The 115,343-nt window shown below is 55.2% G+C and carries 90 protein-coding genes and 2 pseudogenes (2 of these 92 running past the window's edge); 40 read left to right on the top strand and 52 right to left on the bottom strand.

Translation table 11 applies throughout. The features are described from left to right. Positions 1-924, bottom strand: the start of a protein-coding gene (locus DPA2511_RS07305) for an FkbM family methyltransferase (protein ID WP_226376634.1). The gene continues 10,647 nt to the left of window position 1, outside the view; 924 of the gene's 11,571 nt are visible here — the first part of the coding sequence; it begins with the start codon at positions 922-924; its stop codon lies off the left edge, out of view. 917 nt (positions 925-1,841) lie between these two features. On the opposite strand from DPA2511_RS07305, the gene DPA2511_RS07300 reads away from it, so the two are divergent. The 5 genes from DPA2511_RS07300 (at position 1,842) to DPA2511_RS07280 (ending at position 6,254) form a co-directional block, all read left to right on the top strand. Then, positions 1,842-2,093: a phosphopantetheine-binding protein gene (locus DPA2511_RS07300; RefSeq protein ID WP_012765039.1), complete on the top strand. Its 252-nt coding sequence runs from the start codon at positions 1,842-1,844 to the stop codon at positions 2,091-2,093. A gap of 66 nt (positions 2,094-2,159) precedes the next feature. Continuing rightward, a complete protein-coding gene (locus DPA2511_RS07295) occupies positions 2,160-3,416 on the top strand; it encodes a beta-ketoacyl synthase N-terminal-like domain-containing protein (RefSeq protein ID WP_012765038.1) in 1,257 nt (418 codons plus the stop codon). A 42-nt stretch (positions 3,417-3,458) separates the two neighbouring features. Beyond that, positions 3,459-4,721, top strand: a complete 1,263-nt coding sequence (locus DPA2511_RS07290; RefSeq protein WP_012765037.1) for a hydroxymethylglutaryl-CoA synthase family protein — start codon at positions 3,459-3,461, stop codon at positions 4,719-4,721. Continuing rightward, positions 4,712-5,500, top strand: coding sequence for an enoyl-CoA hydratase/isomerase (locus DPA2511_RS07285; RefSeq protein WP_012765036.1), 789 nt, complete (start codon positions 4,712-4,714; stop codon positions 5,498-5,500). The genes DPA2511_RS07290 and DPA2511_RS07285 overlap by 10 nt, the downstream gene beginning before the upstream one ends. A 4-nt stretch (positions 5,501-5,504) precedes the next feature. Next, on the top strand, positions 5,505-6,254 hold the full coding sequence (locus tag DPA2511_RS07280; protein ID WP_012765035.1) for a polyketide synthase: 750 nt from the start codon (positions 5,505-5,507) through the stop codon (positions 6,252-6,254). A gap of 262 nt (positions 6,255-6,516) precedes the next feature. Here DPA2511_RS07280 and DPA2511_RS07275 read toward each other — a convergent pair whose 3' ends face one another. Both DPA2511_RS07275 and DPA2511_RS24220 read right to left on the bottom strand, forming a co-directional pair. After that, positions 6,517-7,125 (bottom strand): LysE family translocator, encoded by a 609-nt coding sequence (locus tag DPA2511_RS07275; protein ID WP_012765034.1) that lies wholly within the window; start codon positions 7,123-7,125, stop codon positions 6,517-6,519. A 996-nt stretch (positions 7,126-8,121) separates the two neighbouring features. Beyond that, the gene (locus tag DPA2511_RS24220; protein ID WP_012765033.1) at positions 8,122-8,433 is read right to left on the bottom strand and encodes a hypothetical protein; all 312 of its coding nucleotides are present in this window, start codon (positions 8,431-8,433) and stop codon (positions 8,122-8,124) included. A gap of 226 nt (positions 8,434-8,659) precedes the next feature. On the opposite strand from DPA2511_RS24220, the gene DPA2511_RS07265 reads away from it, so the two are divergent. Continuing rightward, positions 8,660-8,998 (top strand): hypothetical protein, encoded by a 339-nt coding sequence (locus tag DPA2511_RS07265; protein ID WP_153247082.1) that lies wholly within the window; start codon positions 8,660-8,662, stop codon positions 8,996-8,998. Between the two features lie 304 nt (positions 8,999-9,302). Beyond that, a complete protein-coding gene (locus tag DPA2511_RS07260) occupies positions 9,303-10,190 on the top strand; it encodes a LysR family transcriptional regulator (protein ID WP_012765032.1) in 888 nt (295 codons plus the stop codon). A gap of 62 nt (positions 10,191-10,252) precedes the next feature. On the opposite strand, the gene DPA2511_RS07255 is transcribed toward DPA2511_RS07260, so the two are convergent. Together DPA2511_RS07255 and DPA2511_RS21255 are read right to left on the bottom strand one after the other, a co-directional pair. Beyond that, positions 10,253-11,089 carry an MBL fold metallo-hydrolase gene (locus DPA2511_RS07255; RefSeq protein ID WP_012765031.1) on the bottom strand — a complete coding sequence of 279 codons (837 nt, stop codon included), beginning with the start codon at positions 11,087-11,089 and terminating at the stop codon, positions 10,253-10,255. A gap of 82 nt (positions 11,090-11,171) precedes the next feature. Continuing rightward, entirely contained in the window at positions 11,172-11,426 is a 255-nt protein-coding gene (locus tag DPA2511_RS21255; RefSeq protein ID WP_012765030.1) for a hypothetical protein, read from the bottom strand. Between the two features lie 619 nt (positions 11,427-12,045). On the opposite strand from DPA2511_RS21255, the gene DPA2511_RS07245 reads away from it, so the two are divergent. Beyond that, on the top strand, positions 12,046-12,795 hold the full coding sequence (locus DPA2511_RS07245) for an SDR family oxidoreductase (protein ID WP_012765028.1): 750 nt from the start codon (positions 12,046-12,048) through the stop codon (positions 12,793-12,795). Positions 12,796-12,884: 89 nt separating this feature from the next. On the opposite strand, the gene DPA2511_RS07240 is transcribed toward DPA2511_RS07245, so the two are convergent. The 6 genes from DPA2511_RS07240 to DPA2511_RS07215 form a co-directional block, all read right to left on the bottom strand. Further along, positions 12,885-14,009 (bottom strand): ribosomal protein uL16 3-hydroxylase, encoded by a 1,125-nt coding sequence (locus DPA2511_RS07240; RefSeq protein WP_012765027.1) that lies wholly within the window; start codon positions 14,007-14,009, stop codon positions 12,885-12,887. Positions 14,010-14,214: 205 nt separating this feature from the next. Beyond that, on the bottom strand, positions 14,215-15,609 hold the full coding sequence (locus DPA2511_RS07235; RefSeq protein ID WP_012765026.1) for a glycoside hydrolase family 1 protein: 1,395 nt from the start codon (positions 15,607-15,609) through the stop codon (positions 14,215-14,217). A gap of 258 nt (positions 15,610-15,867) precedes the next feature. Next, positions 15,868-16,698: a BglG family transcription antiterminator LicT gene (gene licT, locus DPA2511_RS07230; RefSeq protein ID WP_012765025.1), complete on the bottom strand. Its 831-nt coding sequence runs from the start codon at positions 16,696-16,698 to the stop codon at positions 15,868-15,870. Between the two features lie 34 nt (positions 16,699-16,732). After that, positions 16,733-18,610, bottom strand: a complete 1,878-nt coding sequence (locus DPA2511_RS07225) for a beta-glucoside-specific PTS transporter subunit IIABC (RefSeq protein WP_012765024.1) — start codon at positions 18,608-18,610, stop codon at positions 16,733-16,735. Between the two features lie 293 nt (positions 18,611-18,903). After that, entirely contained in the window at positions 18,904-19,467 is a 564-nt protein-coding gene (locus DPA2511_RS22715) for a desulfoferrodoxin family protein (RefSeq protein ID WP_012765023.1), read from the bottom strand. A gap of 2 nt (positions 19,468-19,469) precedes the next feature. Further along, a complete protein-coding gene (locus DPA2511_RS07215; RefSeq protein WP_012765022.1) occupies positions 19,470-20,615 on the bottom strand; it encodes an acyl-CoA dehydrogenase in 1,146 nt (381 codons plus the stop codon). Positions 20,616-21,252: 637 nt separating this feature from the next. On the opposite strand from DPA2511_RS07215, the gene DPA2511_RS07210 reads away from it, so the two are divergent. The 3 genes from DPA2511_RS07210 (at position 21,253) to DPA2511_RS07195 (ending at position 25,048) form a co-directional block, all read left to right on the top strand. Next, positions 21,253-22,419, top strand: a complete 1,167-nt coding sequence (locus tag DPA2511_RS07210) for an acyl-CoA dehydrogenase family protein (protein ID WP_012765021.1) — start codon at positions 21,253-21,255, stop codon at positions 22,417-22,419. 236 nt (positions 22,420-22,655) lie between these two features. After that, positions 22,656-23,960: an MFS transporter gene (locus tag DPA2511_RS07200; RefSeq protein WP_012765020.1), complete on the top strand. Its 1,305-nt coding sequence runs from the start codon at positions 22,656-22,658 to the stop codon at positions 23,958-23,960. A 98-nt stretch (positions 23,961-24,058) separates the two neighbouring features. Continuing rightward, positions 24,059-25,048, top strand: coding sequence for a helix-turn-helix domain-containing protein (locus DPA2511_RS07195; protein WP_012765019.1), 990 nt, complete (start codon positions 24,059-24,061; stop codon positions 25,046-25,048). An 80-nt stretch (positions 25,049-25,128) separates the two neighbouring features. Here the strand turns inward: DPA2511_RS07195 and fadK are convergent, their stop codons facing one another. The 6 genes from fadK to DPA2511_RS24075 all read right to left on the bottom strand — a co-directional run bounded on the left by fadK (position 25,129) and on the right by DPA2511_RS24075 (position 30,574). After that, positions 25,129-26,796 (bottom strand): medium-chain fatty-acid--CoA ligase, encoded by a 1,668-nt coding sequence (gene fadK, locus DPA2511_RS07190; RefSeq protein WP_012765018.1) that lies wholly within the window; start codon positions 26,794-26,796, stop codon positions 25,129-25,131. 258 nt (positions 26,797-27,054) lie between these two features. Further along, positions 27,055-27,348 carry a 4Fe-4S dicluster domain-containing protein gene (locus DPA2511_RS07185; protein ID WP_012765017.1) on the bottom strand — a complete coding sequence of 98 codons (294 nt, stop codon included), beginning with the start codon at positions 27,346-27,348 and terminating at the stop codon, positions 27,055-27,057. Then, positions 27,345-28,634 carry an FAD-dependent oxidoreductase gene (locus tag DPA2511_RS07180; protein WP_012765016.1) on the bottom strand — a complete coding sequence of 430 codons (1,290 nt, stop codon included), beginning with the start codon at positions 28,632-28,634 and terminating at the stop codon, positions 27,345-27,347. The genes DPA2511_RS07185 and DPA2511_RS07180 overlap by 4 nt, the downstream gene beginning before the upstream one ends. 51 nt (positions 28,635-28,685) lie before the next feature. Next, positions 28,686-29,639, bottom strand: coding sequence for an electron transfer flavoprotein subunit alpha (locus DPA2511_RS07175; protein WP_012765015.1), 954 nt, complete (start codon positions 29,637-29,639; stop codon positions 28,686-28,688). Positions 29,640-29,660: 21 nt separating this feature from the next. Next, complete coding sequence (locus DPA2511_RS07170; protein ID WP_012765014.1) at positions 29,661-30,425, bottom strand: electron transfer flavoprotein; 765 nt, start codon at positions 30,423-30,425, stop codon at positions 29,661-29,663. 14 nt (positions 30,426-30,439) lie between these two features. Further along, the gene (locus tag DPA2511_RS24075) at positions 30,440-30,574 is read right to left on the bottom strand and encodes a hypothetical protein (RefSeq protein WP_012765013.1); all 135 of its coding nucleotides are present in this window, start codon (positions 30,572-30,574) and stop codon (positions 30,440-30,442) included. Positions 30,575-31,198: 624 nt separating this feature from the next. Here DPA2511_RS24075 and DPA2511_RS07165 point away from each other — a divergent pair. The 3 genes from DPA2511_RS07165 (at position 31,199) to DPA2511_RS07155 (ending at position 36,379) form a co-directional block, all read left to right on the top strand. Further along, the gene (locus DPA2511_RS07165) at positions 31,199-32,110 is read left to right on the top strand and encodes an AraC family transcriptional regulator (protein ID WP_012765012.1); all 912 of its coding nucleotides are present in this window, start codon (positions 31,199-31,201) and stop codon (positions 32,108-32,110) included. 810 nt (positions 32,111-32,920) lie between these two features. Next, positions 32,921-34,264: an OprD family outer membrane porin gene (locus tag DPA2511_RS07160; protein WP_012765010.1), complete on the top strand. Its 1,344-nt coding sequence runs from the start codon at positions 32,921-32,923 to the stop codon at positions 34,262-34,264. Positions 34,265-34,846: 582 nt separating this feature from the next. After that, positions 34,847-36,379, top strand: a complete 1,533-nt coding sequence (locus DPA2511_RS07155) for a hypothetical protein (protein WP_318903386.1) — start codon at positions 34,847-34,849, stop codon at positions 36,377-36,379. A gap of 778 nt (positions 36,380-37,157) precedes the next feature. Here the strand turns inward: DPA2511_RS07155 and DPA2511_RS07150 are convergent. The 4 genes from DPA2511_RS07150 to aroD form a co-directional block, all read right to left on the bottom strand. Then, positions 37,158-38,171: an AraC family transcriptional regulator gene (locus tag DPA2511_RS07150; protein WP_012765008.1), complete on the bottom strand. Its 1,014-nt coding sequence runs from the start codon at positions 38,169-38,171 to the stop codon at positions 37,158-37,160. Between the two features lie 705 nt (positions 38,172-38,876). Then, positions 38,877-40,028 carry an acyl-CoA dehydrogenase gene (locus tag DPA2511_RS07145; protein WP_012765007.1) on the bottom strand — a complete coding sequence of 384 codons (1,152 nt, stop codon included), beginning with the start codon at positions 40,026-40,028 and terminating at the stop codon, positions 38,877-38,879. 14 nt (positions 40,029-40,042) lie between these two features. Next, positions 40,043-41,638 (bottom strand): acyl CoA:acetate/3-ketoacid CoA transferase, encoded by a 1,596-nt coding sequence (locus DPA2511_RS07140; RefSeq protein WP_012765006.1) that lies wholly within the window; start codon positions 41,636-41,638, stop codon positions 40,043-40,045. Between the two features lie 389 nt (positions 41,639-42,027). After that, complete coding sequence (gene aroD, locus DPA2511_RS07135; RefSeq protein WP_012765005.1) at positions 42,028-42,786, bottom strand: type I 3-dehydroquinate dehydratase; 759 nt, start codon at positions 42,784-42,786, stop codon at positions 42,028-42,030. Positions 42,787-42,825: 39 nt separating this feature from the next. Here aroD and DPA2511_RS24070 point away from each other — a divergent pair, with 39 nt between their 5' ends. After that, positions 42,826-42,960, top strand: a complete 135-nt coding sequence (locus DPA2511_RS24070; protein WP_023638219.1) for a hypothetical protein — start codon at positions 42,826-42,828, stop codon at positions 42,958-42,960. A 4-nt stretch (positions 42,961-42,964) separates the two neighbouring features. Here the strand turns inward: DPA2511_RS24070 and ydiB are convergent, their stop codons facing one another. Beyond that, on the bottom strand, positions 42,965-43,834 hold the full coding sequence (gene ydiB, locus DPA2511_RS07125; protein WP_012765004.1) for a quinate/shikimate dehydrogenase: 870 nt from the start codon (positions 43,832-43,834) through the stop codon (positions 42,965-42,967). Between the two features lie 68 nt (positions 43,835-43,902). Further along, positions 43,903-45,171, bottom strand: coding sequence for an MFS transporter (locus tag DPA2511_RS07120; RefSeq protein WP_012765003.1), 1,269 nt, complete (start codon positions 45,169-45,171; stop codon positions 43,903-43,905). A gap of 764 nt (positions 45,172-45,935) precedes the next feature. Between DPA2511_RS07120 and DPA2511_RS07115 the strand changes: the two genes are divergently transcribed. Beyond that, a complete protein-coding gene (locus tag DPA2511_RS07115; protein ID WP_012765002.1) occupies positions 45,936-46,838 on the top strand; it encodes a LysR family transcriptional regulator in 903 nt (300 codons plus the stop codon). Between the two features lie 202 nt (positions 46,839-47,040). Here the strand turns inward: DPA2511_RS07115 and DPA2511_RS07105 are convergent, their stop codons facing one another. From DPA2511_RS07105 to DPA2511_RS07095, 3 genes are all read right to left on the bottom strand, one after another. Beyond that, complete coding sequence (locus DPA2511_RS07105) at positions 47,041-48,282, bottom strand: MFS transporter (RefSeq protein ID WP_012765001.1); 1,242 nt, start codon at positions 48,280-48,282, stop codon at positions 47,041-47,043. Positions 48,283-49,128: 846 nt separating this feature from the next. After that, the gene (gene aroL, locus DPA2511_RS07100) at positions 49,129-49,695 is read right to left on the bottom strand and encodes a shikimate kinase AroL (RefSeq protein WP_012765000.1); all 567 of its coding nucleotides are present in this window, start codon (positions 49,693-49,695) and stop codon (positions 49,129-49,131) included. 12 nt (positions 49,696-49,707) lie between these two features. Continuing rightward, positions 49,708-50,064, bottom strand: coding sequence for an Aca2/YdiL-like domain-containing protein (locus DPA2511_RS07095; RefSeq protein WP_012764999.1), 357 nt, complete (start codon positions 50,062-50,064; stop codon positions 49,708-49,710). A gap of 453 nt (positions 50,065-50,517) precedes the next feature. Here DPA2511_RS07095 and DPA2511_RS07090 point away from each other — a divergent pair, with 453 nt between their 5' ends. Then, positions 50,518-51,540, top strand: coding sequence for a sugar kinase (locus DPA2511_RS07090; RefSeq protein WP_012764998.1), 1,023 nt, complete (start codon positions 50,518-50,520; stop codon positions 51,538-51,540). A 60-nt stretch (positions 51,541-51,600) separates the two neighbouring features. Here the strand turns inward: DPA2511_RS07090 and DPA2511_RS07085 are convergent, their stop codons facing one another. The 7 genes from DPA2511_RS07085 to DPA2511_RS07055 form a co-directional block, all read right to left on the bottom strand. Further along, positions 51,601-52,779, bottom strand: a complete 1,179-nt coding sequence (locus DPA2511_RS07085) for an acetyl-CoA C-acetyltransferase (RefSeq protein WP_012764997.1) — start codon at positions 52,777-52,779, stop codon at positions 51,601-51,603. Between the two features lie 254 nt (positions 52,780-53,033). Then, positions 53,034-54,008, bottom strand: coding sequence for a SphA family protein (locus DPA2511_RS07080; protein ID WP_012764996.1), 975 nt, complete (start codon positions 54,006-54,008; stop codon positions 53,034-53,036). A gap of 62 nt (positions 54,009-54,070) precedes the next feature. Beyond that, on the bottom strand, positions 54,071-55,390 hold the full coding sequence (locus DPA2511_RS07075) for an MFS transporter (protein WP_012764995.1): 1,320 nt from the start codon (positions 55,388-55,390) through the stop codon (positions 54,071-54,073). 179 nt (positions 55,391-55,569) lie between these two features. Then, complete coding sequence (locus tag DPA2511_RS07070; protein ID WP_012764994.1) at positions 55,570-56,214, bottom strand: succinyl-CoA--3-ketoacid-CoA transferase; 645 nt, start codon at positions 56,212-56,214, stop codon at positions 55,570-55,572. Next, positions 56,211-56,876: a CoA transferase subunit A gene (locus DPA2511_RS07065; protein ID WP_012764993.1), complete on the bottom strand. Its 666-nt coding sequence runs from the start codon at positions 56,874-56,876 to the stop codon at positions 56,211-56,213. Before DPA2511_RS07065 ends, DPA2511_RS07070 begins: the two co-directional genes overlap by 4 nt. 2 nt (positions 56,877-56,878) lie before the next feature. Further along, positions 56,879-58,048 carry a thiolase family protein gene (locus tag DPA2511_RS07060; RefSeq protein ID WP_012764992.1) on the bottom strand — a complete coding sequence of 390 codons (1,170 nt, stop codon included), beginning with the start codon at positions 58,046-58,048 and terminating at the stop codon, positions 56,879-56,881. Positions 58,049-58,125: 77 nt separating this feature from the next. After that, positions 58,126-58,974, bottom strand: a complete 849-nt coding sequence (locus DPA2511_RS07055) for a BKACE family enzyme (protein ID WP_012764991.1) — start codon at positions 58,972-58,974, stop codon at positions 58,126-58,128. Positions 58,975-59,838: 864 nt separating this feature from the next. Here DPA2511_RS07055 and DPA2511_RS21245 point away from each other — a divergent pair. Further along, positions 59,839-60,834, top strand: a complete 996-nt coding sequence (locus tag DPA2511_RS21245; RefSeq protein ID WP_012764989.1) for an enoyl-CoA hydratase/isomerase family protein — start codon at positions 59,839-59,841, stop codon at positions 60,832-60,834. 56 nt (positions 60,835-60,890) lie between these two features. Here DPA2511_RS21245 and DPA2511_RS07040 read toward each other — a convergent pair whose 3' ends face one another. Continuing rightward, on the bottom strand, positions 60,891-61,799 hold the full coding sequence (locus DPA2511_RS07040) for a LysR family transcriptional regulator (RefSeq protein ID WP_012764988.1): 909 nt from the start codon (positions 61,797-61,799) through the stop codon (positions 60,891-60,893). 589 nt (positions 61,800-62,388) lie between these two features. Here DPA2511_RS07040 and DPA2511_RS07030 point away from each other — a divergent pair. Further along, complete coding sequence (locus DPA2511_RS07030) at positions 62,389-63,090, top strand: 4Fe-4S dicluster domain-containing protein (RefSeq protein WP_012764987.1); 702 nt, start codon at positions 62,389-62,391, stop codon at positions 63,088-63,090. 26 nt (positions 63,091-63,116) lie between these two features. Beyond that, a complete protein-coding gene (nrfD, locus tag DPA2511_RS07025; RefSeq protein ID WP_012764986.1) occupies positions 63,117-64,070 on the top strand; it encodes an NrfD/PsrC family molybdoenzyme membrane anchor subunit in 954 nt (317 codons plus the stop codon). 45 nt (positions 64,071-64,115) lie between these two features. Here nrfD and DPA2511_RS07020 read toward each other — a convergent pair whose 3' ends face one another. The 4 genes from DPA2511_RS07020 to DPA2511_RS07005 all read right to left on the bottom strand — a co-directional run bounded on the left by DPA2511_RS07020 (position 64,116) and on the right by DPA2511_RS07005 (position 69,059). Continuing rightward, positions 64,116-65,501, bottom strand: coding sequence for a carbohydrate porin (locus DPA2511_RS07020; RefSeq protein WP_012764985.1), 1,386 nt, complete (start codon positions 65,499-65,501; stop codon positions 64,116-64,118). A gap of 234 nt (positions 65,502-65,735) precedes the next feature. Beyond that, positions 65,736-67,322, bottom strand: coding sequence for an FAD-dependent oxidoreductase (locus DPA2511_RS07015; RefSeq protein WP_196805851.1), 1,587 nt, complete (start codon positions 67,320-67,322; stop codon positions 65,736-65,738). Positions 67,323-67,333: 11 nt separating this feature from the next. Then, entirely contained in the window at positions 67,334-67,621 is a 288-nt protein-coding gene (locus DPA2511_RS23650) for an FMN-binding protein (RefSeq protein WP_026595143.1), read from the bottom strand. 52 nt (positions 67,622-67,673) lie between these two features. Next, entirely contained in the window at positions 67,674-69,059 is a 1,386-nt protein-coding gene (locus DPA2511_RS07005) for an MFS transporter (RefSeq protein ID WP_012764983.1), read from the bottom strand. Positions 69,060-69,447: 388 nt separating this feature from the next. On the opposite strand from DPA2511_RS07005, the gene DPA2511_RS24155 reads away from it, so the two are divergent. Together DPA2511_RS24155 and katG are read left to right on the top strand one after the other, a co-directional pair. Next, positions 69,448-70,905 carry a sigma-54 interaction domain-containing protein gene (locus DPA2511_RS24155; RefSeq protein WP_012764982.1) on the top strand — a complete coding sequence of 486 codons (1,458 nt, stop codon included), beginning with the start codon at positions 69,448-69,450 and terminating at the stop codon, positions 70,903-70,905. A 488-nt stretch (positions 70,906-71,393) separates the two neighbouring features. Beyond that, positions 71,394-73,580 (top strand): catalase/peroxidase HPI, encoded by a 2,187-nt coding sequence (katG, locus tag DPA2511_RS06990; protein ID WP_012764981.1) that lies wholly within the window; start codon positions 71,394-71,396, stop codon positions 73,578-73,580. Between the two features lie 116 nt (positions 73,581-73,696). Here katG and DPA2511_RS06985 read toward each other — a convergent pair whose 3' ends face one another. Beyond that, entirely contained in the window at positions 73,697-74,626 is a 930-nt protein-coding gene (locus DPA2511_RS06985; RefSeq protein ID WP_012764980.1) for a LysR family transcriptional regulator, read from the bottom strand. Positions 74,627-74,752: 126 nt separating this feature from the next. Here DPA2511_RS06985 and DPA2511_RS06980 point away from each other — a divergent pair, with 126 nt between their 5' ends. The 3 genes from DPA2511_RS06980 to DPA2511_RS06970 all read left to right on the top strand — a co-directional run bounded on the left by DPA2511_RS06980 (position 74,753) and on the right by DPA2511_RS06970 (position 80,344). Further along, the gene (locus DPA2511_RS06980) at positions 74,753-76,546 is read left to right on the top strand and encodes an adenine deaminase (protein WP_023638213.1); all 1,794 of its coding nucleotides are present in this window, start codon (positions 74,753-74,755) and stop codon (positions 76,544-76,546) included. Positions 76,547-76,579: 33 nt separating this feature from the next. Further along, positions 76,580-77,923 (top strand): NCS2 family permease, encoded by a 1,344-nt coding sequence (locus tag DPA2511_RS06975; RefSeq protein ID WP_012764978.1) that lies wholly within the window; start codon positions 76,580-76,582, stop codon positions 77,921-77,923. A 363-nt stretch (positions 77,924-78,286) separates the two neighbouring features. After that, positions 78,287-80,344, top strand: coding sequence for a sensor domain-containing protein (locus tag DPA2511_RS06970; RefSeq protein ID WP_012764977.1), 2,058 nt, complete (start codon positions 78,287-78,289; stop codon positions 80,342-80,344). A 104-nt stretch (positions 80,345-80,448) separates the two neighbouring features. On the opposite strand, the pseudogene DPA2511_RS22710 reads toward DPA2511_RS06970, so the two are convergent. Then, positions 80,449-81,437: pseudogene (locus tag DPA2511_RS22710) on the bottom strand (DUF2235 domain-containing protein). Positions 81,438-81,932: 495 nt separating this feature from the next. On the opposite strand from DPA2511_RS22710, the gene DPA2511_RS06960 reads away from it, so the two are divergent. Together DPA2511_RS06960 and DPA2511_RS06955 are read left to right on the top strand one after the other, a co-directional pair. Continuing rightward, positions 81,933-82,703, top strand: coding sequence for a CDP-diacylglycerol diphosphatase (locus tag DPA2511_RS06960; RefSeq protein WP_012764975.1), 771 nt, complete (start codon positions 81,933-81,935; stop codon positions 82,701-82,703). A 242-nt stretch (positions 82,704-82,945) separates the two neighbouring features. Continuing rightward, positions 82,946-83,869: a LysR family transcriptional regulator gene (locus DPA2511_RS06955; protein ID WP_012764974.1), complete on the top strand. Its 924-nt coding sequence runs from the start codon at positions 82,946-82,948 to the stop codon at positions 83,867-83,869. A 17-nt stretch (positions 83,870-83,886) separates the two neighbouring features. Here the strand turns inward: DPA2511_RS06955 and DPA2511_RS06950 are convergent, their stop codons facing one another. Next, on the bottom strand, positions 83,887-84,969 hold the full coding sequence (locus tag DPA2511_RS06950) for an ABC transporter substrate-binding protein (RefSeq protein ID WP_012764973.1): 1,083 nt from the start codon (positions 84,967-84,969) through the stop codon (positions 83,887-83,889). A 240-nt stretch (positions 84,970-85,209) separates the two neighbouring features. On the opposite strand from DPA2511_RS06950, the pseudogene DPA2511_RS21230 reads away from it, so the two are divergent. The 3 genes and pseudogenes from DPA2511_RS21230 to DPA2511_RS06930 all read left to right on the top strand — a co-directional run bounded on the left by DPA2511_RS21230 (position 85,210) and on the right by DPA2511_RS06930 (position 89,452). Continuing rightward, a pseudogene (locus DPA2511_RS21230) lies at positions 85,210-86,786 on the top strand (ABC transporter permease). Next, entirely contained in the window at positions 86,783-87,571 is a 789-nt protein-coding gene (locus DPA2511_RS06935) for an ABC transporter ATP-binding protein (protein WP_012764971.1), read from the top strand. Before DPA2511_RS21230 ends, DPA2511_RS06935 begins: the two are co-directional and overlap by 4 nt. 78 nt (positions 87,572-87,649) lie before the next feature. Then, entirely contained in the window at positions 87,650-89,452 is a 1,803-nt protein-coding gene (locus DPA2511_RS06930) for an aryl-sulfate sulfotransferase (protein ID WP_012764970.1), read from the top strand. Positions 89,453-89,683: 231 nt separating this feature from the next. Here DPA2511_RS06930 and DPA2511_RS06925 read toward each other — a convergent pair whose 3' ends face one another. From DPA2511_RS06925 to DPA2511_RS06900, 6 genes are all read right to left on the bottom strand, one after another. Beyond that, positions 89,684-90,028, bottom strand: coding sequence for a hypothetical protein (locus DPA2511_RS06925; RefSeq protein WP_012764969.1), 345 nt, complete (start codon positions 90,026-90,028; stop codon positions 89,684-89,686). Between the two features lie 571 nt (positions 90,029-90,599). After that, positions 90,600-91,463, bottom strand: a complete 864-nt coding sequence (locus DPA2511_RS06920) for an endonuclease/exonuclease/phosphatase family protein (protein ID WP_012764968.1) — start codon at positions 91,461-91,463, stop codon at positions 90,600-90,602. Positions 91,464-91,532: 69 nt separating this feature from the next. Then, positions 91,533-92,636: an ABC transporter ATP-binding protein gene (locus tag DPA2511_RS06915; protein WP_012764967.1), complete on the bottom strand. Its 1,104-nt coding sequence runs from the start codon at positions 92,634-92,636 to the stop codon at positions 91,533-91,535. A gap of 3 nt (positions 92,637-92,639) precedes the next feature. Further along, positions 92,640-93,683, bottom strand: a complete 1,044-nt coding sequence (locus tag DPA2511_RS06910; protein ID WP_012764966.1) for a carbohydrate ABC transporter permease — start codon at positions 93,681-93,683, stop codon at positions 92,640-92,642. Next, complete coding sequence (locus DPA2511_RS06905) at positions 93,680-94,597, bottom strand: carbohydrate ABC transporter permease (RefSeq protein WP_012764965.1); 918 nt, start codon at positions 94,595-94,597, stop codon at positions 93,680-93,682. Before DPA2511_RS06905 ends, DPA2511_RS06910 begins: the two co-directional genes overlap by 4 nt. A gap of 49 nt (positions 94,598-94,646) precedes the next feature. After that, complete coding sequence (locus DPA2511_RS06900; protein WP_012764964.1) at positions 94,647-96,017, bottom strand: ABC transporter substrate-binding protein; 1,371 nt, start codon at positions 96,015-96,017, stop codon at positions 94,647-94,649. 105 nt (positions 96,018-96,122) lie between these two features. Here DPA2511_RS06900 and DPA2511_RS06895 point away from each other — a divergent pair, with 105 nt between their 5' ends. Next, on the top strand, positions 96,123-97,226 hold the full coding sequence (locus tag DPA2511_RS06895) for an ROK family protein (protein ID WP_012764963.1): 1,104 nt from the start codon (positions 96,123-96,125) through the stop codon (positions 97,224-97,226). 114 nt (positions 97,227-97,340) lie between these two features. On the opposite strand, the gene DPA2511_RS06890 is transcribed toward DPA2511_RS06895, so the two are convergent. Genes DPA2511_RS06890 through DPA2511_RS06875 form a run of 4 tightly spaced genes read right to left on the bottom strand, consistent with a single transcriptional unit; the run spans position 97,341 to position 100,679 of the window. Next, on the bottom strand, positions 97,341-98,000 hold the full coding sequence (locus DPA2511_RS06890; RefSeq protein WP_194250222.1) for a methionine ABC transporter permease: 660 nt from the start codon (positions 97,998-98,000) through the stop codon (positions 97,341-97,343). Continuing rightward, entirely contained in the window at positions 97,997-98,788 is a 792-nt protein-coding gene (locus DPA2511_RS21225) for a methionine ABC transporter ATP-binding protein (RefSeq protein ID WP_012764961.1), read from the bottom strand. The genes DPA2511_RS06890 and DPA2511_RS21225 overlap by 4 nt, the downstream gene beginning before the upstream one ends. Beyond that, entirely contained in the window at positions 98,788-99,597 is an 810-nt protein-coding gene (locus DPA2511_RS06880) for a MetQ/NlpA family ABC transporter substrate-binding protein (protein WP_012764960.1), read from the bottom strand. The genes DPA2511_RS21225 and DPA2511_RS06880 overlap by 1 nt, the downstream gene beginning before the upstream one ends. 50 nt (positions 99,598-99,647) lie before the next feature. Continuing rightward, complete coding sequence (locus tag DPA2511_RS06875) at positions 99,648-100,679, bottom strand: isopenicillin N synthase family dioxygenase (protein WP_012764959.1); 1,032 nt, start codon at positions 100,677-100,679, stop codon at positions 99,648-99,650. 449 nt (positions 100,680-101,128) lie between these two features. On the opposite strand from DPA2511_RS06875, the gene DPA2511_RS06870 reads away from it, so the two are divergent. Both DPA2511_RS06870 and DPA2511_RS06865 read left to right on the top strand, forming a co-directional pair. Continuing rightward, positions 101,129-101,854: a DUF2076 domain-containing protein gene (locus tag DPA2511_RS06870; RefSeq protein WP_012764958.1), complete on the top strand. Its 726-nt coding sequence runs from the start codon at positions 101,129-101,131 to the stop codon at positions 101,852-101,854. 334 nt (positions 101,855-102,188) lie between these two features. Continuing rightward, complete coding sequence (locus tag DPA2511_RS06865; protein WP_226376631.1) at positions 102,189-103,478, top strand: GGDEF domain-containing protein; 1,290 nt, start codon at positions 102,189-102,191, stop codon at positions 103,476-103,478. 4 nt (positions 103,479-103,482) lie between these two features. On the opposite strand, the gene DPA2511_RS06860 is transcribed toward DPA2511_RS06865, so the two are convergent. Further along, on the bottom strand, positions 103,483-104,331 hold the full coding sequence (locus DPA2511_RS06860; protein WP_012764956.1) for a GNAT family N-acetyltransferase: 849 nt from the start codon (positions 104,329-104,331) through the stop codon (positions 103,483-103,485). Between the two features lie 193 nt (positions 104,332-104,524). Here DPA2511_RS06860 and DPA2511_RS06855 point away from each other — a divergent pair, with 193 nt between their 5' ends. From DPA2511_RS06855 to DPA2511_RS06825, 7 genes are all read left to right on the top strand, one after another. Beyond that, on the top strand, positions 104,525-105,343 hold the full coding sequence (locus DPA2511_RS06855) for a C1 family peptidase (RefSeq protein WP_012764955.1): 819 nt from the start codon (positions 104,525-104,527) through the stop codon (positions 105,341-105,343). Between the two features lie 320 nt (positions 105,344-105,663). Continuing rightward, complete coding sequence (gene fdnG, locus DPA2511_RS06850; protein WP_012764954.1) at positions 105,664-108,711, top strand: formate dehydrogenase-N subunit alpha; 3,048 nt, start codon at positions 105,664-105,666, stop codon at positions 108,709-108,711. Positions 108,712-108,723: 12 nt separating this feature from the next. Continuing rightward, positions 108,724-109,632, top strand: a complete 909-nt coding sequence (gene fdxH / locus DPA2511_RS06845) for a formate dehydrogenase subunit beta (RefSeq protein WP_012764953.1) — start codon at positions 108,724-108,726, stop codon at positions 109,630-109,632. Further along, positions 109,625-110,266, top strand: a complete 642-nt coding sequence (gene fdnI, locus DPA2511_RS06840; protein WP_012764952.1) for a formate dehydrogenase-N subunit gamma — start codon at positions 109,625-109,627, stop codon at positions 110,264-110,266. The genes fdxH and fdnI overlap by 8 nt, the downstream gene beginning before the upstream one ends. Before the next feature lie 494 nt (positions 110,267-110,760). After that, positions 110,761-111,786 (top strand): LacI family DNA-binding transcriptional regulator, encoded by a 1,026-nt coding sequence (locus tag DPA2511_RS06835; RefSeq protein ID WP_012764951.1) that lies wholly within the window; start codon positions 110,761-110,763, stop codon positions 111,784-111,786. Positions 111,787-111,922: 136 nt separating this feature from the next. Continuing rightward, positions 111,923-114,052, top strand: a complete 2,130-nt coding sequence (locus tag DPA2511_RS06830; protein WP_012764950.1) for an alpha-galactosidase — start codon at positions 111,923-111,925, stop codon at positions 114,050-114,052. Between the two features lie 52 nt (positions 114,053-114,104). Continuing rightward, positions 114,105-115,343, top strand: partial view of an MFS transporter gene (locus DPA2511_RS06825; protein ID WP_012764949.1) — the 5' portion only. It continues 42 nt past the right edge of the window; only the first 1,239 of its 1,281 coding nucleotides appear in the window; the start codon lies at positions 114,105-114,107; its stop codon lies off the right edge, out of view.

Raw genomic sequence — 115,343 nt, 5'->3', positions numbered from 1 at the left:
GATCTCTCCCGACTCGTTCGCTAAGAACACATCAAAGACTCCCATTTCGGACGTGTCTGAAACGGGCTGTCTGGGTACGACGAACACATCACACGTTGGCGTTAATGGTGTGTGAATCACGATATTTTCCAGCGAGAAAGGGACATAAACCTGATGTTGATGTTCACGCCGCCGGGTTTCGCTGGCACCCAATAACACAGTTTGAATGGCAGCATCGAGTATGTAGGGAGATGGGAGCTCCGTCAGACTCGCCTCATCAGCCTCGATCCGCCCCCAAAAAAGATCCTGGCTGTAGTGAAACGCGACCAGACACTGAAACTGTTCCCGGTAGTCGATGCCGCCAGCCAGAAACAGGCGGTAAATGTCATTACGGCTCAGTCGATGGGTGAAGGTATGAGATGAAATATCAGGAAGACGAAAAGCAGGTGTTTCCGCAGGGTTTGTCGTCGATTTTTTATTCCAATCAGATCCTGAGAAAACAACACCTGTCGCATGACGTTGTGTCGCTTTTCCCGCAACCCTGGATGTGACCCAATAAGTGGTGTCATCCCCATCAGTATCCAGATGAATATTCACCTGACAAACGCCTTCAGCAATGGCCAGTGGCGCAAACCATATCGCATCTTTTACCCGTAAAGGGTAGAGAGAAACCTCATGGGTGCTTGGCTTTTTATCCAGGAGTGAGGCCGCAACAAAATGAATATATCCCATCGCCGGCAGGATCGGTTCATTCAGTACTATGTGACCAGAAATAATAAGGCTACTATTATTTAATACGTACTCTGACATCACGACCTCCTTGTCACCAATTATGTTTAAATAATTTTGGTTAAATCTCGAAAACTCCGGCCCTGAAGGTTTTTTACCCAAATCACACGGTGTGATATAAACAATAAATGCTAAGTATGATACAGGTTCGTACATTATTAACGTGGAAACATATGCGTGTTGCCAGCCTGTTATAGATGTGTTTTTCTCTCAATGGGAAAAGTAATACCAAATATTTCAACGCTTGAATTTAATTATTTTTATTCAATAAAAACATCTGAATAACCATTCCAAATCGTTGTAACTTGCAAAGGGAGAACAGGCCGAATTGAGCGATGTGATTCATCGCACAAATAATATATCACCCGCCGAACTAATCCATGTCGTTCATTTCACCACGGTTCCAAACCGGGCGATACCCGAGACAGAGCACATGCCACAAAAGCAAAATAAATTCAATATAAACAATATGATATAAATACATCAATGCTGTACCGGAGTAACCAGCCCATGTTGTCAGAATGCTCCGCTGTGCGCGGTGACGACCGCTTGCCGTGACCGAATAAGGTTCAGCACATTATGACAAAAATCAGTCTATCCCTTATAGGGAGCATGAAAGGCATGGGCTTGCTGAGTATAAAAGTCAGTGTTTAGCTTTTATTGATAAAAACACTGATTGACACGTCTTTCTTCGCTGATATAGAGTTACTTGAAACGTTAATCATAAGTTAAATAGATAATGGCGAGATAAAGCCACAGATAAAGTCACTTTGATTTATCCCAAGCGGAACATCTATATCAAAAATAACTCAAGTTGTAGAAATACGACGACAGCGAATATTTTGCTCTGACTGAAATATGCTTACAAAAAGGTAAACGAGGAAAGCCGGCACACATACAACGAACAAATATGACGGGTATAACCATTAAAGCAAATAATAAAAACAACTGGTTATATGAACGGATTTCATTGATCAGCCGATAAAATAGTTCTGACAATTTTATTTGTAGATAACTTTCTCTACCTATAACTATTGTTAATCAGCCAGTCAAATACAAGGAAGGAGCATCATATGAGCCACAAGAGTAAAGACCATATTTTCAATATCATCGTGCATAACCTCCAGGAAACCCTCCCTTATCTGGATACCAGTACCATTACGCTGGAGCAGAGCATGAAAGACTTAGGAGCCAATTCCATTGACCGGGCTGATGTTCTGCTCTCGAGTATGGAAGCCCTTGATCTCATCTTCCCTCTCCATGAAGCCGGCGCGCTCAAAAGCATCGGAGAATTAGTGGATTTCCTGCACGCCAAAACACAGTAGCCATCCACAACACGATGTTGATCTTTTGGCGAAGAGGATCTTTCAGTGAGTCAAAGCAGGATGCGTATGAAGAACAATGTCGTTGTGACCGGCTTAGGCGTAGCCGCTGCAAATGGGATCGGAATACCCGCTTTTACTCAAGCACTAAAAGCAGGTATCAGTGGGATCAACAGGCATACCAACGAATTTCCAGAAATCAAGGCAAGCCTGGCTGATTACAACTACAAAGCAGCATTGGCGTCTTTATCTCTCACACAGGAAGAGCTAAGCGATGCTTTACGCCTGGGGGCCAGAGTACCGTTGAGTACCCAGGTGTCACTCGCAACTGCACGTGAAGCCTGGCGTGATGCCTTTGCAGACGAATGCCCTTACCCTCCGGAACAAAGAGGAATCATCATTGCCGGGCATAACATCGAGCAAAAATATCAATATCAAATCCGGCAATCCTTTATCGACCACCCCGAGTTCGTTCCTGCCAGTTATGCGTTGTACTTTATGGACACAAATCAGGTAGGCCTGCTCAGTGAGCTTTTAACCATCCGTGGAGAAGGCTGTACGGTTGGCGGTGCGTCAGCCAGTGGAAATTCCGGCATTATCCAGGCATACAGGCAAGTTGCATCAGGCATCACCCAATGCTGTCTGGTCGTCGGAGCCATGGCAGATTTATCCCCTCCAGAGATACAGGCATTCAAAAACAGCGGTGCCCTGCTAACCCAAAGCGACGCGAGTGACCCAACGCAGCTCTGCCGCCCTTTTGATCAGGATCGACAAGGATTTGTTTACGGTCAAGGGTGTGCCTGCCTGTTGCTGGAAAATGAACAAAGCGCCCGTGAACGCCACGCACCGATTTGGGGGCGAATTCTTGGTGGCAGTATCTGTCTGGATGCTAATCGCGGCAGTAATCCCAGCGGTGAAGGCGAGTCCCGGGTGATGCAACAGGCACTGCTGACCGCCAGTTGCCCCTATGATGCGGTTAACTATATCAATACGCATGGCACCAGTTCACTGATGGGGGATGAAACTGAAATCGCCGCCATCAAGCATGTTTTTGGTTCTTATCATCGACAGATTTGGCTCAATTCAACCAAAAGCCTCACGGGGCACTGCCTGTATGCCGCCGCTACCGTAGAAGCGGTAGCAACATTGATACAAATGAAAGAGCGCTTTCTTCATCCAAACTTGAACCTCGAAACCCCCATCAATAATGAATGCCGTTTTGTCGGGCAACATGCTCAACAGCAGGAAATCAAAGTCGCGTTGAATAATGCCTTCGGTTTCGGCGGCATCAATACCTGTGTCGTGTTGGAGCATGCCAGCTCATAGCGGCTCATCCATTTCACCTACATCTAACGAAAGAGGGACCTTATGATTTCCGTTGGCATTGAAGCGATAAACGCCTTTTGCGGTACAAGCTACATTAATGTCAGAGATCTGGCGCAACATCGCCAGCTAGACATGTCCCGTTTTGACAATCTGTTGATGAAGCAGAAAACAGTGAGTTTGCCTTGTGAAGATCCGGTCAGCTTTGCCGTCAATGCAGCAAAACCTATTCTGGATGCGTTAAGTGAGGCGGAAAAAAACAGCATTGAACTGTTGATCACCTGTACCGAATCGGGAATCGACTTCGGCAAGTCAATCAGTACCTATGTTCACCACTATCTGGGGCTAAAACGAAACTGTCGTCTGTTCGAACTGAAAACAGCTTGTTACTCTGGCGTTGCCGGTTTGCAAATGGCTGTCAATACCATCCTTTCCCAGACATCGCCCGGCAGCAAAGCTTTAGTTATTGCCACAGATATGACGCGCTTTATTCTGGAAGAAGAAAACGGCGACCACACCAGCCAGGACTGGTCTTTTGCCGAGCCGAGCGGTGGTTCCGGCGCTGTTGCCATGCTGGTCAGCGACACCCCCCACGTTTTTCAGATCGATGTCGGTGCAAACGGCTATTACGGTTATGAAGTGATGGATACATGCAGACCTGTCCCGGATAAAGAAACCGGTGATTCGGATTTGTCATTACTGGCTTATCTGGAATGCTGTGAAAAAGCCTATCTGGAGTACGAAAAACGCGTTGCCGGCATTGATTATGCCAACACATTTGGTTATCTGGCGTTCCATACCCCCTTTGGTGGAATGGTCAAAGGCGCTCACCGTAACATGATGCGTAAACTGGTTCGCGCCACTCCTCAGGATACAGAAGCCGATTTTAATCGTCGCGTGACCCCTGGGCTGATTTATTGCCAGCGCGTCGGGAATATTATGGGGGCAACATTAGCACTGTCTCTGCTCAGCACCCTGTCACATGCAGATATTCAATCCCCGCAGCGGATTGGGTGCTTTTCTTACGGTTCTGGATGTTGTTCTGAATTTTTCAGTGGCGTCGTTACCCCTGAAAGCGGCCAGCGTGTCAGACAGATGCAAATCGGGGCTCAGCTTGACAGACGCCGCGAACTGACGATGAGTGAATATGACGCGCTGCTTTACGGCAACCAGTGGGTTCGCTTTGGAATCAAAAATGTCACGCTGGATCTGGACAGCTTTCCCCAGATCCATTCAGGTTCCCAGGAGGCTCATCATCTCGTACTGAGCCGAATCAACGAATTTCATCGTGAATATGAATGGGTCTGACAATGTCATCTTATCAAACAATCCGGTTGAGACAGGAAGGATCCGTGTTGTACTTGCAGATATACCGACCTGAAGCCAATAACACCATCAATGAAAACTTTGCCATAGAGTGCCGGGAAGCTATCCGACGATACCGGGATAAAATCAGTATTTTAGTCGTTGAAGGATTACCGGAAGTCTTTTGCTTTGGCGCTGATTTGCAGGCAATAGAACAAGGCAACATTGCCGGAAACAGCAGTGGTGGTCGCCCCCAGGATCCAGAGATCCTTTATGACGTCTGGCAAGATATGATGAGCGGGCCTTATATCAGCATCGCCCATGTCAGAGGTAAAGCCAACGCTGGAGGGATAGGTTTCGTTGCTGCCAGTGATATCGTCATTGCAGACACGAAAGCCATGTTCAGCCTGTCTGAAATGTTGTTCGGTTTGCTTCCGGCCTGTGTACTTCCCTTTCTGGTACACAAGATAGGAAAACAAAAAGCTCACTATATGACGTTAATGACCAAACCCGTGTCAACAGAACAAGCTCACAACTGGGGCTTGGTTGACGATTACGGTGACGACAGTGAATTGATCCTCAAAAAGCATATACAACGGCTCAACTGTTTATCAAAACGAGCTATTTCCCGCTACAAATCATATATGAGTGAGCTGGATACTATCACCCGTGACCAGAAATCCGCAGCCCTGGCACTGAATGTGGAAATTTTTTCCGATCAGGAAAACCTCGGCAAAATATCCCGTTACATCCAAACGGGAAAATACCCTTGGGAGGCATAACGAAATGTCCACAGATGTCATTGAGTTTCAGGAAATAGAACCGGGAATCGCCCACATAAAAATGCAGGACAAGGTCTATAAAAATACATTCTCCCGCGCATTGATCCAACAGTTGATCCAGACGTTCAAACATATCGAAACGTCAGAACAATACAAAGCGGTCATTCTGACAGGTTACGACAGTTATTTTGCTACAGGAGGAACACAGGAAGACCTGTTTGCCTTACAGGCAGGAAAAGGAAAATTCACAGATACCAACATTTACAGTTTACCTCTGGAGTGCCCGATTCCGGTCATCTCCGCTATGCAGGGGCACGCTGTCGGAGGTGGATTGGTGATGGGGCTATTTGCCGACTTTGTAATTATGAGCCAGGAAAGTATTTATACCGCCAATTTTATGAAATATGGCTTCACTCCCGGCATGGGCGGAACACTTATTGTTCCCGAAAAGCTGGGACTGGCTCTGGGACAAGAGATGCTGATGCTGGGTAATAACTATCGGGGTGAAGAATTGAAGCAGCGAGGAATTCCTTTCCCGGTTTACCCAAGAGAACAGGTTGCAGAAGCGGCCTTGTCCAGGGCCAGAGATTTGGTTAAAAAACCACGGACGTCCCTCATCACGTTAAAAGATCATCTGACTCAGCATCTTCGCGCCAGATTACCAGAATACACCGCGCAGGAAGTTATCATGCATGAGAAGACCTTTTTTCAGCAGGAAGTCAAACAAAACATCGCCAGACTATTCAGCAATTAAGTCAATGCAGCACACCTTCCCCCAAAATAAGGAAATATTGACCACCGGGCTTTATTGAATAAATCGACCTTTTGGCCGCAATTAATATCAGTTCACTCGCTATTCCTGGCGATCTCCCACCGAACTGGACACATAAAAAATGCGGAATCAGCCACTGCTTTTATTTTTCCGCGCTTTGTGGTCAAACCGCTTATCGGGTTATTGGCCGACAATTTTCCGAAAAGCGGCAACCTCAAGCTGACGGCTGTAAACCCGCTCTTCACTAAAACATGATTGACACTGATTTATAAAACATTGAAGCAGCAAAGAGAGAGATGACGAGTGAAGCACCGCGATAAAACAACGTTGGTTTTAATCTGTATTGACTTGAAGCGTCACTGAGATTAATCAACGTGCCGGAGTAAACCCAGATAAAAGAAATTGGCAACAATGCCAACAACAAACAGAGCATCGCATAAATATAACTATCCTGATATATAAAAGCCGTTGGAGGGATGATGGAATCAGCGAACAAAAAGGCCTTGGGGTTAAGTAAGGTTGTGATAAAGACTGTACTGAACGTGATTTTGCCGCTGGTTTGATGAAGCGAAAATCGCCACACTTTTATCGCCAAATAAGCGACATAAAATGCCGAGCAAAATTTAATGACGACCAGCATCACATTTCCATGTTGAGCTAAATAGGAAAACAACAGCCCCCATGCAGAGACTGCCAATAGATATCCAAGCCATTCTGATAAAATCAACGTTATGCTTTTAACAAAACCTTGAGTATAACCAGAGCAAAAAAGCAATGTATTGGTCGGCCCTGGAATAATCAAAAATAACGCGATGTATAATACAATCTTTATATATTCATTTCCCTGAATCATTGGGTATTACCTCCATTAAAGCCAATAGCGTTTGTTTGGATGTTGTTCCGAGATCAGTATTTCAATACAATCTGTTCCCTAAACAAAACCACTGCCTTTCGATACCGTCATACTTCAAGTTGCAGGTGCATTGGCTTTATTACTCGGCCCATCCCTGAACCTCGCACCTGCGGGGCCGCGGTAAACTGCGTTCAACGCTGCGCCCGGCAGCATTGCCGTTCACTCGTATCACTTATCTGAGTAAAATCATATAGATTCAATCAGTTGCTTCATCACAAGGCACATAATGAACCTTGCTCTGAAAAACCAACGCATAGCGTTGCTCAACACACGAGCGTGTGTCCTTAATTCGAATTATTTAGAATACATCTTTATTTATGGCCAAACCGGAATCTGATAACTCAAATCCATGAGTCGATACATTGGATGCATTGCCAGCTCCCTGCACGTTCCCTGGTTCACGTAATCGCTCGGCTTACGATTAACACCAACACCCTATCTTTATAGGGAAAAAAATACACCAACACAAGGGGAATACAGCCCAAAGATAAAATTCCGTATCGGACGGGGAAATATCGCTAAAATAGAGCATTTATAAATAAATCCCGGCGTTATTATCACTAGCGCCACATTGTCATTATTTCGGTATGCAAGCATTGTTTAAATTGCCGCCAAAAACAATGCCAAAAGTTATTTCTATATGTTAAATAATTCGAATTACAGGACACACACTCGCGTGTTGAACAACACCACGGCGTTGTTGAATAAGTCGATCTTTTGCCAGCAAGCAGGATAAGATCACGTATCATCCGGACAGCATTGTATTCGTGTAATTACCAAGATACAGATGTTAAAAATCAAATCTGATCTGATTTCCACTCAAAACTGTCTGAATGTGTTGTGCGAATCGGGTAGTACCAACAGCGGATGTTATATTAATAATAGTTCGCTCAATTGACAGAAAAATCCCCTCAGCGATGAGCAAGAATATTATGTTTAAATATTTTTGAACATATCTGGCTCAACACCGAATGTTTTCACAAAATTTAACTGTGCTCGTTTCAGCAGGGGCAACTCCAATCGGAAAATCGATACTGGAAAAACGCTAAAGCGATGGCCGGTTTTAGTTGACCAATACCCTTTAATATGTGAGGCCAATTTGCCGCGCACCACAACCTTGCCATCACGCCATTTCACTTCCTGACGGATTTTAGCCACATCATCCCAGCCAGCCTCCTTAACCGCCGGCAGAATAAAGGTAGTGATGATATCCGTTTCAGTCAGGTACGTTTTGTTCACGCCAGCCATGCACCGACATTCCGCTTTTTGTCCTTCCGGATATCCCGTTTTCGCCGGTTATCCCGGCAGGCTTTTTCATTCGACGTGAATGGAATAACAGCGCTTATTCTTTTCATGTTCAGATAATAAGGGGCACCATCCGGTAAAGTAAGCGTGCGGAAGCTTCAGCAGTATTGTTGCTCTTTTCAACGATTTCTATTCAATGCGGATCGATACCTGCCAGCAGCAAGACGCTATGAATAAGCTGCTGGCATTAATCATGATACTCAATCCCGTATGTCATCGATGCAGGCGTAGCATACTTGATAGAGACGATAGCGCGGAGATTAGGCAGGCAAGCCAAGCATCAGCACTTCTTCGGGGCTGGCGACAACGGGAGAACGCGGTGCTTGCTGAACTGAGCGCCGGCCATCAGCCGCATACCGTCACGGTTGAATGCATTTTTCAAATTACACGTCATGGAAACAGTGATACTGATATGCAGAAAATAGAAACAGACAATTTATTGATTCATCTTAAATTACGCCTTCCCTCTCCTAAAAGCGTAATTATCATGGTAATAAAAGACCAATGAATAAAATCGAGGTGCTCATCGAAAATATTGATACCCTGCCACTATTCCTATTGGGATGATGGATAGAACGGGGGAAGAATACATGAGTGACAGAGACAAAAATAAGCAGAGTCTGGTGTTAGCGTTGGCAATTCAGAATGAATAATTGTTTGACAACAAATAATACTGATACGTCCATGAGAAGGCCACACATGATCTGCATTTGCCTCTCAGAATTAGAGGTTAAACATAGTGACAAATTTAATCATACAGAATATAAATAAATTGTTGTCACGGTGAACTAATTTTAAGCACGGGGCCCCAAATGAAGCTGAGTGAACTTCTTGCGTTTGTAACAGTCGTGGAGACAGGGAACATAACCCAAGCCGCCGAGCGTCTTAATCGAGCACAATCAAGTATTTCCCACCGCATCAAAAGCCTGGAGGATAACCTGGATGTCACCTTATTAGATCGAAAAACAGACGGGTGCTCACTGACTGCGCAAGGGAAAATACTGTATGACTACGCGCTGAAAATAGTAAACCTGGCAGATGATTGTAAAAAAAACATTTCCCATTCAAAAAATAGCCAACTCAATATACGAATTGGCATCATCGAATGTTTACCCCCTTATATTGTTAGTTCACTGATCGAGCTGGGCCATAATTTAGGTTGGAACATCGATATTTCGATTGGGAACACCATAAATTTGCTCAATGCCTTTGACCAAAATGAGTTTGATGCAGTAATCATTGGAGCGGGTTTTTCAAACACGCAACATACACGTTCCATATTGCTCTCCAGCGAGCTGGTTATTATTACCGGAAAGAACTACCCGACAATTAAAGATATCTCTAGTCTGGATGGTGAAGTTTTTTTACTCAGCAGTAAAAAATGCGCCACCACGACCCGCAACTATAATGTTCTCTTCAATGAAGGGCATATCACGCCTAAGCGGATTGTCGAATGTGGCTCTTATCCCGTGTTGTTTTCCAGCATTGCTGCCGGTAAGGGCGTATCGTTAGTATTACGTTGTTCGATCAGTGGCGAGGTACAAAATAAGATAAAAATTCATGAACTCTGTGGTCAGTTTAATGACTTCAACATAGAGCTTGTCTACCGTACCGATTCACCTTATCTGGATAGCACTAAACTCAAAGGAATAATGAGTTCAGTTTTTCAGGATCCCCGGCTGTGTAATAGCGGTTATTAGAGATATCAAACGAGTCAGGTAATCGATATTTTCAGAGTAGAGTGTTCTATCTATAGTGTTAACTATTCAACATTGACGATCCCGTATCCGGATTTACGCTTTTCAATATAACCAAAGCCTTGCTCGCCAAAGTGCATACCGCCGACCAAGATCCTGTCCGAGCTAATGACATCAAGGATGCGGGAACGTGTCTCTGCCGCCATGTGAGGATCATAGTCAAAGGCGATTGCAACCTCCGGTTTCAGTAATTGAATATGTGGGAAATGAACAATATCACCCCAAATCAATAGACTATCTCGACTCCCTTCAATCCGGTACCCTGTATGTCCCGGCGTGTGGCCTTTCAGCGGGGTAGCAAAAATACCAGGAAACACCTCGCCGTTATCGATCGGACGAAGACTTTTCTGATACTTTTTAAATATACTCCGCGCTAACAGGAAATTACCCTTTACCCGGTCATTCACTACCGCGAAACTTTCATCATCTTCCAGATAATTAAACTCATCGCTATTTATGATCAATTCAGCATGAGCAAATACAACCTCACCCTTTGCGCTTAATAATCCACCCATATGATCCGGATGTGCGTGTGTCAGAAGAACAGCATCAATATCCTCAGGTTGTATATCCAGCCTGGCGAGATTGGATATCAGCCTGCCCCCCCACCCCTTAACACCGCCTGCCCCGCTATCAATAAGAATATTTTTCCCCTTCCGGTGAACCAGAAAGGTATTAATATGAACTTCGTTGAGTTCATTCACTTTCGCCTTGCGTTGAATGGTTTCGCATTCGTCCTCATCAACATTGGAAAGCATTCCAAAACCGATTTGCAAATATCCATCGCTAATTGCTGTAACCTCTATATCGCCGAGATCTCTGGTTGGAAAATCGGTACTCATTATTTGTTCCTTAGTTCTTGGCATAAATATGATTTGCTTCAAAAGAGAAACAGCGAATTCGCGCCGTGACGCCTGTTTTCTCCTAAATGAATAAATCAACCTGGTGCATAAATTCATTCAATACGGACGTGGTTCGGAAAATGTCCTGCCTGAGCCTTGCTTCGAAATAGACTGGCGTGCCAAAACCTATCTCTGCGGTGAGGTAGCTGATGTGAATATTATTTTCTTTCGCGTTCAATATCTCTTTGGCGAGACGGGCTAAGACAGTTGAAAATTCCGCAAAAGAATCTGCATCTAACCGATGGCTTGCAGACGTATAGAGCGTAATGCTGGGCATCTTATATCGACTCTCTCAGATTGATATTTAAGCCGTTGGGTTATTTTATGCTGCTTTGGCGGTTTAGAAATCCCAAAGGTGCAAATCTGTCCCCAGCGAATGGAGAAGCACCAGAGGTGTCGCATTTTCACGCCCCTGCACATCGACGTGCTGTGTTAATTTACCCGGCCGAATAAACATTTATACTCCCTATTCTTATTTTTACTTCTAGCTCGTCGATTTCACATATCTTACGCCATGAACCGACAATCTTAATTGCTGATAAACCCAATAATTTCTGCCAAACCATTGATTGGAAATATCCATACTTGAAATATCTACAATTGCCTTATTCCGTGTAATGGAAAGAAGCATTCGTATTTTTGATATTCAATCTTGCTGGCGTTACTATTATTAAAACAATTCAAAGCCCCCCTCTATCAAATAATTTCGATATGGCTATCGAATTTATTGATACGGGGTAGATGCTTAATCAAGGTACTCACAATGATGTAACGGCTTTCGCTGCTATACCCTAAATAATTCGGGTTGCAGGAAGGGCGTATATCGTTGATTATTTTATTTATTCGTATTCACTGAACGCATAATAGAAAAAACATACACCAGGAGGAGCAGCAGCATGTCCCGAAAAATCACGTTAATTACCGGAGGGTCTCGCGGCATAGGGCGTGCCACGGCGCTTTGTCTGGCGGAGAAAGGGCATCATGTCTGTATTACTTACCGAACAAGAAAGGATAACGCAGTAGACGTTATCAATGAGATCAAGAAAAAAGGTGGGCACGCGACTGCTTTTCACGTCGATATATCATCGGAAGAACAAATTACCGATATGTTCCAGCAGATAGACCAGGATCTCGGCAGAGTCTCCGGGCTGGTTAATAATGCTGGCATCATTCAGCCTCAAGCGACATTTGATCAATTAAGCTATGAACGTTTGCATACCTTATTCGCAACCAATGTTATTGGCAGCTTTCTCTGTGCCAGAGAAGCCATTAAGCGCATGTCATTCCAATATGGTGGCCACGGTGGAGGCATTGTGAATGTGTCATCTGCCGCATCACGATTAGGATCTCCATTTGAATATGTTGACTATGCCGCCTCAAAAGGCGCGATGGATACCATGACGATTGGGTTGTCCCTGGAAGTGGCCGCTCAGGGTATTAGAGTCAATGCGGTTCGGCCTGGATTCATTTATACGGAAATGCACGCAGCGGGTGGAGAACCTGGCCGGGTAGACAGGGTAAAAGATAATTTACCGATGAAACGGGGTGGGCACCCTGACGAAGTCGCTCAGGCGATCGCCTGGCTATTATCGGATGCATCATCCTACGTCACTGGAAACTTTATCGATTTAGCCGGGGGCAAATGACGATCCAAGGTATTAGCGCCACGCATCGCCACCGGGAAGGATGCCTCCGGGCACGCCATGCGCGTCCCCGGAAGCTACGCTAAACAGCATTATTCTTCGTCAAAAAACCAGTAACCCTGATTAATCAACCCGGTCAGCTCCGCGATAAACGCCGGGTTGCGCAGCGCGTCGCCCAACTCGTGCTGGCCGAGCGTGGTGTAGCGGCACAAAGCATCCGCCGCATCCGGCTCGCACGTCTCCCAGCGTTCGCTATTCACAAAAAAGCTGTCGTCGATATGCAGCACCCGCAGCCCGCTCAGGCGGGTGAGCGCTTCGCCGGACATCAACACATCAGCCACTTCATCCGGGGCATAGGGGGGCTGAGCCGGCGCAATATCCAGCTCGTGACGCGGCGTCGTGGCGAAGCGGCCGAACCACTGCGTAAAGTCCTCCGGCTGATTAATCATCTCGATCATCATCCCGCGCAGGCGCTCAAGCTCATACGCCTCAACCCGCCCAGGATGCGCCCGACAGGTTAAATCAGGATCGCTGTAATGTTCGCCGCCAAGGTCATTTTCCAGCGCATAGTCGGCAAAACTGCTGATTAAATCCCTGCCGTTAGGCCCACGGAAGCCCACAGAATAGTTGAGCGCGGTTTGGTGAGTAATGCCGTCGTGCGGGAAACCCGGCGGAATATATAAAATATCGCCCGGTTGCAGATCCGCATCGATGATCGGCGTGAACGGGTCGACATGCAGCAGCGCCGGATGCGGACAGAACTGCCGCATCGGCAATTTATCGCCGACGCGCCAGCGACGGCTGCCCATGCCCTGAATGATAAACACATCGTACTGATCGATATGCGGCCCAACCCCCCCGCCCGGTACCGAGAACGAGATCATCAGGTCATCCAGACGCCAGTCCGGCAGTACGCGAAACGGACGCACCAGTTCCGCCGACGGCGCATGCCAGTGGTTGACCGCCTGCGCCAGCAAAGACCAATTGCTCTCGCCCAGGTCATCAAAGTGTTCAAACGGCCCGTTGCTGGCTTGCCACTGGCCATTGATATGGCTGACCAGACGGCTGTCGACTTCCACTTCCATCGCCAGCCCCGCCAGTTCATCCGGCGTAATCGGATCGACAAAGTTCGGAAAGGCATTTTTTAATACAACCGGTTGTTTCTGCCAGTATTTTTCCAGAAACTCAGGCCAGTTAAGATTCAGTTGATAAGCCATGCTACACACCCGTGAGAAAAAACAGGCCCGATTATAAAAGGATGAATAATCGGGCCGCTTTGTCATTGGTCAAGGCGCGGTGCTTAGCCGGTAACAATGCCAGTCTGGCAGGCAGCAACAAGGTGTGCGGTTAACCGCTCATCACCGCAAAACGGCACGACGCCCGGCACAGTGAACCGCTAACGAAGCGCATTGCCGACGCCCTTCACGCCAAACTGCCGCCGTTACTCTTAATCACTTGCTGATACCAAAAGAAACTCTGTTTGCGGCGGCGTTCCAGCGTTCCCTGCCCGTCGTCGTCACGATCGACGTAAATGAATCCGTAGCGCTTCGACATCTGCGCCGTCCCGGCGCTGACCAGATCGATCGGCCCCCAGCTGGTGTAGCCCAGCAGATCGACGCCGTCGGCAATCGCTTCCCGCACCTGAATCAGATGTTCCTTCAGATACTGGATGCGGTAATCGTCATGAATAGTGCCGTCGGCTTGCGGCACATCTTTCGCACCCAGGCCGTTTTCAACGATAAACAGCGGCTTCTGATAACGGTCGTGCAATTCATTGAGCAGGTAACGCAGCCCTTCCGGGTCAATCTGCCAACCCCATTCGGAACTGGCGAGATGCGGGTTAGGGATCATCTTCATGATATTGCCCCGCGAGGTGGGGTATTGCTCCGGTTCCGCCGCCGCACAGCCGCTCATGTAGTAACTGAAGGAAATGAAATCAACGGTTTCCCGCAGGTCGGCGCTATCCTGTTCCGTCATCTGCACATGGATATCGTTTTCCCGGAAATAGCGTTGGATCCAGTTCGGATAAGCTCCCCGAGCCTGTACATCGCCGAAAAACAGCCATTCGCGGTTAACGCTCTGGGCTTTCAACACATCCGCCGGCTTACAGGTGATGGGGTAGCGCACGCCGCCCAACAACATATTGCCGATTTTCGCATCGGGAATGATTTCGTGGCAGGCTTTCACCGCCCGTGCGCTGGCCACCAACTGATGATGAATAGCCTGATAAATCGCCTGTTTCGTCCGCTCGCCCCGCAGCCCGACACCGGTAAAGGGCGCGTGCAGCGCCATATTGATCTCATTGAAGGTCAGCCAGTATTTCACCTTATCGCGATAACGGGAAAACACAGTGCGCGCATAACGTTCGAAGCAGGCGATCGTCTCACGGCCGCCCCAACCGTCATACTTCTCCACCAACCCATACGGCATCTCGTAGTGCGACAGCGTGATCAACGGTTGGATACCGTGACGGATCATCTCATCGAATAGCCGATCATAAAAACCGAGCCCGGCTTCGTTTGGCTCAGTCTCATCCCCGTTGGGATAGATGCGCGTCCAGGCGATCGAGGTACGCAGCACCTTGAACCCCATTTCGGCGAAAAGCTGAATATCCTCGGGATAGCGGTGATAAAAATCGATAGCGACATCCTTGATATTGGCGGGCCGATTCGCACGCTCAACCGCGTGGCCATGTACGCCTTGCGGTTGCAGATCGGACGTGGAAACCCCCTTGCCCGCGTCGTCCCAGGCGCCCTCCACCTGATTGGCCGCCATAGAGCCGCCCCACAAAAACCCGTCCGGAAATGTTTTTTGCATCGAGATTCTCCTCATCATGACGCCGCCATCGATACAACAGGCACGTTGTCGATGACCGGCGGTTGACATCTTTCCTCGGCGGCACACCTCGCCGCCGCATAAACCGAACAGCTGTCGCTTCGCCATACGGCCGTCTCAAGCCCGCCCGCGCAGGAAACCTGACCCGCAACCGGTGCGACCTTCACATTCGATACCCTGCGGACGATAGCACCTGAAAACCTGGCCGCGCACCGGTGCGGTGCGGCGCGACCAATGGCCTCAACGCCCCCGCAAACGATTGATATGCATGGTCAGAAACATGATTTCATCCGTCGTCAGCGGGCACTGGTAGTGTTTTTCAACATAGTCATTCACCTTGATCGCGCTGGCATAGGCTTTGGGCATCAATTCCCTGATGCCCTGATAGATGCTGTCGTCTGCAAACGTGACCGTACTTCGGTTGAGCAAACGCAGCGCAAAAAACTTCAAATGCGTCACAAAGCGCTGATAATCCAGCGATGATTCGTCATAGGTGATACGCAGGTCATACTTGAGGATGGTCAGCACATCCTTGATGATGGCGGCACTTTGCATCGTGCTTTGCATATCACTGTTATTTCTGGCGTTGGCCAGGTGCAACGCGATGAATCCGGCTTCATCCTCCGGCAAAGGGATCGCCAGACGTTCTTCAATCAGCGCTAATGCCTCCCTGCCGACGGCAAATTCAGGTGCGTAAAAACGCTTGATATCCCACAGCAAAAAATTCCTGATTTCCACGCCATGCTTATGCCGCTGGATGGCGAAGTTAATGTGATCGCTGAGCGACAGGAACAACGTATCCTGCACGGTGATGGACAACCGCTGTTGCGCCAGCGTGATGATTTGCTGGGCGACAGCCAGATACTGCGGCGGGATCTCGGCCAACAGGCGGGACAATACCTCGGTCAGTCCGGCTGATTTTTTAACGAACTGGCTCTCTATCTGGCTGGCGTCAACGCGATCGCCCGGTTTTTTCCCAAAACCTATTCCCCGGCCGATCGCGACGATCTCCTCCTCGTTTTCATTGAGAAGCAGAACTGCGTTATTGCTGAGCACTTTTTCCACTTTCATCACAGTCATCTCGCCAGTACACGACGTCACCCCTTCAGGATAACGCGATAATGGTTTCGCCGACCTTCGGCTGCGGCGCCATGGGGTAGTCAACGGCGCGATAATCGTCGGCATTGATAACGATGACCGGCGTGGTGGTGTCATAACCGGCGGCCTTTATCGCCGCGAGATCAAACTCCAGCAACAACTGCCCTCGGCTGACCCATTCACCCTGCGCCACCTTCATCCGATAATGACGACCCTCCAACTGCACGGTGTCGATGCCGACGTGAACCAGCACTTCGGCGCCGGAACGGGAACGCAGCCCAATCGCATGTCCGCTGGCATAGACATTCACCACCTGGCCCTCCAGCGGCGAATACACGCAGCCTTCCTGCGGCCGGATAGCGACGCCCGGCCCAACGATACCGGAGGAAAACACCTTGTCATCCACCGCGCTCAACGGAATGACTTCCCCCTGAATCGGCAAGCCCAGATTCTCGGCCACCGCGGCGCGTTTGCGCGCCGGCGCCGGCTGCATCGTTATCGCGGGTTCGCCCGCCGTCTCCGCCGCCGGTTTGCTGTCTTCAAACCCCACCAGCAGCGTTAACACCAGGCTGACCCCAAACGCGATGGCGCACCCCAGCACGAAACCGATAAACCCATCGCCGTAGAAAATCGGCAGCGTCAGCAGGCTCGGCATGCCCATCGAAATCGCCGAACTCTTCGCATACCCGACCACCCCGCCGCCAATCGCCGCCGCAATCACGGCGCAAATAAACGGCTTTTTCAATTTCAGCGTGACGCCGTAGACCCCCGGCTCGGTGATGCCGAACAACGACGCCACGAAGGTACTTCCCGCCAGCGCCCGCAGCTTGGTATCCCGGGTGCGCAGCATCACCGCCAGCAACGCGCCGGACTGGGCAAACACCGACGGGCTGGACGATGCCTTAAGGAAACTGCGGCCCATCACCGACAGATCGTTGATAAACACGCTGACAAACCCCCAGTGCACGCCGAAAATCACCAAAATCTGCCAGGCCGCGGCAATCAGCGCGCTGGCCAGAATCGGGTTAAATTCATAAATGGTGACGAATACCGAGGCCACCAGCTTACTGACGCTGATGCCTACCGGCCCGATCGTCATCAGCGTCAGCGGCACCATAACCACCAGCAACATGCACGGTGTCAGAATATTGCGCACGCTTTCATGGATCCGTCGGTTGAGAAAGCGCTCGGCGTGGGACATCACCCACACGGCAAGAATGATCGGCAACACCGACGAGGTGTATTTCATCATCACCACCGGCATGCCGAGGAATGTCACCGCACGGCCGGCGTCGAACAACCCCTGGATGGTCGGGTAGACCAGCGCGCCGGCGATCGAGACCGCGACGAAAATATTGGTGTCAAACTTGCGTGCCGAGGTGATGGCCAGCAACATCGGCAAGAAATAGAACAGGCTGTCGGAAGCCGCATGCAGAATGACGAAGGTGCTGTCCTTGCCGTTGAGCCACCCCAGCGCCAGCACGATAGCCAATACCCCTTTCAGCACCCCGGCCGCCGCCATTGCGCCTAACAACGGCGTAAAAATCGAGGACACCAGGTCGATCAATTTGCCCAGCACGGAACCGTTGCCGGTTGACGTCCCCGCCGTGTTGCGGTCGCCGGGGCTATCATTCAACAGGCCGGAAATAGCGCCGAACGCCCGATACACCTCGGGAACGCGGTTGCCGATCACCACCTGGAACTGTCCGGCGCTGTTGACGGTGGTCACGACCCCGTCAAGCGCTTCGATCTCACACACATCCATTGGGCTGATGGCGGTACGCAACGTAAACCGCAGGCGCGTGGCGCAATGCACCAGCGTGGCGACGTTGTCCTCGCCGCCCACCAACCTCAGTAGGTCTCGGGCAAGAGATTGAGTATTCATGGTTATCCCCTTGTTCACCATTGACGCTCGGTTTTTTCGTCCTTGCATGAAAAAGCCAAAAAAAACCTGATTCCCGCCATGCTGATAACAACATGACGGGAATCAGGTTTCGCTCAGGTTGCCCTGATGACGTCCTTTAGCGGCTGTTATAGCGATTCACCGAGCCCGACTCAAGCGCCAGCGCTGCAATCTGTGATGAGTATCATCCTCACCAGTCGGCCTCCCCGATGGGGAAACGGCAGTCGCAGCCTTGCCGCTCATTGCCGCGCCATGTCGCGCGTCATCCCTCGGGTTTAAAACGTACAGCGCCACAGGCCGTGCTGACTGCAATAGCAAAACGCGCTGAAGCCGCGTTTGCAGTTAAACTTGCAGCGGCTGCCTTTACACACCGGACGATCGCAGTACACATAAGCGTCATCATCCGCCAGTGAAAACGTCGCCCCGGGCTTACCGCCCGGTTTAAGGAATTTCAGTTGTCCACCCTGGAAGGTGTAGAGATAAATCCACTCCAGATGATGTTCCACCGCCATCGGGTGCGGCGGCTCGCCCACCGTCACGCTGAGCACGTTGGCGTCGAAACCGCCGGAAACCGTCATGTGCGGCTGGTGCAAAGCGGCCAGCGGAGCATCCGCATCCTGTAGCGCCAGCGCCGTCATCGGCGCGCCGCAACAAGCGAAGGACGCGCACGATGATGGCGATGTCGATGGCACCGCGATCACCAGCCGATGGCAGTGATCGCAGCGGTAAAACGCCGGCGCAGGGGTGTTGAAGGCGGGTTTGGTACTGTTGCGGATCCGGGTACTGCGCCGGGCAGAGGCCGGTTCCTCGCTCCCCTTACGCTGAGACACCGCTGTCATTGCTACCCCTCATACTGCTTCAGGATCTGGCGGGCGGAGATATACACCATGATTTCATCGGTGCCGCCGCCGATACGGTTAACCCGCACATCGCGCCAGAAGCGGGAGATGCGGCTGTCATTGGTATAGCCGAGCCCACCCAGGATCTGCATCGCATCATCGACCACTTCGCAGGCGGACTGGGCGCAGTAAAGCTTGCACATCGGTGCCGATTGCCGCATCGGCAGCCCCTGGTCACACTCCCAGGCCACACGGTAGACAAAGTTTTTCATGTTCTGGATTTTGATCGCCATCTGGGTCAGCTTGAGTTGCGTCAGCTGGAACTGGCCGATGGTTTTATCGAACTGAACGCGCTGATTCGCATAGCGGGCGGCATCTTCAAACGCGCACTCCGCCACCCCCAGCGAATGGGCGGCGATCACCAGTCGTTCGATATCAAAGTTTTCCATCATATGGATGAAGCCCCAGCCCTCGCGGCCGACCCTGTCCTCTTCCGACACTTCCACATTATCGAGGAACACTTCGCAGTTGCTGATCATGTGCCAGCCGACTTTGTGCAAGTCATTGCGTTTGACGCCGGGGGAGTTCGGGTCGAGCCACCACAGGGTAAAGCAGCGTTTGGGATCTTCCGGTTCCGGATTGCGCGCCAGCACCAGCATATAGGGCAAATCTTTGGCGCCGGTGATAAAGGTTTTCTGCCCGTTGAGATAGACCTTGCCGTTTTTGCGGGTGTAGGTGGTGGCGATGCGGTTATTGTCTGAACCGGCCTGCGGTTCGGTGAACGCCAGCGAATAGGCCGGCACGCCGGTCAGCCCGGCCTCCGCCGTCATGGCCAGTTGCCGGGCATTGCCGAAACGCTGCATGTTATGGATGCACTGCCCTTCGGTCATGATATAGGCCGGTGCCCCCATGCGGGCGATCTCCGCCAGTACCAGCATCTGCGTCGTCATATCCGCCGGTACGCCGCCCAGCGCTTCGGGAATCCCCAATAACCCGATGCCGCTGTCGGCCAGCGCCGTAAAGAATTCGCGGGGGAACCGGTGTTGTTCGTCGCATGTTTTGAAATAGGATTCAGGAAAATCACGGCTGATCAGTTCCCGAATGCTGGCGAGCAGCAACTCCTGCTCTTCGCTTAACGCAAAATCCATGATGCCTCCCGTTATTGGTTGGCGCACAGGGCATGATTATTTCCCGGCACACGTCGAATCTGTCGATAAACAGCATTAAAAAATAAATGAATTAAATACGCTTATTTTCAGAACCAAGAATAAAACAGACAGCACGAATACAGGATAGACGTTTTTGATAATCAATAGGACAAAACGAACACGGCAATTATTTCAACTTACATGAGACACCCCAAAAACACGTTATAACAAATACACCACCCATGTTTATTTTATGCGAATTCTCCCGACGAATTAAAAGTTTGAGCCCGCTCCCAAAAAATAATCACCACACACAAAAACAAGGCCAACACTAAAACATAATATATTGATTTTAAAATAAAAATAAATAAATGTTCGATTTATCCAGCGTTATGAGCCAAATGTCAATGGTTTGAATTTCCGCGCCGTACTTATACTTCTTTCAACCAAATGGAGGTAATAAACCATGAAAAAATGATGCCACCTCATCATTTAACCTGTTATTCACATCCGTGAAATACGAATTAAAAGAAAGGGAAATCAATACCGTCGCCCCAACCTAGATTCGAAATATCACGGGTCAGTGGTTTATTGCTCCTGTACTTATCGTTAATTGATAATACGTAGAGGCAAGTATATGGCAATATTATCAGAACGCGCGTTGGCAGAGCTGAAGGAAAAAGTCCGCCGGGTCACTGAAAATGATCTGGAGGAATTACAGCTGGAAGTGGAAAGGACGAATGTATTTCCGGATGCCTATTACGATGTCTGCCGCAAGAATGATTTATTCCGGTTGGCGATCCCGGAAGAATTTGGCGGCATGGGGCTTAATTGCGAACAATTTTTTTCCGTCATGGAGGAGTTCTGCCGCGGCCCGGGTGGCATGCGTATGAACCTGCACCACGCCAACGGGTTGAACTGGCGTATCCTCTACGATCACGGCGCCCAGGATCTGCGGGCCAAATGGCTGCCGAAGCTGGCCAATAAGGACGCCTACATCAACTTCGCCCTGACCGAAGCCGGGTGCGGTTCCGGCGCGGATATCCGCACCACTGCGGTACGCAAGGGTGACAAATACATCCTGAACGGTTCCAAGACGCTGATTTCCCACACCGATATCTCCGATGCGTCCTATGTCATCGCCGTTACTGACGAGAACAAGCGCAAGAAAGGCGGTCTGACGGCGTTCTTTGTGGAAACCAACACGCCGGGCTACTACATCGACCCGATGCCGCACATGATGGGTTGCCGCGGCGCCGGTCACGCCTACCTGCGGTTTGAAAACTGCGAAGTCCCGGCTCACAACATCATGGGCAAAGAAGGCGACGGGCTGGATATCTTCATGAACGCGCTGGCTCACTCCCGCGCCATGATTGCCGTCACCTGTCTGGGTATGTCCCAGCGCTTCCTGGAACTGGCCATCGCCCGCGCCAAGGATCGCGTCACCTTCGGCAAACCGCTGACCGCGCGTCAGGCCATTCAGCAGACGCTGGCGGATATGGGCACCCAGGTGCACGCGCTGCGTGTCATGCTGCAAGACTGCGCCCGTAAGTTCGACCGCGGCGAAGACATCGAAATGGTCTCGGCCATGTGTAAATTGCACGGCATCGATACGGTACGCACCGTTTCTGACGGCTGTCTGGAAATCTTCGGCGGTATCGGCTACTTCGAAGACAACCCCTACGGCCCGGTAGAACGCATGTACCGCGACGCCCGCGCACTGTGGTTCGAAGAAGGGCCGCGCACCGTGCAGCGCCTCACCATCGCTCGCCCGCTGATTGAAAGCAAGGGCGTCATCAAATAACGCACCCATGGGCCCCGGCGAACCATACCGGGGCCGTTTTGTGGTGCCCAATGACGCGCGTAATGCCGTCCGCCTGAACGGGCTGGCGGGGCATCTCGGGTAAACGACGCCTGCGGGGATAACGCTTCCCCCTGCGGTCATCCGTACATCCGTCCTCCCCCTCTCGCTTCAGGTCACATGTCTTCATCTCAGTGGTCGCCATCGGCGGCCATTCCTGATTTCACGCGGGAGTCATCATGAGCACATCAATAGGAAACCGACGCTGGGGTATCGTCGTTCTGCTGATCATCGACTATTTCGTCATGTTTGTAGCCCGAAGCGGCATGTCCATGTGCGGCCCGGCGCTGATGCAAGAATACGGCTGGAGCGCCACCCAATTCGGCTGGGTCTCCACCGCCTTCTTTATCGGTTACGCCATCACCATGCTGCCGGCCGGCATGCTCGCCGACCGTTTCGGCGGCGGCATCGTACTGATGACCGGCACGCTGTGGTGGGCCATCTTCACCTTTCTGACACCGCTCGGCACCACGCTGGGCACCATGATGGCGCTGCGTATTCTGGTCGGCATCGGGCAAGGTCTGCTGGTGCCGGCCAACTTTTCGTTGCTGTCGAACTGGGTCACTCGCAACGAATCCGGCAAGGGTACCGGGTTATTGCAAATAGGTTGTCCGGCCGGCATCGCCGCCGCCATGGTGATCGCCGCCTGGATTATTCAAACCTGGGGATGGCAGCATGTGTTCTATCTGCTGGCGGCGCCGGGTCTCGTCTGGTGCCTGCTGTGGTGGCGCATGGGCAGCAATCGCCCACAGCAAGACCGCCACATCAGCCCGACGGAACGGGCCTACATCGACGCCGGGCAAAAACCTGACGCGCATGCCGCCGACGATGAGGCGCACCCCATCACCCGGCGCGATATTCTCTCCACACCGTCGGTTTGGTGCTGCTCGTTGTGCTACTTCTGCACTAACTATCTGTTTTTCCTGTTTATGACCTGGTTGCCCACCTACTTCGCCATGGGACGCGGCATCAACCTGAAACAGAGCGCCATTCTGTCGATGCTGCCGTATCTGGTCGCCATCCTCGCCTATCCGCTGGGCGGCGTGGTGACGGACGGCGCGGTTCGTCGGCTGGGGCAGAGCGCGGGCCGCAAGCTGACCCCGATGGTCGGGCTGCTGCTGGCCGGCATATTTCTGATCCTCGGCACCCGCGCCAACAGCCTGTGGAATGCCGCGGCGCTGATCTCGGCCTCCAACTTTTTCCTGTGTTTCACCATGGGTGCGCACTTCTCGATTCCGATGGTGTTTTCTCGTCGCAATACCGGGATGCTGGTCGGGCTCAACGGCGTATTCGGCACCACGGCGGGTATTCTCGCGCCGGTTTTTTCCGGCCTGATCATCGACCTGACCGGGCAATATGAATACGCCCTGTATCTGGGTGCGACGCTGGCCATCATCGGCGCGTTGTTTATGTGGATGGCGCGGATCCAACCGATCACCCGCAAAGATGCACAACACCGATCGCTGCATCACGCCGGGTCATGACGTCGCCGGTGCGACTGCGCGGATTTTCGCCATTCGCACCGGTGAAGAAAATCGAATAAGTGCATAATTATCAATGGTTCGACAATAAGGGAATCACCATGAATACCACCATTCCTGCCTATGCGCTCTATGGCGAACAGTCTGAACTAAGCTGGGAAAACTTCTTCAATGTGGAACATTTGTCTTTTCGCTCCCGGTCGCTGAACTGGAAGGTGTCGCCCCATGTGCACGAATCCCTGCTGCAAGTGTTGTTCATCCAGCAAGGGGACGTGGATGTGTTGTTGAATTACACCCGTTTCAAGGCACATGCCCCGTGTCTGATTCTGATCCCCGCCCAAACGGTACACGGTCTGGAATACACGCCGGATTCGGAAGGGCTGACCATCACCGCCTCCCAGAAACCGCTGGAATCGACAATCGCGCTGCTGGCGCCGAATGTCATGAAGCTGGTCGATACCCCGTGCATCATTTCACTGGCGCAAACACCGGATGATTGCGAGGTGGTGCAGGGCTACTATCAGGCCATGGTGCGCGAACTGCGCATCCCCAACATCAACCAGATCGCCATGGGCATGTCGCTGTTGACTTCGCTGTTTTTGCACCTTGCCCGCATCAGCGGCCAGGTGGTGGAGCCGCAGGAATACGAGATCTGTTCGCGCAAGACGGCGCAAATCAACAAGTTCCTGCAATTGGTCGATCAGCGTTTCCGCCAGCGCCTGTCGGTTAACGATTACGCCTGCAAAATGGGCATGTCGCCGGGCCACCTGTCGCGGTTGTGCCGGGAAGCGCTCGGCATGTCGAGCCTGGATGTGATCAATATGCGGGTTATTCAGGAAGCGCAACGCGATCTGGTGTATACCGCCAAAACCATCAAACAACTGGCGGCTTCGCTCGGCTTCAACGACGAGGCCTATTTCACCCGCTTCTTTCACAAGCACGCCGGCGTTAGCCCCACCCAGTTTCGCGAGCTGGCGGTCAAACAGATCGTGTTATCAGAAAACGTGCCCAACGCGACGCCGGGCCACAACGCCAAACGCCGCGTTGACGAAGACGAAGAGGAAGACACCCGGCAGTTAACCTTCGCTTGAAGGCATTCCCTGCAACCGCCTGGCTCAGACCCGCAGGCACACTAAAAAACCCCCGGCGCTAATAACGCCGGGGGTTTTTATTAGACATGCAGCGAGGTGTCGGAAACCGCCGTCGGCTCCTCCGCCAGACCGAGGCGCTGGGCGATATCCTGCCGCAGCAGGTACTTTTTGATTTTCCCCGACGCGGTGCGCGGCAGATGGTCAATCACCACCAGATGCTCGGGGTACTTGTATTTGGCGACACGCTTGCGGCAGAAAAACGCGATCACGTCCTCCAGCGTCAGTATGGCGCAGGACTCTTGCAACACCACATAAGCACAGGTGCGTTCCCCCAGGCGTTCATCCGGCATGGCGACGACGCCGGCATCGCGCACCCGCGGATGCTGCATCAGGATCTCTTCCACTTCACGGCTGCTGATGTTCTCGCCGCCGCGCACGATGATGTCCTTCTTGCGGCCGGTGATCTTGATGTACCCCGCCTCGTCCATCCGGCACAGATCGCCGCTGTAATACCAGCCGTCTTCATCCAGCGCGCGCGCCGTCAATTCCGGCTCGTCCAGGTAGCCCATAAACACCTGCGGGCCACGGGAGGCTTCCTCGCCTTCTTCGCCGCAGGGCACCGTCTGGTGCTGCTTGTCGACCACCCGGATTTCCACCCCGGCGACGGCGGTGCCGTCGGTGTTGACCACGCGCGACAGCGGATCGTCCAGCTTAACCACCGCATGCGGCGAGCTTTCCGTCGCGCCATACACGCTCAGCAGTTTGATGCCGGCTTGCAGGCAGTCGCGGGTGATTTTTTTCGGGATGGTGGTGCCGCCGCACAGGAAAAAACGCAGCGACGACAGGTCGTAGGGGTGTTGCTGTACGGTGCACAGCAAATCGTAAACGAACGGCGTCGCCCCCAGCACGCAGGTGCAGCGTTCCCGCTCCAGCAGCGTGAGGCAGTGCGTCGGGTTGAAGATATCCAGCAACACGCTGCGCCCCCCGATGAGAAACGGCAGGGTGACGCCATGCAGAAAACCGGTGGCGTGCGCCAGCGGCGCCGGCATCAGGATGGTGTCCATCCAGTTGAGATTCAGGGTGGAAGCGTATGCACGCTCGCTGGCGAGAATATTGTTGTGGGTCAGCATCACCCCCTTCGGCACCCCTTCGGTACCGGAGGTGAACAGTACCGCGGCCAACTCGTCGCCGTTGACGCTGACCGGGTGCGCCAGCGGCGGATAGTCCTGCAACAGTTGGCTGAGCGCCGGCGTCGAGACCGCGGGCGCCAATTTATCCACCGCCACCAGGTGCTCTAAATACGGCAGTTGCTCACGCAATGGCGTAATCAGCTCCAACGGGGTGGTGTTTTTGAAACGGGTCGGCGCGAACAATACCCGCGCCTGACTTTTGTTGAGAGTCCAGGTAAGTTCGGTTTCCCGGTAGGCCGGCAGCAGCGGAACCGACACCGCACCGACTTTCAGACAGGCCAGGTAAATCAGCGTGAATTCGCTCCAGCCGGGAAGCTGAAACGCCACCCGATCGCCCGGCTTAATACCGCACGCCAACAGATAGGACGCCAGGCTGCCGGCAGCACTGTCCAATTCAGCGTAGGTATAGGCGGTTCCCTGATTGTCGATTACCGCAGTCTTGTCGGGCGCGGCCTTCGCCGCCTGGTGCCAGTAGTCGCCAAGCGACGCATCTCCCCAATACCCCATCCGCCGGTACAAAGCCCGGCGTTCGGCGTTAAATTTGATTGTGACAGTCATTATGTTGTCTCTGTTATACACAGCAGAACGCTCGCGGGATGCATTGCTCCTCTGCCGGTTATCGGGGAAAACACAAGGGGAGAGGCCTCCCCTTGCGAGCGTCCCGCGCATACCGGTGGGTGGTAACACAGCGCACGATACCCTGTCGTTCCATCATCACTTGCCGACACATCGAACCGTCTCAACCGGCGGGAACATCGCTGTCGGCCGCTGTCCATTCCCACCGCCGGCGCCGATGGCCCCGGCAGGTCACATCAATCAACCAAAGCGAAACTCGATACCGAACGTGCCCTGGGGGTACTCCCATTTTTCCAGGATCGTATCGCCGCACAGGATCCGGCAGGTGCCGCACTCCAGGCAACCGGCGTAATCAAAGTGGATATTGCCTTCGCTATCCTGCTTGTAGAGCCCCGCCGGGCAAGCCTTCACCAGTTTGTTGAACTGATCTTGCGCCGGTTTATCCATCAGCACGATATGCGGATTCCCTTCATCCACATGGAACTTGTTGATGCCCAGTTTGACGTCAACATTGACGCTATTTTCGTTGCTCATAGCGCTGTCGCCCCCTTGATGCCATCTTTCAACAGGTTCATCAGCCCTACCTTTTTAGCGCGGCCCATGATTTTCGAACCCATGGACTTGCTGGGGCTGCCATCAATCACAAACACGTCGCTCATGATGCCGGCGACCATCTGCGGATACTGAGTAAACATGCGCGGGTTTTCCATCATTGCCGGCAGCTTGCGGTAACGCTGCATGTCTTGCAGCACAAAGCTCTGCTCCAGTTTTTTCCGGTACCCGGCCAGCCCGCTGGCGGAAAAGTCCTGCGTGCTCTTCGCTTCGATAGCGGTCTGTGCGGCGGCTTCTGCCGAGGCGATGGCCAAATCCATACCGCGGACGGTAAAGCCCATGTTGAGGCATAACCCCGCCGCGTCCCCAACTATCATCACGCCGTCGCTCGCCAATTGCGGCACCATCTCCAGCCCGCCTTCCGGCACGACGTGCGCGGAATACTCCTGCAATGTGCCGCCCTGAATCAGCGGACGGATAGTCGGGTGCTGTTTAAAGTCTTCCAACATCTGCGGCACGCTCTTGGTGGCATGCTCGATATCGCCCAGACCACAAACCAGCCCCAATGAAATCGTATCCCGGTTGGTGTAAAGGAATCCGCCGCCCATCAGGCCGTTTGACGGCGACCCGGCGAACAGCCAGGCCGCGCCTTCACCGGCAGCAAGATTAAACCTATCTTCGATCACGGAGGACGGCAGCGCGATCAGCTCTTTCACGCCGACGGCGTAATGATGCGGCGATGATTTCTGTACCATGCCGATAGAACGGCCCAGCAGCGAATTAACGCCTTCGGCCAGAATCACGATATTGGCTTCCAGTACGTCGTCGCCCGCCTGCACGCCGACCACCCGGTTGCCCTCGCGCACCAGCGCATCGACGCGAACGCCGGGAATAAACTGCGCGCCGGCGTCTTCCGCTTTTTCCATCAGCCACGGGTCGAACAGATTACGCAATACGGTGTAGGAGGCTTTCGACGCGATATCCGGCTGCTCGCTGTGGTAATCCATCGTGACGGCGCTGTCTTCGGTGAGAAAAGAGATCTTCTCCCGGGTCACTTTGCGCTCGACCGGCGCTTCTTGCGCGAAGCCCGGTATGATTTTTTCCAGGCTGTGCGCATACAGACGCCCGCCGGTCATATTCTTGCTGCCCGCCGTGTTGCCGCGCTCAACCACCAACACGTCCAACCCGGCTTTCGCCATCACATAACCGGCGACGCAACCGGCAACGCCGGCGCCGACCACGATGGCATCAAATTTTTCTTCCGACATTGCTTCGGCTCCCTCTATCCCGCCACCGGCAAGGTGGCGGGACATGCGTCATTAACGGGTTAACTGCTCAATCAGGGCGGGGATGACTTTGTAGATGTCCCCGACCAGACCGTAGTCGGCGTATTTGAAGACCGGCGCATTCTTATCCTTGTTGATGGCGACGATGGTTTTCGCGCTGTTGCCGCCCACCATGTGCTGGATCTGGCCGGAAATACCCAGCATCAGATAGAGATCGGATTTCAGCAGCACGCCGGAAACGCCGATGTAGCGTTCGCGTTCCATCCAGTGTTCGCCTTCGGCGATCGGGCGGGAACAGCCGACTTCCGCGCCGATCACATTCGCCAGGTTCTGCACCATGCTCAGATCGGTCTGAGCAGCCAGACCGCGGCCGACGCCGATCACACGTTTGGCTTTGCTCAAGTCGACGCTGCTCAGCGATTTGGCGCGACGTTCCTTGCACAGGATTTCCTGACGCGGCGCGACATAACTGGCCTGATACACCGGGCAGTCGTGCGCCGGGTTGGCGGCGACAGGTTCCAGCGCACCGGGTGCCAGCGTCACGATGGCGATCGCGGTATTGATTTTTTCACGACCGAAGGCCAGGCCGCCGTACATGCGGTGTTCAGCAAATACGCCGTCATCCGTCACACTCAGGGTGGTCACGTCGTTAACCAGCGCGGCATTCAACAGAATGCTCAGACGTGCGGCCAACGCTTTGCCGCGTTTGGTGGTGGACAACAGGATCAGCGACACGGTACGGGCGCCGTCCGCCGGTTTTTCTACGACGGAAGCCAGCGTCTCGGCATAGTTTTCAATCCGCTGATTTTCCGCATTCACACCCAGTACGTAGAGCGCATCCGCACCCAACGGTTTCACCGCCGGCACTACGTCGTCATGCTGAACCAGTGCGTCGACACGTTCGCCCCATTGACGTGCGCCGGCCATCAGGTCGGCATAGCGATCGGTGTTATCGCTGAACACCCATACATTGGCTAATTTACTCATGGTGATTTTTCTCCGTCCGGGTTAGTTCAGCACTTTCTTCAGATGTTCAGCCAGTTCGGCCACCGCTTCCGGTGAATCGCTTTCAATGATGATATGTTTGCGTTCAGCCTGAGGCGGCACATGGATGGCGGCCAGTTCGGTAAAGGGCGCGCTCGGCGTCCACTCGACATCGCCGGCTTTCCACTGCGTAACCGGTTTTTTCCCGGCGCCGAGAATGGCTTTCATGGTAGGAATGCGGGGCACGTTAATATCGGACGTCACGCACAGCACCGCCGGCAGCGTCAACTCCAGCACCTCGACTTCTTCTTCCAGCGTGCGTTCGACGATGACGCGATTACCGTCCAGTTGGATGCTGCTGACCGCATTGATGGTCGGTACCTGCAACAGTTCCCCGGCCAGCAGGCCCACCTGCTGGGCGTACAGATCGCCGGAGCCTTCGCCGAACAGCATCAGGTCGAACCCGATTTTGCCTGCGGCGGCAACGATCGCCTGCGCGGTGTCTTTGGGCAGTGCGTTTTCCAACTGTGCGTCTTGAACCAGATAAAGTTCATGCGGGCCGCGCGACAACACGTCCTTACGCACTTTGGAGTTGTCCAGGTACTTGCCGCCGACACAAAGCGCCGCAACCTGGCCGTCGTCACCCACCAGTTGGGTGGCGGCTTCAATGGCATTGAGGTCAAACTGGCTGATTTTGGCGTCCGCGCGATCGAAATTCAGCGTCCGATCTGCAGTAACCACAATGTCTTGCTCTTCGGGTACCAGCTTGAAGCAGGTTATAATTTTCATGGTATCTCCTATCGTCAATCACGAATATTGGGGTTGGCGGTGAAGGCGTCCGTACCTGAATGACGATAAGCCAATGGGCAAACGGAACAATTCAGATAGATGCCGGTCGCCGGCAATAAAGAAAATGGAGAGACGTTTGATTGACTCATGTTTTTCTCCGCATTAAAGACTCTCTATAACGCTGCGCCCCAATGTTGGATGGGGAATACAGCCAGGTATAGAAAACCATTTTTCTCAAAGGAATATACTAGGCTGATATATTGATGCCGCCGCCAATACAATACGACATGATAATATGTTTTAGTTACCAACTATCTTGCAGAAAAAAATGCCAACCTCGACAATGTGTTAATTAATTGTTTTCTGTTTATCTCTACGCTGTGGGAGATAAAGAAAAAAACGTGTTATGTCATAGCAATGATGAAATATAAAATCACGCCAGTAAGTTGTGATGATCATCATGTTTATTTCGATATACTCTTTTTTTTCTTTGATGGTTTCAATTCAAAATAAATATCTCGCCGCATTATGAATGTTATATGTTCGTTTTGTACTCCTCTCACCACCTATTCCATAGTTTTTATGCATGAATCTATAGATTTTATTAATGAAAAATAAAAACATCCATTATTTGCACCAGTGCACAATCTTGCATTCCATACAAACAATCTTGTTTTGGGGTCGGTTTTTTTCGTGTTATATATTGTTTCTCGTTACTCGATTGAACCATTCAGTAATTGACTTGCAGCTTACGGCTACATGGGGAAGTCATTATGTATCAGTGCAACTTTGATAATAGAACGGATTCCATCTTTGAAAACGGATTGACGCCAAAACTCTCCCGCTATGTTATTAGCGACGATCCCAACTGGGAATCCGGCCATCATGTTCATGAAGCTGAAACCGAGTTGATTTATGTCAAAAAAGGCGTGGTTAATCTCACGATTGATTCCTCCAGCTATATTGCCCGCGCCGGCGATATCATCGTGATAGAGCGCGGCAGCCTGCACACGGTCGCCTCCGATGCCGTCTCCCCCGCCACAACCTGCACCTGTGCCATTTACGGATTTAAAATCAATGGGATGGAAGAAGGCCGGCTCATGCCGCCGCATTCATGCCCCGTCGCTTCCATGGTGAAGAATAAAGACGTCATCAAAAGCATCTTTCAGGAAATCAGTTTACTGTTGCCACGCCAAAACCGTAACACCCCGTCGCTGGTCTATGATGCGTTTAGTTACGCACTGGCCGTGCTTTATTATGAAAATTTCAAAAATGCCGGCCGCTCCGAACTGGGCTATATGAAAAAAGATGTCCTGGTCAAAGATATTTTGGTTTATCTTAACAGTAATTATCGGGAAAAAATTACGCTGGAGCAATTAGCGAAAAAGTTCCGCGCTAGCGTCAGCTACATTTGCCACGAATTCACCAAAGAATACCATATCTCGCCCATTAACTATGTTATTAAACGTCGAATTACCGAAGCGAAGTTTTCATTGACCAACACCGAACTGTGCCTGAATGAAATATCATTTAAAGTCGGATACGACAATGTCGATCATTTCACAAAACTATTTATCCGGCATGTCGGTTGTTCGCCATCAGAATACCGGAAGCAGTTTAAAAATGACCTCGGCAGCCTGGAATATATGACGCAGTTTGACGATAGCTCAGAGATGCTAATTTAAACCGATCGCGCTTTATAGCGCTAATGGGCATTGATGGTGGCGTTCACTATAGCTCGTCACCCATATTCCTCCGGTGAAACCGAACAAGAGCAACAAGCGACGCCTCCCTAAAACCCTACCCTGCAGACACGTACTACGCTAACCGGTGATAGATGCGGGGATAGAGTCTTCATATACCCACATCAAGAGCCAATATCAGTAATACCATATCCTCTACGGTTTTTATTTTTCGTTCACCGGTTCCTTATCCACAGGGCTAAATCACCCTGTCATTTAAAGACGAATTGATGTCGTGACATGACAAGAGACTGTTATTTACTTTGCTTTTTTGGGTTGTTATTTTGATGAAAAATTGTTGCAGGTTTTCTCTTTTAAACCAGGAAATAATGATGACCAGGGATTCCATCGCCTCCAAACATCCAGGCTAGTTATATGTATCAGAAAAAGGTGAGGCCATCGCCACCATGACCATCCGACAGTCGCCCGGATGCCTATGAAGGATTTATATTTATTGAATATTTTAAAGAATCAAGGAGGTGTTAAAAACACCAGGGAAAAACCAACAACAGCCTAAAAAATCACACGTTATCTATTTTGTTGCTTTGCGCCATTTTAACTAGTTATACAGACTAAATCATTTGAGTTGCAGGAAAATAGTAAATAAGCAAGTCCCGATAAGTGATTCGGGTGAACAAACACCAATAACACACCTGCAATCTGAAGGATGGCGGATATATTGATCATCACCGTATAAAATACAACCGTCATGTAATTATTATAAATAAAATTAAAATCATTATAGGGAATAACATGTCAGGGTATAAAAGAACGTGGTTATTTCTTTTTGTTTTTTCTGACATACATGATTCCACAGCGTCAGATTTCATCCGTGATACAACAATAAATGGTGTACTCTATTATTCCGACATTAGTGAATATCAGCGAGAACCAGCAAACAGCAGCACATACCAGATGTCTATGTATCAGGCGACATCTGCAATCAACTTAACGCTTCAATCAGGATATTATCGGGATTTTTTTGGTATAGATGCAGGCTATTATCAGGCACAAAAAATATCAGACAGAAAAAATACCATTGATGAAGTTGGAATGAATAATGCGCAAACCGTATGGGACGAAACATGGGAAGGGAATCGTAGCGGTGGTAGTCTTTACAAAGCGCATGCAAAATTTAAATATCATAGTTATTGGCTAAATGCTGGCTATATTGCGCCCTCAGGAAAAACATTAGTATCATCCAACTGGAACATATCACCGGGTACGTATCGCGGAATTGAATCAGGCGCTAACTGGAATATATTCACGCATGATAAATTATCACTAGCTTATTTTATCAGTGATCAATACAAAGCCCCCTGGTACACTCGATTTTACTCGTTTCGTGCGATGGACAGAGTTACGCCAATCTCCCATATATTCTCGATCGGCGGAAGCTATCAGCACGATCACTGGTTAGCCGAAGCCGCATATGGCCAGTCTAAAAACTATTTAGAACAATATATGTGGAAGTTGACATATAGCCCATACACAGATAAAAACACATTTAAAATAAATTATCAGATATATATCGCCAACGATAAATCCACCGATAATATTTATGACGGCGCAGCCTGGCTTCAGGGATTAAGCCTTTCTTATCAGGCTCTTCCCTTTGATATTTTAATAGAGGCAACGCAAGTTAACGCGCCAGGAAATCAAGGATATTTCACTACCAGACTGACACCCACTTATGCCAGCTCAGCAGGCAGAATGGATTTTTGGTGGGACTCTATTTCTGATTTTAATGCCGATGGTGAAAAAGCACTTTTCGTTGAAATGAAATATTCACTCTCGACATTAAACTTACCCAATTGGTCTCTCGGAACCAGCTATGCAGTAGGTTGGGGAGCCAGACCAAGCACGAATTTAAATTATGATCAAGAACGACGAATCCACGAATCCGCAGTAGGATTTTATATTAAATATGAATTACCTGATAATCAATTATTTAAAGGAGGAAATATAAAATTGCGATATGTTAAATATGCGAACCACAGTGGAATAACATCCTACAGTAATGGTTTCAACAATACGCCACAGGATCAAAACAACGTTAAATTAACCATTACGCTGCCATTCTCACTCAAGAATTGACGCCCCAACGTCTCCTCTCGCTACCGGGAATGGCGATGCCGGGCGGTGTCCAGCCACTATTTGTTACAATACCGGCACGTTAACTCGGGTGCATCATCCCTCATTGCATCGTTAGGAATACCGTGAGCGTATTATTTAACGTGCAGGAATATGTTTATCTCTGGATATTTTTTAAGAGATTATCATCACACCAAATGATTGTTATCTCTTGGGCGAGATAAAGCATCTAAAAAATAATCACAAGACACACTCCGATCTATTTTCATGACTCACTCTATTACCCAGAACAACTCTCACGGGTAACACACTATTATTTCCTCAATAAACTCCGCTCAATACCATCGCCTGTCATTTATAGCCAATGAGTTGTCGTAATTCGCGTACATTCCCCCAACGCCATTATGTTTATATATAAGCGTCAGCACTTCCACACAGTGTGTTTTATTTAAAACAGCCTGTCCAATGGTCGTGCCATACATATATTCCATGATGAAAAATCAATTAACAAGCGATGCACAGCATCATTAAATCATATATACCAAGGATACTTATTATGACACTTAGCCTAGAGCAATATAATGCATCTTATTTTATAGATCTAAAAAAAAGTATACTGAAAGGACCATCATCCCACAGGATATATGCTCTGTAAAAACTGACATACTTATTTCAATAACAGCATATAATGAAAATGCATCAATGATATGCAATACATTATTAGCTGCCATTAATAATGCCAACCATTTAAAATCAACTCAATATATAAACTATAACATTAAGATATGTATTATATTCGACGGTATTGCTAACATAGCCCCTGATACTTTACGTTTGTTGGCATTGCTGGGATATAATTTAGACGTCATTCGTGAAGATGATGCCTATCCGATGCTAATGCTGGATGAGAAAGCACTGTCGCTTTCTGATATTCATCATGCGTATAAGACTGATATTGATAAAGTCCCCTTTCCTGATGCAGAGCACAAGGTAAGTTGCATTCTGGCATTAAAATCTAAAAACAGAGGCAAACTTGACTCTCACGCCTGGATGTTTTTATCCCTATGTAATCGCATAAATCCAACCTATATTCTGCAGGTTGATGCTGGAACTATTCCTGATTCATCATGCCTGATGAATTTGTTACATGATATGGAATATCAGGAAAATTACGCAGCGGTTGCTGCTTACTTATTACCTAAACCAGAACCCTTTAGTGCGCTCCACAAATCCTGGCAATATAGTAATTTTGTATGGGACAAAATAAGCTTCTGGCCGGTAGGGTATTTTTTAGGTTATCTTGAGGTCATTCCTGGCGCATGCAGCCTTATTCGATGGGAGGCAATTAGCAAGAATGATTGTGACCCTACCTCTCCATTATTTGGTTATTTTCGCGGATTGTCGCCCGATGGTTTATTGCAGAAGAATTTATACTTAGCAGAAGATCGCGTGCTTGGTTTTGAAATTATAAAAAACAATGCACAAGAATATAAATTAGGATTTAATCCCAATGCAGGTGTGGAAATTGATAGTTGCAAGACATTATCCGAATTGATTTTACAACGCAGGCGATGGATAAACAGCACAATATCTGCTCGATTTCATGCCATATCCCAACTGCCACAGATTCTCAGGGATAAAAATAAAGGAGGAGGAAACAAGCTGAAGATATCCATAGCATTATATTTATCATTAATTAATACAATAAGAATCTTTTTCATGCCAGCCATGTTTAGTGTGTTGAACTTCACCGTCTTTCAACATTTATTCCCTTCTACCTATATTGAAGGTGTAGCCGGCATGAGTTTGGCCCATATAGCCTATTGGGGGCTGTTTTCCATTTGGGGACTACAGCTTATATTTAGTAGCTATACTCCGCTGACTAATAGATATGGAAAAATAATCCATTATCTATTTCTATCTCTTATATTCCTCATCGTTACGCCTTGCCTGGGTGTCGTTTTTTTTAATATGTCATCATTCTGGATTTACACCATTGCTGCATTTTTACTGATTTTTTCTTTAGCCACTATGATACCAACCCCTTCATCAACTGCACATTTTTTCCATTGGACGTTCCTGCACCTTATTCTTGATCCAGCAATTTCGTTTTTTTAACCACTTATGCACTGGTAAACTATAACGATACCAGTTGGGGAACCAAAGGATTAAGTAATAATGATAGCAAAACCAATTCGATATTAAAGCTAGCCTTTCTCTTGTTATGGTTTATAACAAATGTAGTGATTTCATATATTTCCATTGGTATGGATTATTCACAGAGATACTCGTTCTTCACGCTAATAAGTTTATATAGCATTGGTCGTTTATCGCTATGCTCTATTCTGCTTTTATTTATCTACTCACGGAAGAAAGATCGAAATTACAGTTTAAATAAAAAATTAGTCAATCAGAGCAACTGATATTTATTGCTCAAACAAATAGTCTAACCCTTCCTTTCATTGTGATGTTGTTGCATAAATCATCGGTAATATGTAACAACATCCTTTTTATACCCGTCATGCTTCAGGTTGCCGGTACGTTAGCGTTATAACCTGGCCATACTTGGGCCTCGCCCTCGGGGGTTGCAGCAAACGGCATTCAAATCAGCGCCTGACAGATTTGTCATTCACCCGAATCAGTTATCGCCGTAAGCGCGTCGGGGCTCACTCGCTTCCCGCCTCTCTGCAACGCGAATGATTTAGGGTATAGATGTCAATATGGATGGCTGTTATTGCGGTATACCGAACATCGGTATTCATTCATCTTTCGTTGATATAAAACTAATGAACGCTAATTTTACCTGGCTGTATGGTATAGCCGTCGCGACATAGAGTGGCAATCATGATTAGGGTGGGGAAATCAATGAATACGATTCTTATCAACCGTTCCAACCTCACCATTTTTTATTTTCAGCACGATAAAAGCTCGGCGGCATACCAAACCATCGAATGCAGGCACGACTAAAACTACTGATATCTCGATATCCGACCATATCGGCGATATGAGATAATGGACATTGACTATAGATCAAGTAATATCTGGACAATTCAATTTTCACATCGGATAAAATATCCTTGAAATAGACACCTTCATCTTCCAGGCGGCGTTGTAACGTCCTCTGCGTCATATACAATGACGTCGAAACGGACATGACATTGCAATATCCCTTTTTAATCTGCTCCTCAATAACCTTCCGTACTTTAAGAGTAAACACCCCTTCGGATTTTAATTTTAATTGAGCATGGTTCTCATGCATCCGGTGTAACACTTCATCTTTGGTGATCAGCGGTTTTAGTAAATCATCCGCATAAAAATACATGCGGCTACTCCCCATGCCAAATTGAACCGGGCAGCCAAATAACGCTTCATACTCTTCGATATTGGCGGGTTTTTCATAGCAAAAATCAACCGATGAAAAACGCACGAAGTCACCTACCGTCAGCCATTTACAATATGCGTACAATGTTGAGATGCCTGCATCATGAAAATACCTAAGACAATTTTCATTGTTATATAATTTATGATCATCATTAAACTCAAAACAGTATGTATTGAGATCAACTCTGGTCATCTGTGGATGTGAGCCACTGTATACTAACGTAGAAAACTGACATGCACTTTCCAAGGCATGGAGTAAATTATCACTACTCATCATCATATAGCTCAACACATTAAAGAAGCTCGGATGAAAAAATTCATAAAATTTCAAACCAAAATATTCATCACCAGAGATATTAACAGCAGAACAAAATAACTTATTAGCCTCATCCATAGATATGTAATCATTATTTTTATCAATAATGAGATTGCTTACATTCGCTTCAGCGATCAAAACATTAACATCTATCTTTAGGTATTTAATTATATTGAATAATATCCTGATATAATTCATGCTAATCCGATGCATACAATATCCTTATTCGATGAGTTCGATTTGTTATACCTACTGTGTTGTAAATGCAGGTAATCCTTCCTCTGCGGATATCCTATTGAGAACTCTTAAGTTATCATCCTGAAAATCGAATTATTTGAAATGTGTATCGTATTAAATAATCACCGCTCCTTAACCAGAAGCTAACAAGTAAAAAAAGATAAGTAAACAACCCCCGGTTAACAATCAATGTCACGCATTAACCTTTCGGTGACAAATACCTCTACTATCTGTATATAACAAACACCCGATTGATTAAAGGAGAATACGCCATTCAGTGGCAATATTGCCGTCTGTTATCAGTACCTATCAATTTTTCAAGCAAATAGGAAAAGCACATCATTCAGCTCGCCAGTCGCTTCATGCCGCTTATTATCATAAACAGTTTAGGCGCCGGATAGTGGGAGATAACAGGTAGACAACATAGCGAGCAAACCAGCCGACGCATATCGCCCCCGCCAACAAACGGAAACAATCAATAACCCGACGTAGAGACATTGTGAATACAACCCATTCAAACCACCGATAGGTCATACACTGCTCATCACAAACCGCTGCTAAAACACCGTCGGCATGGCGTCATCTGATGATGGGAATGCTAGAAGGACGTCCGAGGTTGCCCCCGGCGTTGAGTGTCAACACTCTGTCCACACCTGAAGGTGTGAACAGAGGCAGGGGACGTTACTTGTCCTGATAATCTTTCAGGATCTGACGACCGGCGATATAAATCATGATTTCGTCGGTACCGCCGCCGATACGTTCGCAGCGCACATCACGCCAGAAGCGGGAAACGCGCGCATCGTCGGTATAGCCCAGGCCGCCCATGATCTGGATCGCATCGTCGATGACTTCCAGCGAAGTACGGGCGCAGTACAATTTGCACAGTGCGGCGCTGGTACGCAGCGACTGGTGCATATCCGCCTGCCAGGCCACTTTCATCACCATATTGCGCATGTTTTCGATTTTGATCGCCATCAGCGCCAGTTTTTCCTGGATCATCTGGTTATGGCCGATCGGCTTGCCGAACGCGATACGCTGGTTGGCATAACGGGCGGCATCCTCAAAAGCACACTCGGCAAAGCCGGCGCTGCGCGCGGCGTTGATCAGGCGTTCCATTTCGAAGTTGTACATCACGTTCAGGAAGCCCATGCCTTCTTCGCCGACCATATCGCTTTCATCCACCTCAACGTTGTCCAGGTAGACTTCGCAGGTGCTCAGCATATGCCAGCCGATTTTATGCAGCGGGTTGATCTTGATGCCCGGCTTGTTCGACTCCACCCACCACAGGGTAAAGGCTTTCTTCGGATCTTTCGGTTCCGGATCACGCGCCAGCACCAGCATGTAGGGGTACTCTTTCGCTCCGGTAATGAAGGTTTTCTGGCCGTTCAGGTACACTTTACCGTTCTTGCGCGTATAAGACGTGCTGGCACTGCTGTTGTCTGAGCCCGCGCCCGGTTCCGTCAGCGCCAGCGCATAAGCCGGGTCGCCGGTGGCCAGCGTGCTTTCCGCCGTTTTGCGTAGCTGCTCGGCCGAGCCGAACCGACGCATACTGTGAATACATTGCCCGTTGGTGATCAGGAATGCCGGCGCACCGCACTTCGCCACTTCCATCAGCGCCAGCATCTGGGTGACATAGTCGGCCGGAATGCCGTTATATTCTTCCGGCACGCCCAACAGGGAAATACCGTTGTCAGACAGCGCTTTCATGAACTCTTTGGGATAAGTCCCGGTCTGATCGCATGTTCTGAAATATTCTTCCGGGAAATTATTGGTAATTAATTCCCGAATACTGGCAAGCAACAGTTCTTGCTCTTCGGTTAAGGCAAAGTTCATCTTCTTTACTCCTGTTATTGATCTGCTTCAGGCAAAACAAATCCCATGACTTTGTCGTGAAACATTCTTTCATCCATCAACTTCAGATCGCCGGAAATAATTGGCGTGAAGTCCATTTGGGCCAAAACGTCTTTTTCCAGATCGACACCGGGCGCAATTTCGACCAAATGCAAACCATCTTCTTTCAAGGTAAATACCGCACGCTCCGTGATATAACGAACGTCGAGGCCACGCTCCAGCGCGGTTTTCCCGCTGAAGGTAATTTCCGGTATTTCTTTAATGAATTTTTTAACTTTCCCTTCCTGGGTAATACTCAGTTTTCCATCACCCACCGCAGTTTTCAGGCTGCCGGCAGTCAGGGTGCCGCAGAAAATAATTTTCTTCGACGTGGCGCTGATATCGATAAACCCGCCGGTTCCCATGATCTTGCCATTGAATTTATGTACGCCGACGTTACCGTGCTGGTCGATTTCCGCGAAGCTCAGATAACACACGTCCAGACCACCGCCATGGTAGAAGTCAAACTGAGAGGTCATATCCAGAATGGCGCGCGTGTTCACATTGGCGCCGAACGCTACGCCCTGGGTGGTGATGCCGCCGATCGGGCCGGTTTCCACCGTCAGAACGAAGTCATCCGCGCATCCTTCTTCGCGCGCCACCAGACCGATACCATCGGCAATCCCTACCCCCACGTTACCGACCGCACCTTTACGCATTTCAAACAGGGCGCGACGGGCAACCAGTTTGCGCTGGTTGAGAGGGATATCCATTTTGGTGCTGTCATCCAGCGTGAAGTCGCCGGAAATGAAGCGGTTGACCGGTGCGCCGCCATAGAGCTGGGTCTGCGCGGAATCGACAACCACGATGTCCACCAGATAGCCGGGAATGCGCACCGATTTGGGGTGCAATGTGGCTTTCTTCACCATTTTCTGGACTTGCATCATCACGATGCCGCCATGGTTGTGAACCGCCTGCGCGATCACCAACGCATCCAGATACATCACTTCGTCTTCGAACGAGGCATAACCTTCGCTGTCGCAGGTGGTGGCGCGGATAAAGGCGATGTTCGGCGCGACAGCTTTGTAATACAGGTACTCCTGATTGTCGATTTCGACCAGTTTGATCAGCTCTTCTTTGGTGACTTCATTGAGCTTCCCGCCCTGTTGGCGTGGGTCGACGAAGGTGCCGATGCCGATGTTGCTCAGGATGCCGGGCTGATGCGCCGCGGCGGCGCGCAGGGTCTGGGTCAGCACCCCTTGCGGATAGTTGTAGGCGACAATCTTGTTTTGCTCCGCCAGATCAGAGATACGCGGCGATTGCCCCCAGTGGCCGCACAGCGCCCATTTCACCAACCCCTCTTTCGCCAGCGGGCTGATGCCGCGCTCAGCGCGATCCCCCAGACCGGTCGGGCTGATCAATGACAAATTACGCGGCGACTGCGTGTTTTGATATCTTTCGGACAACGCGGTAATTAATGTCGTGGCTTCAAGGATGCCGCCGCCGGCGCCTAATACGCACAGCGTGGCTTCATCCGGAATATATTTAACAGCCTCTTCGGCAGATAATACCGGGACCCTGCCATTGACTCTTTTCGGTTTTTCCAGCTTCATAGCTACTCCTGATTCAGGCCGAATTGAATTATTTTCCGATTCAAAAATGCAACACACCGAAGCGGCATTAAATAACGCACTCCATGTATGACTTGTACGTAATAAATACGCGGTAATTTTTGAATAAAAATATCCCCACCCATAGACTCATCAATAATAATTCGTCTCTTTCCCGTTTATTGATAATGAGCAGGTGTTCGTGCTTATTGCATTAAAATATTCATTAATTCTTAGAGCCTATCCCATTAGGACTATTTCACTTGCCATATTGGCCCTGGGCCGTGCTCGAAATCCTCACGTACTCCCGGTACGCTCCGGTTTAACTGTTCGATATTTCTTTTATTCAGGCGCCTTGCGGCGCCCGAATATTCACCTTCATTCACACCGATTTAGGCTTCATGCAAAATCGTCAGCACCGCTCGCAAATCCTTAATAGCGATCTGGCCCGGTGCGGATGCTTTTTTCAGTGCGCCGAATGTGGCCGCAGACCCGAACACTTCACCCGCCAACCGTGAAATCACCCCGGTTTTGGACATCGACATGGTAATGATTGGGCGATCCGCATGCAGCTCGGACATCTCCTGCGTGGCCGACAACAGCGTCAGCACATCGCTCTTGTTCTGCGGCATCAGGGCAATTTTGGGAATATCCGCGCCCAGTTCCTGCATCCTGCACAGACGCTTGATGATCTCGTCCTTCGGCGGCGTCTTGTGGAAATCATGGTTGGACATCACCACTTTGACCCCTTTGGCATGGGCATGGGCGATGGTTTCACTCACCAGTTGGTCGCCGGTAAACAGCTCCAGATCGATCATGTCCACCAGACCGCTGTCGATCAGCCGCTGATTCAGCGCGATATACGCCTGCGGGGCGATCTCTTTCTCGCCGCCTTCTTTCGCGGTGCGGAACGTAAAGAGAATCGGCTTGTCGTTGATGATGGTACGCAGCTTGTGGGCCGCATCCAGCACACTGTCGATGTTATCCAGATTATTAAAATGATCGATGCGCCATTCCAGGATGTCGAAGTCGAAATCCCGGTAGTAATGCGCTTCCGATTCCACGGAAGACACCTCTTTCCCCATCAATGACACGATAATTTTGGGGGCGCCTTCCCCAATCACCAGATTCTTCACAGTTACGGTTTTCATGCTGTTCTCTTCGGTTGATGCCCCGCTCAGGGAGTCACAATGTTTACGTCAGCCAGTCTGGCGCAACGCCGCGGCATACGCCGTCCTGACCGGGCCAAGGTCGCCGCGTCAATACGCCGGGGCGGGCTGAACGCACAGCATGTCGTTCAGGCGCCCACGGCCAACCGGCGATAACGGGTTATTTCCCCGTGAACCCCATGGCCTCTTTAATATATTCCAGCGGGAAGTCTTTACCGGTCCAGAGTTTGAACTGTTCAGCTCCCTGCCACAGCAACATACCGTAACCATCGACAGTCTTACAGCCAACGTCCTGCGCCATCTGCAGCAATTTCGTGATATGCGGGTTATACACGCATTCCGTCACCAGCAATTCCGGGCGCAGCATGGTTTTGTCTGTGACCGGGCTTTCATTTTCCAGCGGCTTCATCCCCAGTTTGGTTCCGTTGGTCAGGATGTCGGCGGTGGCGATGGCATCGGCAAACGCTTGTTGGTCGCCCAGGTCGTGAACGGTCACAGTACAGTCGGTGTTTTCATTCACCCGTTTGGCGAAATCGAGCGCTTTTTCGTAGAACTCATCCTTGCGGTTGAACAACTTAATGGCCTTGATGCCTTCGATCGCCGCCTGAGCGCCGATTGCGGTGGAAGCGCCGCCGGCGCCCACCAGCACCATGGTTTTGCCTTTAATATCAAAGCCGCTTTCCTTGATGGCGCGGATATGGCCGGTACCGTCGGTGTTATACCCCTTGAGATAACCGTTGTCGTTCACAATGGTATTAATGGCGCCCACCAGTCTGGCCGCCGGGGTCAACTCGTCGACATATTCGCAGGCCAGTTGCTTATTGGGCATAGAAACACCCGTACCACGCATCTTCAGCGCCTTAAGACCTTCGATAGCCATCGGGAAGGATTCGTTATCCACTTCAAACGCCATATAGGTATAAGGCAGACCTTCTTTATCGAGCGCTTTATTCTGCATTTCAGGCGAAAGACTGTGTCTGATGGGGTAAGCCATCAAGCCGATCAGTTCATATTTTGCAGTGACATCCATTATAAACTCCTTACGCTATAAATATGATTCTTGCTACCCGCGCCATTATTAATGACGCGGGGTTCTGCTTATGAATGCGACGGGCGGTTATTGGCATTCTTCACTGAAAACATGCCTTCACCCAGACGAACGTCATTCGCAGGAATATTGAATACTGTGTAGTAGCGAACGAAAACGATAAATGCGGTGAGCAGCGAGACGGCAGCAAAACCGATATCCAGCAGAATGATGTATTTCAATTCAATCTTGGACAAATAGCCGGTAATAATCGGAATCACGAAATTCGCCAGGCCGCCCATCAACATATACAGGCTGGTCACTTTGGCTTTGCTTTTCGGGAAAAACTCGGACATCACGGAGACGCCCAGTTGCAACAACCCGCCAGCCGCAGAGAAACCAATAACAAATGCGCCGACATTACACACCGTCGCCGACGGATACAGATAAATCACCGTGCTGGCCACTACCGCCAATGCAGAGTTGAACACATTGGCCCAGACGGGGCGCACCATGCTTTTCAGCAACAGAGCGAAGACGAATACGCAGACCAACGACCCCATGCTGTAATAAGAGATGGTTTTCAATGCATCGGTTTCCGCCATCCCCGCATAGGCGGCGGCATATTTCGGCATCCAGACCACGATCACGTAAAAGGTGGAGAAGATAGCCACGCCGAACACGATGGACGCCACCCCTTCCAGCCAGGCCAGCGGTTTCTGATTCATCTGCGGCAAATCTTTGATGGCGTTGGCATCCACCAACTGGCTCGGGAATTTGCTCCGGACGACCAACAGCGACACCAGCAGGAACGCAATCCCCGGCAGAATGATGCCGTAGCCGTACCAGATATTGCTGGAGATCAAGTACCCGACCAATATCGGATAGAACATCTGTCCGAAAGAGATCATCGCCTTAAGCAGGATAACCGCCGAGCCGGACGTTTTAGGATAGGCTTCCATCAAGGCCGGATACGCCCCGGTGTCCAACGCGGCGTTGGCGACGCCGACGCAGACCGCGAGAATAAAGGCCACGATCAGGTTCGGGCTGGAAGGAATGCCGAAGAAGAACAAGACGTACAGCGCCACGCCGATGAGAATCGACACGCGGCGGCCGAACTTATCGGAAATCACGCCGAAGAACAAAATACTGACTAGCCGCCCCAGGCCAATCCCTGAAATGAGATAGGCAATTCCGGCATTGTCAGTACCGAATTTTGCCGCCAGACTCGTCATATTCTGCGCCAGGGTGATGACGCTGATACCATGAAGGAAATAACTTAGATATATGCCAATGACAGCTAATAAAAATGGCGAATTGAAGGCCTTATTCTGGCTCATACTTCTCTCCGTTTATAGTGATTTTTCATTGCACAGTTTTCATGCACAAATTATTCTGCCGTCTTACTTCTCTTTTTTTCTTTTATTTTCCTGAGTGTTTCGCTTCGTAAAATATTGCTAAATTATTATCTGTATTTAATGTACATGACCCTGGCAATGATAAATACATCCAATAAAGTTTTTGTTGCAAACTTTATTGCAGCCCATAACGTTAGACGTTAATACTTGGTGTTGATGATTTGTGTTCTATTTTACAAAATCACCACATCGTCATACTGAAAGACGCTATCGCTGGCACAACGTGCGCTGAATAAGAATAATGCGACACACATCAAATTTATTTTTCTACCGCATCCATAAATCATCATTTTTTATGCCAACACCCGCAGTAAAAAAACATCACATACCGTTATTGTGAGCGAATCTGCATTAATAGATGGAAATAAAAAATAGGGGGAAGTACCGCCTCTCCCACCGCGTTCAGATACCGTTTGAGAGATGCAACAGCGCTGTTTTCAATTAACAATCCATTTACCTTATTTTCCTGCATTCGCGGCGCCAAAAGACATGCTATGTTGCACGGCGCCATAATAATATTGCATTGAGGTACTGCGTAGCGTTCTCTCCGCCGGGTTACTGTCACTATTGAAACAACCAACTGACACGTAATGTGATGTAATCTGCGGCACACCACAACGCATTGCCGTATGTTGATATTATTAGGCGACATAGCTTCGCACCGCACTGACTTCACGAGAGCCCGAATGAATTTAAAACAACTGCATTATTTCAAACGACTGGCGGAGAAACAGCACTATACCGAAGCGGCATCCAGCCTGTACATTACGCAACCGTCGCTGAGCCATGCCATTTCCGAGCTGGAAAAAGAGCTGGGCGTCAGCTTGTTTGAACGACACGGGCGCAACGTCCGTATTACCCAGAGTGGGAAAATCTTTTTACCCTATGTCGAAGGCGCGTTGCTTGAATTGGAAAATGGCCGCACAGCGTTGAAGAAAATGTGTGCGCCGCACGATGAAGTCATTAATCTGGCATTTATTTACACCATGGGGGAAACCGTGGTGCCGCAATTAATCGATCGTTTTATTCACATTCCCGAAAATAAAAATAAACGCTTCTCGTTTTTTCAGGGCACGACGTTGTCGATTGTGCAGGATCTCAAGGAAGATAAATTCGATATGGCGCTTTGTTCCCATATTCCGGACGAGCCGGATATCGAATTCATCCCCTTGATCAGCCAGGAATTGGTGCTGGTGACATCCCGCGACCACCCGCTGGCGCAACGCCACGACAGCGAAATCGATCTGGAGGAGGCCATTGCCTACCCGTTCATCTTTTTCTCCCAGAAAAGCGGGCTGCGGCAGTTCATCGACAAAATCTTCATGCAGAAAAAACTGATCCCCGAAATCGCCTGTTATGTGGAGGAAGATACCGCGATGGTGGGGTTGGTGAGCATCAACTACGGCATCGCAATCATGCCGCGCATCAGTACCCTTTCGCACTCCAACGTACAGGTTATGCGCCTGCGCAACCCCGGCCAGACGCGCTACGTCTATCTGGCGACGCACAAAGACCGCACGCTATCGCCGGCAGCCGTGTCGTTTAAACAGTTTGTCCTTAATGCTTGCCAGTCGATGGAATTGAAATAAACCGGCTGAAATCACACAGCGTCCCCCAACGCTGACATCAGGTTGGGGGCGATCGCGGAGGAGATTATCGGAAAAGTAGCGGTTTCAGCGTCATGCGGCCGGTAATGCTGTTCCGGAATGGCGATGACCAGCCGCAGCGACACGCCGCGTGATGGGAACGCCCGACGCAGTCAACACCACCTTGTCGGCGCGCCCCCGAACATCAGGCGCCGATCTGTTTCATACTGACAGAACAGCGGCGAGCCTCCATATCGCGATAGCCGATAAACAGCGCCGTCAGAAAGCCGGCCGCCGCCAGGCCGACATCAAACCACATGATGCTGGAGATACTGATTTGCGACAGCCGGGCGGTCGCCAAGGGTATGGTGAACGTCGCCACGCTGCCGGCGCTGTAGTAAATCGCGGTCGCTTTGCCCTTGGCATTCGCAAAGCGCATTGCCATGATAGTCAGCCCCAGTTGCAACACCCCGCCGGCGGCGGAAAACCCAATCACGAACGAGAAGCCAATCACCACCGGCACACTGGGATACAGGCACACGACCAGCAGCGCGATCAGTGAAATAAAGGTACACAGCATCAACACCATACTTGAATTGGCCGCATTCTTCGCCAGCCCCGCCGTAATGAACACCCCCAACAGCGAACCGATAGTGTAGATGCTCAGCAGCTTAATTGAGGTCTCATACGGCATCCCCGCCACAAACTGCCCGTACTGGGCCAGCCATTGGCTCACCAGATAGAAAGTCGCCATGGCGATATAGCCGAAAAAGGTAAAACTGGCGAGATCCAGCATGGCGCAGGTATTACTGCCTTTCGTCATCGCGCTATCCGCAGCCGGTTGCACTTCGCTATCCGCGTTAGCCTGAATCTGAACCGGCGGCCGCGTATGGGGAGGGAACGGATATTTGAACAGGCACACGGCGTTCAGCACCATAATCCCGGCGGCCAGCACGAACGACCAGCCGAACCACAGATTGGCCCACACCAGTACGCTAATCACCAGAGGCAACAAAAACTGCCCGCAGGAAATGAATGCCTTAATCAACACATTGGCTGTCCCCGGGCTCTTGGGAAACGCTTCCATCAACGACGGATACGTCCCTGCATCGAGCAAGCTGTTCGCCATCCCGGCCAGCAAACCAAAGCAGTATGCCGCGACGATACTGGTGGTACTGATGATCCCCAAAAAGAACATCAGATAAGCGACGATCCCCAGGTAAACGAAAGGTTTGCGGCCATAGCGGTCAGACAGCACCCCGACTATCAACAACAGGCTGAGCCGCCCGATCCCCAGCGAAGAAATGACCACGGACACGCCAGCGGCATCGGTTTGCCACTGACGTTCCAAAAATTGCATATTCAGGCTCATCAGGATGACGCCCATGCCGTGTACCAGATAATTGAGGTACAAACCAAATGCCGTTGGTATATAGCGATTATTCATACGGAACCTTCGGTTCAGAGAAAGCGTATTTAAGAACCCATCCCATGCGGGCTATTCGACTTGCCGTGCTAGCCCTGGCAATACGCGACCTTCTGACGGACGCCATGTACACGCCGGTTTACTCGCTGCGCTCGCCATTGGGCCAGGCAAATGGCGTTGCCCGTTCGCTCTGCGTTGCATATTGTCTGCGCGCTGTCCGTGTTCACACTGGCTGCGCCAATAACACCTGCTGGGATAGGCGCTAAATGATTAATTCATTGCTTTTTTCATGCTATCAATTCAATTACAAAATAAATAATTATTTTTTTAATTACAATTCATAGATTATTTTTATAGGGTTTTTATGAGCCACTGCACATAAAAAAACAAACCATCACTTTCATTCACACAAATAAAAACATCAGTGCAACATCCGCAGGGTTATTTAACAACCCTTCAAAATTAAAACACTAAAAGTGCGATAGATAAAAATGAAAACAACGAGGATAAGGCATCGGATATACATGACAACAGCACAATTTATACCTTTATTCTGTGGAATAAATTTCATCTCGACAGCGTGTTAAAAAAATAAAATGCAAGATTGTATGTTCCCATTGGAAGAACGGAATCCACTCTTCTTTCACACTTAAAATCTATTTATTTATTTCCATTCACCTCAATATTTTCCTCATCATTCAGACTCACGGGTTGCCGTCGTCATTCGGGGGAACGGTAAATTCGTCGGGCCCGGTTTGAACGCAGCGGGCTGCGGCCCAAAAAGAGGGGAGCCAGGCCGCATAATAACGCCTGCACAGCGGCAACCTGGCAGATGACGGGGAAAGCGTCCCCGCCCTCTTTGTAAGCTCAGCGTTCACCAAACGGTGAAATACGTGACATATTGCTGGCGGATTCACGCAACAACATCCGGTATATGGCGTGAATCTCCTCGGTGACGTGCTCTTTTTCCTCATTGGCGTTAATCACAAAATGCGCCGTCTCATGATAGAAGGGATCGCGGATCTTGATGATATTGGCAATCTCATCGGTAATGGATAACCCGGTCAACGATGGCCGTTGGTTCACGGCCGGGTTGGACTTCAACCGCCGGATCACCGTCTCTACCGATGTTGACAAATAGAAAACAATACCATTATTTTTCATATGGTTGCGATTAGCTTCCGATACCACCATCCCACCGCCGGTCGCGACGACATAGCCGGCGACGGCCACCTCTTTTAGGATCTGACTCTCGATCATACGGAAGGCTTCCCATCCCTGCTGATCGACAATCTGAGCAATCGTCAGGCGGGTTTTCGCCTGAACCATTTCATCAGTATCGACAAATTTCAATTGCAAATGATTTGCCAGCATCTTTCCCACGGTCGTTTTTCCCGACGCCCGCGGCCCCACCAGTATGATCGTATTTATCATCGACCCTTTTCCTTAACACAACCGTTCGAGATCGCGTGAGTAAAGCTCGTTGGCAACGGACTGATACACTTTCCACTCCAGGAAATCACCGTCGGTATAAACGGCAAGAAAAGCATCAAAATCGGTAAAGGATCGCATGGTGTTATTGCCGATTCGGCTATTTATTTTTTCAATAATCGCGCTGATCCTCTTCTTTCTTTCTTTATTCATTGATTCGAATTGTTCAATAATGGATACAGGTATTTCCTTTTCGCCGCGCTCCCACATTAACCATTGTTCACTATTCCCATCACCGGCAATATAGTGCGCAGCTTCATCTACACTCAATAGAAAAAGCTGGCGCATTGCCTGTAGCTCCAGATGATTCATGGTGTATTACTCCGAAATTATCAGGATGAAAGGTTGATAAATATCATCTCCATTCTTTATGAGGTATGATCATTATCACATTACCCCCAATAAAAAAGCGCGATGAATAAATATCTCCGTAGCGACGTCAATAACCTGTGGTTTATCAATGTAACCGACATGTTCCAGTAATATTATTCCTTCGTTAAAAACAACGTCAATATCCCTCTGGCATTTCATCTTGTAAAAAATCGCGAATGCGCAGACGTCGGCTTAATTCAACAACGGGGTATGAAAAAAATCAGCGTACCGACAACATGAAATAGGCATATATAAAAAATTATTAATGAAATACCCCCAGGTTTGTTATTTAATCATGCACTCACCGCCGATACCCGAACGCTCAAGGCGCAGGATGCAACCCTGTACGCTGCGCCGGTAAGATGGCGGGTATATTCTGAATGGACCAACAAAATGAAAGTGCTGACTTTTGGGGAAATGATGTTGCGGCTCAAGCCGCTCGGCAACAATCGCATTATCCAGTCCGATGTGTTTGAAGCCGCCTACGGCGGCGCCGAGGCCAATGTTGCGGTCTCGCTCTCGCTGCTTGGCAACGATGCCGCCTACCTGACCAAACTACCGGCCAATCTGCTGGGGGAAACCGCGCTGTCTACCCTGCGCAAATACGGCGTCGACACGGCAAACGTGCTGCGCGGCGGCAACCGTCTGGGGATTTACTTCTTCGAGAAAGGCGCCAGCGTCCGCTCCACCAACGTCGTCTATGACCGTGCCGGCAGCGCCTTCGCCGAGGCCCGGCAAACAGAGTTCGACTGGCCGACGATTTTCAGCGACGTCGACTATTTCTACTTTTCCGGCATCACGCCCGCCATCTCCGCCGAACTGGAGCAGGCTGTGACCGCAGCCTGCCAATATTGCCAGCAGCACGACATCCCGGTGGTGTGCGACATGAACTACCGCGGCAAGATGTGGTCGCCGGAACGGGCGCAGGCGGTGATGTCCACACTGATGAACTACGTCACGCTCTGCATCGCCAACGACGAAGACTTTGAAGCCACGCTGGGCATCAAGGCGTTCGACGGCGACATGTCCCGCGGCATCGACCAGATCGACGCTTTCAAGGAAGGGATGCTGGAAGTCACCCGCCGCTATCCGGGCTGTAAAATGGTGGCCAGCGTACTGCGCAACATCCGCTCCGTGGAAGACAGCCAGTGGATGGGCCTGTTGCTCAGCGACGGTCAGTTCCATGAAACCAACCGCTACAACGTGCACGTTATGGAAGGTGTGGCGGCGGGCGACGCCTTCGGCGCCGGCCTGATGCACAGCCTGCTGCACCAGTTCGACCATCAGGAAGCCATCAACTTCGCCATTGCCGCCAGCGTGCTGAAGCTGACCATCAGCGGCGACCTGAACCTGGTACAGGAGTCGGATATCCGTGCGGTGATGAAGAAAGGCGGCGGCGCCAGTCTGAGCCGCTAACCCGCACGCCCACGTCCGGCCGATACCACATCGGCCGGGCATCTCCCACCGCGACGCCGATCACATCCGTTCGACCACCAGCGCCACCCCCTGGCCGCCGCCGACGCACAGCGTCGCCAGGCCAAGCGTTTTGTCCCGCGCCGCCAGCGCATGCAGCAGCGTCACCAGAATGCGCGCACCCGATGCGCCGATGGGATGGCCCAGCGCAATCGCCCCGCCGTTCACATTGGTTTTCTCCATATCCAGCCGCAGTTCCCGGGCGACGGCGATGTACTGCGCGGCAAACGCCTCGTTGGCTTCAATCAGATCGAGATCCGCCACCGTCAGCCCGGCGGCGTGCAGTGCGCGCCGGGTTGCCGGAACCGGCCCGATCCCCATCATGGCGGGATCGACGCCGCAGGTGGAGTAGCCCCGAATCCGCGCCAGCGGCTGAACGCCCAGGCTGCGCGCCCGCGTTTCGCTCATCACCAGCAGGGCCGCCGCGCCGTCATTAATGCCGGACGCATTGCCCGCCGTTACCGACCCCACCGCATCAAACGCCGGTTTCAGCTTCGCCAGCCCTTCCAGCGTCGCATCCGGGCGCAGGTGTTCGTCGGCGTCAAACTGCCGATCGCCGTTCTTACTCCGCAACATCACCGGCAGAATCTCGCGTTGAAACGCGCCCTGCGCCTGCGCTTCGGCGGCGCGGCGTTGCGACAACAGCGCGATCTCGTCCTGATCCTGTCGGCTGACGCCGCAGCGCCGGGCGACATTTTCCGCGGTCATCCCCATGTGATAACGGTTGATGGCGCAAAACAGGCCGTCATTCACCATACTGTCGGTAATACGCTGATCGCCCATCCGCAGCCCCCAGCGCGCCTTATCGAGCAGATACGGCGCCGCCGACATATTTTCCATCCCCCCGGCCAGTACGGTTTCAGCGTCCCCAGCCGCGATTGCCTGCGCCGCCGCGATCACGCTCTTCAGCCCAGACCCGCACACGATATTGAGGCTGCTCGCCGGCGTGGTATCCGGCAAACCGGCCAGCAGCATCGCCTGACGGGCCGGATTCTGACCGAGCCCCGCCTGCAACACATTACCGAACACCACCTCGTCCACCACGTCGGCGTCAACGCCGGCCCGCGCCAACGATTCTTCCATAACCAGCGCCCCAAGTTTCGGTGCGGCCAATGCGCTCAAACTGCCGCCGAATTTACCGACAGCCGTGCGTACCGCGCTGACAATAACGATTGATGTCATACATCGCCTCTCGAATTAACAATAAAACACGCCTGTTCCGGCGGAATTAACTACGTCGGAATGCCTATTTCTGGTTTGCTGTTTCCGTCCGACAAAGACGGCGATTAAAATAAAAAACCATCCATTCATTATTTAAGTTGCAGGAATGAAATCACCACCGGCGGCCATAACCCTCACAGTCAACCGCCGGGAATTTAAAATATGCCGGATGCATTTATCTATTTCGTTATACCCCCAACAATTCGAGCTTCTTATTATTTAATCGGCATGCTGAACCCGACATGAATAAAGGACACATCGGCGTCATTTTTAGCGCGCAGCGAGCGCAGCACTCTGGCGCTGAGCGCGAACGAGCCGAAGTCATAGGCCAGCAGCGGCCCGGCCAGCACATGCTCGGCGCGATTGCCTCGCCCATAAAGCCCTTCCACCGCCTCCACCGTTCGGCCATTAATTTCATCGTCGGTAATCTGATGGGTATAATTACCCACCACGCCGACGGTAAAATTATTTATTTTCTTCGCCACGGTCATATCCAGATAATAAGTCATACCTGATTGGTAATGGGTGGTTTTATTTTCCGTATTGACATCCAAAATATTATTAAAGGTGACACTCCAACCGTTGGATAAATACGTTAGTGCGATATTTGGCTCTATCGTCCAATAATCATTACCGATGGTAGTAGCGGATTTAACATTACGGCCGGCGGATGCATCGTAGGTATAACGAAACATGCCGTTATCGGCATACAGCGTCAGCCCGGTACCCAGAAAATACCCCCCGCCCAGCGACCACGACAGAATGACAGGCGTAATTGCGGTATTCACCAGGCCGTTACTCCGGATGCTGGCGTCGCCGTCGGCGCTATAGGTTTTCGTCCGTGCCCATTTGTACGGCTGGGCCACAGCCATAGCATAACGCGCCCCCAACACCTGCCAATCCGTTACCCAACTGAGCGCCATCACGGCGCTGACATTCGCCGCCTTGATGCGCTGTCCGCCGGGCGTCACGGCGGTATCGCCGCGACCGTTCTTCACCCAGCCGCGCTCATCGGCAATATCCGCCATCAGATACACGCCGGGAGGCGGCAAGGCGCCGACGGCGGCGCCGGTAGTTGCGCCGGGCTGCAACGGGCTGATACCTTCGGCGGCGCCGGCGGTGCCCGCCAGCATGCCGAGCGTCAGCGCTATAAACCCACTGCGTCCGGCAACCAGGTTATTCAACTGCATAGGCGTTTCTCCTCTGAAATATTTATCATCCGCAACCATGACGTCCCCGGTTGCGGTCTGCTTCACTCGCTGACCGGCGTCACATCGATAAGCCAGATCAACAACAGCGCCACCGCACCGACACCCACCAGCAGCAGATAAGCGCCGGTATACCCACCCAGATACGCCAGGCCGAACGCCAGAATGGAGAAGGCGAAACAGCGCACGATGGACTGAATGGGGTGAACGATGCCGATGGCCCGCACATAGAGGCGGCGAGGAAATTTGGTGGCGATAAGCGCAGTGCTCAGGTTGGTGGCGCCCGGCAGGCTGAACCCGATCATCAGCAGGGACAGCCACAGCATCAGCGGCTGATGGGCGAACAGGTTGATCAGCACCGCCGCCATCCACCAGAGGGTATACACCAGCAGCGCCCGTTTCACGCCGAGGCGATGGTTGAGCCAGCCCCAACCATAGGCGCCAAACGTACCGAACAGCGCCGAGGCGGTCATATACAAAATGGCGGTATTCAGTTCATAGCCCATCTCCATCAGCCGCGGCACAATCTGGCTGACCACCCCGACCAGCATGATGTAGATGGCGCCGGTCGCAATCCCCATGAACCAGACGTCTCGCATCCCCAGCAGTTGCCTGACGCTAAGCGGACACACATAGCTGTCGTGCTGCTGCGCCCGCGCCGCCAGCTCGGCGCCGGACAGCGGTTCGTTATCCGGCGCCAGGCCGACGTCCTCCGGCTTGTTGGCCACGAACAGCAAGACCAGCAGCGCCATCACGAACATGGCGATGGCGATACCCCAAAAACCGTGCCGGATGCCCAGCAGCGCAAACAACCCCGCCAGCGTCGGAACGAAGAACGCGCTGGACATGGTCTGCCCCACCGTGCACCAGCCCAACGCCAGCCCGGCTTTGCGTACAAACCAGCTGGTCATCACCGCCGTGCCGCCGACATAGGCGAACCCGGTGCCGAAAAAGCAGACCCCGGCGAACAACAACGTAAAGCCGACCAGCGAGCCGCAATATCCCAGCAGGCCAAAACACACCCCGCAGGCCAGCAGGCAGAACACGATGTTAAATCTGGCGCCTTTCTTTTCGCACAACCAGGCGCAGATCGGGCCTGCCGGGATCGACGCCCAGGACGCCGGCGTCGCCAGCGCCAGCAGCGCGCTGTATTCCAGGTGGTAGGTGCTCGACAACGCAGGCAGCACCACATTCAGTCCGTGTGTCACCGCGCCCGCAGCCAGCCAGAACATCACGGCCTGAAAGACGATAAGGATCCAACCGCGGGCGCCGAACCCGTGGTCGACGCGGGTGGAGGCGGCAGCGTCATAGGCGGCGCCGTCGGTATTTTTGGTTAACGCCACATTGTTATTTTGCCCGGTCATAAGGAGATGCTCCCACGGCGCTGGCGCCGTCGTGCGGTGATATCAGCGGGTCGGCGAGGCCGCCGCCCGGTTCCCGTCATGCGCGCGGCGCAACGGCCGCCGCGGCATACATGTGAGTGATTGCTCGCCTATCTCCCGGCGGCGGGCGGGCCGAACCCGCGCACGCCGTCGGGTTCGTATCAGGGTTGTAGGGTTTTCAACCGGCTGGAAATCAGCAAACGCGGCTCCACCTGGCGCTGAATGTCGTCAGGCGTCAGCCCCTCCAGCAGTTCCACCAACATCAGGCCGTCGCGCGTGACATCGATGACGCACTGTTCCGTCACGATGTGGTCGACACAACGCTGCCCGGTCAACGGATAGCTGCAGGTATTGACGATTTTCGGCTGGCCGTCGCGGGTACAGAGTTCCATGGTGATGATGACCTTGCGCGCGCCGTTAACCAGATCCATCGCGCCGCCCATGCCGAACACCCGGCCGGGCTGCGCCCAGTTGGCCAGATCGCCGGTTGCCGATACCTGCAACCCGCCCAGCACCGACGCCGCCAGCTTGCCGGAACGCACCAGCGCGAAGGATTCGGCGCTGTCGAACGCGCTGGCCCCCGGCACCGGCACAAAGCGCATGGCCGTCGCGTTGGAAAACCCTTCCACCGCCTGTATGCCGGACGCCAGCGGCCCCATGCCGACCAATCCGTTTTCGGTATGGAACATCACGCCGGGTTCGGCATAGTCGCTGCACAGGCTGGGGATGCCGATGCCCAGATTGACGACATCCCCCGCCGAGAAGTATTCCGCCGCGCGGCGGGCAATACGGTTACGTGGGTTCATGGCCGTTGTCCCTCCATCGTCAAAATCTTGTCCACGTACACGCCGGGCGTCGCGATGTCATCGACACCGAGTTCGTCAAGATCCACCAGCATGTCCGCATCCACCAGCGTCATGGCGCAGGCCTTGGCCACCAGCGGATTGAAATTACGCATCGTGCCACGGTAGGTCAGGTTGCCTAACGGGTCGGCGCTGCGGGCGCGCACCAGCCCGATATCCGCCCGCAGCGCCGTCTCCAGCAGCCAGGTTTCGCCATCGATGTCAATCCGCTGCTTGCCCTGTTCCGCCACGGTGCCGAGCCCGGTTTTGGTCAGCACCCCGCCCAGGCCGGAACCGCCGCTGCGCATACGCTCCGCCAGGCTGCCCTGCGGCACCAGCTCCAGCGCCAGCTTACCCGCCGCCACCAGCGCGACCGTTTCGGTGTTGCGCCCGATATGGGAGGCGATCAGCTTATCCACCAGCCCGAGGTGAATCAGGCGGCCGATGGTCAGATCGGCGTCGCCGCTGTCGTTGGAAATCAGCGTGAAATGCCGGGCTCCGCTCGCAATCACGCAGTCGATCAGCCGGTTAGGCACGCCATGATTGGCGAAACCGCCGCACATCAGCGTCTGCCCATCCTTGAACAGCGCGATGATTTCATCGGGTAACGCGAATTTTTCCGTCATGTTTATTCCCTCGTCAGCAGTACGGCCACGCCCTGCCCGCCGCCGACGCAGAATGTGATCACGGCGTTATGCAGGTTACGTCGGCGCATGTCATAGACGGTCTTGGTGGCCAGAATGGCGCCGGTTCCCGCCAGCGGGTGTCCCATGGCGATGGCGCCCCCATTCGGGTTGACCCGATCCGGATCCATGCCGATTTCACGGATACAGGCCAGCGACTGGGCGGCAAACGCCTCGTTCAATTCCCACAGGTCGATATCGCCGACGTTCAGCCCGGCCTGTTTGAGCAGTTTGGCCGTCGCGGGGATCGGCCCCAGCCCCATCAAACCGGGTTCTACGCCAGCGGCGGCATAACCGCGGAATACCGCCAGGATCTCGCGCCCGCTCCGTTCCGCCAGCTCGCGTTCCATCATCACCACCGCGCCGGCGCCGTCGCTCATCGGCGAACTGTTGCCCGCCGTCACCACGCCGTCGGGCAGGAAACTCGGCCGCAACGCCGCCAGCCCTTCCAGCGAACACTCGGGGCGGATGGCTTCATCCTGCTGTACCCAGCTTTCCCGCCCTTTCTTGTCGGTCAGCATCACCGGCACGATCTGTTCCTCGAACCTTCCTGCCTGCAACGCGCCGGCGGCCCGTTGATGGCTGCGCTGCGCAAACTCATCCAGTTGCCGACGGCTAAACCCGTATTTCGCCGCCACGTTTTCCGCGGTGATCCCCATCGGCGGATTACCAAACCGATCCGGCGTGGTGTGGATATCCACGAAGCGCGGCGGCTGAACGGCGTAGGCGGTATCGGTTTTCTCCAGCATCCAGGTTCGCCGGGAGTCGCTTTCCACCCCGCCGGCGACAATCACGTCGGCGAACCCCGCCATGATCTGGATGGCGCCATACGCCAGCGCATTGAGCGAGGCGGCGCACTGGCGATCCAGCGTGATGCCCGGCACCGTCACCGGCAGCCCGGCCTCCAGCGCCACCATGCGCCCCATGTTGTTGATTTCGTGATTCATGAGATTGGCGAAGATGACATCGTCGATCTGTTCGGGCGCGATCCCGGCGCGAAGTACCGCTTCGCGGACCGCCAGAGCCCCCAACTGGTGTGCCGGCACCGGGGCCAGCATTCCCCGGCAGCGGCCAATCGGCGTGCGTGCCGCCGCTACAATCACTGCTTCTTTCATAAGTCCTTCTTTTCGGAATGTGTGAAACACCGTTCTGCGCGCCGGACAGCCGCCGACGCACGCCGACGATCCGTGCCTCAGTCGGCCGCCAGCGGCGGAATACCCAGTATTTTTCTGGCGATGTCCGGCGTCGCCACCTGCTTGCCGAACAGCCGCACGGCCTGTGCTGCGCGCGTCACCAACTGCGCGTTGGTGGCTTTCTCGCCTTTGCTGAAATAGACGTTATCCTCCAGCCCTACGCGCACATGCCCGCCCAGCGCCAGCGCGGTGAACAGAATGGGAAGGTGGTGTTTGCCGATGCCAAAAGCCGACCAGGTGGAACCGGGCGGGATATGGGTCGCCAGATAGTGCAGGTTCTCCACCGACGCGGGCATACCGCCGGGGACGCCGAGGCAGAACTGATAGTGAAGCGGCGCGCGCAGCTTACCGGTTTCGACAAAATAGTTGGCGACGCCCAGCATGCCGCTGTCGAAGATTTCCACTTCCGGCTTGATGCCCCGCTCAGTCAGGATCCCGCCCAACTGGCCGAGAAACTGCGGCGAATTGACGAACACGCCGCCGGGCATCCAGTTGAAGGAACCGGCGTCCCACGACGCCATTTCGATGCCGTCCAGCATGGCGACATGGGCCTGCCGTTGGCTATCGCTGGCCCGGCTGTCGCCGGACGTCGTACAGTTGATGATGACATCGCAGTCTTTATGGCGGCGCAGCAGACGGATGGTTTCGGCGAAGCGTTCGCGATCCATCGTGCCCAGCCCCTGTTCATCACGCATATGCAGATGAACCACCGCCGCGCCCGCCCGCCAGCAACGGTAGGCGTCCTCGGCGATTTCCTCCGGGCTCAGCGGGATATGCTCGTTGATATCTTTCGGCGTTACCGCCCCGGTCAGGGCGGCGGAAATAATGACGTCATCTCCGGTATTCATAATACTGCTCCCCTTTTTCAAACCTGTTTTACTTCATCTTTTACTGCGTCTTTTACTGCGTCGCGCTATCACGCCGTCCATAAGGGCAATCACCGCCACACGTTCAATGCTGAACTCGTATTTATTCCGTCGGCGATATCACCCGGCTAGTTCGGTATATTTTTTGATAGCACGCATCGATATTTCAGTCGATAATCACGATATTTAGCAGGCGGTATTTATCCGGTGAATGTATTTCTGACACAGAACCCACAACATGGGACAAATAACATTCTCAGCCCATGAGAAAAACGGTTCCACCTGTATATTGACTTAATAACCCCTGCCACCCCGAAACTACCGTCCCCCGATATGGCATAGAAATTCTTTTTATTCCCGCCGTTATGTTTTTTCCACATAACCGGCGTCATCCTGGTGATAACCGCCGGTAATTGTGAAAATAAAAATCAATAAAATCATAATATTAATAAAATTATATACACTATAAAAAACCAAATTCGTTAAGTAATTAACCGGCATTTTTTATTTCTTCTCGTCAAATCCGGGTTATACACAAAAAACATAACCGAAAGTATAAAAAGAATTTCTGATGTTTTATCGGTGATGATAGGTTTTTCGCATCGGGAATAAACGCCATTAAAGTAAGGCATTGACCAATATTTTAAACGGTTATTTCCATAAAGATCCGACATCGTCGGGCCTTGGTTATCACGCCTTATATTCAACCATAAAAGCGCATCATCATTGCGCTTCAAAATGAATACAGGCATTGAAGCAGAATACACCGTTACAGTGACGCATTCTGTGCTAAAAAAAGAAGGATATATTCGGCCTTCACGCTATTTCCATTAACAGGAGCCTATCATGGTGATTAAAGCCAATTTCGAATCCGATCACGGAAAAAGAAAAGAAATGTCCCACAAGGAACTGGGGACGATTCCCCACATGCCTTTTGAAGAATATTCGGAACGACTCAAACACTGTTTCACCATGAAGCGTGAAAACGGCATCCTCGAAGCGCGCCTGCATACCAACGGCGACAGTCTGCAATGGGGGGCGCCGGCGCATCAGGGTCTGCACTACTTCTTCGACTGGGCCGGCAGGGATCCGGACAACGAGGTCATCATCCTGGGGGGAACCGGGCCGGACTTTATGAAAGGCATCGGCCGTCTTGATGAAAAAGGCAACTGGCAACCGGCCACCGAATTTGCTTCCGCGCCGGAAGAAGCCTGGAAAATGTATGAATATCAATACTATGATGGCACCAACGATATCGAAGGCCAGGTGTTCGACGTCGAAGTACCGACCATCGGGGTCTGGAACGGCGCCGCATTCCATACCGATCTGGTGCTGTTCAGCGATATTACCCTGTGTACCGAAGACGCCTGGACCACTGAAATGCACTACCGCGTCAACATGGTGCCCGGCGACGGCATCCAGATCGCCTGGCGGGAATTGATGGGCCGCAAACGTTACGCCTACGCCGAACTGACCGGCGAGATCATCACCGCCCGTAAAGCGCTGGCGCTCGGTATGGTCAACGAAATCTGCCCGGATATCGAATCCTGCTATACACGCGCCCATGAAATCGCCGAGCTGATCATGAAGACCGGGACGCGCGTCACCCGCCGCATGACCACCCAGCAGTTGCGTAAACCCTGGAAGGAAGATATCGCCAACGAACTGCGTAACGCCTTCGCCACTGAAATGTTCGTCACTGCGACGGAACATTCTCCGCACGAAATCAACTACTGGAACTGGGCGCACGAAGAAGCTGAGTTGGTGCGCGCCGCCGAGAAACGCGGCAAGGTCATCCGTCCGAGAATCGGCGGTGGTCAGGAAGAAGAAGAAATCAAGTAATCGCGCCTCAGACCGGCTGTGCCCGCCATGCTGCGCGGCACAGCCCGGCGCTGGCGTCACCCCGCCATGTCGTTGCCGAGAAACGCCCGGAACTCCCGAATGAACAGGCTTGCCGAAGGGTTCAGGTTCTGTTTTACCCACACCAATTCCAGCACGAACCCGCAATCCGCTTCTTCCAGCTCCAGCAGCACGCTGTTTTTACCCAGCAAATAGCCGCGGTGCTTCGGCATCAGCAGCACCACGGAACGGTTCAGCTCCAGATTGAAACAGCAGGATTTCAGGTTCGAATACTCCTTATACAGGCTGAATTCAAACCCATGACGGCGGAGGAAATGGGTACTGTAATGCTCCGACTGGGCGAACTCCCGCGGGTCGACGCGGATCACCGGCCAGTCAACCACCTCCCGCAGCGATACCCGGCCGCGGCCGGCCAACGGGTGGTGTCGGTTTACCGCCACGCACAGCGGGTCAGTCTGAAACGGTAACGAACAGAAATTTTCACGCTGCGCCATAAAATTGGGGCGAATCAGGAACCCCAAATCGCACTGGCCTTCTTCCAGCAATACCAGCGCTTCGTCCAGCTCGCTATCGCGGCAATCCACCATCACTTCCTGATGTTGCCGCTGGAAATTATCCACCAGTTCGACCAGCAGTTGGCGGATGGCTTCCCCCAGAAACGTGATCGATAAACTGTGGCGGCTCTGTCCGGTAAAGGTACGCATCACCGATACCGAGCTGTCATATTGCTGGATCACTTTACGGACTTCAGAAAATAATAATTCCCCGGCGCTGGTGAGCGCGACTTTATGCGTATCGCGCCGAAATAACTCGGTGCCGAATATTTCCTCCATCTCTTTCATATGTCGGCTGAGCACCGGTTGCGTGATATTCATCTTTTGCGCCGCCCGGGTAAAATTCAAGGATTCGGACAACATAATAAATTCACGCAATAGCTGGATTTTCATGGGAACCCTTAATTCATATGAGCGATATAATTAGTGAGAATACATTCTAAGCCATTCGTCATGACAAACCGTGACAGGAATCATAACCGGTGGCCTGCGGCGCATTTCAAAAAAACAAATCATTTAAAATCATATAAATAAAATAATTTTCAACATTTACAACCCTCTTCATTAACCTATATTCGACCGTCGCCATCACCATCCACACACGGGTGTGATGTATCCGCCAATAAAAACGATGACGCGCCACCAGAATACATCTCTGTATCAGGGTGATGTTGAAACGTATCGAATTATTGGCGCTCGCGTGTTTCCCTGAAAAAATAAAAAAACATACTCGATAGAAATCAGACAAATAGAAAATTACGTCGTTATTTTATTTCCCCTTCCGATACTGGCGCGTGAATTGCTTTTTCTCTGCGTTTTCATTTACCGCTGTTTTCAGGCTATTTCCCGGCGGGCGTCATTGATGCGGCCAGCCGAATAACGTCTCGCGTCCGCGCGTCTGACGGACGGCGACGGACGCGCGCTGCGCGAGCACAGCCAAACGGCCAGTGAACAAGACTTTCATACTCAAAAAGGCAATGTCATGCGTTATACAAGACGAGAACTACTTAGGAACCTGGGTTCCTGTACCGTGCTGTTGGTGGGGGGCGCCCCGCTGCAACTGATTTTGGCCAGAGAAAACGTCGCCACCGGCGTTCGTTATGCCATGCTGCACGACGAAAGCCGCTGTATCGGTTGTCAGGCATGCGTCGCCGCCTGTAAGAAAACCAACCAGGTTCCGGATGGCGTAAGCCGGTTACAGGTGCTGCCCAATCCCACCAAGGTTGAGGCTGCGCCGGCCGGCACGCCGCCGGTGCGCCAGTTTTTCCGCCGTTCCTGCCAGCACTGCGATAATCCACCCTGCGTCAGCGCTTGCCCCACCGGCGCTTCCTATAAAGACCCGGCGACCGGCATCGTCGATGTCCACCACGACCGCTGCGTCGGTTGCCGCTACTGTCTGGCGGCCTGCCCTTACCATGTACGCTTCATCCATCCGGAAAGCCGCACCGCCGACAAGTGCAATTTCTGCCGCGATACCCAACTGGCGAAGGGATATCTGCCCGCCTGCGTACAGATTTGCCCGATGAAAGCGCTAACCTTCGGCGATATTAACGACCCCAACAGCGACATTTCCCAGGCCATCCGCAGCAAGCTGGTCTACCGCACCAAGCGCTATCTCGGCACCGGGCCGAACCTGTACCGGGTTGCCGGCAAGCAGGGCGAAATCCAGATCAACCGTACCTAACCACGCTTTCGATAATGGGGAACATTATGATTAACAACGCTTTTCACTTCGATACGCTGGTGTGGGACTGGCCTATCGCCATCTACCTGTTTGTCCTCGGTATTGCCTCGGGCATGGTGATCATCGCGCTTGGTCTGCAACGCCATCTTCCGGCGGAACAACGCCTCCGGTTTCAGTACCGCGCCGCCGTCGGCGCACCGTTAATGGTCGCCATCGGCCTGACGCTGCTGGTGTTCCACCTCACCCGGCCGCTGTCCTTCTGGTATGTGATGCGGTATTACAACCCCGGTTCGGTCATGTCGCTGGGCGTCATGCTGTTCCAGATCTTCTTCCTGGCGCTGGCGTTCTGGTGGCTGCAACTCGGCCGCCACTGGCTGATGCAGCAGGCGCAGCGGTATCGAGGGGGAGTCGGCGCCGCGTTAAGCGGGCTCGGACGGCTGGGAAACCAGCTCGATCGCCATGCCCGGCAACTTAACGGCGTGCTGGCGCTGCTGGCCGTACTGCTCGGCGTCTATACTGGCTTCCTGCTGTCGACGCTGAAAGGTTTTCCCTTGCTGAACAATGGGCTGCTTCCGGTGTTATTCCTGAATTCCGGGGTCATCTCCGGTCTGGCCGTGCTGTCGCTGTGTCATGCTTGCAGTGCATCGTCGCCAGAGACGGCGAGGGCGGTTTCGCCGTTGCTGCACCGGATTGAGCGCGGATGCCTGCTGCTGGAAGCGCTGCTGCTGACTGCGTTTTTCTTTGGCCTGTATACCGGCGGCGGCGCCAAAACCGACGCGGCCGTCACGGCGTTGCAGGGGTTCTGGGGCGGCGTGTTCTGGATTGGCGTGGCGGGCATCGGCATCGTACTGCCGCTGTTGCTGTCGTTACGGCGCCATACCGGGCGATACGCTACCGTCGTGATGGCGGTGCTGGCGCTGCTGAGTGTGCTGTCGTTCCGCTTTTTTATTCTGTATGCCGGGCAGATGGTGACGGCCTGAGGCACGTCCCGCCGCATCGATATGCTGATGCGGCGGGCAACGTCCTTAACGTCTGGGGGTCAGCCCCAGCAGGGTATCCAGATACAGGTTGGCCTGGATCACAAACGACCAGCCATTTTGCGGGATCAAACTGGTGTAGGGATTGCCCCAGTTGTTCATCTTCCAGGTGCGCGAACCGATGAGCTGTAGCTCAACATCCGGGGTCAGGAACAGATTGGCGGTCAGGCTCGCCTGATATTGATTGCGATCCGGCGACCAGCCGCGCCCTCCGGCGCTGTGGAATGCATCGGTCAGAAAGCGCTGTTCGTCGCTGGTTAAACGCAGCCAACTGACGTTCAGGCTGTAACTGTCGAGCGGGCGAGACGCCCAGGGCGAAGACAGGATCAGACCGGTATGCAACAGCGACCCCAGCCCGTTATCCACCTGCTCGTTAAGCAGATAGGTCATATCCGCATAGCCGCTGATCGCCGTCGGGTGCCGGTTATCGGCATCACGCCCGCCGTCCTGGCGCCAGAGCGCTTTTTTAGCGCCGACGTACAACGCGCTGACGCCGGAATCACGGCGGGCCGCCGCGCTGCCGTCCGTCACCTGCGACGTACCGTTCACGGTGTAATAAGGCTCGTTGTAGCTGCGGAAGCTATGCGTCGCCATCAGTTCCCAGTTCAGCGGATAGCGTGCGTCGCGCCAGTCCTGACGGCTGACCAGGTTGGCCGCCAGCAGCGCGTTTTCCCCTTTGCCGTCGCCCCGGAATCCTTCTTCCCAGCCGTTGGTAAACGGATAGCCCCGATAGGTACGCCATCCGCCGACGCCGGCCGTGAGTTGCGGCGTCGCACGCCAGGCCATACGCGCCCCCCAGCCGGAGTACGGCATGGCGGAATACCCGACCGAATTGACCAACAGCGTATTCACACAGGCCATTGGGGAGTCGCACTGCGGCGTGCCGAAATACATACCCGGGTTGCTTTTGCCGAACTCCAGCGAGTAGCGATCATCAACACCCCAGGTCTGTTCATAGGTAAAACGCATCAGGTGCGCAGTCTGGGGAATATAGGGCGGCGGATTCCCCACCAGCGTATCCCCGACCTGGGTGCCGTAATCCCAGTTGTGGCTGAACGGCACCCACAGCTGCAAAAAGTGCACCTTGCCGCCGGGGATCAGGTTCATCCGTTCCAAATCGACATCCGCGCCGGCAAACAGCATGGTCAAGGCTTCCGACTCATGCGTCTGCAAACCGGCGCTGGGGTTGGTGAAATAAAATTGGCTCGCCTGCAAATGCACGCCGACGCCGTGCTGTTCCAGCCATTCCCCGGTTTCGCTCAGGGGTGCGTCGCCGGCGGCAATGCTGCAGGCGGGCCATAACAACAAGGCGGAGGAATAATAAGCAGCGGGTGAAACCAGAGAGGCAAAATATTCTAATAATGTCTTTTTCATCGTCATTATCCTTTTCGTTCCGAACCAGGCCGGAACCGCTTGCGTCAAAAGCCCTGAATGAATGCGCCCGCCCGACGCCGCGACGAACAGACCGGGTGTGCGCCAACGGGGGAGGCGCTCGGCAAATGCATCACGCTCCCGCCAGAGCACATCCGCCAGGCAAGCAGGAACCATCATCAGGGCCAGGGCGTCAGGATGGCGCCCGCAACGCGCCACCCCGCCGCCCGGTTAGCGTTATTTCGCCCCTTTCACGAACTGCGCCGCGTTTTCGCCGGCGATGCGTCCGGTGTTGAAGGCATAACCGTTCGCCAGCCCCTGATAAGGGGGATAAGCCGGCGTGGTATAGAACCCGGCGGCGTCGTTGCCGACCACGTACAAACCCGGTATCGATTTAATATTCTTATCCGTGGCCTGTAATTGCTCGTTGACGCGCACCCCGCCCAGCGTACTCAAGCTGACTTCCTGCGCCTTGAAGGCGTAGAACGGCCCGGTGCTGACGGGGAACGTCAGATACCTGGCATTCTTGAGGTAGAGCGTGTCTTTTTTGTTTTTCACCATCTGGTTGTAAGTCGCGATGGTCGCGGAGAGTTTTTCCGGCGCCATGCCGGCGTTTTTCGCCAGCTCGGCCAGCGTATTCCCTTTGAGGACATTGCCCGATTTGACGCCCGCCTCGCTCAGCGCGACGAAATCGCCCGCACCGGTGGGGTTGGGCGCACCCGCGCCGGAAATGTCGAACGGCAATTGACCCTGGCTGTAGGCCTTCAGCGTTGGGGTATCCACCACGATGAAATAGTTGCCGCCCACACTGTAGCTGGCGTTGGACCAGTACGCGGTGTCATACACCAGGCCCTCATCGGCAAAACGCTGACCGGACACATCAACCCACAGCAACGGCGACTTCAACAGCCGGATCAGCGGGCTGTCGTTGAAACCGCTGCCCTGCTGCGCGTCCACGCCCACCAGTTTGTTGGCGTGCAACAACGCCGACTGAACATTCCACTGCGCCGCGCCGGCTTGCCAGGCCATCTTCACACCCTCACCGTGATTGGCCCAGGCCAGCAGCGAGATGTTATCGGTCAGCATCACGTCGGACAGCATCTTCTTGTTGCCGCCGAACCCGCCGGTAGCGAGGATGACCGCACGCGCATGCACCGTCAGACGGCCGCCGTCCGCTTTGGTGGCAATCACGCCGGTGACGTCCCCGTTCTCATTTTTGATAAGCGACTGGCCGGTCGTCCGGGTCATCAGCGTGCCGCCCATTTTGGCCAGGTTCGCATACATGTTGTCGAACGCGGCCCGGGTGTCTTTGTAGTGGTGGTAAATCTGCCAGCGAATCGGATCCTCATCCTGAGCCTGCTGGGGATTCTTGTCGGACAGATAGGTGTCGACGCCGTATTTCTGCAACCAGTCGATGGTTGAGGCGGACTTGTCGATCACCGCGCGCGTCAGCGCCGCATTCGAGAGGTAATGGTTGTAATCCATCATGCGGACGAACAGATCATCCGAGGTGAAATTGATCTTCTTCGCCTTCTCCTGCGACGAGCCGACCGCAAACAGGCCGCTCGCCAGCTTGCCCGCACCGCCGACCGACGGCGCCTTTTCCAGCACCACCACCTTGACGCCGCGCTCCGCCGCGGCCAGCGCCGCCGCCGAACCGGATGCGCCGCCGCCGACCACCACCACGTCCGTGGTGATTTCCTGCGCTTCTCCGATGACCTTCGCTATTTGCTGTTTATAGCGTCCGACGTCGGCGCCGGATTGCGCCAGCGCCGCTTCCGCGGCCTTTTTCACCGCGTTGCTGGTTTCCGTCGCGCCGGTCATGCCGTCCACGCTCAGGCTTTGCTGATCCAGAATCGCCTTGCCGACTTCAGGCCCGGCGACGCCCCCAACCCCGGCGTTTCGCCGTCGGCATTGACCGACAGGTGGGTGATCTTACCGCTCTGATCCACCCCGAGCGTGACGCTGACGCTGCTTTCCTTACCTTGTGCGCTGCCGGTGTAATCCCCGGGAGCAATGCTTTCCGCCTGAGCAGCGCCCATCACACACAAGCCCAGAAGACCGGCCAACACCGACCGTGCGGGATAACGCTGTGGGCCAAATTTTTTTCTTTCATGAGTCATAGCAGTACCTTTTCTTCGTTATAAAAATACCTTCATTTGCGGCGGAACCACGTCAGGACGACGCGGTGCTGCCGATACGTTTTTCAAGCTGAAAAAACAGAGGGATACACAACAACAGCCCAACGCCCATCATGCGGAATACCCGGTCGTAGCCGATCGGCAGCGTACCGGACGCAGAGAGGCCGTCGGCATGCAGCAGCAGGAAACCGAAGGAAATGCCCAATGTCATGGACATCAGTTGAACCAGCGTGAGCAGGCTGTTGCCCGCGCCGTAGCTGTGGTCGTCAAGATCGTGAAACGCCAGGGTATTCAGACCGTTGTAGAGCATTGAGCTGCACAGCCCCAGCATCATGGTCAGCGTCAACAGCAGGGATACGCTGGCGCCTTGCGCCGCCACGGCGATCAGCAACAGTGCGCACGACAGGCTGGCCCCGCTCAGTAAACGCCGATAGCCGTAACGCGCCAGCAGGACGCCGTTGAACAGACGCGCCCCCAGCGCGCCGAGGGAAAACGCCAGCAGCGCCAATGCGCCGGTCTGCCCGCCCGAGGCGCCGCGGGCCTGCAACAACAGCGACAACATCAGCGGCGCGGCCGCCAGACACAGACGCACCAGCACATTCCCCAACAGACTCACGCGATAGCTATGCCGCCGGAGCAGCGAGAACCGGAAAATCCCGTCATGCCGCCCGCCGCTCCGCCGCCAGTAAGACAACGCCAGGCCCGGTATGATCACCGCCGCCAGCAACGCGACAGCCGGTGACAGCAGACGCTGGCCGCTCGGGGTCGACAGCACCAGCAACGCCAACAATGCCGGTGCGATCAGCGCATAGCCGCGCAGATCGAAAACCGGCGTTGTCAGCCGCTGACTGCGCGCAGCGGGCAGCCACAAACAAGGCAGACACAACGGCAGCGGCAACAGAAACAATCCGCGCCAGGACAGCAGCGTCAAACAGGCCGCCCCGCCTAATGGCCCAAGCAACGTACCCAGCAAGCCGATAGCCGTGGCCTGATTGAGCCGCCGCACCCGCTCGCGTTGATCCGCGCCGTGCAGCAGCATCACCCGGGCGCAGGCCAGCATCAACGCACCGCCGCACCCCTGCCACCCGCGCCACAGACAGAGCGCGCCCAGGCTCGTGGCGCTGGCGCTGCCCACTGCGGCGAGCATGAACAGCGTCAGCGCCCACCGGTAAACCCGCCCCGCCCCCCAACGCCCCATCAGATAGTCGCTACACGGCGTACTGACGACCACGGCGGCCAGATAGCTCAGCACCACCGCGTCCATGTCGCGCACCGCCACCCCAAACGTCTGCGCCAGCGTCGGCAGCGCCAGATAAAGCAACGTGGTGTCGCTGGACTGGATCAGAAAGGTCAGTGCCGCCCCCAGGATCGGCATGCGCGGATACGCGGAGGCGCCGCGTTGGCAAAACATGAGCTTCATGGGCACGAGTCCTTGGGGTGTGGGTTCGATGGTCTAGGGCTGAGCAAGGGACATGCCAGTGTTGCGAAGGGAGATAAAACAAAATAACTTATTGATTAAAAAGAAAATAAAAACAGGTACCGTCAATCGCTTCAGGCACCGACGGTAGGGTGATGCGATTCCGTATCGATTTGCTATCGCCGCCGTATCAGCGGCGCGCGGTTGCTGCCTGGCGCCGTGACGGCGGCGGTCAATGCAACCGGCATCGGGCATCGCGAAACGATTTGCGCTTTCTGGATGGAATGTCATCGCAGTCGCAGTTATCTGGCTGATTTAACATTTTTTATGCCGGTGAAACGATACTGTTTTCTATCAGCCAGGGGACAGTTTGCTGCGAGAAAAAATAATCATGAAAATGGCAGAGATGATAGAAAGCGACATTAACTACAAAGAGATCCTGGATAACCTGGAGTGTCCCATCTATGTCACCGATGCCAGGGGGATCACCCGTTATGTCAACCGCGCCTATATTGCGGAGAATCCCATGTGGGATCCGGAGCACCTTATCGGCCGCAACGTTCGGGACATCATCAAAGAAGGGAAATGCTTCTCGCAAGCCATCACCCCCAAGGTGTTGCAAGAGCGGCGGGAGGCGTTCGAATTGCTCAGCCACCCATTGCTGCCGGGGAAAAGCGCCTTTGTTTCCGGCCGTCCCATCTACGACCAGCACCGGGCCCTGAAACATGTGGTATCGATCCTCTATGTGGACTCTTTTTTTCAGCGTCTGCACACTCACTTTAACTACCCGTTGCGTCAGATCTGCTCATTGGGGAAAGTCCCTTCCCAGGCCACGCTAACCGGCGATACGTTGCCGATCCCGCTGATCGGCCGCAGCGATACCCTCAAGCGCATCCGAACACTGTTAACCCGAATAGCGCCCACTAACGTACCGGTGTTAATCACCGGCGAATCGGGCACCGGCAAAGAAGTGATCGCCAGCGCCATCCAACGGTTCAGCGCGCGCGCCGACAAGCCGTTTATCAAGGTCAACTGCGCCGCCATCCCGACCAGCCTGCTGGAAAGCGAGCTGTTCGGCTACGACAAAGGCGCGTTCACCGGTGCGACCCCCCAGGGGAAGGCGGGCTTTTTTGAACAAGCCAACGGAGGGACGCTGTTTCTCGACGAAATCGGCGAGCTGCCGTGGGAAGCGCAGGCCAAACTCCTGCGCGTGCTGCAACATCAGGAAATTCAGCGGCTGGGCAGCACTCGCAGCATCATGCTGGATGTGCGGATCATCGCCGCCACCAACGCCAGCCTGCAGGAAAAAATTCAGCAACGGCTGTTTCGCAGCGATCTCTATTACCGGTTGAGCATCATCCCGCTGCATCTGCCGCCGCTGCGTGAGAGACCTGAAGACATCCCGTTGCTGATCGAGTTTTTTTCCGGGGTGTTCGACCAGCAGTACCAGCGCATCATCCGCTTCGATGCAGACGGCATCGACCGCCTGAAGCGCCATGTCTGGCCCGGCAATGTGCGGGAGCTGCGCAACTTTCTGGAGTACATGTACATCTGCGCCGAAGAAAATTTCGTCGATATCACGACTATCGAACACTGGTTGCTCGGCAACCGTACCGAGCAACCGACGGACACGTCGTCGCAGTGCCCCGCCAGCGAACTGGAGAGCTTCTGCCAGTCCATGCTGGAAATGGACGTGCCGCTGAAAACCATTATCGACGAGGTGGAACGGTGCGTGCTGCGCCAGTCGCTGGCGACTCACAAAACCACCTACGCCGTGGCGAAAAAGCTGGGCGTGGCGCAACCCACCATCGTGCGCAAACTCCACGGGCACAACCTGCGCCCGGAATAACGTCGTCAGGGGTAGCGCGTGGGAGCCGGCGCCACCCGGCCTGACGTGCGCCACCGGTGTCGGCGGCGCATAAAACGGGCAGACGATGGGACAAGCGCGGCATTCGGCACATCACTGAGCGTGCGTCTGGCGCGCACGACAAGGCCATCACCGGGTAAAACCGCCGCGACACCGGCCATCAATCGCGCGGGAGTTGCCGAGCGATGCTGTCGTCTGTCGGCTATTTTTAGTCAAATTAATCTATTAAAAATAAAACTCCAGATAGCCACCGGCTATCACAATAGTCATGTAATCCGATTTTATCTCCTCACCATTGCTCACTAAGCTTAACAGGGACAGTCAGGCTGCCTGATGAGACGTCCAGCCAGCCCGACCGGCCAATTCACATGACGGCGCCCAAGCTCTCTCTGACGCGAGCTATTTCATGTCCGTCGTTCATCACCCGCACCTTAGGTGAACGAGGATCTTTGAGCACAAGGTAGGAACACATGACGACTGAAAGCAAATGCCCTTTTCACCAGACCAACACCGCCGGCAGCGGCGGCACATCCAACCGGGACTGGTGGCCGGAACAACTGAATCTGAATATCCTGCACCAGCATTCATCCCTGTCCGATCCGATGGACGGCGATTTCAATTACGCGCAAGCCTTCGCCACGCTCGATCTGGACGCCGTTAAACACGACCTTCTCGCGCTGATGACCGACTCTCAGGAGTGGTGGCCCGCCGACTTCGGCCACTACGGCCCGTTGTTCATCCGCATGGCCTGGCACAGTGCGGGCACTTACCGTACCGGCGACGGCCGCGGCGGTGCGGGCGCCGGTCAACAACGCTTCGCTCCGCTCAATAGCTGGCCGGATAACGGCAACCTCGATAAAGCGCGCCGTCTGTTGTGGCCGATCAAGCAAAAATACGGTCGTAAACTCTCATGGGCTGACTTGATGATCCTCGCCGGTAATGTCGCGCTGGAGTCGATGGGCTTTAAAACCTTCGGCTTCGCCGGCGGCCGGGCCGATGTCTGGGAACCGGAAGAGGATGTGTATTGGGGGGCGGAAAAGACATGGCTCGGCGGCGATAAACGCTATGCCGGCGAGCGGGATTTGGAAAATCCGCTGGCGGCGGTGCAAATGGGGCTGATTTACGTCAACCCGGAAGGCCCGGACGGCAACCCGGATCCCCTCGCCGCCGCCAAAGACATTCGTGAAACTTTTAAGCGGATGGCGATGAACGACGAGGAAACCGTCGCCCTGATCGCCGGTGGCCATACCTTCGGCAAAACCCACGGCGCCGGCGACGCCGCGCTGGTCGGCCCGGAACCGGAAGCGGCGCCGATTGAAGAACAGGGGCTGGGCTGGAAAAGCCGTTTTGGTAGCGGTAAAGGCGGCGACGCCATCACCAGCGGGCTTGAAGTCATATGGACCCAGACGCCGACCCAATGGAGCAACTACTTTTTCCAGAACCTGTTCGGCTACGAATGGGAACTGACCAAAAGCCCGGCGGGCGCTCACCAGTGGCAGCCGAAGAACGGCGCCGGCGCCGACGAGATACCGGATGCGCACGACCCGGCCAAACGCCGCGTGCCGACCATGTTGACCACCGATCTGTCGCTGCGTTTCGACCCGATCTACGCAGAAATTTCCCGTCGCTTCTACGAGAACCCGGATCAATTCGCCGACGCCTTCGCCCGCGCCTGGTTCAAACTGACCCACCGCGATATGGGGCCGCGTGCCCGCTACCTTGGCCCGGATGTCCCGGCCGAAGAGCTGATTTGGCAGGATCCGATCCCTGCGGTTAATCATCCGCTGGTGAGCGAGCAACATATCGCCGACCTGAAAAACCAGATTCTGGCTTCCGGCCTGACGGTATCGCAGTTGGTCTCCACCGCCTGGGCTTCCGCCGCCACCTTCCGCGGTTCCGACAAACGCGGCGGCGCCAACGGCGCGCGCATTCGCCTGGCGCCGCAGAAAGACTGGCCGGTCAATCAGCCGGCGCAGTTGGCGACCGTGTTGCACACGCTGGAAGGTATTCAGCAGGCGTTCAACCATGCTCAGACCGATAGCACGCACATTTCACTGGCGGATCTGATTGTTCTGGCGGGCGGAGTCGGTATTGAACTCGCCGCGAAAAACGCCGGTTACACCCTGAGCGTACCGTTCACGCCGGGGCGGATGGACGCCTCGCAGGAGCAAACCGACGTTGAATCCTTCGCCGTGCTGGAACCGATCGCCGACGGTTTCCGCAACTACCTAAAGGGGAATTACCGTATCCCGGCCGAATCGTTGTTGGTGGATAAAGCGCAGTTGCTGACGTTGAACGCGCCGGAACTGACGGTGCTGCTGGGTGGGCTGCGCGTGTTGGACATCAATACCGACCATACGCAACACGGCGTCTTCACCCATCGTCCGCAGGCATTAACCAACGATTTCTTCGTGAATCTGCTGGACATGGGCACCGTCTGGAAACCGACCGCCGACGGCGTGTTCGAAGGACGCGACCGGGCTACCGGCGCACGCAAATGGACGGCCACCCGCGTCGACCTGATCTTCGGCTCACACTCCCAACTGCGGGCATTGGCGGAGGTCTACGGCAGCGCGGACGCGCAGGAGAAATTCATCCGCGACTTCATCGCTGTCTGGACGCGGGTGATGAACCTCGATCGCTTCGATATCGCCTGATCATCCGGCGTCACCGTGCACCGTCGGCGGAGCATATCGCCTTCCGCCGACGGTGCCGGCCGCACGAGGGGATAGCCTCATGTGGGTTACGCAATCCCCCTCACATCATGCCGTTATCACTCCGTAGCGTTACGATCACCGAACATCGACAACACCGCCTGAAAACAGGCGTCGACCAGCGGCGAGGTGGCGTGACGGCTGCGCATCAGCGCAATGGTGCGCGTCAGCGACGGCTGTTCCAACGGCACCACGCTCAACGCATTATCATGCAGATGCGTGGTGTAAATACGGGGCAGGATGGCGATGGCGAGCCCGGAACGTACCAGCCCGTATAATGTTTCCAGGTACGAAACCTCATGACGCACATGAAACTTGTAGCGGCCGCTTTCCGCCATCGCGACCACCAGACGGCGCACATTTCCCCTGGCGAAGACGACAATATCCCGCGAATCCAGCTGTTGCCAATCCAGCCCGGAAGGCGTGGCGAGCGCATCATCGGCAGGCATCACCGCGACCAACGGATCCTCCTGCAAGGGGTGGATCTCCAGTATCGAGGGCACGGAGTTATCCAGCGCGCCGATGGCAAAATCAATGCGCCCTTTTTCCAATAACGAAACCAGCGAGTCATTGGCATGATCGTGAAATTCCACCCGCACCCGGGGGAAACGCTCGGCCAGCAAGCGCGGCACATCTGGAAACATCAGCGAACTGACTGAAGGCACCAGCCCGATACGCACTGAGCCGTCGCCACCGTTATCCGCGATCCGCCGCATGTCCTCAAAGCCGCTTTGGGCCACATTGAGTATGCGTTCGGCATGGGGCAGCACCGACGCCCCCAATGCCGTCAGCGTGACCGCCGACGCAGTACGGTTAAACAATCGCCCCCCCAATACAGCCTCGATGTGGCGTAATGCGCTACTCAGCGCGGGCTGGCTGATAGCAAGCCGGTCGGCGGTATCCGTAAAGTGACGTAATCTGGCCAGCGTCACGAAATACTGTAGCTGTTTCAGCGAAAGCGCAGGCAAGCGCTGCCAGGGTTCGGTCATTATTCTCTCTCCCGGTAATTATTCAGCGGATAATAAACCCTTCTTATCAGCCAATAAATTAAATCATCTGGGCAATCGTCCCGACCATGAATAGAGTAACGGCGTTAAACATTTAAGGATAACGACATGGCCGCATTGACAGCCGAAAACCGTCGTAGAGCGGTGCAGGCCGCGCGCGGCGATATTCCCTTTGATTTACTTCTCGCCAACACCAGGGTGATCGATATGGTCACCGGAGAGATCCGCGATGCCGATATCGGCATCGTCGGATCGCTCATCGCCAGCGTGCATCCTTGCGGTACCTGGCAACACGCTACTGACATCCACGATCTTGCCGGTTTATTGATCAGCCCCGGGCTGATGGATACGCACGTTCATGTGGAAAGCTCCCACCTGCCGCCCGCGCGCTACGCGGAAATCGTCGTGGCCCAGGGCACCACCACCCTATTCTGGGATCCCCATGAACTGGCGAACGTGCTGGGCGTCGAGGGCGTCCGCTACGCAGTACAAGCCAGCCGCAATCTACCGCTGCGCGTGATCTGCGCCGCACCGTCGAGCGTACCCTCAACCCCTGGGCTGGAGATGTCCGGCGCCGACTTTGCCGGCGATGAGATGACCACCATGCTGGGCTGGCCGGAAATCGCCGGCGTGGCGGAAGTGATGGATATGCACGGCGTCCTGAACGGCAGCGAGCGTATGCAAGAAATCCTCAACGCCGGGCTCGCCAGCGGAAAACTGATCGAGGGGCACGCCCGTGGGCTGAGCGGCGCCGCATTGCAAGCCTATCTTGCCGCCGGCGTCACCTCTGATCACGAGCTCACCTCCGCCGCCGACGCGCTGGAAAAACTGCGCGCCGGGCTGACGCTGGAAATTCGTGGCTCTCATCCCTACCTGCTGCCGGAGATTGTCGCCGCGCTCAAGACCCTGCCGCATCTGTCTTCGCAGATTACGGTCTGTACCGACGACGTGCCTCCCGATATGTTGCTGGAAAACGGCGGCATCATCGCCCTGCTCAATCTGCTGATCGAACACGGGTTGCCCGCAACGGACGTGTTGCGGTTCGCTACGCTGAACGCCGCCATCCGCTTGCAGCGCAACGACCTGGGGCTCATCGCCGCCGGTCGTCAGGCCGATCTGGTGGTGTTCGACTCACTGGAGCGGTTGCACGCCCGTCGGGTATACGTCGCCGGTCGATTGACGGCCCAGGACGGCCGCCTGCTTACGCCGATCGCAGCCCCAGCCGATGTCACACCGCCACGGGACACCCTGCGCCTCACACCACACGACACGGGTGATTTCATCATGACCATCCCCGGCGCCACACAGGGCCGCGCCACGCTGCGGCATATCCGCGGCGCTCGTTCACCAATGGGAGACGTCGAGGTTGATGTGCGCGACGGGCAGGTCATCCTGCCGCCGGGGTTCAGTCTGATTTGGGTACAGCATCGCCACGGCCGCCATGAGGCGGCGCCTCGGCTGGCGCTGCTGGAGGGTTGGGGGGAGTTGCGCGGCGCCATCGCCACCAGCTATTCCCACGATGCCCACAATCTGGTGGTGTTGGGGCGCGACCCCGTCGATATGCAACTGGCCGCCAATACCGTTATCGCCAGCGGCGGCGGCATGGCGCTGGCGCAGGACGGGCAGGTGTTGTCCCACGTCGCCATGCCGATCGCCGGCATGTTGTCCGACCTGCCGCCCGTCGAGCTGGCCGCACAATTCCGCACGCTGCGTGAACGCAGCGGCGAGATTGTCGACTGGCAGCCGCCGTATCTGGTATTCAAAGCGATTGAAGGCACTTGCCTGGCCTGCAACGCCGGGCCGCATCTGACCGATCTCGGGCTGACCGACGGTTCGACACGTCAGATTGTCGACCCGATTATTGAGTATCGCGACACCTCAACTATCAACATCACTTCATAATCAACGCAAAACTGGTCAAGGGAGAAGAAATCAATGGCTGAAAATTCCGTAGACGCGCCCGCAGCAGGAAGCTGGGTGGAACGCCGTTTCGGGTTATCGACGCGCCGCAGCAATGTCAAAGTGGAATGCCTCGCCGGTATCACCGGCTTCCTCGCCGCCGCTTATCTGCTGATCGTCATTCCCGGCCTGCTGGCTGCGGGCGGGATGGATAAGGGAGCGGCCACCACCGGCACCATTCTGGTGTTTGTGGTCAGTACCCTGCTGATGGCGTTTTACGGCAATCTGCCGTTTATCGTCGGGCCGGGCATCGGCGGCTCGGTGCTGGTCGGCGTGACGCTCGCAGGCAGCGCCGGTATCGGTTGGCAGGCCGGGTTAGGCATCGCCAGTTGGTCGGGCATTCTGTTTTTCGTGCTGACATTGCTAGGGCTGCGGGAAGTGGTGACACGTTCAGTGCCGCAATCCATCAAGCTCGGCCTGACCGCCTCTATCGGTCTGTTCGTCGCCGTACTGGGCTTTCGCAACGCCGGGCTGGTACTGGCCAACGCCAAAACCAGCTCGCTGATGTTGGGGAACTTTCTGGCGCCCGGCGCGCTGGTAGCGTTGTGCGGGCTGCTGATCGCCATCGCGTTGCAAGCGCGCCGCATACCGGGCGCCATACTATGGGCTATTTTGTCGGCGACGCTGCTGGGCATCCCGTTCGGCGTGACGCGCGTACCGGAAAGCCTGATGTCGCTGCCGCATTCGCTAAGCCCGGTGCTGGGACAGGTGGACATGCTCGGTGCGCTGAATATCGCTTATCTGCCTTTCCTGTTTGTGTTCTTCGCCTCGGAGTTTTTCTCCACCATGGGTACGACGCTGGCGGTCGGCGGCGAAGCCGGCCTGCTGGACGAACACGGCAATATGGCTCACATCAACCGCCCGTTTGTGGTGGACTCCATTGCCGCCGCGCTGGGCCCGTGGGTCGGCATTCCGGCAGCCACGGCGTTGATTGAATCGTCTGCGGCGGCCGAAGCGGGCGGCAAAACCGGCCTGACGGCGCTGGCGGCGGCGGTGATGTTTCTGCTGATGCTGTTTTTCATCCCCGTCGCGCTGATGATCCCGAAAGAAGCCACCGCGCCGGCGCTGATCCTGATCGGCCTGAACATGTTCGGCGGCCTGCGTAAAGTCGATCTGGCGAACCTGACCGATGGCTTGCCGGTGCTGATGATGGTGATGGTAACGCTGATTTCCAATAGCTTCGGGACCGGCATCGCAGGCGGTTTGCTGTTCTTCATCGCGATCAAGGCCGTCGCCGGTAAATGGCGCGAGATTCCCATTGGCCTGTGGGTTCTTGCGATCCCGCTGGTGTATTACTTCGCCACGCTGGTCAAACACTAAGGCAACCGGCGACGATCCCTCTCGTCGCCGAACCCCATCTTGCGGCGTTTACTCGCCGCCTGTCAGATCCCCTGCATGTCATCGCTGATAAAGCCATTATTGTCAGCGCCACGCACGGCCGGCGCGTGAGCTCAGACGTGACATTCGCCAAAACGTACCTTGTTTCACCCGACATGCCATGAAAACCTCAGAGATTTCTCCGCACCGTCGATAACCTTGAATAACACGCCAGCTTCACCGTGAGTGATGCCGAAAAGCTTCGTTGTTAAGAAAACTGTTCTATGGTTTCAATAATCACTCTATGCGCATGTACCTCAACCATACTCTGTTCGATGGAGAGATATCTTGATAGCAAGGCGAACGATGCAACCCCCAGAATGGCGTTCGGATAGCCTGTTTCAGGCAATCCTTGACCGCTGTCCCGTCGGCATTGCCGTTATTGACTACAGTGGTAATTACCTGACGGTCAACCCGGCCTATTGCAATATTTATGGTTATACGCAACAGGAGATGCTCCATCGCAGCTTCACGATGGTGTTTCCCCCGGAGGCGCAGGGTTCAGTGTTGGAACGCCACCAGCGTTTTTTGGACGAAGGCGGCAAACTGGGCGGTGAATGGACAGTGACACGCCGGGACGGCACATTGCTGACCGTCTGGTCTGAATCGGTGCCTTTCGCACAGGCCGGGCACAAAGCCGACAGGCTGGTGTACGTGCTCGACATCAGCGAACGCAAGAAGACGCACGAACAACAGCAGATTGCCGCCGCCGTCTACGACGCCAGCCATGAAGCCATTTTCGTCACCGATGCCGATAACAATATCATCTCCGTCAATCCGGCCTTCTCCCGTCTGACCGGCTATCACTTTGACGACGTGAACGGCAAAAACCCGCGGATGTTCAAATCCAGCCGCCATCCGCCGTCTTTCTACGCCGAGATGTGGCACGCGCTGCATGAGAAAGGGTTGTGGATCGGCGAGGTCTGGGATCGGCATAAAAACGGTCACGATTACCTCAAAGAGTTGACCGTCACGGTCATCCGGGATGCCGCCGGCCATATCATTAACCATGTCGGCATGTTTTCCGATATCACCCTGCGCAAGAAGCAGGAGGAACTGATTTGGCGACAGGCCAACTACGACGCCATCACCGACCTGCCGAATCGTCATTTGTTTCAAAGCAAACTGGAGCAGGCGGCGCAACACGCCCGACGCACCGGCAATCTCATGGCGCTGATGCTGATTGACCTCGACCACTTCAAAGCCGTCAACGACAGCATGGGGCATCGGGCGGGCGATATGCTGCTAACCCGGGTATCGCAACGGCTCATCGACAGCGTGCAGCACGCCGATACCATCATCGCCCGGCTCGGCGGCGACGAATTCGCCGTCATCATTTCCGATCTGTTCCAACCCCATGATTGCGACGCCCTCGCCAAAGCGCTGCTGGAGAATCTCTCCCACCCCTTCAATATCGACGGTGAGAATATGTTCGTATCGGCAAGCATCGGCATCGCCTGCTTCCCGACCGACAGCGACAACCTCGAAGCGCTGTTCAAAAATGCCGATCAGGCAATGTACGCCGCCAAGAACGCCGGTCGCAACGGCTTCAGTTACTACAGCCCCGCGCTACATGACGCGGCGCGCACCCGGCTACGCATGACCAATGATCTGCGCAAAGCGATCCGGGAAGAGCAGTTCGAGGTCTATTATCAGCCGATTGTTGCGCTGGACACCGGCCATATCACCAAGGCGGAGGCGCTGGTGCGTTGGCATCATCCCACGCACGGGCTGGTCAGCCCGGCGGAATTCATCCCGCTGGCGGAAGAGACCGGGATCATTATTCCTTTAGGCAATTGGGTGGCCCGGCAAGCGATCGCCCAGTTGGCGCGCTGGCGTCAGTTCTGCGATCCCCGTTTCCAGATGACCATCAACCTGTCGCCGATACAACTGCGCAGCCAGGACTTCGCCGACATGGACTGGTTGCGCGAGCTGGATCGCCATGGGCTGAGCGGCGATGCGATCGCCATCGAAATTACGGAAGGATTGCTGCTGAATGCCGAACCCCGGGTCAATCGCAACCTGCACATGTTCCGCGACGCCGGCATCCAGATCGCCATTGATGATTTCGGCACCGGCTATTCATCGCTGGCCTACCTGAGGAGATTCAATATCGATTATCTAAAAATCGACCGCTCCTTCATTGAGGATATGGACGGCGTCGGCCATGAGCTGTGCGTCGCCATTGTCGCCATGGCGCACAGCCTGGGGTTACAGGTAGTCGCAGAAGGGGTGGAAACCCTCCAGCAGAGCGCCATGCTCAAGCGCATCGGCTGCGATTATGCCCAGGGTTTTCTGTTTTCCCGCCCGCAGTCTGCGGCGGATATTACCCAACTGCTGCCGACAGCGCCCAGCCTGCCCTAATCGGCATGGCGGGCATCAATCTACCGTCAGGGCGTACAGGGATGTACGGTATGAAAGGATGCCAATCATCGCTCTGGCATCCTCACACCAGCATCAGCCGGCACTCAGTAAATACGGCCCGTCGGTGTATAACCGCCGCTCAAATAATCGCCGAGGGAATTCTTCGGATGGTAATCGCTTTGCTGGCGCAACATCTCTTGCACACTCGCGTTAATGGCTTCCTCACCGTATTGCGTATAACCGATTTTCCGGTAATACGGCGCTTTCAGTTTGCTATAGGCACCGTCAAGAAACGCTTTGTAGGAATCCACCGGCCGGCTGAAGTGCTGCGGCAACGACGGCAATAACGACATATCTAACACCAGCCCGCACGCGCTGGCTTTGCTCGCCATCCACAGCAACGTGATGTCAGACAGGTTGTTGTCCGCATAACCGCCGCCGATATTGGCATGCGCCCCTGGGAACCACATCTGCTCAACCGTCTGATTCGGTTTTTGTTTGGGATCCCACAGGGTGCAATCATAATTTTCCCGATGTTCGTCAATGGCCATGGCGTGATAGGCATGTCTGACAATGCCGCTCAGTTCCGTATCGTGAAAACGATAAAACTCCCGGTTAAACCAGCCAAACGACTCCAGCGGAATACCTAATGCCCCGACGGTGTCCCAAACGCCGAGGAAATGAATATCGACTTCCGTGGAATAGGTATTACGAAACAGCTGCGCATATTCGGTATCCGCGCCTTTATCACGATTGCGATAAAGTTGATACGCTTCGTTAACCCGGTTTTTATTTCTTTTTTTAGCAATCCTGAATTACGAATCAACCCCACCAAACTACGTGCACTATAGGCGCCGCGGCTAAACCCCAGAATAAATAGCCGGTCGCCGGATTCATAATTATCAATCAATGCGGTATATCCCTGAATAATATTTGCCGACAACCCAACGCCGAATATCCCGCCGCTAAGACGATCATACCATTGCGTGCCGACCCCCGTGTCATACCACTTCACCTGTGCGGTGGCGGTAGCCGTTGCGGTTTCTATTGCCTGATGAAGTTTGAATACATTGGTGCTGGTTGAGTCTTCCATATTGGATTTGATATCCGGAATATTCCAGGTACCGTCAAACGATATAATGATATTTTTCATTATTTATTTCTCCGCACATAATAAGGTGATAAATAATTCATGTATTGCATGGCTATAACCGCCGTTGGAATACATCGCGTATGGAGTGAAAAAATAATTACACCGCCAATATGCCTGCTGTTTGAAGTATGGCGGGTATATCATGACGGACATCCGAGAAAAACCGACTTACAGCACGTAACGCTTACTTATCTTTTTTTCGTTCTGTGCTTTTCGTTTGTCATACTGACAACATAATTCCGCTCTATACCCAAAATAACGCCCGATGCCGTCAGGCGGCGTACCGATGCCGACCTGCAAAAAATGTTTTGAATGCAATACACGATGTGCAATAAGGACAAGGTTCATGGATGAGCCGGGTATAACGTCGGCCCTCTGCCCCTCAGAAGGCAATGTCGATATAACGCGGTATTCTCCCCATTCACAGGTTGAAGTATGAGACACAATAACGCTTTTATTTATCTCGTCATTCTGCTGGTATTGCCGCTGCTTGCCGTTGCGCTCTACCTGTGGCGCGAGTATTCGCCGCGCGGCAACGGCAATGCGCTGTGGACTTTCGTCAGCGAACAGTGCGTGCCCAACCAGCAGCAGCACGCCGCTCCCGCACCCTGTCTGGACGTCGACCTGCCGCACCACTACGCCCTGTTTAAAGACCGGCGCGGCCCGTACCACAATCTGTTGATCCCCACCGATCGCATCAGCGGCATCGAAAGCCCGGCGCTGCTGGAAACCGGCACACCCGCCTATTTCGCCGCCGCCTGGAACTACCGTGACTGGCTCTCCCGCCAGATGGGCAAACCGATCAAAGACGCCTATATCGGCCTGGCGATCAACTCGCTGTTCGGCCGCACGCAGAATCAGCTGCACATCCATATCTCCTGCCTGAAACCGGACGTATACCGCACCTTGCAGGATCACACGGCCGCCATCACCACCGACTGGCGTGCGCTGCCGCAGCCGCTGGAAGGCCACAGCTATCTGGCAAAGAAACTGTCCGACAGCGACCTTACCCAGCAGGATCCGTTCCGGCAGTTGGCGCAATATGCCCAATCGACAAACGACAACATGGAGAATTACGGGCTGGCGCTGGCGGCGCTGCCATCGGGCGAACGGGTGCTGCTGGCGGTACGTCGCGGCTTTCTCGGGTTAATGAACCGAGGGTCGGCGGAGGAAATTCTGGATGTGGGCTGCGCGCTGGCGCAATAAATAAACCCGACCGGCCGGTATCTTCCACCATAAGGTAAGTCGCCGGCGCGACGGGCGCCATTACCGTGGCGGAACCGTCGCCCAGTCTGGCGCTTCGCACCCGGTCTCGCCGTGAAGCGATCGCCAACGGCCATCGTGCATCATGGCGAGATACCGCCAGGGATATAACTTATAAGTATTCGTTCATTGCATTCCTGCATCGGCGTCCCCTACATCTGTAGCACTGATTCCAGGAGGGGCTTATGCATTTGGATTTAAGGCAGTTGCGCAATTTTCTGGCGCTGGTGGAACACCGTAGTTTTGTACAGGCCGCAGACGCCGTCTGCCTGTCCCAATCAGCCTTCAGCCGCAGTATTCAGGCATTGGAGCACGCTATCGGCCATCCGCTGGTGGACAGGCAGAATAAGCAATTTACGCTGACCTGGCAGGGAAAAAAGCTGTTGCCTTTCGCCCAGCGTATGCAGGCGCTTTCCTGGGAGTTGATCAACGATATGCACCCGTTGGACGACGATGGCGCGGGTGAACTGGCGTTCGGCTGCGGCCCGGCGCCGTCGCTCGCGCTGATCCCGAGCGCGGTGGCCGCATTCCATCTGCTGCGCCCGCGGGTACGAGTCACCTACTGCGTCGATAACTGGCATTCGCTGCACCAACGGCTGCTGGCGGACGAATGGCCATTTTTCATCGCCGATACCTGGCAGGCGGAGCTGGAGCCACAATTGCGGGTGCAACCGCTCAGCCCGCGCCGCTGCTTTTTCATCTGTCACCAAGATCATCCGCTGACCCGGCAGCAATCTATCACGCCGCAGGATCTGTGCCGCTACCCGCTGGCGTCCCCGTATCTGCCGGTGGGTATGCGCCGGGTGCTGGCCGCGCTCACCAATCAGCCGGACTACCGGCCGCATATCCAGTGCGACCACATTTATTCAGTGTTCAGCATCCTGCGCCACACCCAGGCCATCAGCTTTTGCAGCGAAGAAGGTTTCGCGCTGGGGCGGCACAGCCATCAACTGGTAGAGATCCCGCTCGCGGAGCAACCGCCGGAGTGGGAACAGATGCAGACACGTTTCGGCGTCATCTCCAACCGTCAGAAACCGATGCCGCCGTTGGCGCAGCTGATGGCGGAAACCATTCTGGAACAGGATCGGTTACGAGCGAATCCCGCATAAACGCGGGATACGTCCGGTCAGGGTTTGGCATTGCCGTCGGCGTCGTATGCCGGCCAGGCGGCAGTCAGCGCCAGGGTTTTCAGCGCGTTATCCACAAAACGCGGCTCAAGCCACTCATCCACGGAGAAATCGCTGCGGATAAGACCGGCGGCTTTGGCACGCTGAACACTGTCCTGCAGGCTGTCATGCAGAAAGGGATCGATGCGCGGCGAGGTCTTCAGGCTCAGGGTTTGCGGCGTAAATTGCTCTTCAAACAGTGCCGCCGGGATCTGGCTCTGCTCAGTCATCAACGCAATATATTCGCCAAGGTGCGCCGGGTCGCTGCTCCACTGCGCCTCGCGCACCAGCACATCCACCAGTTGCTGCGTCGTCTGCGGATAGCGCTGAATAAATTCCTGCGACGCCAGTACCGCCGCCTGGGTGGTATTGGCCCACCCTAACGTCTGGCTGGAGGTGATAATGCGAATCCCCTGCGGGCGTAATGTCAGCAGCGAAACGCCGCCCCATACCGCATCCACTTTGCGGGCCGACAGCGCCGCCCGGCCCGCGCTCCAATCCAGGTTAATCACCTTGATGTCGCGTTCGTTCAGCCCGGCGCTCTTCAACGCGCGCTCGAACGACAGTTGATCCGCGGTACCTTTGTATACCGCCACGCGCTTACCACGCAGATCGTCGAGGCGCTGAATACCGGATTCCGGCGTCGCCGCCAGGTAAGAGCTGGAACCGCGCGAACCCAGCAGCAGCCGGGTCGGCAACCCGCCGGAACGGCCGATGATCGCCGCCAGATCCCCCAGATACACCACATCCAGCTGGCGGTTGGCCAACGCTTCGTTCACCGCCGGCCCCGCGCCTTTGAAAAACGACCACTTAATCTTGATACCCTGCGGTTCAAACACCTGTTCCAGGCTGTGCCGGATATACGCCAACCCCAACGGCCCGCCAATAAAGGGTTTGCTGCCGGCGCTCTGATCCGGCAGACCAATGCGAATCTCCGCCGGCTGCGTCTCTTGCGCCTGTGCCGGGGCACCCCAGACGACCAGCGCCCATATTATTGCCGCCAGCACGCCGCGCCATCCCCGACCATATCCTGTCCGCTGCATAGATTTCTCCGCGTTTCATCATGTTGTTTACGGGCAGAAACTAGCGAAGGTTGCTACCGGGCGATAAATAACAATTCTCTGTTTATTAAGCAAAAAAAAGCATAAATCAGGCTTGAGGCGGGATTGCAGACCATATGCATTTGCTGCACGCGACCTATCGGTTTATTGCATTGGCGTATCGCGCCGAAATCCGCTTTTTTATGCCTTATTCATGTTCTCAATTTCATTTTGCGAAGAAAAATGAATAAAGCCATTACTCTAAAAATGCTGCCGCCGATTGGGTTTCACCTTCCGGCGCGATCGCTGATGCCGTTGGCGCTGCCGCTAACGCTGCTGCTGTTATGGAGCCTCGCCAGCCTGCGCGGCTGGATGCCGCCGCAGATTCTGCCTGCACCGCAACAGGTGGTCGCTACCGCCGTTTCCCTGTTACAGGGCGACCTGCCGTCACACCTGCTGATCAGCCTGCAACGGCTTGGCGGCGGCCTGCTGGCGGGCGTACTGGCCGGTACACTGCTCGGCGCGCTGATGGGCGCATCGCGGCGCGCCGAGCAGCTGCTTTACCCTACGGTGTACACGCTGGCGCAAATCCCGACGCTGGGCTGGATCCCTTTTTCATGGTGCTGTTCGGCATTGATGACGGGCTGAAACTGGCGGTACTGATCAAAGCGGTGATCGTGCCGGTAACGTTGCACAGCCAGCGCGGCGTGCGCGACGTCCCGCCAACGCTGCGCGAAGCGGCGGCGGTGCTGCGCCTGCCGCTGCCGACCCGGCTATTACGGCTGACGCTGCCCGCAGCGTTGCCGGTTTGGTTCACCGGCCTGCGGCTGGCGCTGTCGCAAGCCTGGGTTTCGCTGATTGTGGTGGAGCTGCTGGCATCGTCGCAAGGCATCGGCTATCTGATGGTGTGGGGACGTCAGCTGTTCCAGCTGGATATCGTGTTCGTCTGCATCGCGGCGATCGGCGCCACCGGGTTATTGATGGAATGGGGCATCAACCGCTTCGATCACCATCTGATCCGCTGGCCGCATGCGCCGGTCGGCCGACTGACGCACACGCCAGGCCGTCCGGCTATCGGGCTGATGCTGCCATTACTGCTGCTGGTGCTGTGGCACTTGTCCTGCAGCCGAGATTGGGTCGATGCCACGCTGTTGCCTGCACCCGCGCTGGTGGTACAAACGCTGTGGCGCGGCGTGCTGGACGGCACGTTGCCGGATGCCATGCTGCACAGCCTGTTCCGGGCGCTGACCGGCGGCATCATCGGTGTATCGACGGGATGGCTGGCGGGTATCGCGTTGGGTCTGAGCACGCGGGCGGAAGCCCTATTCGCCCCCAGCCTGTCGCTGTTACGCCAGGTGGCGCTGTTTGCCTGGCTGCCGCTCATCACCGCCTGGGCCGGTAACGATGAAGGCGGCAAGGTAACGTTCGTCGCCCTCGCCGCTTTTTTCCCGATGTTGGTCGCCAGCCACCGCGGTGTGCGCCAGCGATCGGCAGCGTTGCAGGAGGTGGCGCAGATACTGCGTCTGCCGCTGTCGGCCCGGCTGCGGGTATTGATTTTGCCCGGCGCGGCGCCGGCCATGTTCACCGGCCTGCGTCTGTCGCTGATCCACGCCTGGCTCGGCACCGTCGGCGCCGAATATTTCATGTCATCCGGCGCCGGTATCGGCAGCCTGATGATCAACGCACAGCAATTGATGGAGATGCCCATCATTCTCAGCGGCATGCTGCTGATCGGCCTGACCGGCGTACTTCTCGACCATGCCGGTCAACGGCTGGAAGCGCACATGACCCGCTGGCGTCACACAGGAGACTCGCAATGACGACAAGCTCATCCCGTCCGGTGGTGGAATTCAGCCATCTAAAGAAACAGTTCAGCGTCGGCGGCGCGCCGTTGACCGTGATCGACGATCTGTCACTCAGCATCTACAGCGGCGAACTGGTGGCGATTGTCGGCAGCAGCGGCTGCGGCAAATCCACCCTGCTGCGTCTGCTGGCCGGGCTCGATAACCAGTTTCAGGGCCGCATTCTGGTGGACGGCATGCCGGTACACGGCATCGGCGGCGATCGGGGCATGGTCTTTCAGGAACCGCGACTGTTTCCCTGGTTATCGGTGCGGCATAACATCGCCCTGGGGTTAGCCAGCGAAAAGCTGCGCCGCAGCGAACGTGACGCTCAGGTGGATCGCTTTCTGAAACTGGTCGGGCTGGAAGCCTTCGCCGACGCCCTGCCCGCCCAACTGTCCGGCGGTATGGCCCAACGGGTAGCGATCGCCCGCGGGCTGGTGGCCAACCCGCGCATCCTGATGCTGGACGAACCGTTCGGCGCCCTCGACGCGCTGACCCGTCAGCAAATGCAACAGGAGTTGCGGCGTATCCACCAGCAGGAAGGCACCACCACCCTGTTGGTGACGCATGACGTGGAAGAAGCGGTCTATCTGGCCGACCGCATACTGGTGCTGGCGCCGCGCCCCGGACGGCTACGTCATATCGCCGCCATCGACCTGCCTCACCCACGCCGGCGCGACAGTCAGGCCTTTCACCAACAGTGCAGCGAACTGCTGGCGCTGCTGACACAGCAGGAGACGCAATCGGCGTCCGTTATTTGATGTCGCCGGCGCAGCCGAAACCATCGCGTTGGCGCCGCACGACATTGCATCGACACGACTTTCTGAATGGAGCGACACATGGGACATCCTTCCGTTTATCCCACTGGAACCACCCTCTATAACCCGGACAAAGCCTGGGGCGGCTATACGGTTTTTCAGGCGTTGGAAACCGGCGCGGCGCTGATCGACATGAACGGCAACGAACTGCGTCTGTGGGAGGGGTTGCACGGTTTCCCCAATAAAATTCTGCCGGGCGGCTATATCCTCGGCCATAGCGGCCAGCGCGATTCCCGCTACGGCATGCAGGATATGGTGGATCTGATCCAGTTGGATTGGGATGGCAACAAAGTCTGGGAATTCAACCGCTATGAATACATCAGCGACCCGGAACTGCCGCCGGAATGGATGGCCCGCGCCCATCACGACTACCAACGCAGCGGCAACCCGGTCGGCTACTATGCGCCCGGGCTGGAACCACAGGCGCTCGGCGGCAACACCTTGATCCTGGCGCACAAGAATCTGCACAATCCGAAAATCAGCGACAAACTGCTGCTGGACGACACCATCATCGAGGTGGACTGGCAGGGCAACCTGCTCTGGGAGTGGCGTTGCAGCGACCATTTCGACGAGCTGGGCTTTGACGACGACGCCAAAACCGCGCTGTACCACAACCCCAATATGCGCAACAGCGGCGGTGGGATGGGCGATTGGATGCACATCAACTCCATGTCCGCACTCGGCCCGAACCCCTGGTTCGATCAAGGGGATACCCGCTTCCATCCGGACAACATCATCTGGGACGCCCGTGAATCCAACATCATCGCCATCATTGATAAGCAGACCGGCAATATCGTCTGGAAGATCGGCCCGGACTACCGCACGCCGGAACTGAAACATCTGGGCTGGATCATCGGCCAGCATCATGCCCATATGATCCCGGCCGGCCTACCGGGCGCAGGCAATATTCTGGTGTTCGACAACGGCGGTTGGGCGGGCTACGGCGCACCTAATCCCGCCTCGGCGGACGGCGTCAAAAACGCCTGGCGCGACTACTCGCGCATACTGGAAATCAACCCGGTCACACTGGATGTAGTCTGGCGCTACTCGCCCTACGAAGCCGGCATTCCGCACCCCACCGACGCATTCCGTTTCTACAGCCCTTATATCAGCAATATCCAGCGTCTGCCGAACGGCAACACGCTGATCAATGAAGGGGCTAACGGACGAATTTTCGAAGTGACGCCGGATCATGAAATCGTGTGGGAATTCATCTCGCCGTACTGGGGAAAGAGCGTCAACACCAACATGCTCTACCGTGCCTACCGGGTTCCCTACGACTGGGTGCCGCAGCTGCCGCGCCCGCAGGAAACCGCCATTCAAGCGCCGGATAACACGCGCTTTCGCCAGCCTGGCGCGGGCCAGCCCGGTTTTGCCCGCGTGGTGAAAGTCGACGGCGTCCGGCCGTTCAAGCGCGGCGGTGATGCGCTGTGCGTCGCCACCGACAATGAGTCGCTTAAACGTAGCCCGAAACTGTTCGCCGTCGACCGGGAACGCTTCGCCCCGCTGGCGGTCTCGGCTGACAACGGTTTACCCGCGCTGCCGGGCCGCCGGTTGCTGCTGGTAGGCGCTGAACGCTGCGTGCACTGCAAAGGGCTGTATCGCCAATTGGAACGGGTGGTCGACGATCCGGCATTCCGCGCATTGGCCGGGCATTATCTGGATGCCGACAGTCATATCGCGCTGACGGCGCAGCTGGGCGTGAAGTCATTGCCAACGCTGCTGTGGCTCAACGACGGACAGGAGCAAGCACGGCTGACCGGCGCGCAGTCTGCTGAGCAATTACGACGCTGGCTGACGACGCTGGCCGAACGGTCACGATGAGAACGGAGGTCAGGCCAAGTCGCTGAACACAGGAAAAAATTCCCGGCCGATCATCGCTTCTGTTCTCTGTCCGCATGTCGCGTTGCGACCACAAAAAACAGACGATGACCTGGCCGGGAAGAAGGGGATGCGCCGGCCCGTTGTCCTTTTATTCCCTGTCCCTTAGCGGGCCGACGCATTTATTGCTGAGAGGACGGGCAAATAAACGCGTGCGCCATGCAAGCGACACACTTATTTCTTTTCCACCGCGTCAATCGGACGATGCTTTTCTCCCGGCGCTGTTCCCGGCTGTTGCTGCGGTTTCTCCGGCGCGGTTTTATGGGGCGCCGGTTTATGGATCTGATGGGGTTTCATGCCCGGTTTGTCCGCTGCCGGTTTGTTCACCGCCGGCGGGTTATCGCCGTGCGGTTTGGGGTTTTCGGGTGAGTGTGCATCTGGTTTTTTCACCGGCGTCGGCTGGGCGGCCGCGGTGTTATTATCGGCCCCGTTGACACCAGGCGCGCCAACCGGTGGCGCCGCATGTGCGTAAGACGCCGCCAGAATAACGCCTAACAGCAGGGGTTTTATGTTCATCATGCATGTCCTTTAAAAGTCATTCCGGGTTAACCAAAAGCCAATCACGCGCTATTTTGATTAACGGTTGAGACACCCGAATCTGCGTCCCGGCGGGGATTAAAACAAAACTGAAAGCAAAAAGAAGAGGGAATACTCCGAGAAACCGCCCCACTCCTCCGACCTGCTTATTCCCTGTTCTGCCACACGCTCCACCGGTAAAAAACCGCCGTATTTACGCGCGAATTGTCCATCCTTATCGGTATCGCGGCATAAAAAACACAGGGGCCATACCGGCCCCTCAGACTGATGACAACGCTATCTACCGTCATCGAACGGTGATAATGGCATAGCAGAGTAAAGCGTCCGCGCCAGGGATGGCGCGGTTCGCGCTTACAGGGAGGTACTCGCAGCGCCTTCACGATCCAGCCATCATCACCGCTTACGACACGTTGTCTGCAACCTCAGGGGGCCATACTGGCTCTCTGATGCATCCGGCTGAACACGCTTTTGTTCGTGTTGCAGAAGGTCGAATGACGCGCTCAGACGTCATCCACATCTAACCGCCGATCGTCATACGCCATGACCGCCCCGCCTACGCCAACTCTACCCACAGCGGGTGATGATCAGAGCCCTGATTATCGGTATCCGCCCAGCAGCGCCGTACCTCGGCGCCCAGCGTCGGCGTCAGCAGGCAGTGATCGATCCGGCCATTCACGTTCGGGTGCGTCGAACCGCTCGATTCCGGCTGACCGGCGGCCACCCAGGCATCCATCAACCCACGGTGACGAACCAAGCGCCCATGGGCCGGCGACACCGGGCCAATCAGGCGGCTATATTCTTCGCTATCCGGCAGGCAGTTCAAATCCCCCATCAGCATCATCTCCGCCGGCATTGGCGGCATAGCGCCTTCGGTCCAGCCGGCGGCCGGATCGGGATGACCGCCGCACCAGGCGCCGCCTTCCTCCGGCGACCGGGCGAAAATATCCAGCAGCGCCGCCACCTGCGGCAAGCGAGTCTGCGCGCACAGGTGACTCAAATGGGTGTTGTACACCCGAAAGGATCTCGTCCCGGTATCAATCACCGTTTCCAGCACACCCTGCTGGATGGAGTGTTGCGTCAGGGTGCCAAACTTCGGCAGCGGGAAGTTACGGCTGGAGAGCATCGGCCAGCGCGACAGCGTCAACGTACCGAACTGGCGCCGCCGGTGGCTCACTCGGCCGTCCGGCGCCGCGATGCTGGCGTCCATATCCAGATTGGCGCCATAGACCCAGTAATACTCTTTCAGCAGTGCCGCCAGTTCCGTCGGTTGATCAACCATGCCGGAACGTTGCCAGAAGCGTTCGACTTCCTGCATGCAGATGATATCCGCACCGCGGACTTCATCCGCGATGCGGGCCAGATCGTAACGGTTATCACGGCCCAGGCCGTACTGAATGTTGTAGCTGACAATAAGCATGCTTCACCCTATTGATTCTATGAAATAACATCCCGCTTTCGGCGCTCGCCAACCGATGCGGAACAGCGATTATCCCGCCATCCGGCAGGTGAACGTTCCATTACCGCACAGTGCCACCTCAACATCAGCAAGCCGCTGCCCTTCCGCGTCGAACAGCAGCAACGCATCCGGCGTCGGCACAATACCGACATGCTCCCCGATGCCGTATTGCGCCGTCGATCCCGCCGCCAGCGCCTGTAACACGCCGAGCGGCGTCTGCAGGCGATACAGCATTTCCCGCCCCATCGGTTCAATCTGCGCAATACGCCCCTGCAGCGCTGCGTCGCCGGGCGCCGTCAGCGCCACATCTTCAGGACGAATCCCCAGCGTCAGCGCGCCGTGATAGGACGCCGACAGCCGCCACACCGTTTCACCGGTATGCAGCTGGCGGCCCTCAGCCTGGCCGGTCAGCAAAACAATCGGCGGCGAGCCGATAAAACCGGCGACGAAGGTATTGGCCGGCTGGCGGTAGAGCTGTTCCGGCGTACCGATCTGCTCGACCCGCCCTTGATTCATGCAGATGATGCGGCTGGCTAGCGTCATGGCTTCCAGCTGATCATGCGTCACCATCAGCGTGGTCGCGCACGAACGGGCATGGATCGCTTTCAGCTCGGCGCGCATCGTCATGCGTAGCGTGGCGTCCAGATTGGAGAGCGGCTCATCCAGCAACAGTAACGACGGTTGTTTCACCAGCGCGCGCGCCAACGCCACCCGTTGCTGCTGGCCGCCGGATAACGCCGCCGGTTTGCGATCCAGCAGTGGCTCCACCTGTACCAGCGCCGCCGCCTCGCGCACGCGCTTGTCGGCCTGCGATTGCGGCTGCGGTTTAAAACGCAGCGGAAACGCGATGTTGTCGTACACACTCAGGTGCGGATACAACGCATAAGACTGGAACACCACGCCGACGTTGCGATCGCGGGCGTCGACGCCATTGACCGGCTGTCCGTCGAACAAAATACGTCCCTGCGTCGGGGCATACAGCCCGGCCAGCAGGAACAGCGTAGTGGATTTGCCGCACCCGGACGGCCCAAGGATCGCGACAAATTCGCCGTCGGCCACCGTCAGATGGAGCGGATGCAGTACCGGCGTCTCACCCCAGGATTTGGTGACGCCATCAAGAATAATCTCTGCCATAAGTCAGCCTTTGATTCCGCCGACGCGCATCTGCGTCAGGTATTTTTGGGTCAACAGATAAAGCGCCAGTACGGGCAGGATATAAATCACCCCCACCGCGGCGATGAGGCCGGAATCGGCCCCCATGCTGTCCTGCGAAGCCCAGAACAGATACAAACTCATGGTCATCCGGTTACTGTCGATCAACAGCGTCCGCACAAAGATGTACTCCTCCCAACCGCGTAAAAAGGCAAAGGTGGCGATGGCGATAATGCCGCCCGTGACCTGCGGCAACACCACCAGTCGGAAGGCCTGAAAACGGCTGGCGCCGTCGGTAATGGCGCTCATTTCAATGTCCCAGGAGACGCCATCAAAGAAACCTTTCATCACGAAAATAGCGAACGGTAGTTCCAGTGCCGCCATCACCAGCATCACACCCGGCAGGCTGTTGAGCAGCCCCATCCAGTACAGCTGGATAAAGATCGCCACCGTCAGCGCCATCACCGGAAACGCATGCAACAACAGCAACGCCCTCAGCATCCCTTCCCGCCGTCTGAACCCCAGCCGGGATAAGGCATAGGCGGCCGGTACCGCCAGCAACGTCACCACCAGCGTCTGCCCGGTCGCGAACAGCAGCGAGTTGCCGAGCGCAGTCCAGACAGACGGTAGCGTATTGTTGCTGACGCCGGTGGCCTGCACGTCCGGATCCCACAGAAACCGGTAGTTGGCCAGCGTCAGTTGCGGCGCTACCCACAGCCCGAACACCAGCAGCGCCGCCAGCGCCACCAGTACGCGCAGCCGCCGGGCCTGCGGTTCGGTTCGCGCGCGCGCGGCAATCGCCAGCAGCAGGCCGTATATCAGCCCGGCCATCGTCAGTAATCGCCACAGCACCCCATATTCGCCGCCGTTCCGGTGCGTGAACGCAATCGTCAACAACCACAGATAGGGCACCACAATCGGTATCGATACCAGCGTCAAAAACAGCACCACGCTGGCCAGAAATGCGGTTCGATTCCAGCGCGAGCGCACCGCCTGGCGCGCCCAGTCGATAGAGGTCATCGTGGTCATCGCATCACCTCGATTCGCGGCGGAGCGAACTGCGAACGCATGTTCATCATCCGCCACTGCAACAGCGTCAACAGCACCCCGAACAACATCAGCGCCAACGCCAGCATGGCGCCGTAGCCATACGCGCCGGATTCGAAAGCACGCCGGTAGATATAAAGCGCGTAGGTGGTGGTGTCATACACCGGGCCGCCGCCGGTGATCAGCAGGATGTATTCATAAGTCACCATCAGCGACAGCGCCTGATACATGGCGATAAAGCGCACCGGGCCTTTCAGCGCCGGCAGTACCACATGGCGCAGCACCGACCACTCGCCGGCGCCGTCTACTCGGGCGGCATGCCAGAGATGCGCCGGGATAGCGCGAATGGCGGCGGTCAGGATCACCATGGCAAAAGAAGCGCCGACCAGGCCGTTGGCTACGACGATCAGCGCCATCGGGTGGTCGTTACGCAGGTTGAGCGGCGGCCATCCGAACACACCGACCGCCACCTGATTGATCAGGCTATGCGGCGAGGGGTCGACCGCCCAGATCCACAACAACGCATACAGCACCGACGGCGAGATACGCGGCAGAAACCAAATGCCGCGAAACAGCGCGCCCAGTTTCGGCGGGATAGCGGTGGTGGCGATAGCCAGCACGATCCCCATGCCCAGATTGAACAACAGCAATGTGCTGGCGACGTATGTCAGCGTGGTCAGCAACACAGCGGGCAGGCGTTTATCCGTCATCACCAAGCGCTGCAGGTTATCGACCCCCAACGCGCCCATGTGCAGATTGCTGCCCATATCGCTGAACGCCATCACCAGATTCAGCAGCATGGGGGCGATAAAAAATACCGCCAGCACCGAGATAGCGGGCGCCAGCCAGTAGGCCGGATGCACGCCGCGCTTACGGGTTGTCGCATTTTCAGACATGAAATACCTCGCATTCAGGCTGGAGACATTGTCTCCGGCGGGGCAGCAGCTAGTGCAGGCTATCGACGATTTCCACATCGTTGCCCAGTTGCACGTCCAGTTCGTCGGCGATAAACGCCACCGCTTGCGCCGGCGTCATGCGTTTGGTTTCCACCGCCTGCAACCCTTTGAACAACACCCGGTTGTAATCGCCAAAGCGGGTATGATTAGGCACAAAGGTGATGTTTTTCATCATCTTGCCCGCGTCGCTCAGCGCCCAGTTGTCGGTGTACTGCGGCATGCCCTGCTGGGCATGGCTGATGGCGGTGTGATAGGAGGTGACGTCATGACGGTTGTTGTAATACGGCAGGGTCGCCATCGACACCAGTTGCGCCGCCAGATCCTTGTATTGGCTCTTGTCGCTGACCACATAGGCGATCGGGTGCGACAGGTTGGCCGGCTTACCGCCCTTCACCGCCGCCGGCGCGGGGATCCAGCCGATCTTATGGGTATAGCCGGCTTTATCAGCGGGCCAGGCCGGCCCGAAATTGTCATTGACCTGCCAGGCCATCGCCCAGATCCCCTGATGGAACAGGAAGGCTTTTTCCTGCTTGAAGGCGGTCTGAATCGTATCCCAACTCATGGCGGTGTTATCGCTCGGCGTCACCCCGACGGCGGCATTGCGGGCATACCAGCCCAGCGCGGCTTCCATCTCTTTTTTCGGGAACAGCAACCGGCCGGTTTTCTCATCCATAAATTTCGCGCCGTAAGCCGCGAACACCATCAGGTAATCGATACCGACATTCGGACGGTGCAACATACCGATCGGCGCTGCGCCGCCTTTCACCACCTCGCCGGCCAACGCCGTCAGATCGTCGAGCGTGAACTCGCCGCGGTCGACGCGAGCTGGCAAGCTATCGATAAACGCCTCGTCTTTGCCGATTTTGCGCAGCATGTCCTTGTTATAAAAAAACATGCGGATTTCAGCATCCTGCGGCACACCGTACACCTTGCCCCGGTATGTCATCGCTTCCCACAGCACCGGCAGAATGTCCGCATACACCCACGGATTGGCCTTGATCACATTATCCATCGGCATGGCGTAGCCATTACGGGCAAATTCGCCGATCCACTCATGCGGCAGCAGAACCATGTCCGGCCCCTGATTGACGCCAAACGCCTTTAGCGTATCCAGCGCCAAATCGTCCCAACCCTGTACCGCGCTGGCATGCACATCGACAACAATTTTGCGATCCACCCCCGCCGCCGCAAACTGGCGATTAAGCACCTCGGCCGCATCTGTAATATTGGTGATACGCATCGGCGCGTTGCGGTCATTTAGGGTCCAAAGCTTGAGTGTGATAACGTCAGCCGCTGCGTGTTGGGCCATCAGCCCACACGCCAGCAATACCGACAGAGACAACGAAAGAAGTTTACGCACGAGCACCATCCTATGATTTAGGGTTGACGAACTAATTAATTAAGTAGCTTAATTATATTGCAGACAGATGAATGCCTCTGGATAACGACGGAACCGTAGAACACCATGGAAAAACGAGAACTCACCGCCAGCCACCGCAAATTACTGGGGCTGTTACGTCGCTCAGGCAGCTTGTCGCGCCGTTCGCTGGCCGCCGCCAGCGGCCTGACCACCGCCGCCGTCAGCATGATGACGCGGGATATGCTGAACCTTGGATTGCTGGAAGAGAGCGACCGGGCACAAGGGCGGCGCGGCCCGCCGCAAATCAATCTGCGACCGACGGCGCAGGCCGGTTATGTACTGGGCATCTATGCGGAATACGAACTGATTGGTCTGACGCTGATGGACTACAGCGGGCAATGTCTCGTGGAACATACATTGCGCGGCGATTTTCGGCGGGTCGACTCGGTTGCCGACACGCTGGCGGAAGCCATCGGCGCCATGCTGACGCCGCAACCGCTGGCGCGTGCTGGATTGCTGGCGGCAAGTCTGGCGCTGCCGGCGCGATTCGACGGCGGCGCCATGCCGGTGTGGATCGCTCCCGGAATGGCGGCCTGGCGCGGGGTAGATATCGCCCGCCAGTTGCGCGATCGGCTGGGCTGTCCGGTACTGGTGGAGAACGACGCTAACTGCGCCGCCATCGGCGAACTGCACTTCGGCGCCGCTGCCCCGGGCGACAGTTTTTTCTATCTGTACATCGGCAAAGGCATCGGCGGCGCGCTGATCCTGAATGGGGAATTACATCGGGGCCGCCGGGGCAACGCCGGTGAAGTCGGCGCCTTACGCACCCGTGCGCAATCACGCCCCTCGTTCGACGACCTGTGCGCCGTCTTGCTGGCGGCGGGTGAAAAACCGCCGTTCCCGACCACGGATACCGGCTGGCAAGCGCTGGCGGATTCACTGGCGGGCATTGCCTGGACGCAACGCGCCACTGGCGAGTTGTACCACCTGCTCTATGCCGTTACCGCGTTGATCGACCCGCCCGACATCTACCTTGGCGGGACGTTGCCGGCGCCGTTTATCGCCGCGCTGCGCACCGCCGTCGCAGCCCTGACGCCGCCGCCGGACGACGATGCCCCGCTGACGCTGCCGCCGATCCACATCTCGGCGTTGCCGACGCAACACAGCGCCGCCTTCGGCGCCGCCGTATTGGCGCTCAGCCAGTATTAACCATGAACTGCATTGCCGTCGGGCAGCGCGACGCGCCCGACCACACGCCTGAGCCGATGGGGCGCTCGCCGGGGAACCTCGGCGCCATGCTTTCCCGGTGTTGCCCGCTCGGGTTCAGCGCCGGTAGGCCAGCGAGCGCACCGCCCATTCCCCCAGCGACTGCACCAGTTGCACCAGTAATACCAGTACGATCACCGTCCCGGCCATAATCTGGTTATTAAAACGCTGGTACCCGTAGCGGATAGCCAGATCGCCCAGCCCACCGCCGCCGATGACCCCCGCCATCGACGAAAAGCCAATCAGCATGACAATCGTCAAGGTGATACCTGCCACAATGGCCGGCAACGCTTCCGGCAGCAGCGCTTTGCCGATGATGTGCCAGACGGTGCCGCCCATCGACAACACCGCCTCAATCCGGCCGCGATCCACATCGTCCAGCGCATTCTCCACGATACGGGCAAAAAACGGGAACGCGCCGATGGTGATCGGCACCACCGCCGCCGTACTGCCGAGCGTGGTTCCCACCACCCAACGGGTAAAGGGGATCAGGGCAATCAGCAACACCACAAACGGTAGCGATCGTCCCACATTGATGATGCCGCCCAACGCCGCATTCACCGCCGGCATCGGCAGTACGCCGGCACGACGGCTGATGAACAGCACCACGCCCGCCGGCAACCCCAGCAATACGGTAAACAGCGCCGCCAGCCCCACCATGTAGAGCGTCTCCAGCGTGGCGTCCACGATAAGCGGCAAGATGTCCTCCCAACTTATGCGACCCGGCATAACCCGCTCCCTTCAACGCCATGACGCTGCAAAAAAGCGCGCTCCGCCGCATAGTCCGGCAGCAGCGCCTGCCGCAGCCGCGATCCTTCATCCGCCAGTAGCGTTCGCAGCGCACCGCTTTCCACCACCTTTCCCTGCTCCAGCAGTGCGGCGTGGTCACAAATGGCTTTCACCACCTCCAGTTCGTGGGTAATCAATACGATCGTCAGCCCCCATTGTCGGTTGATATCCGCCAGCAACGCCAGAATCGACGCTGTCGTTTCCGGATCCAGCGCGCTGGTGGCTTCGTCGCATAACAGATATTGCGGCCCGGCGGCCAGCGCACGGGCGATCCCCACCCGTTGCTGTTGCCCGCCGGATAGCTGCGACGGGTAGGCGTGCGCCCGGTCGGTCAACCCGACCAGGGCCAGCAATTGCGCCACACGCTCGCGACGCGCCGTTCTGCCGACACCGGCGATCTCCAACGGCACCGCCACATTGTCCTGCACGTTGCGGGCATGCAACAGGTTGAAATGTTGAAAGATCATACCGGTACGCTGTCGGTGCTGGCGCAGCGCCTGTGGCGACAGCGTGGTGATATCCACCCCATCCATCAAAATGCGGCCCGTCGAGGGCCGCTCCAGCAAGTTGAGACAACGAATCAACGTACTTTTGCCCGCGCCGCTGCGCCCAAGAATGCCGTAGACCGCCCCCTGGGGAATGGTCAGCGACACCTCCTCCAGCGCCGACCCCGCACTGCCGGCATAGCGTTTACCCAAGCGCTCAATGACGATCATTATTTCTGTCCCGCCACCGGGATCACCGAGCCTTGGTACGTGCTACGGATGAAATCGGCCGTCGCCTTAGATTCCAAATCCCTGGCCAACTGCTTGATGCGCGGGTCATTTTGCAGTTCCGGCGTCGTCACCAGGATATTGGCGTAGGGATTATGGGTGGCGCTCTCCAGCCCCAGCGCATCCTTCGAGGGCACCAGACCGGCTTCCAGCGCGTAGTTGCCGTTGATGATCGCCAGATCCACATCATCCAGCGAACGCGGCAGCTGCGGCGCCTCGATTTCCTTGATCTTCAGATGATGCGGGTTTTCCGCAATCTCCTTCGGCGTAGCCTGATCCTTCGACGGATCGTTATAACCGGCTTTCAGTGTAATCAGCCCCTGCTCCTGCAGCAGGTAAAGCGCCCGGCTCAGGTTGGTCACATTGTTCGGCACCGCCACGGTGGCGTTGTCTTTTACCTCCTTCAACGATTTGATCTTTCTTGAGTAAATACCCAGCGGTTCAATATGCACGGTGGCCGCCACCACGAACTTCCGGCCCAGCGCCTTTTCCTGATCGCGCAGATAAGGCACATGCTGGAAATAGTTGGCGTCGACATCGCCATGGGCCAGCAGTTCGTTGGCATTGACGTTACCGCTGAGCTCGACCACTTTCAGTTTCAGCGCCGGGTCCTGCTTTTGCACCTGGGCCAGAATTTCCGCGTGCGGCACCGGGTCAGCGGCGACACGCAGGGCTTCTGCGGCCTGAGCGGAGAGGGCCAGCCCGGCGGATAACGTCACTGCGCTCAGCGAAAGAGCGAAACGAATTCTCATCGTGTTATTCCTTATCGTGTGTGTGCGTGATGGTTTTTATGACTTGAGTATCAGGCCGCCTGCGACCGCTGTTGCGCGAGCACATCGCCGTAATAGCGACGGGCCACTTCGGGATGGGAACGTAACCGCCCTTTCAGGTAATTCCAGCCCACTTCCCGCAACAGCGGATTGAGCGGATCGCTCGCCGGGCCGTGGGCCAACCTCGCCAGTTCGGCGGACAGCGGAAACACCGGGACTTCGGCATCCAGCCGGGCGCCGAGAAAAAACGCCACCGACAGGCGTTCATGCCCCGCCGACGGCGAGACCACCCGATGCACCGTGGCGCGCAGATAACCGTTGCTCGCCAGTTCCAGCAGTTCGCCGATATTCACCACGAACGCCCCTTCCAGCGGAACGGCGTCCACCCAACGCTCGGGCTCGATTTCTACCTGCAATCCACCTTGGCTATCCTGCAACAGCAGGGTCAGGAAGCCGGAGTCCTTGTGCGCGCCGACGCCTTGCTGGCTTTCCTGCGCCGGTCGCCCTGGGTAGCGGATAAGTTTGATGTGTTCATTCGGCTTATTACCGTACAAATCGTCGAATGCCGTGATCGGCAGGCCGAGCAGTTCGGCGAATGCCCGCAGCAGGCGCAGCGACGTCCACGTCATGGTCTGTTGCCATTCCAGCAACGCCGGTTTCAACGCCGGTAACGCGGCAGGCCACTGGTTCGGGCCCTGCAGACGACGCCAGGCGGGATCGCCGGATAACAATGGCAATTGCGGGCGCTCGGCGCCGATGTCGAACTGTTCGCGCCAGTCCGGCTCGCCGCGCGTTAATTCGCTTCCTGAACGGGTATAGCCGCGAAAGTGCGGAGAATTAAGCATCGACACCCGCAGCTTGTCGGCCTCCGGCAGCGCGAAAAACGCCTTGGATATCTGCTGGACACGCTGTTGTAACGCAGGGTCGACGCCGTGATTAATCAGGTAGAAAAAACCCACTTCGCGGGCGGCATAACTCAGATCATGAAGAAAGGCGGCGCGCTGTTCCGCGCGACCATTAAGCAGAGAAAAATCGAGGATGGGCAGAGAAATAGCGTGACTCATGGCGGCTGGCTCCGGGTGCATTGTCGATAACAGAAGAAACGGTCAACATGGAGCAGCCACAACAACGAAAACGGGACATGGTGATTCCTTATCATCAACAGAATGGGAAAACGCTCAGGAGAAAACGTCGACATTCACCTGCGCAACCGGCGAGAAGCGATCGTTCCGACGCCTAACCCTCTGATTGCATTAACCACCATTTTGTCAGGCAGGTGAAATATCAATACCGGCATAGCTAAGGTAAAAAGTTGCGCAGGTGTTGCCATAATGGGTAACACATTTGCAGATAGGTTTACTTGACAGCTATTTATCGTGACATCAGAACCCAGTAGGATGGCGTAGAAGGGCGCACAACAGCCCCCTAAAATACCCAGAGCGGGTTGCTTGGTGGGAACCCCGCCCGACGCCCCCGCACGGTATGTCTATTCCAATCCTCTTGAGGTAATCCTATGCAATCTGAAGAACAACGCCTTATTGATGGTCTGTTTAGCCGCCTGAAAGACGCCGAGACCAAAACGGGGCCGCGGGATCTCAAGGCAGAACAGCAAATTAGCGACCACATCCGCCAACAGCCCGCCGCACCTTATTACATGGCGCAGGCAATGATTATTCAGGAAGCGGCGCTGAAGCAGTTGGATCAGCGGGTCAGAGAGCTGGAAAACGAAGTCAATCGGCTAAGGCAGGAAGCCGCCCGCCCGCAACAAAGCAGCGGCGGTTTTCTTGCCGGGCTGTTCGGCGGCGGTCGCACCGCCGCACCGGCCCCGCAGCAGTATCAGCAACCGGTCAACAACGGCTGGGGCAACCAACCCGCACCGGGATACGGCGCGCAGCCAGGATATAGTGCTCAACCGGGATATGCCCAACCGGCGCCGAGCCGGGCCGGCGGTTTCCTGGGCGGCGCGTTGCAAACTGCGGCAGGCGTTGCCGGCGGCGTGGTACTGGCGGATATGCTGACCAGCATGTTCCACAGTTCCAAACCGCAGGAAATCGTCAACATTATTGAGGAAACACCGCAAAACCTCAGCGACGGTTTACAGAACACCGGCATGGAAAGGCTCGACGCCTTCGGTTCGGACAACGGCAGCGATTTTCTCAACGCCGGTTACGATTCGCAGGACAGCGGTTTTGATGCATTCGGCAGCGACAGTTACGACGACGACGATTCCTACCTGTAATCCTCGTCGCGATATCCCCTAAATAATTCACATTGCAGGAAGGCGCCCGAATCACTGACTCCGGTAAGTGATTCGGGTGAGCGAACGCAGCCAACACACCTGCAACTTGAAGTATGACGGGTATATACAACAAATAAATGTTCTGTACGACCTGACTGTGTAATATTAGCGCTCCTATTCAACTCTGTTGATTTCGATTACCGGATATTACGGCATGTTTCTGAATCTATCCCTATTCAAGAATGGCAAGATTTTTTCCAATAGCGTTAATCTTTTCATATTGACGCTTGTCGGTTGCATTATTGGTGCGCATGCCAGATTGTCAGCGATAGATATGTCCGTATTCTGGCCGGTGAATATTATTATTGCCGCCGTGTTCTATCGTTGCCGCTATTTAAATACCATCGGGTATTATTTCGTCGTTTATGTAGCGATGATTATTCAGGATACTTTTTTTTACGGCTGGGGGATCAGTGCATTTACCATTAACGCCGCGAATATTATTTTTATTTTCACGCTGAACCAACTGTTAACCCGGCCGGCGGTTCATCCCCGACACGAGCAGGATATCGCCTCGTCGCTTTACACCTTCATCGCCTGCCTGCTGGCCGCGTTTTGCTGCGCGGTGGTGGGCGCACTGGCGCAATCGCTGCCGGTGTTTTCACAGGCGCAGTGGCGGGATAACTTTCTCAACTGGTTCAGCGATCAATTCTATACCTCCGTGCTGTTTCTGCCGCTGTTGCTGACGGTGCGCAGCAACATTCGGTTGCGGATTCCAGCGTTGAATTTTAATGATATTTTACCCATATTGTTTCTGGCCGCTTCGCTGATCGTCGGGGCGATGATCAGCCCGTTGGCCATTCTGGCGTTCCCGCTTCCGGCGCTGACCTGGTGCGCTATCGTCTATCCGCTGTGGCTTACCCGGCTGATCACCTTGTGTACCGGCACCCTGCAACTGATCGTTTCTGCCGAACATGTCTATGCTATTTACAGCGGCCTGCATGATGAGTTCACGAATCAGGTGGTTATTACCCGAATTAGTATTGCAGCCATTATTTTCAGCCCGCTGTTCATGGCGATGAATGCCAAAACCATACGCTTGCTGAATAAGCGATTATTATTACAAGCCAGCTATGATTTTCTGACTAATACATTATCTCGCTACGGGTTTAATGAAGCCCTGACGAATTATGGGAAAGAGGAAAGATATCGTAATGTTTCCGTAAATATCATGTTAATTGACATTGATCATTTCAAACATATCAATGACAGCTTTGGTCATGACTGCGGCGATGAGGTACTCAAACAGGTGGCGGCGATTATCAAAGACACCATTAATGAACAGGGTTTGATCAGTCGAATCGGCGGCGAAGAATTTGCTGTCGTATGCTTCGATTATTCCCCGGATGCTTTTTATTGGCTGGCCGATAAATTGCGTCGACGTATTTACGAAACCACTTTTATGTTTAATCAAAGCCCCGTTCCTGTCGCCATCAGCATTGGTCTTGCTCATGCGTCGTCGCCGAACGGCGATCTGCTGAATACCGTACACCAGCTATGCACCCAGGCGGACAAGAACCTTTACGCCGCCAAGCGGCAGGGCCGTAATCAGACGGTGCAATAAGCGCTTACCCCATCGCCTGCGTCATCAGTCCGTAGCTGCGCATGCCGCCTGCAACAGGTTGCCACGGCACCCCGCGGATCATCATTACCGGCGCGTCGACCTGACGCAGCCCCCGCTCGAACAACCACTCATCCAGGCCGAGCGCCGCATCACTGTCGATACGAACGAACTCGCCGTGCAGCTCGGCCAGTAACGTTGCGATCAACATGCGGGCATCAGCCCCGTCGCCCGCAATAACCGGGCCAATCGCATAACCACGCCCGAAACGGCGCAAGGCGGCAAAACCGGCGGCACGGCCCGGTCGCTCCAGCACGGTCAATCGCAAAGCCTGACGCAGCAATTCGTTAATCAGCGCCGGGCGCCATAGGCCGTGCGCCTGCCGATCCAACTCGCTCAGCACGGCGGCGTCCGCGTCCACCGCCTGGCGCAAACGCCAATCCGTCGCGGTGACAACCCTCTCTACCGGCGGCAAGCACGGGCACTGGTACTGGCGGATTTCCCCAACGGCGGCGAAACCTAACCGGGCATAGAGTTTCTGCCCCGCCGACGTCGCATGTAACCGAACGTGACATCCTTCCAACCCAGACAACACGCCGTCCATCAGTCGGCGTCCCACCCCGCGCCCCTGCCAGCCAGTATCCACCAGCACCAGACCGACGGTGGCTCGCTCCGCCCCCCAGCGCCAGCGCAGCGCGGTGCCCACAGCGCGTCCATCATGTTCCGCAATCACCCCGTCGCCGAGCCGCAGCGCTTGCTGCCAGTCCTCAAGGTGGTGCGACCACCCCATCTGTCGGGTGAGCGCCAGGCCGCTTTGGGCATCCGCCAGGGTGATATTGCGTAATGTCGTCATCATGCAGCTCTCGTTAAACGGTTATCGATGGCCGGGCCACGCCGCCCGGGCACGACATTGTACGCGATGAATGTAACCGGGGTGATATCCGGCAACATTATGTCGATTCGTATTCATACTCTCTCAACCCATTCCGATGGCGGAACCCAGCGACTCCCCGACAATCAAGGAGAACCTGACCAAAGGAGATTGCACTATGCCCACTAACGCGCCAATGCAACGACGTAAAGCCCGGCTCGGCTACCTGCCCGATCTGCCGGATATCCGCGACTATCACTTCGCCCCGGAACCAGACCGCTTGCAATCGCTGCCTCCGGCCATCGACCTGATGCCTGACTTCCCGGTTTACGATCAAGGGGAGATGGGCTCCTGTACCGCCAACGCGCTGGCGGGCGCCATCCAGTTTGATCGCCGTCGCGCCGGCGAAGTACCGGACTTCGTGCCATCGCGGCTTTTTATCTATTACAACGAGCGCACCATTGAAGGCAGCGTGAAATACGATGCCGGCGCCATGCTGCGCGACGGCATCAAAAGCCTGCACAAACAGGGGGTCTGTCCGGAAAACGAGTGGCCTTATGTGGTGACGCCCGCCGACGGTGAGAGCAATGAATTCCCGCCTGGCGCGGCGGCAGCCACCCGACCGCCGCCACGGTGTTATCAGGACGCATTGCCGCACGCCATCACCCACTACCAACGGGTACAACAGGATCTTGCTCACTTGCAATGCTGCCTGGCGAGCGGTTTCCCGTTTGTTTTCGGCTTCACCGTATTCGACAGTTGGGTCGATAACCCTTCTCCTCCTACCCTCATTCCGTTACCCACCCACCAGGATAACGCCGTGGGCGGGCATGCCGTCCTGTGCGTCGGTTACAACAACCGCCGTAAACAGTTCCACATCCGTAATTCCTGGGGCAAAGACGTCGGTGAAGAGGGGTACTTCTGGATGCCGTATGACTACCTGCTGGATCAACGCCTCGCCAGCGACTTCTGGGTTATCAATGCCGTACAGCATTGAGATAACACATCCCCGCAGCGGCAGCGACGGGGATGTGTTGTCCTTGCGACCCTTCGTTGCGAGAGCGTTCCTCTTTTGTTGATTTTTTGTACCCAACGCCGCCCCATTTATCGGACTCCCTGCGCAAGGCATAAACACCTTGCTCACAGACCGGCAACCTATCGTTATATAAGCAAAAACATAACGACGATTAATTCTACCTACTAAGGGGGTGAAAAGGCCTTTAAAAACTTAAATTTTGATTTCGCGCAAAACCCACATTTTTTGTGTTGTTAGATTCCCCGCAACAAAAAATACACATAAAACACATAGGGAAACCAATGCAAATCAATCGAAGAGGCTTCTTTAAAGTCTGTGCGGGGGGCATGGCCGGCACCACGCTCGCCGTATTAGGGTTTGCGCCCACAGAGGCAATGGCGTCGGTTCGACAGTACAAACTGCTGCGGGCAAAAGAAACACGCAACAATTGCACTTACTGTTCCGTCGGCTGCGGGCTGCTGATGTACAGCCTGGGAGACGGGGCCAAAAACGCCAAACCCGCCATTTTCCACATCGAAGGGGATCCGGATCACCCGGTCAGCAGAGGGTCGCTGTGCCCGAAAGGCGCCGGTCTGGTCGATTACATCCACAGCGAAGGCCGCCTGAAATACCCGGAATACCGTGCCCCCGGCTCGGACAAATGGCAACGCATCAGCTGGGATGACGCCATCGACCGCATCGCCCGGCTGATGAAACAAGACCGCGACGCCAATTTCGAGCGCGTCAATGCCAAAGGCACCGTGGTCAACCGCTGGCTGACCACCGGCATGCTGTGCTCCTCCGCCGCCAGCAACGAAACCGGCATTCTCGATCAAAAATTCACCCGTTCGCTGGGGATGGTCGCCATCGATTGTCAGGCGCGTCTGTGTCACGGCCCGACGGTAGCGGCGCTGGCGCCGACCTTCGGCCGCGGCGCCATGACCAACAACTGGGTGGACATCAAAAACGCCAATGTGGTGATCGTGATGGGCGGCAACGCAGCGGAAGCGCACCCGGTCGGCTTCAAGTGGGCGGTGGAAGCCAAAACCCACAACGACGCCAAACTGATCGTGGTCGACCCGCGTTTCAACCGTTCCGCCGCAGTGGCTGATCTCTACGCGCCGATCCGCGCCGGCTCCGACGCCGCATTCCTGCTGGGCATCGTCAACTATCTGATTACCCACGATAAAATTCACCACGAATATGTGAAGGCCTACACCAGCGCCAGCCTGATCGTGCGTGACGACTTCAGCTTTGACGAAGGCCTGTTCAGCGGCTACAACCCACAGACCCGTCAATACGACAAGAGCAGTTGGCAGTATGAACGGGGCGCCGACGGCTTCGCCAAACGCGACCAGACGCTGACCCATCCGCGCTGCGTATGGAATCTGCTGAAAAAACACGTCGCCCGCTATACCCCGGAGATGGTGACATCGCTGTGCGGCACCCCGGCGAAAGCGTATGAAGAGATTTGCCGGTCGCTGGCGGATACCTGCGTACCGAACAAGACCGCCACCTTCATGTACGCGCTGGGCTGGACCCACCATACCAACGGCGCGCAGATTATCCGCGCGGCGGCCACCATCCAGCTGCTGTTGGGCAATATCGGCATGGCCGGCGGCGGCGTCAACGCCCTGCGCGGACACTCCAACATCCAGGGTTATACCGACCTCGGCCTGCTCACCGTCAACCTGCCGGGCTATATGCCGCTGCCGTCGGAGAAACAGGGCGACCTGAAAACCTATCTCAGCCAGATCACGCCGGACGCGATGTTGCCGGATCAGGTCAATTACTGGAAAAACACGCCGAAGTTCTTCATCAGCATGATGAAAAGCTTCTGGGGCGACAACGCGCAGGCCGCCAATAACTGGGGCTATGATTGGCTACCGAAGTGGGATCGTAGCTACGACATCATGGTTCAGACCGAACTGATGATGGACGGCAAGATGAATGGCTACATTGTGCAGGGCTTCAACCCGCTGGCGGCGTTTGCCAACAAGAACAAGGCCAGCGCCGCGCTGTCGAAACTGAAATACATGGTGGTGATCGACCCACTCGCCACCGAAACCTCCACCTTCTGGCAGAACCACGGCGAGTTCAACGACGTGAATTCAGCGGACATTCAGACCGAAGTGTTCCGCCTGCCCTCCAGCTGTTTCGCCGAAGAGAACGGCTCCATCGCCAACTCCGGCCGCTGGCTGCAATGGCACTGGGCCGCGGCCGAGCCGCCGGGAGAGGCGCTGCACGACGCCAAAATTCTCGGCCGCCTGATGTCGCGCCTGCGCGAACTGTACCGCGAAGAAGGCGGCGTCTGCCCGGAGCCGGTGCTGAACATCAACTGGAACTATCAGGACCCGGAAGACCCGACGCCGGAAGAGATCGCCCGCGAGGGCAACGGCATGGCGCTGGCGGACGTATTTGATGACAAAGGCAATCTGGTGCTGAAGAAAGGCCAGCAACTGTCCGATTTCTCGCAACTGCGCGACGACGGCAGCACCGCCAGTTTCTGCTGGATTTACGCCGGCAGTTGGACCGACGCCGGCAACCAGATGGCTAACCGCGACAATACCGACGTCGGTCTGGGCAGCACGCCGGGCTGGGCCTGGTGCTGGCCGCAGAACCGCCGCATTTTGTACAACCGCGCATCGGCCGATTTGCAGGGCAAACCCTGGGACAGCAAACGCAAGCTGCTGGAATGGAACGGCCAGAAGTGGAAGGGCATCGACGTGCCGGACTTCGCCGCCACCGTGCCGCCGGGCAAAGACACCCTGCCGTTCATCATGCTGCCGGAAGGCGTAGCCCGGCTGTTCTCGCTGGACAAGCTGGCGGACGGCCCGTTCCCGGAACACTACGAACCGATAGAAACCCCGATCGGCACCAACCCGCTGCACCCGGCGGTGGTGTCTAACCCGGCGGCGCGCCTGTTCGCGCGCGACGCCAAAACCATGGGCAAGGCGAGCGATTTCCCGTACGTCGCCACCACCTACTCCATCACCGAGCTGTTCCGTCATTGGACTAAACACGCACGGTTGAACGCCATCGTCCAGCCGGAGCAGTTTGTCGAAATCGGCGAGAATCTGGCGAAAAGCAAGGGCATCCAGGCGGGCGATATGGTGAAAGTGTCCTGCCAGCGCGGTTACATCAAAGCGAAAGCGGTGGTGACCAAGCGCATCAAGACGCTGACCGTGGCCGGGAAAGCGATCGAAACCGTCGGCATTCCCTGTCACTGGGGATTTGAGGGCGCCACGCGCAAGGGATTCCTGGCGAATACCCTGACGCCGAGCGTCGGCGACGCGAACTCGCAAACGCCGGAGTACAAGGCGTTCCTGGTCAATGTGGAAAAGGTGTAAGGGTAAAACGTTATGTCAATGCAATCTCAGGATATTATCCAGCGCTCGGCTACCAGCAGCCTGACGCCGCCGCCACAGGTTCGGGATGATAAAAGCGAAGTCGCCAAACTGATCGACGTCACCACCTGTATCGGCTGTAAAGCCTGTCAGGCGGCCTGTTCCGAATGGAACGACATCCGTGATGACGTCGGTCACAACGCCGGGGTGTACGACAATCCGGCCGACCTGAGCGCCAAATCCTGGACGGTGATGCGTTTCTCCGAAGTGGAAAGCGAAGACCGCCTTGAGTGGCTGATCCGTAAGGACGGCTGTATGCACTGCGCCGAACCGGGCTGCCTGAAAGCCTGCCCGTCGGCGGGCGCCATCATTCAGTATGCCAACGGCATCGTTGATTTTCAGTCCGAGCACTGCATCGGCTGCGGCTACTGCATCGCCGGCTGTCCGTTCAACATTCCGCGCTTAAACAAGCAGGATAACCGCGTCTACAAATGCACGCTGTGCGTAGACCGCGTCAGCACCGGTCAGGAACCGGCCTGCGTGAAAACCTGCCCCACCGGCGCGATTCATTTCGGCACCAAGGAAGAGATGAAGAGCGTGGCGCAGGAACGCATCGCGCAGCTGAAAAAACGCGGCTACCCGCACGCCGGTTTGTACGACCCGCAGGGCGTCGGCGGTACCCACGTCATGTACGTGCTGCATCATGCCGACCAACCGTCGCTGTATCACAACCTGCCGGATAATCCGCAGATTTCGACGCCGGTCAACCTGTGGAAAGGCATCCTCAAGCCGCTCTCGACGTTGGGCTTCGTCGCCACCTTCGCCGGGCTGATGTTCCACTACATCGGTATCGGCCCGAACACGGAAGAGATAGCGCACCCGGATGAAGGGCAACCGCACGAAGGAGAAGATAAACATGAGTAACCCGAAAATGATTGTGCGTACCAAATTCATCGACCGCGTCTGTCACTGGATCGTGGTGATCAGCTTCTTCCTGGTGGCGCTGTCCGGCATCGCGCTGTTTTTCCCGACGCTGCAATGGTTGACGGAAACCTTCGGTACGCCGCAGATGGGGCGCATCATGCACCCGTTCTTCGGCATTCTGATCGTCGTCTGCCTGATACCGATGTTCTTCCGTTTTGTCGGGCACAACATCCCGAAACTGCGCGACCTGCCGTGGTTCCTCAACATCATCGAGGTGCTGAAAGGCAACGAGCATGAGGTATCGGACGTGGGTAAATACAACCCCGGTCAGAAACTGATGTTCTGGAGCATCATGGGGTTAACCCTGGTGTTGCTGATTACCGGCATCATCATGTGGCGGCCGTACTTCGCCCATCTGTTCCCGATCGACATGGTGCGCTACGCCATTCTGATCCACGCCACCGCCGCCATCGTGCTGATCCACGCCATCCTGATCCACATGTATATGGCGTTCTGGGTACGCGGTTCGATCAAAGGCATGATCGAAGGCAAGGTATCCGAGAAGTGGGCGTTGAAACACCACCCGCGCTGGGCGCGCGATGTGATCGACAACGCCAAGCAAGACAAGAAATAAGGCTCTCTTCTCGTAGTGCCTTTCATGACAGGCGAAGGGTTTTCCGGCGTTAAAAACGGTGCTGAGGTGGACGACTTCGCCGGGTGAGCCGCATGGACGCGGCGAACGCCCATGCCGCTCCGGACAAAAACGTCGGGAACGTTTTTGAACAGCGTTTACGCTGGCCCGAAGGGCGAGCCCCAGGGATGGGGGAGTCACCGCGTCACGGGCGGCCCGAACAGCAAAGGCGAACGCCGAAGGAACCGCGAAGCGGCACAGTTTAGCCCTCAAGCCAGTGGTCAAGGAGAGGCGGCGTTTGAACCTCTCCTTGTCGTGCGAGAGATAATGTTACAAAGGAAAGATTGGCTTTACCTCGCACGAAATCATCCACAACCCAGACAGATATCACCGTTCACAAAACCACTTGGCTGTTTGTCAACCGCCTCTCACCTCCCCCCTCCTGCGGTGATTTGTGATAGTCTGCGTGCAACGGAATTCAGGGTGGATGATGCGCCATGTCACTGAAACAGATTGCAAAAACGCTGGGTCTGTCGGTCACGACCGTCAGCCGGGCGCTGAACGGTTACGATGACGTAGCCGCCGAGACGCGCCTGCGGGTAGAAGAAGAAGCGAGACGGCTCGGTTATCGCCCCAATATTTTCGCCCGCCGCCTGAAAATGGGCCGCATCGATGCAGTCGGGCTGGTGTTCCCGCAGCAACCCGCGCCGCTCAGCAATACGACCTTTATGGAGATGGTGGCGGAGATCAGCCATGAATTGTCGAAACAGGAGATCGATCTGCTCCTGATCGCCGACGAGGAACAGGCCGACCATCATGCGTTCCTGCGCATGATTGAAAGCCGCCGGGTGGATGCTTTGATTGTCGCCCACACCCTGCAACAGGATCCACGCCTGCAATACCTGCAATCGATCCGCTTTCCGTTTCTGGCGCTCGGACGCAGCGACCTGCCGTCACCCTATGCCTGGTTCGATTTCGATAATCAGGCCGGCACCGCACTGGCCACCCGTCACCTGATCGCGCTCGGCCATCGTCATATCGCCTTTCTCGGCGAACACCACCCCCAATCGTTCATTGCCCAGCGCCGAGCGGGTTATCTGGATGCACTGGCTACCGCCGGTATCGCCCGGCGCGATGAGCTGCTGCGCCAGGTGGCGCCATCGCGCCGGGAAGGCTACCACACTACGTTGCACTGGTTGGCGCTGCCGCAGCCACCCACCGCTATCGTCACCGATGGCAGTACGCAAGGAGAAGGCGCAGCGCTGGCATTACGCGACAGCGGCCTCTTGCAGGGTGAACAGGCCGTATCGTTGATCGTCTATGACGGTCTGCCCGCCGATTCGATGGTGGAGATACCGGTTACAGCCATTACACAAGCCACCCGTGCGCAAGTGGGGCAGCAAATCGCCCACATGATGTTTCGTCTACTGGCGGGAGACGCCCCCGCGTCGTTGCAGGTATTGTGGCAACCGCAACTGCACGCCGGGCTTACCGCCAACCCGCCGCCAACACCGGCTGAATAGACTCGCCAGTCGATACGTCCGCATCATCGCGTTCATCGTTCGCTTTTTAACCCGATCACAAAACCAAAACGTTTCGGTTTTCATCCGAAACGTTTCGGAATACAAGTAGCCTCATCAATCGTTCAGGAGGATGGGGATGGAAACAACGCTGGTTCGTCTCGCCAGCCCGGTGACGGACGTGATTGTCCGCTGCCGGCCAGCGGCGGAAATACTGTATTGGGGGCCGCATCTGGCGGCATTCTCGCCGCAGGATGTGGACAGCCTGTCGCGGCCGGTGCCGAACGGTCGACTGGATGTGGATGTGCCGGTGACGCTGGCGGCGGAAACCGGACGCGGGCTGTTCGGCTCGCCGGGGATCGAAGGCCATCGCAACGGCCTCGATGCCTTTGCGGTGCTGACTACCGTTGAGGTGCGGCAACCCGACCCGCAGCAACTGGTTGTCGTGGCGGAAGACTCGCAGGCCGGCCTGCGCCTGACCACCGAATTACGGCTGCACGCCGACAGCGGGGTACTGCAACTGCGTCACGGTCTGACCAACCTGCATCCTGGCGATTGGCAGGTACAGCGGCTGGCGCTCACGCTGCCGCTGCCGGAGTCGGCGGCCGAGGTGATGGCGTTTCACGGCCGCTGGGTGCGTGAGTTTCAGCCACATCGGGCGCTGTTGGCGCACGGCAGTCTGGTGCAGGAAAACCGCCGCGGACGGACGTCGCACGAATATTTTCCGGCGATGATCAGCGGTGAGCCGGGGTTTGCCGAGCAGCATGGTCGGGTATGGGGCGTGCACCTCGGCTGGAGCGGCAATCACCGGCTGCGCGCGGAAGTGAAAACCGACGGCCGACGGCTGTTGCAGGCCGAAGCGCTCTACCTGCCCGGCGAAATCGCGCTGGCGCAGGGGGAGTCCCTGACCACGCCGTGGCTGTACGCCGCCTGCTCCGGGCAGGGCCTGAATGGCATGAGCCAGCAGTTTCACCGGTTTTTGCGTCAGGAGATCATCCCTTTTCCGCGTGCTTCAGCGCGCCCGGTGCACCTCAACACCTGGGAAGGGATCTACTTCGAGCATGACCCGGCCTACATCATGCAGATGGCGACCCAGGCGGCGGCGCTGGGCGTTGAGCGTTTCATTATCGATGATGGCTGGTTTCGTGGCCGCGATCATGACCGCGCCGCGCTCGGCGACTGGTACGTGGATCCGCACAAATACCCACAAGGGCTGATGCCGGTGATAAACCATGTCCGATCGCTGGGCATGGAATTCGGTATCTGGGTGGAACCGGAAATGATCAACCCGGACTCCGATCTCTATCGCGCCCACCCGGACTGGCTGCTGGCGCTGCCCGGCTACCTTCAACCGACTGGCCGCTACCAGTATGTACTCGACCTGTCCCACCCCGAGGTATTCGATTATCTGCTGATGCGTCTGAGCTGGCTGTTGGGTGAGCACCCTATCGACTACGTGAAATGGGATATGAACCGCGAACTGGTGCAGCCGACGCATCAGGGGCGGGCGGCGGCCGACCGTCAGACACAGGCGTTTTATCGTCTGCTTGATGTGCTGGGCGAACGCTTCCCGCAGGTGGAGTTCGAATCCTGCGCCTCCGGCGGCGGGCGCATCGATTATGAGGTGCTGCGGCGCTGCCACCGCTTTTGGGCGTCCGACAATAATGACGCGCTGGAGCGGCAGACGATTCAGCGCGGCATGAGCTACTTCTTTCCGCCCGAAGTGATGGGCGCGCACATCGGTCATCATCGTTGCCACGCCACTGGACGTCGGCACAGCATTGCCTTTCGCGGCCTGACGGCACTGTTCGGCCATATGGGCATCGAGCTGGATCCGGTGCGCGCCGATGCGCAGGAGCAGGACGGCTTTCGCCATTACGTGGCATTGCACCAACGCTACCGCACGCTGCTGCACACCGGCTGCCTGTGGCGGGTCGACATGTCGGACGCCACGACGCAGGTACAAGGGGTGGTCAGCGACGATCGCGCCCAGGCGCTGTTTCTGGTGGCCCAACTGGCGATGCCGGAGTATGCGCTGGCCGGCGTGCTGCGTTTCCCCGGACTGGACTTGCAGGCGCGTTACCGGCTGAGCGTGGTGGATCATCCTGACCTGAAACCGGTGATTGACGGCGGCAGCACTATGCGCCAGTTACCGGCGTGGATGGCGTCACCGACCGAATTCAGCGGCGAATGGCTGATGAACGCCGGATTGCGCTTACCCATTCTTAACCCGGAAACGGCGCTACTGTTGGCGTTAGATCGTCTGTAGTACGGCGGGAGCGAACACCCTCCCCCACTCTGCCACCCTTAAGGATAATAATATGGACATCAGTCACGCTACCCCGCGCGTCATCACTCCGCGATATAACCGTAACTTCTGGATTTTCGGTCTGTTCTTTTTTCTGTACTTCTTCATCATGGCGACCTGTTTTCCGTTTCTGCCGATCTGGCTGGCGGAGGTGATCGGCCTAAACAAAACCCAGACCGGCGTGGTGTTTTCCGCCATTTCGCTGTTTGCCATCCTGTTTCAGCCGCTGATGGGTGTGCTATCAGATCGTCTGGGGTTGAAAAAACACCTGTTATGGGTGATCGCTATCCTGCTGTTTTTGTTCGCGCCGTTCTTTCTGTACGTGTTCGCGCCGCTGCTCAGGATCAACAGCCTGTTGGGGGCGCTGGCGGGCGGGGTTTACATCGGGCTGCTGTTTTCCGCCGGTTCCGGCGCGGTGGAAGCTTACATCGAGCGCGTCAGCCGCCAGAGCAATTTCGAGTATGGCAAGGCGCGTATGTTCGGCTGTCTTGGCTGGGGATTGTGCGCTTCTACAGCGGGCATATTATTTAACATCAACCCGGCGCTGGTGTTCTGGATGGGATCCGGTGCGGCAGTGATGCTGCTGGTGTTGCTGCTGATAGCCCGCCCCGAGCCGCACCCGACGGCGCAAGTAATGAACGCGCTGGGGGCCAATCAACCTCAGATGACGCTGAAAATGGCAGTTCGGGTGTTTGGCGATCGCAAGTTATGGATGTTTGTGCTGTACGTGGTCGGGGTCGCCTGCGTGTACGATGTGTTCGACCAGCAGTTCGCCAACTTCTTCAAATCGTTTTTCGCCACCCCGCAGCAGGGCAATCAGGTATTTGGCTTTGCCACCACGCTTGGCGAACTGGCTAATGCCATCATCATGTTCTGCTCGCCGTGGATCATCAACCGCATCGGAGCCAAAAACACGCTACTGGTAGCGGGAGCGATCATGACGGTGCGTATCGGCGGTTCGGCGTTCGCCACCACCGTGGTGGAGGTGGTGGCGCTGAAAATGCTGCATGCGCTGGAGGTGCCGTTTCTGCTGGTGGGCGCGTTCAAGTACATCACGACCATCTTCGACACCCGGCTGTCCGCGACTATCTATCTGATTGGTTTTCAGTTCGCCAAACAGTCGGCCGCGATTTTCCTGTCGGCAATAGCGGGGAATTTGTATGACCGTATCGGTTTTCAACACACCTACCTGATCCTTGGCGCCATCGCTCTGACGGTGACGATTATCTCCGCGTTCACACTGTCCGGGGCG

The organism is Musicola paradisiaca NCPPB 2511 (assembly GCF_000400505.1).
GTDB lineage: Bacteria > Pseudomonadota > Gammaproteobacteria > Enterobacterales > Enterobacteriaceae > Musicola > Musicola paradisiaca.
The sequence above is the reverse complement of the archived record's forward strand: the minus strand, read 5'-3'. Positions and strand labels throughout refer to the sequence as shown.

Bases quoted from the DNA above. Each gene is read 5' to 3' on its own strand.
- DPA2511_RS07300 (WP_012765039.1), top strand. From the start codon at position 1,842: ATGAGCCACAAGAGTAAAGACCATATTTTCAATATCATCGTGCATAAC.
- DPA2511_RS07295 (WP_012765038.1), top strand. From the start codon at position 2,160: ATGAAGAACAATGTCGTTGTGACCGGCTTAGGCGTAGCCGCTGCAAAT.
- DPA2511_RS07290 (WP_012765037.1), top strand. From the start codon at position 3,459: ATGATTTCCGTTGGCATTGAAGCGATAAACGCCTTTTGCGGTACAAGC.
- DPA2511_RS07285 (WP_012765036.1), top strand. From the start codon at position 4,712: ATGGGTCTGACAATGTCATCTTATCAAACAATCCGGTTGAGACAGGAA.
- DPA2511_RS07280 (WP_012765035.1), top strand. From the start codon at position 5,505: ATGTCCACAGATGTCATTGAGTTTCAGGAAATAGAACCGGGAATCGCC.
- DPA2511_RS07275 (WP_012765034.1), bottom strand. From the start codon at position 7,125: ATGATTCAGGGAAATGAATATATAAAGATTGTATTATACATCGCGTTA.
- DPA2511_RS24220 (WP_012765033.1), bottom strand. From the start codon at position 8,433: ATGGCTGGCGTGAACAAAACGTACCTGACTGAAACGGATATCATCACT.
- DPA2511_RS07265 (WP_153247082.1), top strand. From the start codon at position 8,660: ATGAATAAGCTGCTGGCATTAATCATGATACTCAATCCCGTATGTCAT.
- DPA2511_RS07260 (WP_012765032.1), top strand. From the start codon at position 9,303: ATGAAGCTGAGTGAACTTCTTGCGTTTGTAACAGTCGTGGAGACAGGG.
- DPA2511_RS07255 (WP_012765031.1), bottom strand. From the start codon at position 11,089: ATGAGTACCGATTTTCCAACCAGAGATCTCGGCGATATAGAGGTTACA.
- DPA2511_RS21255 (WP_012765030.1), bottom strand. From the start codon at position 11,426: ATGCCCAGCATTACGCTCTATACGTCTGCAAGCCATCGGTTAGATGCA.
- DPA2511_RS07245 (WP_012765028.1), top strand. From the start codon at position 12,046: ATGTCCCGAAAAATCACGTTAATTACCGGAGGGTCTCGCGGCATAGGG.
- DPA2511_RS07240 (WP_012765027.1), bottom strand. From the start codon at position 14,009: ATGGCTTATCAACTGAATCTTAACTGGCCTGAGTTTCTGGAAAAATAC.
- DPA2511_RS07235 (WP_012765026.1), bottom strand. From the start codon at position 15,609: ATGCAAAAAACATTTCCGGACGGGTTTTTGTGGGGCGGCTCTATGGCG.
- licT (WP_012765025.1), bottom strand. From the start codon at position 16,698: ATGAAAGTGGAAAAAGTGCTCAGCAATAACGCAGTTCTGCTTCTCAAT.
- DPA2511_RS07225 (WP_012765024.1), bottom strand. From the start codon at position 18,610: ATGAATACTCAATCTCTTGCCCGAGACCTACTGAGGTTGGTGGGCGGC.
- DPA2511_RS22715 (WP_012765023.1), bottom strand. From the start codon at position 19,467: ATGACAGCGGTGTCTCAGCGTAAGGGGAGCGAGGAACCGGCCTCTGCC.
- DPA2511_RS07215 (WP_012765022.1), bottom strand. From the start codon at position 20,615: ATGGATTTTGCGTTAAGCGAAGAGCAGGAGTTGCTGCTCGCCAGCATT.
- DPA2511_RS07210 (WP_012765021.1), top strand. From the start codon at position 21,253: ATGGCAATATTATCAGAACGCGCGTTGGCAGAGCTGAAGGAAAAAGTC.
- DPA2511_RS07200 (WP_012765020.1), top strand. From the start codon at position 22,656: ATGAGCACATCAATAGGAAACCGACGCTGGGGTATCGTCGTTCTGCTG.
- DPA2511_RS07195 (WP_012765019.1), top strand. From the start codon at position 24,059: ATGAATACCACCATTCCTGCCTATGCGCTCTATGGCGAACAGTCTGAA.
- fadK (WP_012765018.1), bottom strand. From the start codon at position 26,796: ATGACTGTCACAATCAAATTTAACGCCGAACGCCGGGCTTTGTACCGG.
- DPA2511_RS07185 (WP_012765017.1), bottom strand. From the start codon at position 27,348: ATGAGCAACGAAAATAGCGTCAATGTTGACGTCAAACTGGGCATCAAC.
- DPA2511_RS07180 (WP_012765016.1), bottom strand. From the start codon at position 28,634: ATGTCGGAAGAAAAATTTGATGCCATCGTGGTCGGCGCCGGCGTTGCC.
- DPA2511_RS07175 (WP_012765015.1), bottom strand. From the start codon at position 29,639: ATGAGTAAATTAGCCAATGTATGGGTGTTCAGCGATAACACCGATCGC.
- DPA2511_RS07170 (WP_012765014.1), bottom strand. From the start codon at position 30,425: ATGAAAATTATAACCTGCTTCAAGCTGGTACCCGAAGAGCAAGACATT.
- DPA2511_RS24075 (WP_012765013.1), bottom strand. From the start codon at position 30,574: ATGAGTCAATCAAACGTCTCTCCATTTTCTTTATTGCCGGCGACCGGC.
- DPA2511_RS07165 (WP_012765012.1), top strand. From the start codon at position 31,199: ATGTATCAGTGCAACTTTGATAATAGAACGGATTCCATCTTTGAAAAC.
- DPA2511_RS07160 (WP_012765010.1), top strand. From the start codon at position 32,921: ATGTCAGGGTATAAAAGAACGTGGTTATTTCTTTTTGTTTTTTCTGAC.
- DPA2511_RS07150 (WP_012765008.1), bottom strand. From the start codon at position 38,171: ATGCATCGGATTAGCATGAATTATATCAGGATATTATTCAATATAATT.
- DPA2511_RS07145 (WP_012765007.1), bottom strand. From the start codon at position 40,028: ATGAACTTTGCCTTAACCGAAGAGCAAGAACTGTTGCTTGCCAGTATT.
- DPA2511_RS07140 (WP_012765006.1), bottom strand. From the start codon at position 41,638: ATGAAGCTGGAAAAACCGAAAAGAGTCAATGGCAGGGTCCCGGTATTA.
- aroD (WP_012765005.1), bottom strand. From the start codon at position 42,786: ATGAAAACCGTAACTGTGAAGAATCTGGTGATTGGGGAAGGCGCCCCC.
- DPA2511_RS24070 (WP_023638219.1), top strand. From the start codon at position 42,826: ATGTTTACGTCAGCCAGTCTGGCGCAACGCCGCGGCATACGCCGTCCT.
- ydiB (WP_012765004.1), bottom strand. From the start codon at position 43,834: ATGGATGTCACTGCAAAATATGAACTGATCGGCTTGATGGCTTACCCC.
- DPA2511_RS07120 (WP_012765003.1), bottom strand. From the start codon at position 45,171: ATGAGCCAGAATAAGGCCTTCAATTCGCCATTTTTATTAGCTGTCATT.
- DPA2511_RS07115 (WP_012765002.1), top strand. From the start codon at position 45,936: ATGAATTTAAAACAACTGCATTATTTCAAACGACTGGCGGAGAAACAG.
- DPA2511_RS07105 (WP_012765001.1), bottom strand. From the start codon at position 48,282: ATGAATAATCGCTATATACCAACGGCATTTGGTTTGTACCTCAATTAT.
- aroL (WP_012765000.1), bottom strand. From the start codon at position 49,695: ATGATAAATACGATCATACTGGTGGGGCCGCGGGCGTCGGGAAAAACG.
- DPA2511_RS07095 (WP_012764999.1), bottom strand. From the start codon at position 50,064: ATGAATCATCTGGAGCTACAGGCAATGCGCCAGCTTTTTCTATTGAGT.
- DPA2511_RS07090 (WP_012764998.1), top strand. From the start codon at position 50,518: ATGAAAGTGCTGACTTTTGGGGAAATGATGTTGCGGCTCAAGCCGCTC.
- DPA2511_RS07085 (WP_012764997.1), bottom strand. From the start codon at position 52,779: ATGACATCAATCGTTATTGTCAGCGCGGTACGCACGGCTGTCGGTAAA.
- DPA2511_RS07080 (WP_012764996.1), bottom strand. From the start codon at position 54,008: ATGCAGTTGAATAACCTGGTTGCCGGACGCAGTGGGTTTATAGCGCTG.
- DPA2511_RS07075 (WP_012764995.1), bottom strand. From the start codon at position 55,390: ATGACCGGGCAAAATAACAATGTGGCGTTAACCAAAAATACCGACGGC.
- DPA2511_RS07070 (WP_012764994.1), bottom strand. From the start codon at position 56,214: ATGAACCCACGTAACCGTATTGCCCGCCGCGCGGCGGAATACTTCTCG.
- DPA2511_RS07065 (WP_012764993.1), bottom strand. From the start codon at position 56,876: ATGACGGAAAAATTCGCGTTACCCGATGAAATCATCGCGCTGTTCAAG.
- DPA2511_RS07060 (WP_012764992.1), bottom strand. From the start codon at position 58,048: ATGAAAGAAGCAGTGATTGTAGCGGCGGCACGCACGCCGATTGGCCGC.
- DPA2511_RS07055 (WP_012764991.1), bottom strand. From the start codon at position 58,974: ATGAATACCGGAGATGACGTCATTATTTCCGCCGCCCTGACCGGGGCG.
- DPA2511_RS21245 (WP_012764989.1), top strand. From the start codon at position 59,839: ATGGTGATTAAAGCCAATTTCGAATCCGATCACGGAAAAAGAAAAGAA.
- DPA2511_RS07040 (WP_012764988.1), bottom strand. From the start codon at position 61,799: ATGAAAATCCAGCTATTGCGTGAATTTATTATGTTGTCCGAATCCTTG.
- DPA2511_RS07030 (WP_012764987.1), top strand. From the start codon at position 62,389: ATGCGTTATACAAGACGAGAACTACTTAGGAACCTGGGTTCCTGTACC.
- nrfD (WP_012764986.1), top strand. From the start codon at position 63,117: ATGATTAACAACGCTTTTCACTTCGATACGCTGGTGTGGGACTGGCCT.
- DPA2511_RS07020 (WP_012764985.1), bottom strand. From the start codon at position 65,501: ATGAAAAAGACATTATTAGAATATTTTGCCTCTCTGGTTTCACCCGCT.
- DPA2511_RS07015 (WP_196805851.1), bottom strand. From the start codon at position 67,322: ATGACCGGCGCGACGGAAACCAGCAACGCGGTGAAAAAGGCCGCGGAA.
- DPA2511_RS23650 (WP_026595143.1), bottom strand. From the start codon at position 67,621: ATGACTCATGAAAGAAAAAAATTTGGCCCACAGCGTTATCCCGCACGG.
- DPA2511_RS07005 (WP_012764983.1), bottom strand. From the start codon at position 69,059: ATGAAGCTCATGTTTTGCCAACGCGGCGCCTCCGCGTATCCGCGCATG.
- DPA2511_RS24155 (WP_012764982.1), top strand. From the start codon at position 69,448: ATGAAAATGGCAGAGATGATAGAAAGCGACATTAACTACAAAGAGATC.
- katG (WP_012764981.1), top strand. From the start codon at position 71,394: ATGACGACTGAAAGCAAATGCCCTTTTCACCAGACCAACACCGCCGGC.
- DPA2511_RS06985 (WP_012764980.1), bottom strand. From the start codon at position 74,626: ATGACCGAACCCTGGCAGCGCTTGCCTGCGCTTTCGCTGAAACAGCTA.
- DPA2511_RS06980 (WP_023638213.1), top strand. From the start codon at position 74,753: ATGGCCGCATTGACAGCCGAAAACCGTCGTAGAGCGGTGCAGGCCGCG.
- DPA2511_RS06975 (WP_012764978.1), top strand. From the start codon at position 76,580: ATGGCTGAAAATTCCGTAGACGCGCCCGCAGCAGGAAGCTGGGTGGAA.
- DPA2511_RS06970 (WP_012764977.1), top strand. From the start codon at position 78,287: ATGCAACCCCCAGAATGGCGTTCGGATAGCCTGTTTCAGGCAATCCTT.
- DPA2511_RS06960 (WP_012764975.1), top strand. From the start codon at position 81,933: ATGAGACACAATAACGCTTTTATTTATCTCGTCATTCTGCTGGTATTG.
- DPA2511_RS06955 (WP_012764974.1), top strand. From the start codon at position 82,946: ATGCATTTGGATTTAAGGCAGTTGCGCAATTTTCTGGCGCTGGTGGAA.
- DPA2511_RS06950 (WP_012764973.1), bottom strand. From the start codon at position 84,969: ATGCAGCGGACAGGATATGGTCGGGGATGGCGCGGCGTGCTGGCGGCA.
- DPA2511_RS06935 (WP_012764971.1), top strand. From the start codon at position 86,783: ATGACGACAAGCTCATCCCGTCCGGTGGTGGAATTCAGCCATCTAAAG.
- DPA2511_RS06930 (WP_012764970.1), top strand. From the start codon at position 87,650: ATGGGACATCCTTCCGTTTATCCCACTGGAACCACCCTCTATAACCCG.
- DPA2511_RS06925 (WP_012764969.1), bottom strand. From the start codon at position 90,028: ATGATGAACATAAAACCCCTGCTGTTAGGCGTTATTCTGGCGGCGTCT.
- DPA2511_RS06920 (WP_012764968.1), bottom strand. From the start codon at position 91,463: ATGCTTATTGTCAGCTACAACATTCAGTACGGCCTGGGCCGTGATAAC.
- DPA2511_RS06915 (WP_012764967.1), bottom strand. From the start codon at position 92,636: ATGGCAGAGATTATTCTTGATGGCGTCACCAAATCCTGGGGTGAGACG.
- DPA2511_RS06910 (WP_012764966.1), bottom strand. From the start codon at position 93,683: ATGACCACGATGACCTCTATCGACTGGGCGCGCCAGGCGGTGCGCTCG.
- DPA2511_RS06905 (WP_012764965.1), bottom strand. From the start codon at position 94,597: ATGTCTGAAAATGCGACAACCCGTAAGCGCGGCGTGCATCCGGCCTAC.
- DPA2511_RS06895 (WP_012764963.1), top strand. From the start codon at position 96,123: ATGGAAAAACGAGAACTCACCGCCAGCCACCGCAAATTACTGGGGCTG.
- DPA2511_RS21225 (WP_012764961.1), bottom strand. From the start codon at position 98,788: ATGATCGTCATTGAGCGCTTGGGTAAACGCTATGCCGGCAGTGCGGGG.
- DPA2511_RS06880 (WP_012764960.1), bottom strand. From the start codon at position 99,597: ATGAGAATTCGTTTCGCTCTTTCGCTGAGCGCAGTGACGTTATCCGCC.
- DPA2511_RS06875 (WP_012764959.1), bottom strand. From the start codon at position 100,679: ATGAGTCACGCTATTTCTCTGCCCATCCTCGATTTTTCTCTGCTTAAT.
- DPA2511_RS06870 (WP_012764958.1), top strand. From the start codon at position 101,129: ATGCAATCTGAAGAACAACGCCTTATTGATGGTCTGTTTAGCCGCCTG.
- DPA2511_RS06865 (WP_226376631.1), top strand. From the start codon at position 102,189: ATGTCCGTATTCTGGCCGGTGAATATTATTATTGCCGCCGTGTTCTAT.
- DPA2511_RS06860 (WP_012764956.1), bottom strand. From the start codon at position 104,331: ATGATGACGACATTACGCAATATCACCCTGGCGGATGCCCAAAGCGGC.
- DPA2511_RS06855 (WP_012764955.1), top strand. From the start codon at position 104,525: ATGCCCACTAACGCGCCAATGCAACGACGTAAAGCCCGGCTCGGCTAC.
- fdnG (WP_012764954.1), top strand. From the start codon at position 105,664: ATGCAAATCAATCGAAGAGGCTTCTTTAAAGTCTGTGCGGGGGGCATG.
- fdxH (WP_012764953.1), top strand. From the start codon at position 108,724: ATGTCAATGCAATCTCAGGATATTATCCAGCGCTCGGCTACCAGCAGC.
- fdnI (WP_012764952.1), top strand. From the start codon at position 109,625: ATGAGTAACCCGAAAATGATTGTGCGTACCAAATTCATCGACCGCGTC.
- DPA2511_RS06835 (WP_012764951.1), top strand. From the start codon at position 110,761: ATGTCACTGAAACAGATTGCAAAAACGCTGGGTCTGTCGGTCACGACC.
- DPA2511_RS06830 (WP_012764950.1), top strand. From the start codon at position 111,923: ATGGAAACAACGCTGGTTCGTCTCGCCAGCCCGGTGACGGACGTGATT.